Annotated in this window: 113 protein-coding genes and 1 tRNA gene (2 of these 114 running past the window's edge); 64 read left to right on the plus strand and 50 right to left on the minus strand. The window is 67.4% G+C overall.

The window, feature by feature from the left end; all coding sequences use genetic code 11:
- From ACWPMZ_RS02170 to pobA, 4 genes are all read left to right on the plus strand, one after another.
- Positions 1–142, plus strand: partial view of a hypothetical protein gene (locus tag ACWPMZ_RS02170; RefSeq protein WP_455702372.1) — the 3' end only. The gene continues 317 nt to the left of window position 1, outside the view; 142 of the gene's 459 nt are visible here — the last part of the coding sequence; its start codon lies off the left edge, out of view; it ends in the stop codon at positions 140–142.
- A gap of 371 nt (positions 143–513) precedes the next feature.
- The gene (locus ACWPMZ_RS02175) at positions 514–1,803 is read left to right on the plus strand and encodes a sugar MFS transporter (RefSeq protein ID WP_455702373.1); all 1,290 of its coding nucleotides are present in this window, start codon (positions 514–516) and stop codon (positions 1,801–1,803) included.
- A 119-nt stretch (positions 1,804–1,922) separates the two neighbouring features.
- Positions 1,923–3,323 carry an aldehyde dehydrogenase gene (locus ACWPMZ_RS02180; RefSeq protein WP_455702374.1) on the plus strand — a complete coding sequence of 467 codons (1,401 nt, stop codon included), beginning with the start codon at positions 1,923–1,925 and terminating at the stop codon, positions 3,321–3,323.
- A complete protein-coding gene (pobA, locus tag ACWPMZ_RS02185; protein ID WP_455702375.1) occupies positions 3,323–4,492 on the plus strand; it encodes a 4-hydroxybenzoate 3-monooxygenase in 1,170 nt (389 codons plus the stop codon). Before ACWPMZ_RS02180 ends, pobA begins: the two co-directional genes overlap by 1 nt.
- Before the next feature lie 2 nt (positions 4,493–4,494).
- Here the strand turns inward: pobA and ACWPMZ_RS02190 are convergent, their stop codons facing one another.
- The gene (locus ACWPMZ_RS02190) at positions 4,495–4,950 is read right to left on the minus strand and encodes a DUF3237 domain-containing protein (protein ID WP_455702376.1); all 456 of its coding nucleotides are present in this window, start codon (positions 4,948–4,950) and stop codon (positions 4,495–4,497) included.
- Positions 4,947–6,239: a flavin-dependent oxidoreductase gene (locus ACWPMZ_RS02195; protein WP_455702377.1), complete on the minus strand. Its 1,293-nt coding sequence runs from the start codon at positions 6,237–6,239 to the stop codon at positions 4,947–4,949. The genes ACWPMZ_RS02190 and ACWPMZ_RS02195 overlap by 4 nt, the downstream gene beginning before the upstream one ends.
- A 235-nt stretch (positions 6,240–6,474) precedes the next feature.
- On the opposite strand from ACWPMZ_RS02195, the gene zwf reads away from it, so the two are divergent.
- From zwf to mmsB, 4 genes are all read left to right on the plus strand, one after another.
- Positions 6,475–7,938, plus strand: coding sequence for a glucose-6-phosphate dehydrogenase (gene zwf / locus ACWPMZ_RS02200; RefSeq protein ID WP_455702378.1), 1,464 nt, complete (start codon positions 6,475–6,477; stop codon positions 7,936–7,938).
- Positions 7,931–9,736 carry a phosphogluconate dehydratase gene (gene edd, locus ACWPMZ_RS02205; protein WP_455702379.1) on the plus strand — a complete coding sequence of 602 codons (1,806 nt, stop codon included), beginning with the start codon at positions 7,931–7,933 and terminating at the stop codon, positions 9,734–9,736. The genes zwf and edd overlap by 8 nt, the downstream gene beginning before the upstream one ends.
- Positions 9,737–9,817: 81 nt before the next feature.
- A complete protein-coding gene (locus tag ACWPMZ_RS02210; RefSeq protein WP_455702380.1) occupies positions 9,818–10,603 on the plus strand; it encodes an enoyl-CoA hydratase-related protein in 786 nt (261 codons plus the stop codon).
- Position 10,604: 1 nt separating this feature from the next.
- Positions 10,605–11,474 carry a 3-hydroxyisobutyrate dehydrogenase gene (mmsB, locus tag ACWPMZ_RS02215; RefSeq protein ID WP_455702381.1) on the plus strand — a complete coding sequence of 290 codons (870 nt, stop codon included), beginning with the start codon at positions 10,605–10,607 and terminating at the stop codon, positions 11,472–11,474.
- Between the two features lie 166 nt (positions 11,475–11,640).
- On the opposite strand, the gene ACWPMZ_RS02220 is transcribed toward mmsB, so the two are convergent.
- Genes ACWPMZ_RS02220 through ACWPMZ_RS02230 form a run of 3 tightly spaced genes read right to left on the minus strand, consistent with a single transcriptional unit; the run spans position 11,641 to position 16,099 of the window.
- Positions 11,641–12,444 (minus strand): class I mannose-6-phosphate isomerase, encoded by an 804-nt coding sequence (locus ACWPMZ_RS02220; RefSeq protein WP_455702382.1) that lies wholly within the window; start codon positions 12,442–12,444, stop codon positions 11,641–11,643.
- 18 nt (positions 12,445–12,462) lie between these two features.
- Positions 12,463–13,740 (minus strand): glycoside hydrolase family 130 protein, encoded by a 1,278-nt coding sequence (locus tag ACWPMZ_RS02225; RefSeq protein ID WP_455702383.1) that lies wholly within the window; start codon positions 13,738–13,740, stop codon positions 12,463–12,465.
- Positions 13,727–16,099 carry a glycosyltransferase gene (locus ACWPMZ_RS02230; protein WP_455702384.1) on the minus strand — a complete coding sequence of 791 codons (2,373 nt, stop codon included), beginning with the start codon at positions 16,097–16,099 and terminating at the stop codon, positions 13,727–13,729. Before ACWPMZ_RS02230 ends, ACWPMZ_RS02225 begins: the two co-directional genes overlap by 14 nt.
- A 309-nt stretch (positions 16,100–16,408) precedes the next feature.
- On the opposite strand from ACWPMZ_RS02230, the gene ACWPMZ_RS02235 reads away from it, so the two are divergent.
- The 3 genes from ACWPMZ_RS02235 to ftsH all read left to right on the plus strand — a co-directional run bounded on the left by ACWPMZ_RS02235 (position 16,409) and on the right by ftsH (position 19,879).
- Positions 16,409–17,233: a nuclear transport factor 2 family protein gene (locus tag ACWPMZ_RS02235; protein WP_455702385.1), complete on the plus strand. Its 825-nt coding sequence runs from the start codon at positions 16,409–16,411 to the stop codon at positions 17,231–17,233.
- 38 nt (positions 17,234–17,271) lie between these two features.
- Positions 17,272–17,841 (plus strand): TMEM165/GDT1 family protein, encoded by a 570-nt coding sequence (locus ACWPMZ_RS02240; protein WP_455702386.1) that lies wholly within the window; start codon positions 17,272–17,274, stop codon positions 17,839–17,841.
- A gap of 76 nt (positions 17,842–17,917) precedes the next feature.
- Positions 17,918–19,879, plus strand: coding sequence for an ATP-dependent zinc metalloprotease FtsH (gene ftsH / locus ACWPMZ_RS02245; RefSeq protein ID WP_455702387.1), 1,962 nt, complete (start codon positions 17,918–17,920; stop codon positions 19,877–19,879).
- 9 nt (positions 19,880–19,888) lie between these two features.
- Here the strand turns inward: ftsH and ACWPMZ_RS02250 are convergent, their stop codons facing one another.
- Both ACWPMZ_RS02250 and rpoZ read right to left on the minus strand, forming a co-directional pair.
- A complete protein-coding gene (locus ACWPMZ_RS02250) occupies positions 19,889–21,022 on the minus strand; it encodes a DUF3667 domain-containing protein (RefSeq protein ID WP_455702388.1) in 1,134 nt (377 codons plus the stop codon).
- A 91-nt stretch (positions 21,023–21,113) separates the two neighbouring features.
- Positions 21,114–21,458, minus strand: a complete 345-nt coding sequence (gene rpoZ, locus ACWPMZ_RS02255) for a DNA-directed RNA polymerase subunit omega (protein ID WP_455702389.1) — start codon at positions 21,456–21,458, stop codon at positions 21,114–21,116.
- A gap of 107 nt (positions 21,459–21,565) precedes the next feature.
- Here rpoZ and ACWPMZ_RS02260 point away from each other — a divergent pair, with 107 nt between their 5' ends.
- The 3 genes from ACWPMZ_RS02260 (at position 21,566) to ACWPMZ_RS02270 (ending at position 23,649) form a co-directional block, all read left to right on the plus strand.
- Positions 21,566–22,762: a phospholipase D-like domain-containing protein gene (locus tag ACWPMZ_RS02260; protein WP_455702390.1), complete on the plus strand. Its 1,197-nt coding sequence runs from the start codon at positions 21,566–21,568 to the stop codon at positions 22,760–22,762.
- Positions 22,763–23,167: 405 nt separating this feature from the next.
- A complete protein-coding gene (gene infA / locus ACWPMZ_RS02265; protein WP_455702391.1) occupies positions 23,168–23,434 on the plus strand; it encodes a translation initiation factor IF-1 in 267 nt (88 codons plus the stop codon).
- A gap of 59 nt (positions 23,435–23,493) precedes the next feature.
- Positions 23,494–23,649 (plus strand): hypothetical protein, encoded by a 156-nt coding sequence (locus tag ACWPMZ_RS02270; protein ID WP_455702392.1) that lies wholly within the window; start codon positions 23,494–23,496, stop codon positions 23,647–23,649.
- 38 nt (positions 23,650–23,687) lie between these two features.
- On the opposite strand, the gene ACWPMZ_RS02275 is transcribed toward ACWPMZ_RS02270, so the two are convergent.
- Positions 23,688–25,214, minus strand: coding sequence for a replicative DNA helicase (locus tag ACWPMZ_RS02275; protein ID WP_455702393.1), 1,527 nt, complete (start codon positions 25,212–25,214; stop codon positions 23,688–23,690).
- A 122-nt stretch (positions 25,215–25,336) separates the two neighbouring features.
- Between ACWPMZ_RS02275 and ACWPMZ_RS02280 the strand changes: the two genes are divergently transcribed.
- The 5 genes from ACWPMZ_RS02280 to ACWPMZ_RS02300 are packed head-to-tail and all read left to right on the plus strand — an operon-like array spanning position 25,337 to position 29,630.
- The gene (locus ACWPMZ_RS02280) at positions 25,337–25,819 is read left to right on the plus strand and encodes a UPF0262 family protein (RefSeq protein ID WP_455702394.1); all 483 of its coding nucleotides are present in this window, start codon (positions 25,337–25,339) and stop codon (positions 25,817–25,819) included.
- A gap of 24 nt (positions 25,820–25,843) precedes the next feature.
- On the plus strand, positions 25,844–26,542 hold the full coding sequence (locus ACWPMZ_RS02285) for a glycoside hydrolase family 25 protein (protein WP_455702395.1): 699 nt from the start codon (positions 25,844–25,846) through the stop codon (positions 26,540–26,542).
- Positions 26,521–26,961 (plus strand): cytidine deaminase, encoded by a 441-nt coding sequence (locus ACWPMZ_RS02290; protein WP_455702396.1) that lies wholly within the window; start codon positions 26,521–26,523, stop codon positions 26,959–26,961. Before ACWPMZ_RS02285 ends, ACWPMZ_RS02290 begins: the two co-directional genes overlap by 22 nt.
- A complete protein-coding gene (locus tag ACWPMZ_RS02295) occupies positions 26,961–28,310 on the plus strand; it encodes a M28 family metallopeptidase (RefSeq protein ID WP_455702397.1) in 1,350 nt (449 codons plus the stop codon). Before ACWPMZ_RS02290 ends, ACWPMZ_RS02295 begins: the two co-directional genes overlap by 1 nt.
- Positions 28,311–28,361: 51 nt before the next feature.
- Positions 28,362–29,630 carry a Rieske 2Fe-2S domain-containing protein gene (locus ACWPMZ_RS02300; protein ID WP_455702398.1) on the plus strand — a complete coding sequence of 423 codons (1,269 nt, stop codon included), beginning with the start codon at positions 28,362–28,364 and terminating at the stop codon, positions 29,628–29,630.
- A 1-nt stretch (position 29,631) separates the two neighbouring features.
- On the opposite strand, the gene ACWPMZ_RS02305 is transcribed toward ACWPMZ_RS02300, so the two are convergent.
- Together ACWPMZ_RS02305 and ACWPMZ_RS02310 are read right to left on the minus strand one after the other, a co-directional pair.
- Positions 29,632–29,970: a hypothetical protein gene (locus ACWPMZ_RS02305; protein WP_455702399.1), complete on the minus strand. Its 339-nt coding sequence runs from the start codon at positions 29,968–29,970 to the stop codon at positions 29,632–29,634.
- A 35-nt stretch (positions 29,971–30,005) separates the two neighbouring features.
- Positions 30,006–30,548 carry a hypothetical protein gene (locus ACWPMZ_RS02310; protein ID WP_455702400.1) on the minus strand — a complete coding sequence of 181 codons (543 nt, stop codon included), beginning with the start codon at positions 30,546–30,548 and terminating at the stop codon, positions 30,006–30,008.
- A 70-nt stretch (positions 30,549–30,618) separates the two neighbouring features.
- On the opposite strand from ACWPMZ_RS02310, the gene ACWPMZ_RS02315 reads away from it, so the two are divergent.
- Positions 30,619–32,103, plus strand: a complete 1,485-nt coding sequence (locus tag ACWPMZ_RS02315; protein ID WP_455702401.1) for a winged helix-turn-helix domain-containing protein — start codon at positions 30,619–30,621, stop codon at positions 32,101–32,103.
- Between the two features lie 10 nt (positions 32,104–32,113).
- Here ACWPMZ_RS02315 and ACWPMZ_RS02320 read toward each other — a convergent pair whose 3' ends face one another.
- From ACWPMZ_RS02320 to ACWPMZ_RS02330, 3 genes are read right to left on the minus strand one after another with little or no spacing between them, the layout of a single operon-like run.
- Positions 32,114–32,515 (minus strand): acyl-CoA thioesterase, encoded by a 402-nt coding sequence (locus ACWPMZ_RS02320; RefSeq protein WP_455704152.1) that lies wholly within the window; start codon positions 32,513–32,515, stop codon positions 32,114–32,116.
- Positions 32,516–32,547: 32 nt separating this feature from the next.
- Positions 32,548–33,693, minus strand: coding sequence for a M14 family metallopeptidase (locus tag ACWPMZ_RS02325; protein WP_455702402.1), 1,146 nt, complete (start codon positions 33,691–33,693; stop codon positions 32,548–32,550).
- Entirely contained in the window at positions 33,690–34,286 is a 597-nt protein-coding gene (locus ACWPMZ_RS02330) for a DUF4136 domain-containing protein (protein WP_455702403.1), read from the minus strand. Before ACWPMZ_RS02330 ends, ACWPMZ_RS02325 begins: the two co-directional genes overlap by 4 nt.
- A gap of 110 nt (positions 34,287–34,396) precedes the next feature.
- Between ACWPMZ_RS02330 and galE the strand changes: the two genes are divergently transcribed.
- The 3 genes from galE (at position 34,397) to ACWPMZ_RS02345 (ending at position 36,320) form a co-directional block, all read left to right on the plus strand.
- Entirely contained in the window at positions 34,397–35,398 is a 1,002-nt protein-coding gene (gene galE, locus ACWPMZ_RS02335; RefSeq protein ID WP_455702404.1) for a UDP-glucose 4-epimerase GalE, read from the plus strand.
- A 97-nt stretch (positions 35,399–35,495) separates the two neighbouring features.
- On the plus strand, positions 35,496–35,621 hold the full coding sequence (gene ykgO, locus ACWPMZ_RS02340) for a type B 50S ribosomal protein L36 (RefSeq protein ID WP_033920696.1): 126 nt from the start codon (positions 35,496–35,498) through the stop codon (positions 35,619–35,621).
- A gap of 84 nt (positions 35,622–35,705) precedes the next feature.
- Positions 35,706–36,320, plus strand: coding sequence for an HAD family hydrolase (locus ACWPMZ_RS02345; protein WP_455702405.1), 615 nt, complete (start codon positions 35,706–35,708; stop codon positions 36,318–36,320).
- A gap of 73 nt (positions 36,321–36,393) precedes the next feature.
- Here ACWPMZ_RS02345 and ACWPMZ_RS02350 read toward each other — a convergent pair whose 3' ends face one another.
- Positions 36,394–36,705, minus strand: coding sequence for a CC_3452 family protein (locus ACWPMZ_RS02350; protein WP_455702406.1), 312 nt, complete (start codon positions 36,703–36,705; stop codon positions 36,394–36,396).
- A 149-nt stretch (positions 36,706–36,854) separates the two neighbouring features.
- Here ACWPMZ_RS02350 and ACWPMZ_RS02355 point away from each other — a divergent pair, with 149 nt between their 5' ends.
- Positions 36,855–37,340, plus strand: a complete 486-nt coding sequence (locus tag ACWPMZ_RS02355; protein ID WP_455702407.1) for a winged helix-turn-helix transcriptional regulator — start codon at positions 36,855–36,857, stop codon at positions 37,338–37,340.
- Positions 37,341–37,387: 47 nt separating this feature from the next.
- On the plus strand, positions 37,388–37,660 hold the full coding sequence (locus tag ACWPMZ_RS02360; RefSeq protein ID WP_455702408.1) for a hypothetical protein: 273 nt from the start codon (positions 37,388–37,390) through the stop codon (positions 37,658–37,660).
- On the opposite strand, the gene ACWPMZ_RS02365 is transcribed toward ACWPMZ_RS02360, so the two are convergent.
- Positions 37,657–37,902 carry a twin-arginine translocase TatA/TatE family subunit gene (locus ACWPMZ_RS02365; RefSeq protein WP_455702409.1) on the minus strand — a complete coding sequence of 82 codons (246 nt, stop codon included), beginning with the start codon at positions 37,900–37,902 and terminating at the stop codon, positions 37,657–37,659. The genes ACWPMZ_RS02360 and ACWPMZ_RS02365 overlap by 4 nt on opposite strands.
- A gap of 105 nt (positions 37,903–38,007) precedes the next feature.
- Here ACWPMZ_RS02365 and ACWPMZ_RS02370 point away from each other — a divergent pair, with 105 nt between their 5' ends.
- Positions 38,008–39,507, plus strand: coding sequence for a hypothetical protein (locus tag ACWPMZ_RS02370; RefSeq protein ID WP_455702410.1), 1,500 nt, complete (start codon positions 38,008–38,010; stop codon positions 39,505–39,507).
- A 4-nt stretch (positions 39,508–39,511) separates the two neighbouring features.
- On the opposite strand, the gene ACWPMZ_RS02375 is transcribed toward ACWPMZ_RS02370, so the two are convergent.
- Positions 39,512–39,859, minus strand: coding sequence for a response regulator (locus ACWPMZ_RS02375; RefSeq protein ID WP_455702411.1), 348 nt, complete (start codon positions 39,857–39,859; stop codon positions 39,512–39,514).
- 70 nt (positions 39,860–39,929) lie between these two features.
- Positions 39,930–41,438, minus strand: a complete 1,509-nt coding sequence (locus tag ACWPMZ_RS02380) for a YifB family Mg chelatase-like AAA ATPase (RefSeq protein WP_455702412.1) — start codon at positions 41,436–41,438, stop codon at positions 39,930–39,932.
- A 124-nt stretch (positions 41,439–41,562) separates the two neighbouring features.
- On the opposite strand from ACWPMZ_RS02380, the gene ACWPMZ_RS02385 reads away from it, so the two are divergent.
- The 6 genes from ACWPMZ_RS02385 (at position 41,563) to yihA (ending at position 45,699) form a co-directional block, all read left to right on the plus strand.
- Positions 41,563–42,285 carry an alpha/beta hydrolase gene (locus ACWPMZ_RS02385; protein WP_455702413.1) on the plus strand — a complete coding sequence of 241 codons (723 nt, stop codon included), beginning with the start codon at positions 41,563–41,565 and terminating at the stop codon, positions 42,283–42,285.
- A gap of 68 nt (positions 42,286–42,353) precedes the next feature.
- Positions 42,354–42,488, plus strand: a complete 135-nt coding sequence (gene rpmH, locus ACWPMZ_RS02390; protein ID WP_160745420.1) for a 50S ribosomal protein L34 — start codon at positions 42,354–42,356, stop codon at positions 42,486–42,488.
- A 143-nt stretch (positions 42,489–42,631) separates the two neighbouring features.
- Positions 42,632–42,997, plus strand: a complete 366-nt coding sequence (rnpA, locus tag ACWPMZ_RS02395) for a ribonuclease P protein component (protein WP_455702414.1) — start codon at positions 42,632–42,634, stop codon at positions 42,995–42,997.
- Positions 42,994–43,203, plus strand: coding sequence for a membrane protein insertion efficiency factor YidD (gene yidD / locus ACWPMZ_RS02400; protein ID WP_455702415.1), 210 nt, complete (start codon positions 42,994–42,996; stop codon positions 43,201–43,203). The genes rnpA and yidD overlap by 4 nt, the downstream gene beginning before the upstream one ends.
- Before the next feature lie 69 nt (positions 43,204–43,272).
- Positions 43,273–45,042 carry a membrane protein insertase YidC gene (yidC, locus tag ACWPMZ_RS02405; RefSeq protein ID WP_455702416.1) on the plus strand — a complete coding sequence of 590 codons (1,770 nt, stop codon included), beginning with the start codon at positions 43,273–43,275 and terminating at the stop codon, positions 45,040–45,042.
- Positions 45,043–45,060: 18 nt separating this feature from the next.
- Positions 45,061–45,699 carry a ribosome biogenesis GTP-binding protein YihA/YsxC gene (gene yihA / locus ACWPMZ_RS02410; protein WP_455702417.1) on the plus strand — a complete coding sequence of 213 codons (639 nt, stop codon included), beginning with the start codon at positions 45,061–45,063 and terminating at the stop codon, positions 45,697–45,699.
- 104 nt (positions 45,700–45,803) lie between these two features.
- On the opposite strand, the gene ACWPMZ_RS02415 is transcribed toward yihA, so the two are convergent.
- Together ACWPMZ_RS02415 and ACWPMZ_RS02420 are read right to left on the minus strand one after the other, a co-directional pair.
- Entirely contained in the window at positions 45,804–46,571 is a 768-nt protein-coding gene (locus ACWPMZ_RS02415) for a hypothetical protein (RefSeq protein WP_455702418.1), read from the minus strand.
- A complete protein-coding gene (locus tag ACWPMZ_RS02420) occupies positions 46,571–46,951 on the minus strand; it encodes a DUF6152 family protein (RefSeq protein WP_455702419.1) in 381 nt (126 codons plus the stop codon). The genes ACWPMZ_RS02415 and ACWPMZ_RS02420 overlap by 1 nt, the downstream gene beginning before the upstream one ends.
- A gap of 162 nt (positions 46,952–47,113) precedes the next feature.
- Here ACWPMZ_RS02420 and ACWPMZ_RS02425 point away from each other — a divergent pair, with 162 nt between their 5' ends.
- The 3 genes from ACWPMZ_RS02425 to ACWPMZ_RS02435 are packed head-to-tail and all read left to right on the plus strand — an operon-like array spanning position 47,114 to position 50,264.
- Positions 47,114–47,776, plus strand: coding sequence for a glutathione S-transferase family protein (locus ACWPMZ_RS02425; RefSeq protein ID WP_455702420.1), 663 nt, complete (start codon positions 47,114–47,116; stop codon positions 47,774–47,776).
- Position 47,777: 1 nt separating this feature from the next.
- The gene (gene dapE / locus ACWPMZ_RS02430) at positions 47,778–48,890 is read left to right on the plus strand and encodes a succinyl-diaminopimelate desuccinylase (protein WP_455702421.1); all 1,113 of its coding nucleotides are present in this window, start codon (positions 47,778–47,780) and stop codon (positions 48,888–48,890) included.
- A 42-nt stretch (positions 48,891–48,932) separates the two neighbouring features.
- A complete protein-coding gene (locus ACWPMZ_RS02435; RefSeq protein WP_455702422.1) occupies positions 48,933–50,264 on the plus strand; it encodes a dicarboxylate/amino acid:cation symporter in 1,332 nt (443 codons plus the stop codon).
- Here ACWPMZ_RS02435 and ACWPMZ_RS02440 read toward each other — a convergent pair.
- From ACWPMZ_RS02440 to dapB, 3 genes are read right to left on the minus strand one after another with little or no spacing between them, the layout of a single operon-like run.
- Positions 50,261–50,650 carry a hypothetical protein gene (locus ACWPMZ_RS02440; protein WP_455702423.1) on the minus strand — a complete coding sequence of 130 codons (390 nt, stop codon included), beginning with the start codon at positions 50,648–50,650 and terminating at the stop codon, positions 50,261–50,263. The two genes, ACWPMZ_RS02435 and ACWPMZ_RS02440, sit on opposite strands and share 4 nt — an antisense overlap.
- Positions 50,651–50,671: 21 nt before the next feature.
- Positions 50,672–51,367, minus strand: a complete 696-nt coding sequence (gene nth / locus ACWPMZ_RS02445; RefSeq protein ID WP_455702424.1) for an endonuclease III — start codon at positions 51,365–51,367, stop codon at positions 50,672–50,674.
- Positions 51,368–51,377: 10 nt separating this feature from the next.
- Positions 51,378–52,106, minus strand: coding sequence for a 4-hydroxy-tetrahydrodipicolinate reductase (gene dapB / locus ACWPMZ_RS02450; RefSeq protein WP_455702425.1), 729 nt, complete (start codon positions 52,104–52,106; stop codon positions 51,378–51,380).
- An 80-nt stretch (positions 52,107–52,186) separates the two neighbouring features.
- On the opposite strand from dapB, the gene ACWPMZ_RS02455 reads away from it, so the two are divergent.
- Complete coding sequence (locus ACWPMZ_RS02455; protein ID WP_455702426.1) at positions 52,187–52,891, plus strand: NAD-dependent deacylase; 705 nt, start codon at positions 52,187–52,189, stop codon at positions 52,889–52,891.
- A 15-nt stretch (positions 52,892–52,906) separates the two neighbouring features.
- On the opposite strand, the gene ACWPMZ_RS02460 is transcribed toward ACWPMZ_RS02455, so the two are convergent.
- The 6 genes from ACWPMZ_RS02460 to mutM all read right to left on the minus strand — a co-directional run bounded on the left by ACWPMZ_RS02460 (position 52,907) and on the right by mutM (position 57,613).
- Entirely contained in the window at positions 52,907–53,245 is a 339-nt protein-coding gene (locus ACWPMZ_RS02460; RefSeq protein WP_455702427.1) for a hypothetical protein, read from the minus strand.
- Between the two features lie 28 nt (positions 53,246–53,273).
- Entirely contained in the window at positions 53,274–54,047 is a 774-nt protein-coding gene (locus tag ACWPMZ_RS02465) for a HesA/MoeB/ThiF family protein (RefSeq protein WP_455702428.1), read from the minus strand.
- A gap of 97 nt (positions 54,048–54,144) precedes the next feature.
- Positions 54,145–55,554 (minus strand): chromosomal replication initiator protein DnaA, encoded by a 1,410-nt coding sequence (dnaA, locus tag ACWPMZ_RS02470; protein ID WP_455702429.1) that lies wholly within the window; start codon positions 55,552–55,554, stop codon positions 54,145–54,147.
- Between the two features lie 503 nt (positions 55,555–56,057).
- The gene (rpsT, locus tag ACWPMZ_RS02475) at positions 56,058–56,318 is read right to left on the minus strand and encodes a 30S ribosomal protein S20 (RefSeq protein ID WP_455702430.1); all 261 of its coding nucleotides are present in this window, start codon (positions 56,316–56,318) and stop codon (positions 56,058–56,060) included.
- Positions 56,319–56,456: 138 nt separating this feature from the next.
- Positions 56,457–56,657, minus strand: a complete 201-nt coding sequence (locus ACWPMZ_RS02480) for a hypothetical protein (protein WP_455702431.1) — start codon at positions 56,655–56,657, stop codon at positions 56,457–56,459.
- A 140-nt stretch (positions 56,658–56,797) separates the two neighbouring features.
- Positions 56,798–57,613: a bifunctional DNA-formamidopyrimidine glycosylase/DNA-(apurinic or apyrimidinic site) lyase gene (gene mutM / locus ACWPMZ_RS02485; RefSeq protein ID WP_455702432.1), complete on the minus strand. Its 816-nt coding sequence runs from the start codon at positions 57,611–57,613 to the stop codon at positions 56,798–56,800.
- Positions 57,614–57,683: 70 nt separating this feature from the next.
- On the opposite strand from mutM, the gene ACWPMZ_RS02490 reads away from it, so the two are divergent.
- From ACWPMZ_RS02490 to ACWPMZ_RS02510, 5 genes are read left to right on the plus strand one after another with little or no spacing between them, the layout of a single operon-like run.
- Positions 57,684–58,640: a DMT family transporter gene (locus ACWPMZ_RS02490; protein ID WP_455702433.1), complete on the plus strand. Its 957-nt coding sequence runs from the start codon at positions 57,684–57,686 to the stop codon at positions 58,638–58,640.
- Positions 58,637–59,380 carry a class I SAM-dependent methyltransferase gene (locus ACWPMZ_RS02495; protein ID WP_455702434.1) on the plus strand — a complete coding sequence of 248 codons (744 nt, stop codon included), beginning with the start codon at positions 58,637–58,639 and terminating at the stop codon, positions 59,378–59,380. Before ACWPMZ_RS02490 ends, ACWPMZ_RS02495 begins: the two co-directional genes overlap by 4 nt.
- Position 59,381: 1 nt before the next feature.
- Positions 59,382–60,938 (plus strand): 2-polyprenylphenol 6-hydroxylase, encoded by a 1,557-nt coding sequence (ubiB, locus tag ACWPMZ_RS02500; RefSeq protein WP_455702435.1) that lies wholly within the window; start codon positions 59,382–59,384, stop codon positions 60,936–60,938.
- Positions 60,939–62,024 carry a hypothetical protein gene (locus ACWPMZ_RS02505; protein ID WP_455702436.1) on the plus strand — a complete coding sequence of 362 codons (1,086 nt, stop codon included), beginning with the start codon at positions 60,939–60,941 and terminating at the stop codon, positions 62,022–62,024.
- Positions 62,021–63,154 carry a hypothetical protein gene (locus tag ACWPMZ_RS02510; RefSeq protein WP_455702437.1) on the plus strand — a complete coding sequence of 378 codons (1,134 nt, stop codon included), beginning with the start codon at positions 62,021–62,023 and terminating at the stop codon, positions 63,152–63,154. The genes ACWPMZ_RS02505 and ACWPMZ_RS02510 overlap by 4 nt, the downstream gene beginning before the upstream one ends.
- Here the strand turns inward: ACWPMZ_RS02510 and ACWPMZ_RS02515 are convergent.
- Positions 63,099–63,500, minus strand: coding sequence for a hypothetical protein (locus ACWPMZ_RS02515; protein ID WP_455702438.1), 402 nt, complete (start codon positions 63,498–63,500; stop codon positions 63,099–63,101). The two genes, ACWPMZ_RS02510 and ACWPMZ_RS02515, sit on opposite strands and share 56 nt — an antisense overlap.
- A 158-nt stretch (positions 63,501–63,658) precedes the next feature.
- Here ACWPMZ_RS02515 and ACWPMZ_RS02520 point away from each other — a divergent pair, with 158 nt between their 5' ends.
- Positions 63,659–65,266: a bifunctional phosphopantothenoylcysteine decarboxylase/phosphopantothenate synthase gene (locus ACWPMZ_RS02520; RefSeq protein ID WP_455704153.1), complete on the plus strand. Its 1,608-nt coding sequence runs from the start codon at positions 63,659–63,661 to the stop codon at positions 65,264–65,266.
- The gene (gene dut / locus ACWPMZ_RS02525) at positions 65,253–65,723 is read left to right on the plus strand and encodes a dUTP diphosphatase (RefSeq protein WP_455702439.1); all 471 of its coding nucleotides are present in this window, start codon (positions 65,253–65,255) and stop codon (positions 65,721–65,723) included. The genes ACWPMZ_RS02520 and dut overlap by 14 nt, the downstream gene beginning before the upstream one ends.
- A 15-nt stretch (positions 65,724–65,738) precedes the next feature.
- Here dut and ACWPMZ_RS02530 read toward each other — a convergent pair whose 3' ends face one another.
- From ACWPMZ_RS02530 to secB, 5 genes are all read right to left on the minus strand, one after another.
- Positions 65,739–66,674: an alpha/beta hydrolase gene (locus tag ACWPMZ_RS02530; protein ID WP_455702440.1), complete on the minus strand. Its 936-nt coding sequence runs from the start codon at positions 66,672–66,674 to the stop codon at positions 65,739–65,741.
- Between the two features lie 102 nt (positions 66,675–66,776).
- Positions 66,777–67,502, minus strand: a complete 726-nt coding sequence (locus ACWPMZ_RS02535) for a DUF4136 domain-containing protein (protein ID WP_455702441.1) — start codon at positions 67,500–67,502, stop codon at positions 66,777–66,779.
- A gap of 139 nt (positions 67,503–67,641) precedes the next feature.
- On the minus strand, positions 67,642–68,706 hold the full coding sequence (trpS, locus tag ACWPMZ_RS02540; protein WP_455702442.1) for a tryptophan--tRNA ligase: 1,065 nt from the start codon (positions 68,704–68,706) through the stop codon (positions 67,642–67,644).
- Between the two features lie 178 nt (positions 68,707–68,884).
- Positions 68,885–70,501 carry a murein biosynthesis integral membrane protein MurJ gene (murJ, locus tag ACWPMZ_RS02545; protein ID WP_455702443.1) on the minus strand — a complete coding sequence of 539 codons (1,617 nt, stop codon included), beginning with the start codon at positions 70,499–70,501 and terminating at the stop codon, positions 68,885–68,887.
- 35 nt (positions 70,502–70,536) lie between these two features.
- The gene (gene secB, locus ACWPMZ_RS02550; protein WP_455702444.1) at positions 70,537–71,091 is read right to left on the minus strand and encodes a protein-export chaperone SecB; all 555 of its coding nucleotides are present in this window, start codon (positions 71,089–71,091) and stop codon (positions 70,537–70,539) included.
- A 216-nt stretch (positions 71,092–71,307) separates the two neighbouring features.
- Between secB and ACWPMZ_RS02555 the strand changes: the two genes are divergently transcribed.
- From ACWPMZ_RS02555 to ACWPMZ_RS02570, 4 genes are all read left to right on the plus strand, one after another.
- Complete coding sequence (locus ACWPMZ_RS02555; RefSeq protein ID WP_455702445.1) at positions 71,308–71,961, plus strand: Tim44/TimA family putative adaptor protein; 654 nt, start codon at positions 71,308–71,310, stop codon at positions 71,959–71,961.
- A gap of 44 nt (positions 71,962–72,005) precedes the next feature.
- Positions 72,006–73,205, plus strand: a complete 1,200-nt coding sequence (gene mltA, locus ACWPMZ_RS02560; protein ID WP_455702446.1) for a murein transglycosylase A — start codon at positions 72,006–72,008, stop codon at positions 73,203–73,205.
- A 1-nt stretch (position 73,206) separates the two neighbouring features.
- The gene (locus ACWPMZ_RS02565) at positions 73,207–73,800 is read left to right on the plus strand and encodes a Smr/MutS family protein (RefSeq protein WP_455702447.1); all 594 of its coding nucleotides are present in this window, start codon (positions 73,207–73,209) and stop codon (positions 73,798–73,800) included.
- A gap of 93 nt (positions 73,801–73,893) precedes the next feature.
- A complete protein-coding gene (locus ACWPMZ_RS02570; RefSeq protein WP_455702448.1) occupies positions 73,894–75,933 on the plus strand; it encodes a calcium-binding protein in 2,040 nt (679 codons plus the stop codon).
- A gap of 59 nt (positions 75,934–75,992) precedes the next feature.
- Here the strand turns inward: ACWPMZ_RS02570 and ACWPMZ_RS02575 are convergent, their stop codons facing one another.
- A complete protein-coding gene (locus ACWPMZ_RS02575) occupies positions 75,993–77,606 on the minus strand; it encodes a catalase (protein WP_455702449.1) in 1,614 nt (537 codons plus the stop codon).
- A 195-nt stretch (positions 77,607–77,801) separates the two neighbouring features.
- The gene (gene katG / locus ACWPMZ_RS02580; RefSeq protein WP_455702450.1) at positions 77,802–80,000 is read right to left on the minus strand and encodes a catalase/peroxidase HPI; all 2,199 of its coding nucleotides are present in this window, start codon (positions 79,998–80,000) and stop codon (positions 77,802–77,804) included.
- Positions 80,001–80,192: 192 nt separating this feature from the next.
- Between katG and ACWPMZ_RS02585 the strand changes: the two genes are divergently transcribed.
- From ACWPMZ_RS02585 to ACWPMZ_RS02595, 3 genes are all read left to right on the plus strand, one after another.
- Positions 80,193–80,957 (plus strand): enoyl-CoA hydratase-related protein, encoded by a 765-nt coding sequence (locus ACWPMZ_RS02585; protein ID WP_455702451.1) that lies wholly within the window; start codon positions 80,193–80,195, stop codon positions 80,955–80,957.
- A 19-nt stretch (positions 80,958–80,976) separates the two neighbouring features.
- Entirely contained in the window at positions 80,977–81,279 is a 303-nt protein-coding gene (locus ACWPMZ_RS02590; protein ID WP_455702452.1) for a hypothetical protein, read from the plus strand.
- 109 nt (positions 81,280–81,388) lie between these two features.
- The gene (locus ACWPMZ_RS02595; RefSeq protein ID WP_455702453.1) at positions 81,389–81,730 is read left to right on the plus strand and encodes a hypothetical protein; all 342 of its coding nucleotides are present in this window, start codon (positions 81,389–81,391) and stop codon (positions 81,728–81,730) included.
- Positions 81,731–81,778: 48 nt separating this feature from the next.
- On the opposite strand, the gene aroC is transcribed toward ACWPMZ_RS02595, so the two are convergent.
- A complete protein-coding gene (aroC, locus tag ACWPMZ_RS02600) occupies positions 81,779–82,849 on the minus strand; it encodes a chorismate synthase (RefSeq protein WP_455702454.1) in 1,071 nt (356 codons plus the stop codon).
- 123 nt (positions 82,850–82,972) lie between these two features.
- The gene (locus ACWPMZ_RS02605) at positions 82,973–83,269 is read right to left on the minus strand and encodes a hypothetical protein (protein ID WP_455702455.1); all 297 of its coding nucleotides are present in this window, start codon (positions 83,267–83,269) and stop codon (positions 82,973–82,975) included.
- A gap of 558 nt (positions 83,270–83,827) precedes the next feature.
- On the opposite strand from ACWPMZ_RS02605, the gene ruvA reads away from it, so the two are divergent.
- The 4 genes from ruvA (at position 83,828) to ACWPMZ_RS02625 (ending at position 87,364) form a co-directional block, all read left to right on the plus strand.
- Positions 83,828–84,433, plus strand: coding sequence for a Holliday junction branch migration protein RuvA (gene ruvA, locus ACWPMZ_RS02610; RefSeq protein WP_455702456.1), 606 nt, complete (start codon positions 83,828–83,830; stop codon positions 84,431–84,433).
- Between the two features lie 144 nt (positions 84,434–84,577).
- On the plus strand, positions 84,578–85,003 hold the full coding sequence (locus tag ACWPMZ_RS02615) for a DoxX family protein (RefSeq protein WP_455702457.1): 426 nt from the start codon (positions 84,578–84,580) through the stop codon (positions 85,001–85,003).
- Positions 84,993–86,030, plus strand: a complete 1,038-nt coding sequence (gene ruvB / locus ACWPMZ_RS02620; RefSeq protein WP_455702458.1) for a Holliday junction branch migration DNA helicase RuvB — start codon at positions 84,993–84,995, stop codon at positions 86,028–86,030. The genes ACWPMZ_RS02615 and ruvB overlap by 11 nt, the downstream gene beginning before the upstream one ends.
- Before the next feature lie 314 nt (positions 86,031–86,344).
- Positions 86,345–87,364 carry a PEP-CTERM sorting domain-containing protein gene (locus ACWPMZ_RS02625; RefSeq protein ID WP_455702459.1) on the plus strand — a complete coding sequence of 340 codons (1,020 nt, stop codon included), beginning with the start codon at positions 86,345–86,347 and terminating at the stop codon, positions 87,362–87,364.
- A gap of 200 nt (positions 87,365–87,564) precedes the next feature.
- On the opposite strand, the gene acnA is transcribed toward ACWPMZ_RS02625, so the two are convergent.
- Positions 87,565–90,237 (minus strand): aconitate hydratase AcnA, encoded by a 2,673-nt coding sequence (gene acnA / locus ACWPMZ_RS02630; RefSeq protein ID WP_455702460.1) that lies wholly within the window; start codon positions 90,235–90,237, stop codon positions 87,565–87,567.
- Positions 90,238–90,447: 210 nt separating this feature from the next.
- Here acnA and ACWPMZ_RS02635 point away from each other — a divergent pair, with 210 nt between their 5' ends.
- Positions 90,448–90,690, plus strand: a complete 243-nt coding sequence (locus ACWPMZ_RS02635) for a hypothetical protein (protein ID WP_455702461.1) — start codon at positions 90,448–90,450, stop codon at positions 90,688–90,690.
- A 5-nt stretch (positions 90,691–90,695) separates the two neighbouring features.
- On the opposite strand, the gene ACWPMZ_RS02640 is transcribed toward ACWPMZ_RS02635, so the two are convergent.
- Positions 90,696–91,580, minus strand: coding sequence for a DMT family transporter (locus ACWPMZ_RS02640; RefSeq protein WP_455702462.1), 885 nt, complete (start codon positions 91,578–91,580; stop codon positions 90,696–90,698).
- A gap of 151 nt (positions 91,581–91,731) precedes the next feature.
- Here ACWPMZ_RS02640 and ACWPMZ_RS02645 point away from each other — a divergent pair, with 151 nt between their 5' ends.
- The 6 genes from ACWPMZ_RS02645 to ACWPMZ_RS02670 all read left to right on the plus strand — a co-directional run bounded on the left by ACWPMZ_RS02645 (position 91,732) and on the right by ACWPMZ_RS02670 (position 97,109).
- Positions 91,732–93,099 (plus strand): L,D-transpeptidase family protein, encoded by a 1,368-nt coding sequence (locus ACWPMZ_RS02645; RefSeq protein ID WP_455702463.1) that lies wholly within the window; start codon positions 91,732–91,734, stop codon positions 93,097–93,099.
- A 108-nt stretch (positions 93,100–93,207) separates the two neighbouring features.
- Positions 93,208–93,283: transfer RNA gene (locus ACWPMZ_RS02650), tRNA-Ala, on the plus strand.
- Between the two features lie 161 nt (positions 93,284–93,444).
- Entirely contained in the window at positions 93,445–94,512 is a 1,068-nt protein-coding gene (gene obgE, locus ACWPMZ_RS02655; protein ID WP_455702464.1) for a GTPase ObgE, read from the plus strand.
- Between the two features lie 39 nt (positions 94,513–94,551).
- Positions 94,552–95,673, plus strand: a complete 1,122-nt coding sequence (gene proB / locus ACWPMZ_RS02660; protein ID WP_455702465.1) for a glutamate 5-kinase — start codon at positions 94,552–94,554, stop codon at positions 95,671–95,673.
- Positions 95,674–95,710: 37 nt separating this feature from the next.
- On the plus strand, positions 95,711–96,619 hold the full coding sequence (locus ACWPMZ_RS02665; protein WP_455702466.1) for an NAD-dependent epimerase/dehydratase family protein: 909 nt from the start codon (positions 95,711–95,713) through the stop codon (positions 96,617–96,619).
- 85 nt (positions 96,620–96,704) lie between these two features.
- Positions 96,705–97,109, plus strand: a complete 405-nt coding sequence (locus ACWPMZ_RS02670) for a hypothetical protein (RefSeq protein WP_455702467.1) — start codon at positions 96,705–96,707, stop codon at positions 97,107–97,109.
- A 54-nt stretch (positions 97,110–97,163) separates the two neighbouring features.
- On the opposite strand, the gene ACWPMZ_RS02675 is transcribed toward ACWPMZ_RS02670, so the two are convergent.
- The 9 genes from ACWPMZ_RS02675 to ACWPMZ_RS02715 all read right to left on the minus strand — a co-directional run bounded on the left by ACWPMZ_RS02675 (position 97,164) and on the right by ACWPMZ_RS02715 (position 105,423).
- Positions 97,164–97,952, minus strand: a complete 789-nt coding sequence (locus ACWPMZ_RS02675) for a phosphoadenylyl-sulfate reductase (protein ID WP_455702468.1) — start codon at positions 97,950–97,952, stop codon at positions 97,164–97,166.
- Positions 97,945–98,397: a DUF934 domain-containing protein gene (locus ACWPMZ_RS02680; protein ID WP_455702469.1), complete on the minus strand. Its 453-nt coding sequence runs from the start codon at positions 98,395–98,397 to the stop codon at positions 97,945–97,947. The genes ACWPMZ_RS02675 and ACWPMZ_RS02680 overlap by 8 nt, the downstream gene beginning before the upstream one ends.
- Entirely contained in the window at positions 98,390–100,018 is a 1,629-nt protein-coding gene (locus ACWPMZ_RS02685) for a nitrite/sulfite reductase (protein WP_455702470.1), read from the minus strand. Before ACWPMZ_RS02685 ends, ACWPMZ_RS02680 begins: the two co-directional genes overlap by 8 nt.
- Complete coding sequence (locus tag ACWPMZ_RS02690) at positions 100,018–100,314, minus strand: DUF2849 domain-containing protein (RefSeq protein WP_455702471.1); 297 nt, start codon at positions 100,312–100,314, stop codon at positions 100,018–100,020. The genes ACWPMZ_RS02685 and ACWPMZ_RS02690 overlap by 1 nt, the downstream gene beginning before the upstream one ends.
- Positions 100,311–101,069, minus strand: coding sequence for a uroporphyrinogen-III C-methyltransferase (gene cobA, locus ACWPMZ_RS02695; protein ID WP_455702472.1), 759 nt, complete (start codon positions 101,067–101,069; stop codon positions 100,311–100,313). The genes ACWPMZ_RS02690 and cobA overlap by 4 nt, the downstream gene beginning before the upstream one ends.
- Before the next feature lie 99 nt (positions 101,070–101,168).
- Positions 101,169–102,128 carry a mechanosensitive ion channel family protein gene (locus tag ACWPMZ_RS02700; RefSeq protein WP_455702473.1) on the minus strand — a complete coding sequence of 320 codons (960 nt, stop codon included), beginning with the start codon at positions 102,126–102,128 and terminating at the stop codon, positions 101,169–101,171.
- Positions 102,125–103,327, minus strand: a complete 1,203-nt coding sequence (metC, locus tag ACWPMZ_RS02705; RefSeq protein ID WP_455702474.1) for a cystathionine beta-lyase — start codon at positions 103,325–103,327, stop codon at positions 102,125–102,127. The genes ACWPMZ_RS02700 and metC overlap by 4 nt, the downstream gene beginning before the upstream one ends.
- 97 nt (positions 103,328–103,424) lie before the next feature.
- Entirely contained in the window at positions 103,425–104,267 is an 843-nt protein-coding gene (locus tag ACWPMZ_RS02710; RefSeq protein WP_455702475.1) for a sulfurtransferase, read from the minus strand.
- A gap of 16 nt (positions 104,268–104,283) precedes the next feature.
- Positions 104,284–105,423: a hypothetical protein gene (locus ACWPMZ_RS02715; RefSeq protein WP_455702476.1), complete on the minus strand. Its 1,140-nt coding sequence runs from the start codon at positions 105,421–105,423 to the stop codon at positions 104,284–104,286.
- 103 nt (positions 105,424–105,526) lie between these two features.
- Between ACWPMZ_RS02715 and queF the strand changes: the two genes are divergently transcribed.
- The 3 genes from queF (at position 105,527) to ACWPMZ_RS02730 (ending at position 108,063) form a co-directional block, all read left to right on the plus strand.
- Positions 105,527–105,997 (plus strand): preQ(1) synthase, encoded by a 471-nt coding sequence (queF, locus tag ACWPMZ_RS02720; RefSeq protein ID WP_455702477.1) that lies wholly within the window; start codon positions 105,527–105,529, stop codon positions 105,995–105,997.
- Positions 105,998–106,357: 360 nt separating this feature from the next.
- Positions 106,358–107,356: a tyrosine-type recombinase/integrase gene (locus ACWPMZ_RS02725; RefSeq protein ID WP_455702478.1), complete on the plus strand. Its 999-nt coding sequence runs from the start codon at positions 106,358–106,360 to the stop codon at positions 107,354–107,356.
- Positions 107,357–107,691: 335 nt separating this feature from the next.
- Entirely contained in the window at positions 107,692–108,063 is a 372-nt protein-coding gene (locus tag ACWPMZ_RS02730; RefSeq protein ID WP_455702479.1) for a hypothetical protein, read from the plus strand.
- Positions 108,064–108,070: 7 nt separating this feature from the next.
- Here ACWPMZ_RS02730 and ACWPMZ_RS02735 read toward each other — a convergent pair whose 3' ends face one another.
- Positions 108,071–108,850: the 3' portion of a hypothetical protein gene (locus tag ACWPMZ_RS02735; RefSeq protein ID WP_455702480.1), read on the minus strand. Its footprint extends 264 nt past the window's final position; 780 of the gene's 1,044 nt are visible here — the last part of the coding sequence; the start codon falls outside the window, past its right edge; the stop codon is at positions 108,071–108,073.

Below are 108,850 nucleotides of genomic sequence, written 5' to 3' on the forward strand. Positions count from 1 at the left end.
GATCGAGGATCCTTCCGACAGCCGGGCACGGTTGGTCAAGCTGACCGACAAGGCCGTCTTTTGGTTGGAGGATTATTACTCCCTCTTGCTCGAGAAGAACGGCGAGTCGCTGAGGCGTGTTGCCCGGTCGATGGGCGAGTGAGCGGCTAGCACGCGTCTCTTTCTGGGCTCTCTTGGTGGATTGACTTAGAACATTTTATTAAATGTTTGAGAAAAAAATCACTTAGGTATTAGTTTCTTACTTTACATGTTGGGGTGCCCTTCCGGCACCATTTCCTTTGGCAATTTGGTTAGCTGCGTCCCGCGCTGACGTTCCCGGTTCCGCCGGTGCGTTTCATTCGCCGTTATAGCCGTGCTGTTCAGGCAATCCTGGCACGGACCAGCCTGCTTTGACCTTCTCGAAACCCGACTCTCATCCCGCGCTCCCGTGCGGAAACTCCGCGTCGGGCTGGACAAATCCTCGCGGCGGGGGTCAATCGTCGGGGTGGGCTTGGTGGGAGGAGAACGGCACGAATGGCACTGGCACCGCACCATGCGTCGAGCGCGGATCCCCAGTCGGTTCTTGACGAGAGCCCTCCCGTCGATGCGCCGGGGCTGAACGTCTTCGTCTTCGCGCTGTTCTTCATCTTCGGCGGGGTCACCTCGCTCAACGACGTGATCATTCCCAAACTGAAAGAGCTGTTCACGCTGTCCTACTTCGAGGCGAGCCTCGTCCAGGTCTGCTTCTTCATCGCCTATGCGGTGGTCGGCATACCGGGCGCCAGGCTGGTCAAGCGGCTCGGCTACATGCGCGGCGCGGTGGCGGGGCTGGTGACCATGATGGCCGGCTGCCTGCTGTTCATTCCGGCGAGCCAGAGCGCGGAGTTCGGCGTCTTCCTGTTCGCCTACTTCGTCCTGGCGACCGGGGTGGTGCTGGTGCAGATCGTCGCCAATCCCCTGATCAGCCTGCTGGGCCCTTCGCGCACGACGCACAGCCGGTTGACCTTCGCGCAGGCATTCAATTCGCTGGGCACCACGATCTTTCCCTATTTCGGGGCGATCCTGATCCTCGGTTCCCTCGCGTCCGTCAGTGCCGACCAATTGTCCGGAGCCCGGCTGGACGCCTATCGCACGGCCGAGAGCCAGGCGATCGTCAATGGGTACCTCGGGCTCGCCGCCGCTCTGGCCCTCGTTGCATTCATCGTGTGGCTGTTCCGGAACCGCCTGAAGGGCGAACGTCACGAAACGACCAGCCTGGCAGACGGCCTGAGCCTGCTGACGCGCCCGCGGTTCGGATACGGCGCGCTATGCATCTTCCTCTACGTCGGCGCCGAGGTCTCTATCGGCAGCTTCATCGTCAACTACCTGATGCAGGCCGACGTGCTGGGAGTGGCCGAGCAGGAAGCGGGGAAACTGATCTCGCTCTACTGGGGCGGCGCGCTCGTCGGCAGGTTCCTGGGTTCGGCGATCATGCGCGTGGTCAGCCCGGGCAAGGTGCTGGCATTCAACGCCATCGGGGCGATCCTGCTCGTCCTCGTCTCGGCCAACACGACCGGGGCGCTGAGCGGCTACAGCCTGCTCGCGGTCGGACTGACCAACTCGATCATGTTCCCCACGATCTTTGCGCTGGCCTGCGAAAAGCTGGGGCCGCGCGCCGCCGACGGTTCGGGGATTCTCAATGTCGCGATCGCGGGCGGGGCGATCGTGCCGGCCCTCTACGGCGCGCTGGCCGACATCGTCGGCCTCGCCGCCGCCCTGACCCTGCCCGCGCTGTGCTACGCCGTGATCGCCGGGTTTGGCGTGTTCGCCAGGCGCCCGGCCTGACAGGAACGCCCAGCTATCGGGCCTTGAAGAACGTATTCTTCACGCCGGGCGGATTGGCGTGCTAGCTCCGCGGCCGAGAGATTCGCCGCATGGAGGCGATCGGCGCGAGGGAGATCCAAATGAAGTTCGAACGCCTTAACCCGGTGACCGGCGAAGTCGCGAGCAGCGCTGCCGCGATGAAGGCCGGCGACGTGCCGGCGATCGCGGCCAAGGCGCAGGAAGGCTTCGCTGCCTGGTCGAAGATGGGTCCGAATGCGCGCCGCGCGGTGCTGATGAAGGCGGCCGATGCGCTGATGGCGAAGAAGGACGATTTCGTCGCCGCCATGATGGGCGAAATCGGCGCCACCGCCGGTTGGGCGATGTTCAATCTCGCGCTGGCCGCAGGCATGGTCCGCGAAGCGGCGGCGCTGACGACGCAGATCTCGGGAGAGGTGATCCCGTCGGATCACGAAGGCACGATCGCGATGGCGCTGCGCGAGCCGGTCGGCGTGCTGCTCGGCATTGCGCCGTGGAATGCGCCGATCATCCTGGGGGTTCGGGCGATCGCCGTGCCGCTCGCCTGCGGCAACGCGGTCATCCTGAAGGCCAGCGAGACCTGCCCGCAGACCCACGCCCTGATCGTCGAGGCCTTCGCCGAGGCTGGTTTTCCGGAAGGCACGGTCAACGTGGTGACCAATGCGCCGGAAGACGCGGCCGAAGTCGTGGGCGCCCTGATCGATGCGCCGCAGGTGCGGCGGATCAACTTCACCGGATCGACCGCGGTCGGCCGGATCATCGCCAAGCGCGCGGCCGAGCACCTCAAGCCGGTGCTGCTCGAACTGGGCGGCAAGGCGCCGATGATCGTGCTGGAGGACGCCGACCTCGACGAAGCGGTCAAGGCGGCGGCGTTCGGGGCCTACATGAACCAGGGCCAGATCTGCATGTCGACCGAACGGATCATCGTGGTCGAAAGCGTGGCCGATGCCTTCGCCGAGAAGTTCACCGCCAAGGTGAAGTCGATGCCTGTCGGCAACCCGGTTGCAGGCAACACGCCGCTCGGCGCGGTGGTCGATCGGCATACGGTCGACAAGTGCTACGCGCTGATCGAGGAAGCGGTGGGCAAGGGCGCGCGCCTGCTGACCGGCGGCGAGACGACCGACAACGTCCTGATGCCCGCGCATCTGGTCGACCACGTGACCCCCGACATGAAGCTGTTCCGCGACGAGAGCTTCGGGCCGGTGGTCGGCATCGCCCGCGCGCGCGACGAGGCCCACGCGATCGAGCTTGCCAACGACACCGAATACGGCCTCAGCTCCGCGGTCTTCACCAGGGACACGGCCCGCGGGATCAAGGTCGCGCGGCAGATCCAGTCGGGCATCTGCCACGTCAATGCCAGCACGGTGAGCGACGAGCCGCAGATGCCGTTCGGCGGCATGAAGGCGAGCGGCTACGGCCGGTTCGGCGGCAAGGCGGGGATCGACGCGTTCACTGAACTGCGGTGGATCACCTTCGAGACCGAACCGGGCCATTATCCGATCTGATGAAGACCCAGGTCTGCATCGTCGGGGCCGGTCCTGCCGGACTGCTGCTCGGCCACCTGCTGCGCGCCGAAGGCGTGGAGTGCGTGGTGCTCGAGCGGCAGGCGCCCGACTACGTCCTCGGGCGCATCCGGGCCGGCGTGCTCGAGCAGATCACCGTAAGCCTGATGGAGCGGTTGGGTCTCGACGCGCGGCTGAAGGCCGAAGGCCTGCCGCACGACGGGTTCAACCTGGCCGACGGTGAGCGGCTGATCCGCATCGACATCGCCGAACTCACCGGCAAGCATGTCGTGGTCTACGGCCAGACCGAGTTGACCCGCGACCTGATGGAAGCCTCCGAGGAGCGCGGGCTGGAGGTCGTCTACCAGGCGGCCGACGTGGCGCTGCACGACGTGGAGAGCGATGCACCATACGTCACGTACGCAAAGGACGGGGCCGATCACCGCGTGGATTGCCGCATCGTGGTGGGCTGCGACGGGTTCCACGGGCCGAGCCGCAAGGCCGTGCCTGCCAGCGTCGGCAAGGAGTACCTGCGCGAATACCCGTTCGGATGGCTCGGCATCCTGGCCGATGTGCCGCCCTGCAACCACGAACTGATCTACGCCAACCACGAACGCGGCTTCGCGCTCGCGTCGATGCGCAGCGAGACCCGCAGCCGCTATTATGTCGACGTGCCGCTGACCGAGCGGATCGAGGACTGGCCCGACGAACGGGTGTGGGACGAGCTGGCGATCCGCCTCGGCCCCGAAGCGGCGGCCCACATGACCCGCGGCCCTGCGATCGAGAAGTCGATCGCTCCGCTGCGCTCCTACGTCTTCGCCCCGATGCGCCACGGCAATCTGCTGCTGTGCGGCGATTCAGCGCACATCGTCCCGCCGACCGGAGCCAAGGGCCTGAATCTCGCCGCCAGCGACGTGTTCTACGCCGCCGAGGCGCTGACGCGGTTCTTCAGGGCGAACGATGCCGACGCTGTCGCCGCCTATTCGGATCGCGCGCTTGCCCGGGTGTGGAAATCGGAGCGGTTCTCATGGTCGCTCACGCGCCTGATGCACCGCTTCCCCGAAGACGGTCCGTTCGAACGGGCGATGCAGGTGGCCGAGCTCGACTACATCGCCCAGAGCCGCGCCGCTCAGACGAGCATCGCCGAAAACTACGTCGGCCTGCCCGTCTAGGTTCAGCCGACCCGGTAGACCGAAAGCCGCACGGTCGAGCCCGACTTGCCGCCCGCGGCCAGGAACAGGCAGCGGTTGACCCACTCGTAGGCGGGGTGGCCGGTTTCGAGCCTGATCGCGGTGCGCATGTAGTACTCGGCCGGCGGGACCTGCTCGCCCGCCGCGATGCGCGCGGCAACCTCGGGCGAGGCGTCGCGGATGCCGCGGCTGACGATTTCGATCACCGCGCCGTCGGAGGTTTCGACGGCATAGCGCGCATCGAGATCGGCGACCCCGCTGGCGAACACCGTCTGCCAGTCCGCACCGACATCGAGAATGCGGCCGTTGAGCATTGGGCCACTGGCGGTGCCGCCGACGATGGGGATGATCCGCCGCGTCCCTGCCGGGCCGCCGCCCATCTCGTGCGAGGGGGCGAGTTCCACCACCAGGTCGAACGCGTGGTCGAGCGCCGGGATCATGCCGGCACGGGGGCGACCGCCGCGCCCTCGGGGATGGTCCGGGGCGCGGAATTGAGGCGATCCTTCGCGAAGCCCGCCGCCTGCTGATAGGCCAGCATGAAGGCCGCCCGCTCGGCCGGGGAGATGATGGCGTCGATATCCTCGAACTGCCCGCCGCACCGCTCGTCCACCAGGTTGAGCAGGCCGAACGGGCCGGCCCCGCGGTTGCGCAGGGCCACGCCGCCGACGGGTTCGCAGAACTGGCGGTCGAAGGCCTCGAGCGCGGCCGTCGTCGCGCCATGGTCGAGCATGATGCGGCCGAGCTGGCGCGTGTCCATGATCGCCTGCGTCGCCCCGTTCGATCCGGTCGGATACATCGGATGGGCCGCATCGCCGATCAGCAGGACGGGGCCGTCGGCCCATGTCGGCAGGGGATCGCGGTCGATCATCGGGTTCTCGAACGCCGTTTCCGACTGCGCGAGCAGGGCAGGCATGTCGAGCCAGTCGTAGACGAAGCCGTCGAACTCGTGCGCAAACTCCGCCAGGGGCACTTCGCGGAACCAGCCCGACCGGGACCAGTCGTGCCCTTCGTCATAAGTCTGTTCGGCCACCCAGTTGATGTCCGCAAGGCCGTTCTCGTCGGGCCCGGAAATGGGATAGAGCACCACGCGGTGGCGGCTCGTTCCCAGCCCGATGAACGAGGATCCGGTGCGGATCGGCACGCCGCGCGCGGTGCCGCGCCACATGATGGTGCCGCCCCAGTGGATCGGCGGCTGCGCGGGATGCATCTGCGCGCGGATCGCCGAATGGATGCCGTCGGCGCCGATCAGCAGCGCACCGGCGAACTCGGCCGAGCCCTGGCCGCGCACGTCGACCTGCGCGACGACCGAACCGTCGGGCTCGATGCGATAGCCGGTGACCTTGTGCCCGAGCTTGACCGAGTCAGGCCCCAGCCGCGCGATCACCTCGCGCATCAGCATCAGGTGCAGCTTTCCGCGATGGACCGCGAACTGGTGCCAGCCGTATCCGGCGAACTTGCCGCGCGGCTCGGAGTAGATCTCCTGCCCGCCGAGGCCGACGAGCGCCCATTCCTGGGCCGGTACGCCGATCTCGGACAGGGCCGCCTCGCCGATGCCCATGTCTTCCAGTTCGCGCACGGCGTTGGGCTGCAGGTTGATTCCCACGCCGAGCGGGCGAAGCTGGGTCACGCCCTCGAACACCGTGCAGGCGACGCCGATCTGGTGCAGGGTCAGCGCCAGTGACAGGCCGGCAATGCCTCCGCCGGCGATGAGTACGCGATCTTGCGGCATGACTGTCCCACATCCCCCGCGCGCCATCGCGGCACGCGCCAAGGTGCGCGACCTAATGCGGGCTTCTGCTCTGAGGCAAGCAGGGCGGCGGCAAGCATTTCTGCGCCTGCCGAAACCATGGCCTTGTCCCCTGCGTTGATAGGCATGCTTCACCGGACGATTACCGCGCATAGCGCTCGACCATTTCGCAACTGCGAGATAGAGTGCCTGCCACGCATGGCGATATCGCATCACAATGGCTGACGCGGCCGAGCCGCTGGCGCGCTCGCAGCGCCCGATCGCTGACACCCTGATCCTGTTCGGCGCGACCGGCGACCTGTCCAAGCGCATGCTGCTCCCATCGCTGTGCGCGCTGAGCCACGACGACCTGCTCCCGCCGAACCTGCGGATCGTCGGCACCGCGCGCTCGGAGATGGACGACGCAGGCTTTCGCAACTTCGCCCGCGAGGCTCTGGAGACATACCTGCCCCGGAACCGGCGCGGCGGGATGGCCGATTTCCTCAACCGGCTGAGCTATCAGTCGCTCGACGTAACCACGCCGGAGGGATTTGCGGAGCTGGCCGCGAAAGTCGGCCCGGGCAAGCGCCCGGCGATCTTCCTGTCGACCGCGCCGAGCCTGTTCGAGACGACCATCGAGGGCCTGCGCAAGGTCGACCTCGCCAACGATGGCGCGCGGATCGGGCTCGAAAAGCCCCTCGGCACGGACCTGGCGAGCAGCCAGGAGATCAACGAGGCGGTGGCGGCCGCCTTTCCCGAGGACCGCATTTTTCGCATCGATCACTACCTCGGCAAGGAGACGGTGCAGAACCTCATCGCGCTGCGCTTCGCCAACGTCCTGTTCGAGCCCCTGTGGAACGCGCGCGCGATCGACCATGTGCAGATCACCGTGGCGGAGACAGTGGGGCTGGAGGACCGGGCCGGATACTACGACGGGTCGGGTGCGCTGCGCGACATGGTGCAGAACCACATGCTCCAGCTGCTCGCGCTGGTGGCGATGGAACCGCCCAGCGGCCTCAGCCCGAACGAGGTGCGCGACGAGAAGGTAAAGGTGCTGCGCTCGCTTCGTCCGCTCGCCGCGGGTGAGAGCGTGACCGGGCAGTACCGCGCGGGCGCGGTGCAGGGCCAGATCGTGCCGGGTTACGACGAGGAACTGGGCAAGGGTTCGGCCACCGAGACCTTCGTCGCGCTCAAGGCCCATGTCGACAACTGGCGCTGGCGCGGCGTGCCGTTCTACCTGCGCACCGGCAAGCGCATGCCCCACCGGGTCACCGAGATCGTCGTGCAGTTCAAGTGCGTGCCGCATTCGATCTTCAACGGCGCGCGGATGCGCCCCAACAAGCTGCTGATCGGCATCCAGCCCGAAGAGAACATCACTTTGTCGCTGATGGCCAAGGTGCCCGGCCTCGACCGCGAGGGCATGGCGCTGCGCGAAGTGCCGCTGGCCATCGCGATGCCCGATGCCTTCAGCGGAACGGTGCGGCGCATCGCCTACGAACGGCTGCTGCTCGACCTGATCGAGGGCGACCAGACGCTGTTCGTTCGCCGCGACGAGGTCGAGGCCCAGTGGCGCTGGATCGACCAGGTCCGCTCGCTCTGGACCGCCGAGGGGCAGGAACCCAAGACCTACAGCGCGGGTTCGTGGGGGCCGAGCGCCGCGATCGCGCTGGCCGAACGCGACGGGGTGAGCTGGCATGAGTGATCTGAACCCGACCGTCGAGCGCGTCACCGCGCGAATCGTCGAACGCTCGCGCGAAGGCCGCCGGCGCTATCTCGACCTGATGGACCGCGAGGGGACGGGCGGGCCGGACCGCGCCACGCTGTCCTGTTCGAACCTGGCGCACGGCTTTGCCGCGGCCGAGGAGGATCAGGCGGCGATCATGGCCGCGCGCGGGCCGAACCTGGGGATCGTCACCGCCTACAACGACATGCTTTCCGCCCATCAGCCCTATGGCCGTTATCCCGAGCAGATGAAGATCTGGGCGCGCGAGGCAGGCGCCACGGCGCAGGTCGCGGGGGGCGTGCCTGCCATGTGCGATGGGGTGACCCAGGGGCAGGACGGCATGGAGCTGTCGCTGTTCAGCCGCGACACCATCGCGCTTTCGACGGCGGTCGCCCTGTCGCACGCGATGTTCGACGGGATGGCCATGCTGGGCATCTGCGACAAGATCGTACCCGGGCTGCTGATGGGGGCGCTGCGCTTCGGCCACCTGCCGTGCGTGTTCGTGCCCGGCGGGCCGATGCCGACCGGGATCGGCAACAAGGAAAAGCAGCAGGTCCGCCAGCTCTATGCCGAGGGCAAGGCGAGCCGCGCCGAACTGCTGGCGAGCGAGAGCGCCAGCTATCACAGCCCCGGCACCTGCACCTTCTACGGCACGGCCAACACCAACCAGATGATGATGGAGCTGATGGGGCTCCACGTGCCGGGCGCGGCCTTCGTGCCGCCCGGGGGAAAGCTGCGCCAGGCCCTGACCCGCGCCGCGGTCCACCGCCTTGCTGCGGTGGCCGAGGACGAGAACAGGACCCTGGCGCGCTGCATCGACGAACGCGCGATCGTCAATGCCGCGGTGGGGCTGCTCGCGACCGGCGGATCGACCAACCACGCGATCCACCTGCCGGCGATGGCCCGCGCGGCCGGGATCGTGATCGACTGGGACGACCTTTCCGAGCTGTCGTCCGCCGTCCCCCTGATCGCGCGCGTCTATCCTAACGGCGCGGGGGACGTGAACCAGTTCCACGCCGCTGGCGGCATGGCCTATGTGGTCGGGCAACTGCTCGGCGCGGGGCTCGTCCATGGTGACATCCCGACGATCTGGGGCGGCGGCCTCGCCGATTACGCCCGCGAGCCGTGGCTCGACGGCGAAACGCTGGCCTGGCGCGATGTCGGTGAGAGCGGCGACGACAGCATGCTCAAGCCGGTCTCGCAGCCGTTCATGCCCGATGGCGGAATGGCGCTGGTGCAGGGCAACCTTGGCCGCGCCTGCTTCAAGACCAGCGCGGTCGACCCCGGCCGGTGGACCATCGAGGCGCCGTGCGCAGTGTTCGACGACCAGCATTCGGTGGCGATGGCGTTTGCCGAGGGCCGGCTGGACCGCGATGTCGTGGTCGTCGTGCGGTTCCAGGGCCCGCGCGCCAACGGCATGCCCGAACTGCACAAGCTGACCCCGCCGCTGGGGGTATTGCAGGACCGCGGCTACCGCGTGGCGCTCGTCACCGACGGGCGGATGAGCGGGGCGAGCGGAAAGGTGCCCGCCGCGATCCACTGCACGCCCGAAGCGCTGGGGGGTGGCCCGCTGGCACTGCTGCAAGACGGCGACATCGTGCGGCTCTGCGCGCCCACCGGGACCCTGTCGACCACCGCCGACCTCGCGACGCGCACGCCCGCGCCTGCGCCCGCCGAAGCTACCGGTACCGGGCGCGAGCTGTTCGCGATGTTCCGCCACGGTGCCGACGGCGCGGAAATGGGCGGTAGCGCGATGCTGGCAGCCGGCGGCCTGTAGCCTGGGCCTCCAGCGCCGGCCTTGCCAAGCGCGGCCCGCTTGGGCAGGGCAGGGCAGACCACTGGTTTCAGGTGAAATGACATGGCCGACTACACCTCCATCCTCGTCGAGCAGCGCGATGCGGTCACGCTCGTTACGCTCAACCGGCCCGAGGCGCTCAATGCGCTGAATTCGACGGTTCTCGCCGAGCTTATCGATGCCTTCGGCAGGTTCGAAGACGATGAAAATCAGCGCTGCGCGGTGCTGACCGGCAGCGGCGAGAAGGCTTTCGCGGCCGGCGCCGACATCAAGGAAATGGCCGAGAAGCCGGCGGTCGACTTCTTCCTGCAGGATCATTTCTCCGGCTGGCAGTCCGATTTCGTCAGGCGCACCCGCAAGCCGTGGATCGCCGCGGTCAACGGCTTCGCGCTGGGCGGGGGTTGCGAGCTTGCGATGATGGCCGACTTCATCATCGCCGCCGATACCGCCAGGTTCGGCCAGCCCGAGATCAAGCTCGGCGTCGCGCCGGGCATGGGCGGGAGCCAGCGCCTGACCCGCGCGGTCGGCAAGGCCAAGGCGATGGAGATGTGCCTGACCGGCCGGATGATGGACGCCGAGGAGGCCGAGCGCTCCGGCCTGGCGGCCCGTGTAGTGCCGCTGGCCGACCTGCTGGACGACGCGCTGAAGACCGCCGCGACCATCGCGGGCATGCCGCCGATCGCGGCCATGGTGAACAAGGAAATGATCGGCGCGGCTTATGAAATGACGCTGGAACAAGGGCTTCTTCACGAACGCCGGTTGTTCCAGATCCTTGCCGGGACCGAGGACAAGATGGAGGGCATGCGCGCCTTCGTCGAGAAACGGCCCGGTGTTTGGAAAGGCCGCTGACATGAAGATCGCTTTCATCGGCCTGGGCAACATGGGCGGCGGGATGGCTGCGAACCTGGTCAAGGCGGGGCATGAGGTGCGTGCTTTCGACCTGAGCGAAAAGGCGCTGGCCTCCGCGAAGGACAATGGCTGTGAAACTTTCACAGGCGTTCGCGAAGCGGTGCAGGGCGTCGATGCGGTCGTGTCGATGCTGCCCAATGGCGGGATCATGAAGGCGGTCTTCACCGGCGAGGTCTTCGGCCATGCCCCGACCGACGCGATCCTGATCGACTGCTCGACGATCGACGTCGCCACTGCGCGCGAGGTCGAGCAACTGGCGGCCGAGGGCGACTACGAAATGGTCGACAGCCCGGTCAGCGGCGGCATCGCCGCGGCGGCGGGCGGCTCGCTGACCTTCATGGTCGGCGGGTCTGACGCGGCATTCGCGCGGGCGAAGTCGGTGCTCGAGCCGATGGGCAAGGCGGTCATCCACGCCGGCGGTGCGGGGGCCGGGCAGGCGGCCAAGATCTGCAACAACATGATGCTGGGCATCCACATGCTGGGCACCTGCGAGGCCTTCTCGATGGCGCAGAAGCTCGGGCTCGACCCGCAGACGTTCTACGATATCGCCTCTATCTCCTCGGGCCAGTCGTGGTCGGTCACGACCTACTGCCCGGTCCCCGGCGTCGGGCCGACGACACCCGCCGACAACGGCTACAAGGGCGGCTTCGCCACGGCGCTGATGCTCAAGGACCTGAAGCTGGCGATGGAAGCGGCCGAGACCGCGGGCGTGGATGCGCAGATGGGACTGCGCGCCAGGCAACTCTACGAAGCCTGGGAGGCGCTGGGCAACGGCGCGGTCGATTTCTCGGGTTATATCGAGAGCCTCTAGCCCGCCGTCCGGCGAGGAAATTCATTTTCCTACAGGCGCCGCGTTGTGCATCCCGGAGCGGATGACACACCTGCCGCCATGTTGGATTCGCGCCTGGCTCGCGTGGCTCATCTTCGGCCCCGTCCGCCGGCGATCCAGGTGTATACTTCGTGTAACCTTTCGGCGGTCAGCCGATGGGCTGGGCGATCAGGCAGGTGCCGCCGGGCGCGAATTCCACCGCGTCGATTTCGTGGGCCAGCGCGCACTGGCCGGGGCTGACGGTCTCGCCATCGACGATCACGTCGCCTTCGCGCGGGATCACCAGCAGCGCGCCGCGATAGCGGGCGGAAATCGCCGGATCGGGCCCGCCGGCCAGCTGGTCCAGGCGGAAGAACGGCCCGTCCACCAGCCCAACGTCCGACCCGTGGCCCACGTAGTTGGCCATGGCGAGGTCGTAGGGCTCGCCCTTGGCCACGGCCATGCCTTCTTCCAGGTGCAGCTCGCGCGGGCGACCATAGTCGTAGAGGCGATAGGTGATGTCAGAATTCTGCTGCACTTCGATGATCGCGCAGCCGGGGCCGATGGCATGCACGGTGTTGGCCGGGATGTAGAAAAAATCTCCTGCTTTCACCGGATGCCAGGTCAGCTTGTCCTCGATGCTGCCGTCCTGCGCGGCGGCGCGCATGGTCTCCGCATCGATCGGTTCGTCGAACCCGATTCCCAGCGTCGCGCCGGGCTCGGCATCGATCACCAGCCAGCACTCTTCTTTGCCCTGGCGGCCGATCCCCATCGCCTCGGTCTGCGCGTCGGAGGGATGGGTCTGGACCGAGAGCTTTTCGGAGGTGAACAGGTATTTGACGAGTAGCTGCGGCAGTTCCGCCGGCGGTTCGAACCAGATCTCGCCGATGCGCTTGCCCTCGGGTGTATCGAACGGGGCGGGCAAGTGGTCCTTGCCCCAGGGCTTCTCGACGGTCTTGGTTTCCAGCAACATCGCCTGCTCAACGATCCTTCAGCGCATCAGGTCCATCAAATCGGCAATGCTCGCGGTCGCAAAGCCCACCGCACTGTCGGAGATGCCGTAGGGGATCAGCAACTGCTCGCCGATCTGCAGCACCCCGCAGGTATAGACCACGTTCGGGACATAGCCCGACCGGTCGGCATCGACCGCGGTCAGCACCGGTTCCTTCGTGCGGCCGATCAGCTTGGCGGGATTGTCGAGATCGAGCAGCGCACAACCGAGCGAGTACTTGCGCATTGCGCCCACGCCGTGCGTGAAGATCAGCCACCCGTGCTCGGTCTTGATCGGGCTGCCGCAGTTGCCGATCTGGATGAATTCCCACGGATACTTGGGCTCCATCAGCAATGTGCCTTCGGAGTTCCAGCGGTCGAGCCGGTCGGATTTCAGTAGGAACAGGTTCTTGCCGTCCTGCCGGCCGATCATCGCGTACTTCTTGCCGATCTTCTCGGGGAACAGGGCCATGCCCTTGTTGCGCCCCGCCTTGCCTTCGATGGGTTCGAGCAGGAAGCGGCTGAAGTCGACCGTGCGCAGCAATTCGGACCGGATCGTGCGGCCCGAATAGGCGGTGTAGGTGCCGATCCATTCGTAGTCGCCGCCGCCATGGTCGAAGCGCACCAGGCGCAGGTCCTCCATCCCGTTGGACTGCTGCTCGGTGATCGGGAAGATCACCGTGTTCGACAGGCTGCTTTCGGCATGGCGGTGGACGGTGACCGCCGAATCGCTGTCCGTCATGCTGGCATCGTCGAGTTCCACCGAGGTAGCGAAGCTCGATTGTGGCCACAGGTTGAAGTTGCCGCTGGGCCGGGCGATCCCTTCGCGAAAGGCGATGGAGCTGATGTGCCCTTCGCCCACCGCGCGCAGCGACATGACGAAACGGCAGGCGCCGCTTTCCAGGCCGGACTGGTCCGGGTGGGGCACGATCGACGGGTTCATCAGAGCCGCGGCGGCATAGGTGTATTCGTGGCAGAAGTAAGCGCCGATCAGCCGCTTGCGGGTGGCCGAGTACTTCGTCTGGTCGAGCCCGAGGTTCTGCGCCACCTCGGCGAACCGCTCGTCGAACAGGAGTTCGGTCTGCCAATGCCGTTCGGCAAAGTCCGTACGGACTCGGGCATACTCCTCGACGACTTCGCGTTCGCTCAGACCGCAAACGTCGTCGACCAGCTTTGCCGCCCGTCCGCCGGGCGCATTGCTGGCCTGCCAGCCGAGGTGGAACGGCCGAAGGACGACACGCGAAGGATCCGCATGGAGCCGGGTGTCAAGTATGCGCAAGGGGCTCTGGCTGGCTCCGCTCTTGCCGTGCAATGAATTCTCCCGTCGTCGTCGTCGTGGTCGCGCGCGGCTTCGACCGCAGCAGCGCTATCAACGAATAGAACGAGAGTTGGAAGGCCAGGATCGACTCCGCACCGCAATTTTCGTTCACTCCGCGCGGATTGATCCCGTCCCGGCACCGTCCGGTCGCGATGTCGGCCAGGGTCACCCCGCGGTCGTTCGCGCCGAAGAACCAGCGCCAGGCCGTTTCGGCGTGGGCGATCCACTTGGGATTGCGAGTGGCGCGGAAGGCCGACAGGCTGGCTTCAATGGCGGCCTGAACCTCCAGCGGCTGCTGGTCGAACGGCAGCTGCGCGTGAGGGTGGCCGAACGTGTCGGATCCGACCGGGCGGAAATGACCGCCCGCGGCGACCTGGCGCTCAGCGATCCACTCAAGGCTGTCGATGCCGGCGGCGAGCAGGCGCTCGTCCCCCAGCGTCTGTCCGGCCTCTATCAGCGCCTGCGACAGGCGCGGGTTGTCGTAGCCGAGGACCGCCTCGAACCAGGCCCAGTCGGGCCGGCGCGAGTAATCAAGCAGGCGGTGGAGGAAGTCGCCGCCCGTGCGCAGCAGGTCGAGGCTGGCGCCGTGATCGGGCTGCGCGCGCAGCCGGGCGGCAGCGCCCAGCATGGCGAAGGCCGTAGCCCGCGGGCTACCGGTGGCGCCGCACTGCGGCAGCGCGGTGTCGTACCAGCGCTTGGCCCAAGTGGCGATCGACGGATCGTTCGCCAGCTCGATCGTCTGGCCTAAGGCCCAAAGCGTGCGGCCGTTGGAGTCTTCCGACCCCTGGTCTTCGCACCAGCCGCGATCGAAGCGCATGAAGTTGCGGAAGGCGCCGGCTTCCGGGTTCCAGGCGTACTGGATGAAGGAGGCATAGACCATGCGCCACTTGTCCCGCTCGGCGGGATCGAGGTCTTCGACGTGGTTCATCAGCATCAGCGCGCGCACATTGTCGTCCAGACAGTATCCGTGCGCCCGGTCGGGGATTATGCCGATGCAATGCTGGAACATGCCCGTGCCGTCGCTCATCGCGATGACTGCCTGCGGATTGGGGGCAGCGGGGGCGGGACCGCGGGTCGGCTTGCGCGCGATGGCGTTCTCCACGATGGCCGCCGCACCGTCGGCAAAGCGCGGCCAGATGGTCTCGCGCCCCTTGGCATAAGCGCGCTTCTGCAGCGCCGCGAGGCGCGCGGGATCGCCCAGCAGGTCGTTGACCCGATCGGCGATCGCGCCGGGGTCCTTGGGTTCGACCAGTTCGCCCACGCCTTCGGCCAGCAGTTCGCGGGCGTGAAGGTAGGGGGTCGAGACCACCGCCTTGCCCAGCGCCACCGCATAGCTCAGCGTGCCGGAGGTCGACTGCTGCATCCCCGGATAGGGCGTCAGGTAGATGTCGCAGGCTTCAAGCTGGTCGAGCAGTTCGTCCGTTTCGAGGAAGCGGTTGTCCCACAAGACATGGTCCGCCACCCCGAGCTTTCCGGCCAGCTCCTGCAGGCCTTCGCGGTAAGTCTCGCCCTGCTCGGCGACGAGATTGGGGTGCGTGGCCCCCACGATCCGGTAAACCACTTCGGGGTGGCGCGCGACGATGGCGGGCAACGCCTCGATCGCGGTCTCCAGGCCCTTGCCGGGGCCGAGCAGACCGAAAGTGGTGAGAACTGTACGCCCGGCCAGGCCGAGCCGCTCCTTGAAGGCGTCCTGGCGGCCGAACGGCCTGTCGGGCGCACCATGCTCGACGATGGCGAGGATTTCGTGCGGCGCGCCATAGCGCGTGGCGAGCAGGTCACGTGAGTGCTTGCTCATCGTCATGATCCGGCTGGACCGTGCGACAAGGTGCTCGAGGATGGCGGCCTGCCGGGGCGAAGGCGCGGCCAGCACGGTGTGCGGGGTGAGGATCAGCGGGGCGGCGATCCGATCGATCAGTTCGAGAACCATCTCCCCGTCGGGGCCGCCGAAGATGCCGAATTCGTGCTGCAGCCAGACGGCATCGTAACCGGTGTCGGTGATGCGGCGCGCGGCCGCGCGGTAGGCTTCCGGATCATTGCAAGAGATCACCCCCGCGACGCCTTCGTAGGCGATCGGTTCGCGCGGATCGTCGAGCGCGAAGACGTCGACGGTGATTTCCGGGTGGTACCGCGTCAGCTTCTCGAAAACGTCGGTCGTGAAGGTGGCGATACCACACTTGCGGGGCGCGAAGTTGCCGATCAGGGCAATGCGACGCGACGGAATGGCCGGCATCGAAGGCTTGCGCGGTTCGAAGGCGAAGATCGCGCTGTTGGCGCCATCCGAAACCGGGCCGAATGTCTTGAGGGACGGATCGAAAGTCATCGGCGCCTTTCCATGTTGTCGGACGTGTCTTCCTCAACTCTCCGGTCGGTCAAAGTTTCCGCAATGCAACATATATTGTGCTGCATTGCAACAAGGTTCGTATGGAATGGAGTCGTGAGCGGACGGAACACGAAGTGATCCCTCCGCCGTATCCGGCTCCCCGTGCCTCAAGCGACGGAAAGGAAAAAGGTTTCTGCGCTCAGCCAGGCGAGTCGACAGAACGCCGAAAATTTGCGCCAATCCGTTCGCGGCGGCCGCAATTCGCAGCGGGCTTCCCCATCTGGCCCGCAGCATGCATACCGCTCTGCCATGGAACTCGACTACCAAGCCTACGAAGCGCTGTTCAACACCGGCGACGACGCGGCGCTGGTCGATCGCTTCTTCGCCCCCGACTGCCGGATGATCAGCGCCAACGGCGTGCGCGAGGGGCGCGAGGGCCTGCTCGCCTTCCTGCGCTGGGCGCACGACGGGGTGCGCGAGGTCATGCGGCCGCAGACCGTGCTGAGCCGCGACGGGTTGCTCTTCGCCGAAGTCGACATGGACTTCCACGCCAGCAAGCACCGGCCCGACTTTCCGTTCGGCGAACTGCACCCCGGCGACATGGTCACGGTCAAGTTCTTCGTCACCTACACGCTAGACCGCGCCGGCCTCATCCGCGAGCTCAAGTCGATGACCTGGCCACCCGGCCACGGCGTCAGCAGGCTGCCCCGGTTGGGCACCCACCCCAGCCAGCAGGCCGCCTTCGCAGCTTATTCCGCGGCTTTCTCCGGCGCGGAGTTCGAGCGCTTCCCGCGCTTCTACACCGAGGACGTCGTGCTGCACCTGACGAGCACTGTCGGCGACGTGGTCGGGCGCAAGGGCATCGTCGACTTCTACCGCCCGATGTTCGCCAGCGTGCGCGAGACCGTGATCCCCGAGCACCTCGAGTTCGGCGACGACAAGATCGTCTACGACGCGGTCAGCCGCTTCGTCGCGCAGGAGGATGCGCCCGATTTCGTCGTCGGCCCGCTGCGCAAGGGCGAATGGTACGACGTCCCCGTGCGGGTGACCTACACCCTGCGCGGCGGGCTGATCTGCGACATCCACGTCGTTCGCCGGGGCGAGCGGACTTTCTCCGGCGACCTGGCCGAGTAGGGGTTTCGCCGGCACCCGCCCGCAGCTAGGCGGCGCGCATGGAAGCCTTTCTCGCCTCGACCCTCGTCGTCGCGCTCGCCGAGATCGGCGACAAGACCCAGTTGCTGGCGATCGTGCTGGCGGCGCGGTTCCGCAAGCCTTGGCCGATCGTCGCCGGGATCCTGCTGGCGACGCTCGCCAACCACGGCCTCGCGGCGCTCGTCGGGGCCAGTGCGGCCGCCTGGCTGGAAAGCGACTGGTTCCGCTATGCCGTGGCCGCCGGCTTCGTTGCCATGGGGCTGTGGACCCTGGTGCCCGACAAGCTGGACGAGGACGAGGCGCCCAAGCCTTCCCGCTACGGCGCGTTCCTGACCACGCTGGTCGCCTTTTTCCTCGTCGAGATGGGCGACAAGACGCAGGTCGCCACGGTGGCGCTGGCGGCGCGCTATGGCAGTGTCCTGTGGGTCGCGGGAGGCACAACGCTGGGGATGATGCTGGCCAATGCCCCGGTGGTCTTCGCCGGCGCGAAACTGGTCGAGCGGATCCCGCTCAACGCGATCCGGACCGCGGCCGCCCTGCTGTTCGTGGTTCTGGGCATCGTCATGGCATGGCAGGTGTGGAGCGCCTGAGCGCGAAAGCGCCGCCATCAACTTGCCATTCACCCCTGCGCGCCTACATTGGCGGGCGAAAGGCAGACCCTGCAAAATGAGCGATAACCGCGAGCCCGAAAACAACGGCAATCCGTGGATGAAGTCCATGATGGTGTGGGGCGGGATTTTCCTCGGCCTGCTGGTCGTGGTTTCGCTGTTCAGCGGCCCGCGCACCGCCGCGGCCGACGCGCTGGAATATTCCGCCTTTCGGGCCAAGGTTGCCGAAGGGTCGGTCGAATCCGTACAGATCGCTCCCGATGCGATTTCGGGCAAGCTGAAGAACGGCGAGAGCTTCTCGACGGTCCCGGTCGACAACGACACCAGCCTGACCAAGCTGCTGGACGACAACGGCGTGCGCTATTCCGGCGCGGCGAAGGAAGAGATGGGTGTGCTGCAGTACATCCTCATCCAGTCGCTGCCGTTCCTGCTGATCCTGGGCGTGGCGTTCTTCGCCTTGCGCCAGGTGCAGAAGGGCGGCGGTTCGGGCGCGATGGGCTTCGGCAAGTCGAAGGCCAAGCTGCTGACCGAGAAGCAGGGCCGCGTGACGTTCGAGGATGTCGCCGGCATCGACGAAGCGCGCGAGGAGCTGGAGGAAATCGTCGAGTTCCTGCGCGATCCGCAGCGCTTCTCCAAGCTCGGCGGGCAGATTCCCAAGGGCGCGCTGCTGGTCGGCTCGCCCGGCACCGGCAAGACGCTGCTCGCCCGCGCCATTGCGGGTGAGGCGGGCGTGCCGTTCTTCACCATCTCCGGCTCGGACTTCGTCGAGATGTTCGTCGGCGTCGGCGCCAGCCGCGTGCGCGACATGTTCGAACAGGCCAAGAAGAATGCGCCGTGCATCGTCTTCATCGACGAAATCGACGCGGTCGGCCGCCATCGTGGCCACGGGCTCGGCAACTCGAACGACGAGCGCGAGCAGACGCTGAACCAGCTCCTCGTCGAGATGGACGGGTTCGAGGCGAACGAAGGCATCATCATCATCGCCGCGACCAACCGGCCCGACGTGCTCGATCCCGCGCTGCTGCGCCCGGGCCGCTTCGACCGCCAGGTCGTGGTGCCGATCCCCGATATCGAGGGTCGCGAGAAGATCCTCGCGGTGCACATGAAGAAGGTGCCGCTGGCGCCCGACGTCAATCCGCGCACGATCGCCCGTGGCACGCCCGGCTTCTCGGGTGCCGACCTCGCCAACCTCGTCAACGAGGCGGCCCTGCTCGCCGCGCGGCGCAACAAGCGCCTCGTCGCCATGCAGGAGTTCGAGGACGCCAAGGACAAGGTCATGATGGGTGCCGAGCGGCGTTCCATGGTCATGACCGACGACGAGAAGAAGATGACCGCCTATCACGAGGCGGGCCATGCGATCGTCTCGGTCAACGAACCGGCCAGCGACCCGATTCACAAGGCTACGATCATCCCGCGCGGCCGCGCGCTGGGCATGGTCATGCGCCTTCCGGAACGCGACAACTACTCGTACCACCGCGACAAGATGCACGCGAACCTGTCGGTCAGCATGGGCGGCCGCGTGGCCGAGGAAATCATCTTCGGTTACGACAAGGTGAGCTCAGGCGCCTCGTCGGACATCCACTATGCCACCGATTTGGCCCGCAACATGGTCACCAAGTGGGGCATGTCGGACAAGCTCGGCCCGCTGCAGTACGAGCAGAGCCAGGAAGGCTACCTCGGCATGGGCGGTACCCAGCGCACCTTCATGGGCGAGGAGACCAACAAGCTGATCGACGCCGAGATCAAGGGCCTGGTCGAGGGCGCTCACCGGCGCGCGACCGAGATCCTCAAGACCGACGAGGCCAAGCTGCACCTGCTGGCCCAGGCCCTGCTCGAATACGAGACGCTGACCGGCGACGAGATCAAGGCGCTGCTCGAGAATGGCAAGATCGACCGTCCCGACGCGCCGACCGGACCGGCCATCGCCCGCCCGACACGGGGCAGCGCGGTGCCCAAGGCCGGCAAGCGCTTCGGCGGCGCCGGCGATGCCGAGGGCGGGGCGGCGCCGCAGGGCGCCTGACCAGTCTCGCTAGAGCACCAGACCCATCATCACGAGAGCGAACAGGCCGAGCACGAGCCAGATGAAGGCGGACAGGACGAACAGCCGCCAGATCGCTCCTCCCCGCGAGAGGGCGTAGGCATCGCGCAATTGCCGATAAAGGTGATACGGCGCGTAGAGCATCGGCAGGATCACCAGCGGCTTGATATTGGCCATCGCCCCGATGCTCGACAGCAGGACCAGGATGGTCATGAAGGCGATCGAATAGGTGACGAACACCGTGTGGTCGTACATCCGGAATTTCCGGCTGAAGGGAAACAGCAGCCACATGAACGGCAGGCTCAGCGGGATGAGCAGCCAGCTCAGCTTGTAGGCGTTGGACTGCAGTTTGTAGGCGAGCAGGCTGGGGTTAGCCTTGGCGTGCTTCCAGGCCTCGCCGATCCAGGCAGCGACGCTCTTTTCGGCCTCGGTACCTTCGTTGCCGACGATGTCGGCAACCTCTCCCACTTCGCTCGGGGCACCGCTTGCTGGCGCGCTTCGGGTGCCCGAGATCGTCCCGACCAAATCCGCGGTCAGCCGCCGCGCCTTGCGCTTGCTTTCCAGTTCACTCTCGAGCCGCGCAATCTCGTTGGTCGCGTCCCCCGCCGCCTCAAGCCGCTGGATGCCTTTCTCGAGGGTGGCGATCTCCTTGTCCATATCGTCGAGGCTGGCCTGCATCTGCTCGGCCGAGGCCGGGTCCACCGAGCCGTCCACGTCGCCGATCCCGCCCAGCGCGCTCCACAGCGCGAAGCTGACGAACACCACGAAAAGGAACAGCGCGATCGGGCTGATGTACTTGGCGCGCTTGCCCTCGATATACTCGCGGGTCAGCTTGCCCGGCTTCCACGCAAGCATCGGCAGGGTGCGCCAGGTCTTGCCTTCGAAATGCAACACGCCGTGCAGCAGGTCGTGGAAGAAGGCGCCGATCGTGCGGTGGACGTGGGCGCGCTGGCCGCAGGCATGGCAGTGCGGGCCGACCAGGGCCGTGCCGCAGTTGAGGCAGGCTCCCTCGTGCGTGTGACCGTCGGCCGCGGCCCGCGCCGGGCTGCCGGCCGCAGGTTCGACTGCGCGTGCGACCAGGCCGCCCTCGACCGCGCCGCCCAGCATTTCGCCAAGTTCGTTCATCGTGACCCCCTGAGGGGTCGTCTAGCGCGGAACGCCGAAACGAAAAAGGGCCGCGCGATGGCGGCCCTCATCGTTCGTCGATGGCTAACGGTCAGCCGTCGTAATCGCCGCCGATCGACGTCGAGCGGGCGGGGGCCGCCGCCGACAGGCGCATGGCTTCGGCCGACTGGCTGAGCGAGCCGATCTCGTCGGCATCTTCCTCGTCGTCGGGCAGAATCTTCTGCAGCCCGCTGATGATCGATTCGTGCAGGTGCTTGGGGCGCACCGTCTCGTCGGCGATCTCGCGCAGCGCGACGACCGGGTTCTTGTCGCGATCGCGGTCGATCGTCAGTTCGGCCCCGCCGGAAATCTCGCGGGCGCGCTGGGCGGCCATGAGCACGAGATCGAAGCGGTTGGGGATCTTGTCGACGCAATCTTCGACGGTAACGCGCGCCATCGGGCACTCCGGTGTAATTCGAGGGTTGTACGGAAAGCGCGCCACCTAGGGCGGACAGGCGCAAGAGTCAAGGTTTTCGCCGCCGGGCAAGGTGCTATGGAGGGGTGATGGAGAGTGCCGGGCCGGCCTGTGAGACATTGCCGCCGGCAGCCGCCGACTGGCGCGCCCCCGATCCGTTCGCGTTCGAGGCGCAGGGCCAGTCGCTGGTCTTCTATCCCGGCGGGCAGGACCGCTTCGACGCGCTGCTCGCCCTGATCGCGCAGGCCCGCACGAGCCTGCGGATCGCGTTCTACATCTTCAGCCCCGATGCCAGCGGCATCCAGGTGCGCGATGCGGTGATCGAGGCCGCCCGGCGCGGCGTCGCGGTCAGCGTCGTGGTCGACGGGTTCGGCGCCAAGGCGGGGGCGGAGTTCTTCGCCGGGCTGGTCGAGGCGGGCGGCACGTTCTGCTGCTTCATGCCGCGCTGGTCGGTCCGCTACCTGATCCGCAACCATCAAAAGATGGTCGTGGTCGACGGCGAGATCGCCATGCTCGGCGGGTTCAACGTCGAGGACAGCTATTTCGCCCCGCCGGCCGAGAACGGCTGGAACGACCTGGCCTTCACCGTGCGCGGCAGCCTGGTCGGCCGGGTCGCGCACTGGTTCGACACGCTGGAGGAATGGGCCCGCCAGCCCGGCGGCCGGTTCCGCGACATCCGGCGCCGCGTGCGCGAGTGGGACAGCGGGACGGCCCCGGTCCAGCTCCTCGTCGGCGGGCCGACGCGCGGCCTGTCGAGCTGGGCCCGATGCGTCAGCCGCGACCTGATCCGCGGCGAACGGCTGGATATGATGATGGCCTACTTCTCGCCGCCGTTCCGCCTCAGGAAGCGCATCCGGCGGATCGCGGAGAAGGGCAACACGCGGCTGGTGATGGCCGGCAAGAGCGACAACAACGCCACCATCGGCGCGTCGCGCGCGCTGTACCGCAAGCTCCTGAAGGCCGGGGCGCAGTTGTGGGAATTCAACGCCTGCAAGCTGCACACCAAGCTGATCGTACTCGACGACGCGGTCTACATGGGCAGCGCCAACTTCGACATGCGCAGCCTCTACGTGAACCTCGAGATCGTGGTGCGGATCGAGGACAAGGCGCTGGCCGACCGGATGAGCGCCTTCATCGGCCAGCACATTCCCGCCAGCCTGGAAATCACCCCGGCGCTGCACGAACGCCGCGCCACCGTGTGGAACCGCATCCGGTGGTGGAGCAGCTGGTTCCTCGTCTCGGTGGTGGACTACACGGTCAGCCGCAAGCTCAACCTGGGGCTCTAGGCGGGGGCGCGGGGCCGAAAGGTTACACCAAGTATACACCTGAAAGGCGGCGCGTTCCCTTCCGCCTGCAGGCGCAAAATCGGGGCGGAGCATCATCCCCTTGCGCGCCCGGCACGCGGCGAATCGACGGTAAGAAAGAGCAGCGCGCAGCATGGCCCGGCCGCCTGCCTGTAGGAAAGTTGTTTCTCGCCGCATCGCCGTGGCCGGCCGAGCGCGGCGCCGGCGGGGTTGCTTTTTCCCGGCAAATCCCTATCTGCCCCCTTGCTGACGTCGTTTGCGACGGACTCGCGGCCACATCGGCGCGCATTTCCATCTCGATACTTTTTCGGCAGGTGCTTCGGCACTGGCGCACGGGGCACACGCCTCGCCCGCGCATTCGTATTCACTCCACGAAAGGAACCCGGTTTGGCGAAGGAAGAACTGCTCACCATGGAAGGAACGATCGACGAGATGCTGCCCGACGGGCGCTTTCGCGTGATTCTGGACAACGAGCACGTTCTGGTCGCCTACACTGCGGGCAAGATGCGCAAGTTTCGCATCCGCTCGGTCGCAGGCGACCGGGTCCACGTGGAAATGACCCCTTACGATCTGACCAAGGGCCGGATCGTGTTTCGCGAACGCTCGCCCGGACAAGGCGGCCCGCCCAAGCGGCGCGCCGGCTTCCGCCGCTGAGCCTCGCCACATATTGAAAGACATTGGCGGCCCCGCACCGGGCGCGCCGCACGACACTTATGACAATCCAGACACTCGGCGCTCGCAAGCGCCCCACGCTCTCGCTCAACTACGCGGCGATGGCGCACTCCCCCACATTCACCCGCCGCCCGAACCGCTCGCCGACCCTGTCGGCCGAGGAACTGCGGCGCGAGGTTGCCTTGATGGTGGGGTAACCGGCGATACGCGCGCACCAGCAAGGTGTGCGCGTCCGCTACTCCCAATTCGCCCCGTAATCTCCCTCCGCAAGGTCGGAGAACTTGGTGATCTTGGGCTCGAACCGGAGCCGCACCTTGCCCGTCGCGCCGTGGCGCTGCTTGGCGACGATCAGTTCGGCCAGGCCGTAGACGCGTTCCATCTGCGCGGCCCAGGCGGCGTGGGCTTCGTGCGTCTTGGGATCGTCGCCCTCGCTGGGCCGCTGCGGCTCCTTGGCGGCGACGTAGTAATCCTCGCGGTAGATGAACCAGACCATGTCGGCGTCCTGCTCGATCGAGCCGGATTCGCGCAGATCGGATAGCTGCGGGCGCTTGTCGTCGCGCTGTTCGACCGCGCGGCTGAGCTGGCTGAGCGCGATCACCGGCACCTGCAGTTCCTTGGCCAGCGTCTTGAGGCCGCGGCTGATCTCCGAAATCTCGTTGACGCGGTTGTCGTTCGCGCGGCCCGATCCCTGCAGCAGTTGCAGGTAGTCGACCACGATCAGGCCGATGTCGCTCTTGCGCTTGAGCCGGCGGGCCCGCGTGCGCAGCGCGCCGATCGAGAGCGCCGGGGTATCGTCGATGAACAGCGGCAGGTCGGCGAGGCGCTGGCTGGCGTAGGACAACTCGGCGAACTCGTCGCGGCTGATCTTGCCCATGCGCAGCTTCTCGGACGGGATGCCCGACTGTTCGGCCAGGATGCGGGTGGCGAGCTGGTCCTTGCTCATTTCCAGGCTGAACACCGCGACCCCGGCACCGACCGACTTGTCGATCCCGTCGGCCCGGTCGCGCTTGAGGCGCGCGGCGCAGTTGTAGGCGATGTTCATCGCCAGCGACGACTTGCCCATGCCCGGGCGCCCGGCGCAGATGATGAGGTCGGAATTGTGCAGCCCGCCGCACTTGTCGTTGATCGAATCGAAGCCGGTGGTCTTGCCACTGACGTGGCCGCCCGAATTGAGCGCCGCCTCCACCATGCGCAGCGCTTCCTTGCTCGCCGCGCCGAAGCTTTCCGCCTCGTTGGAGCTGGTCGCCCCCTCGGCCACCTCGAACAGGCGTGCCTCGGCGCGTTCGATCTGGCGCATCGGCTCGACCTCTTCCGAGGTATCCAGCGCGTTTTCCACCAGTTCGCGGCCCACGGTGACCAGTTCGCGCAGCAGCGCGAGATCGTAGATCTGCTGGGCCAGTTCGCGCGGGGCGAGCAGGCCCTGGCCGTCGGCGGTAAGGCGCGCGAGATAGGCGGTGCCGCCAAGCTCGCGCAGCGCTTCGTCGGCTTCGAAATAGGGCTTCAGCGTTACCGGGGTAACGACCATCTGCTTGTCGATCTGCACCAGCACCCGTTCGAAGATGCGGCCGTGCAGCGGATCGAAGAAATGGTCGGCGCGCAGGGGGAGGACCAGCTCTTCCAGAACCCGGTTGTCGATCAGCACCGCGCCGAGGAACGCGGCCTCCGCCTCGAGGTTGGAAGGCAGCGCGCGGCCGGCCGGGCCGGTCCCTTGCGCGCTGGCGGTGTCGGGTCGGGGGCGTAGCAGGAGATCGCTGTCGGACATCGCGGCTTAGTGCGCCGATGCAGGATTCGCGGCAAGGGCGCTGCGGCGAAAGGCGGGCACTGGGGGCTGTGGATAGCGGGGATGGCTTGCCGCGCCATGCCACGTCTGCGAAAGCCCGCGCCATGTCGGAAGACCGCATCCTGGCCATTTCGCTCGACGAGACGACCGTGCTGGCGCGCGGGCCCGAGGTCGAGCAGGAACGCGCGGCGGCGCTGCACGACCTGGCGGTGGACAGCCGCTTCCGACCGTTGCGCGCGGCGGAGAATGGCCACCGCGGGCCCTGGTCGCTCGACCTTGCGGTGGTCGAAGGGCGGCTGGAGGTGGGGGTGCGCGACCACGCGGGTCGGGACGCCGCCACGATCGGCCTCGGCCTGGCGCGGTTCCGACGCGTGGTGCGCGAATATTTCGCGATTTGCGACAGTTACTACAAGGCGCTGCGCAAGGCCTCCGCCGCCGAGCTGGAGACGCTCGACATGGCGCGCCGGGGCATCCACGACCGCGGCGGGCGCTATCTGATGGAAGCGCTGGAGGGGAAGGTGGAAACCGACTTCGACACCGCGCGGCGGCTTTTCACCTTGATCTGCGTGCTGCATATTCGCGCCTGACGGACTGGGGTCGCACGGGGAATCATGGGCAGGAAACGGGCATTCGGCTGGCGCGCGCGCGCCGTTGCGGTGCTGTTGCTGGCGGCCGCGGCCGGCGGCGGCTGGACGTGGTGGCAGGCGCAGAACTGGCGGCCGGAAATGAGCGAATACCCTGCCCAGGGCGTTCTGATCGGCGCCGAGGACGGGCGCGCCAATTTCGAGGCGTTCCGCGCGATCGGGGCGAGCTTCGCCTATCTCGAGGCGAGCGACGGCGCCGCCGCGCGCGATCCCGCCTTCGGCCGCAACCTGCGCGCCGCGCGCGAGGCCGGGCTGATGGTCGGCGCGGTCCACCGCTACGACCCGTGCCTGACCGCCGAGGTGCAGAGCGCCAATTTCATGACGATCGTCCCGCGCGACGCGCAGTTGCTGCCCCCGGCGATCGAGCTCGGCACGCTGGCGGCCGACTGCCCGACCCGCGTGGGCGAGGCGATGGTCGAGAGCGAGTTGACGACCTTCCTCAACCAGGTGGAAGGGCATGCGGGCCAGCCGGCGGTGCTGAAGATCTCGTCCGGGTTCGAGGGCGAATATCACATCGCCGCCAAGCTGGAGCGCAACCTCTGGCTCGACAGCGACTGGATGCAGCCCGACTACGGCGGCCGCCCGTGGACGCTGTGGACCGCCAATGCGCACTACCGTAACGAAGCGAGCGAGGAGCCTGTGCGATGGGTGGTGCTGCAGCCTTGAGCGATGACGAGCGCGAACTGATCGCGCTGGCGCGGGGGGCGGCCGCGGGCGCCTATGCGCCCTATTCGAACTTCCAGGTGGGGGCCGCGCTGCGCTTTGCCGACGGGTCGGTCGTGACCGGCTGCAACATCGAGAACGCGAGCTACGGCCTGGCGCTGTGCGCCGAGACCGTGGCGGTGGCCAAGGCGATGCAGGACGGGCGGCGCGGCGGGCTGGTGCAGGTCGCGGTGATAGGGCCGGAAGACAGAGGGGGCGTAGATCCGATCACCCCGTGCGGCCGCTGCCGCCAGGTGCTCAACGAACTCGCCGCGCTGGGCGGGACCGATCCGGAGGTGCTCTGCGTCGGGCCGTCCGAGGTGCGGCGCATGAAGCTTTCGCACCTGCTGCCCGCCGCGTTCGGCCCGGAAAGCCTTGCCTGATGCGCCGCGCGATGCTCGCCCTGGCCCTCGCGCTTGCAACCATAGCCGCCCCGGCGATGGCGGATTCTGGCGGCGTGCAGGAAGCGCGCATCCGGGCGGACATGGAATTTCTCGCCGGGCCGGAGCTGCAGGGCCGCGCCAGCGCCACCCGCGACGAGGCGATCGCCGCCGCCTATGTCGCCAGCCAGTTTCGCATTGCCGGGCTGCAGCCCGCGCCCGGCATGGACGGCATGCTTCAGAAGGTTAACCTCGTCCGTCCGCGCCTGTCGGGCAAAGTCTCCCTGAGGGTGGGCGACAAGACGTTCGCCAGCCTGGTTCCGACGCGGTTGACCGGCGACGTCTCCGGCCGGCTGACGGTGCTGGACAAGCCCGATGCTGCCAGGATTCCCGAAGGGGCGGAGGTTGTCCTGCTCACCAGGCCCGTTGCCAACAGCACACCGCTGCGCCTCGGCGCGTTCGCGCGCGGGGTGAAGCTGTTGCTTGTCCCGGAAACCGCGGCCGTCCTGCGCAGCTTCATGCAAGCCGGCGGTGTGCCGCAAATGGCTGCGCGGATTGAGGGAGTCGAAGCCAGTCCGCTTCTGCCGATGGCGTTGCTCTCGCAGGCGGAGGTCGATGATCTGGCGAAGATGGCCGGCGAGGAGGTCGTGCTCTCGGTGCCGCTCGACCTGTCGGACCGCGCGGTCACGACCAATGTCATCGGCTACCTGCCCGGTAGCGATCCGACGGCAGGGCCCATCCTGCTCAGCGCCCATCACGATCACCTGGGCGTGCGCGAGGGCGAGGTCTACATCGGCGCGAACGACAATGCGTCCGGCACCGCGGCGGTGATCGAGCTGGCACGGGTGCTGGCCGCCGGGGGCCCGACCCGCCGGGGCATTCTCTTCGTCACTTACGGATCGGAAGAACTTGGCTTGCTCGGCTCGCGGTACTTCGCCGCGTATCCCCCGGTGCCGCTGGAGAGGATCGCCGCCAACCTGGAATTCGAACTCGTCGGCAAGCAGGACCCCAGGCTCGCGCCCGGCGCGCTGATGATGACTGGCTACGAGCGGTCGGACTTCGGGCCAACGCTGGCCTCGATGGGTGGCCAGGTCGTGCCGGATCCGTACCCGGAGCTGCTCTTTTTCCAGCGTTCCGACAACTACGCGCTCGCGCTGCGCGGCGTGGTTGCGCACACCGTATCGGGCTGGGGGCCGGAGCCCAATTACCACACCCCGCGCGACGACCTGAGCAACATCGACTTCGCCTTCATAACCAGTGCCATCGGCTCGCTCGCGGAGCCGCTGCGCAAGCTGGCGGACAGCGAGGCCGAGCCCCGCTGGAAGCCCGGCGGGCGGCCGCAGGCGAACTAGCCTTCGGCCACGCGCGGCTTCGTGTTAGCCTTGCGCCGCAAGGAGAGAGGCATGGTGAACAAGGCGGACAACGACCTGCTGACCCGGGTCGAGGGCGACGCACCGATGGGCGCGATGCTGCGCGAATACTGGATCCCGGCCTATCGCTCCGCCGGCCTGGAGGCGGGCGGCTCGCCGCAGAAGGTGCGGCTGTTCGGCGAAAACCTCGTCGCATTCCGCAGCCCCGACGGCACCCCCGGGCTGATGCAGGAAGCCTGCCCCCACCGCTGCGCAAGCCTGCGGCTGGCGCGCAACGAGTCCGGCGGCCTGCGGTGCATCTTCCACGGCTGGCAATTCAGCGCAGACGGCCAGTGCATCGATGCGCCGATCGAGCCGCGCAGCCAGCGCGACCGCTTCGCCGCGAGCGTGCCGGTCACCGCCTATCCGGTGCGCGAGGCGGGCGGCATCGTGTGGGCCTATCTCGGGCAGGCCGAAACGCCGCCGCGCTTTCCCGACTACGAGTTCACCGCGCTCGGCGCCGAGCAGGTCCAGCCCTATCGCGGGATCATCCGGACGAACTGGCTGCAGGGGCTGGAGGCGCTGCTCGACAGCGCGCACGTCACCTTCCTGCACGCGACCAACCTGGGCAGCGATACCGGCCGCGACTACTTCAAGGACGAGAGCGACTACATGCTGGGCGACGGCGCGCCAGTGTTCGAGTTCGACGAGCGGCCTTACGGCTTTCGCGAGGGCGCCATTCGCGCCGAACTGGGCGACCTGAGCTATGCCCGGGTGCGCGAAGTGGCGCTGCCGTTCTTCAGCTTCATCCCCGCCGCGCCGACCGGTGCGCGTGTCGCCTGCTGCTCGATCCCGCTCGACGACGTGACGACCGCGCAGTGGTACATCCTGTACGACACCGGCGGACCGCTGCAGCGCGACCTGATGACCGCATTCGGCACCTGGAGCGGCGATGCGGACCACTTCAACGCCGACATGGGCGGGCCGGACAACCTCTGGGGGCAGGACCGCGCGGCCATGGCCGACGGGCACTGGAGCGGGATCACCGGGCGCGGCAACGCCTACGAGGATTTCGCCGTGCAGGAATCGATGGGCCCCATCGTCGACCGCACGAAAGAGTATCTCGGCACCTGCGACCGGGTGATCTACCGCGCGCGCAAGCTGCTGCTCGACGCGGTCAAGCGCCACCGGGACACCGGCCAGCTCGCGTTCGCCGGCGACGAGGTGGACTATGCGGGCATTCGCGCGGTCAGTTTCGCCTTCCCCAGGGATGGCGACTGGCGCGACGCGGACCCCGCCGCTCTGGCGGAGGCCGCGGAGTAGGTCAGAGCGGGCAGTTCGACGTGCAGGCCGCGTACCCCATGACCGCCCGCCACGGAAGCCAGGGGGGCTGCAGCGGCGAGGAATCGTCCGTCCACACCGGCCACTTGGCGGGGCCGTTCCAGTAAACCCCCAGGCTGTTGGCGTCGCCGCCGAACAAGCGACCGCGCAGCTCACCCTGGCTGGGCGCGCCGGCGACCCCGATGACTCCGGTAAACGTGCCATCCGCGTTCAGCTCCGCAGGATCGAGCACCGCCTGCACCTTGAGACCGGGATAGGGCCCCCATCCATCGGTGTAGGCCGTCGTCAGCGTTCCACTGACTTTCCGCGTTGCGAAATCCACCAGCAACACGCTTTGCGGCGTGGTACCGGTGTCGGTCACAAAGACCCGTTTTCCGGTCGTCGGCAAAGGGCTGGAAGGAATACCGAAATGTAGCTCCCCCTCGTAAACGGCGTAATTCCGTCGGCCGACTGCCAGTTGAGCTTGCCCATCGCGCTCGTCTGAAGAAAAATCGAGACATAGACCGGCAGCTTGGCGCCGTTGGCGTCCACCAGAGAGAACGCTGCCGGATTGTTGCCGGGAAAGGTGTAGACGAGCCTGCCCGAGCCGAAATCGGCGAGCGCCGCGGTGTAGGTCTTTTCGCTCGCCGACCATCCCAGGCTGAACTTTTCGCTCGCCAGCGCCACGATCGGGGCGGCGGCCGTCTGGTGGGTTTCCTGCCACCCCACCACGGCCAGCTGGGTGGTGGCAGTGATGCCGAACGGGGCGGGCGCCAGATTGCTCACGCTGGGCGGGCCGCTGCTGGGAGTCGGCGTGGGGGAGGGTGATGGCGATCCACCGCCATCGTCTCCACCGCAGGCGCCGAGCGCCAGATATGCCAGGCCCGCGATGGCAAGCCGGGACAGAACAGGTGCCGCCATGGTGCGTCTCCCCTTGTCGCGCCAGTCGAACTTGCCAGCGAACCGGACATTGGGCCATGATGGAAAACCGATGGCGGGGGCGCTCCCGCCGATGGGTGGGGCCGTGATGATCGATCAGCCGCACATCGCAGTTCAGCACTTGCCCCGCGGGGAGCTGGCGCTCGGCAGCGTCCTCGTCAGCCCGGCGCTGCGGTGCATGACGGGTCCCGGCGGGCGCACCGTCCTCGAACCTCGGATGATGCAGGTGCTGTTGCTGCTGGCGGAGCGGCCCGGCCAGTTGGTGACCCGCGGGGAACTGGCGGCCCGCTGCTGGAGCGGCGTGGCCGTGGGGGACGACAGCATCAACCGCGCGATTGCCGGAATCAGGCGGGCGGCGCGCCAGGCCGGGCCCGATGCCTTCCGGATCGAGACCGTGTCCGGCTCAGGCTATGCGCTGGTGGTGCAGCATGGCGGCGGGGCCCGCGCCCTGCCGGATGCGGGCGACGCGGCGGGCGAGGCGGTGCAGGCGGCCTGGCGGACGTGGCGCCTGGGGCTGCCGGCCGTCAATCCCTCGGACCTCGATGCGCTGCGCGGAGCATGTCGTCTCGACCCGGCGCGGGCGGAAGCCTGGGGAATGCTGGCGCTGCTGCTGCGCCATGCGGTCGAATACGCCGACGGGCCCGATTGCGCGGCGCTGGTGGCCGAATGCGAGGAGACGGCCGCACGCGCGCTGGCGCTGGCGCCCGGACAGCCCGAAGCGCTCGCCGCATTGGCCGGGCTGTGGCCGATCTTCGGCGATTGGAAACGGCGCCGGGCGGTCCTGCTCGGCGCGCTGAAACGCAATCCCGGCAGCGCACCGTTGCGGCACGACCTGCTCGTCCTCGAGATGTCGACCGGGCGGCCGGCCGCCGCGCTCGCTGTCCTGGAGCCGCTGTTCCGCGCTGACGGACTGGCGGCGATCTATCATTACAAGATGATCTATCAGTTGTGGACGGTGGGTCGGGTGGAGGACGCTGTCCGGGTAGCGGACGCGGCGATGCAGATGTGGCCGCGCCATCCGGCGATCTGGTTCTGCTGCTTCTGGCTGTTGTGCTTCACCGGACGGGCCGTGCAGGCGCGCCAGCAATTGCACGACGAGGTCAACCGCCCGCCGATCCCGCCGGTGGCGCTGGGCCATCTCGAGGCCACGGTGCGCGCGCTGGTCGATCCCTCGACCGAACTGCGCGGCGCGGCGGTGGCGGCCAATCTGTCGGCCGCCGAACGCGGCCCCGCGCAAAGCGTGCAGGCGCTGATCCAGCTGTCCGGCATGGGGGAGCTCGACGCGGCGTTCGAGGTTGCGCGGGCCTATTTCCTGCGCGCCGGGTCGCTGCCGGTCGGCATCCGCAAGTCGGCAAGCGATCCGACCGTCAACGAACTGCATCGCCGGGCCACGCAATGCCTGTTCATCCCGACCGCCGCGGCCATGCGTGCCGACCCGCGGTTCGAACCGCTGTGCGAGGCAATGGGGCTGGCAGGTTACTGGCGGGCGTGCGGGATCGAGCCGGATTTCCGCGCCGAACCGGCAGGCAACCGCTAGCTCAAGCGCTTCAGCGCGCGCGCATGAAGCGCTCGACGACCTCGCTGGCGAGGCGGGCAGGGCGGCGCGTCTCGGCATCGATCGAACACCAGGTGGAGCGGACTTCGGCAATGATCTCCTCGCCCCGGCGGACCAGCGTTTCGTAGGTCGCGCGCACGCCCTGGACCTTTTCCAGCACCACGTGCGCCACGACGTCGTCGCCCAGGAAAGCCGGGCGGCGATAGGTGATCTCGTGCTTGAGCGCGACCCACAGGTGCCGCGCCACCGCCTCGACCGGGGCGAGCGTGCGCCAGTGATCGATCACCGCGTCCTGCACCCAGGCGAGATAGCGCGAGTTGTTGACGTGGCCCATGAAGTCGATGTCGCCGGGCTGGATGGCGATCGGATAGAGGTGCGGATTGCTCACAGAGATGTAAGTAGCGCGTCCGTGGTGCAATGCAATGACTACCGGCCCTCGGCCTCGAGCCATTCGACCAGGCTGGCCAGGCAATCGCGTGCCAGCAGCTTGCAGCGCTCGGGGCTCCAGCCTTGCTCCGGATCGGGCAGGTCGGCATTGTCCTTGAACGGCATTTCGAGCGTCATCGAACAGGCGCCGAAGCGTTCGGCTAGCTGGTTCGTGCTCATCGTCAGGTTGGCCTTGCCCGCGGGCGCCACGCCATATCCCTTGGCGGTCTGGAAGTCCGGGCTGCGGCGGGCGAGGATCGCCTTGAAGCGGTCGTAGCGCGCCTGCAGCGGTTCGCTCCACGACGGGATACCCTCGAACCCGGCGAGGAAGTTGGCGGCGATCGCTTCGTCGCCATGGACGTCCATCGCGAAATCGACCCCGGTCTCGTCCATCGCGTTGCGGATCGCGAGCACCTCGGGCGAGCGCTCGGCCGTCGGCTCGTGCCATTCGCGGTTGAGATTCGCCCCGCAGGCGTTGGTCCGCAGGTTTCCGCGCCGGCTTCCGTCGGGGTTGCAGTTGGGAACGAGATGCAGTGTGCATTTGTCGCGCAGGGTTCGCCCGACCGGGTCCGCAGGATCGGTCAGGCAGTCGAGCGCACCCTCCATCCACCACTCCGCCATCGATTCGCCGGGATGCTGGCGGGCGTAGAGCCAGACCGTGGTGGGCCCTTCGCCCATCTCGAGGCAGTCGATCGCCTGCCCGTCGAGCGAGAGGCCGAGTGTGCGGTGGCCCACGCCGTCACATTCCGCGGCTTGGGCGACGAGATCGTGATGCCGCTCCATCGAATAGGGTGCGAAATAGGCGAACCAGGCGATATCGCTGTCGGGCGCGTAGCGGATCGTCAGCGTGCCGCCGTCCTCTGCGGGATCGTACTCCGACGCCGCGCGGCCCCAGTACTCGCGGTCCTCGGACACGCAGGCATCGTAATCGGTCCAGCCACCGGGATAGGCACTCTTGTTCAGGTCGCCGATCTTGAGCACCAGCTCGCGGCCCGCCGCACCGGAGACGCGGAAGTGGAACCACTGGTAGAAATCGGACTGGCTGTCCTTGCGAATCCGCAGCCTGGCCGTGGTGCCGGACGTGGAGAGGACTTCGATATTGCCGCTGTCGAAGGCGGCGTTGATGCTGATGTCGCTGGTGCTCATCGCACCTCGATAGTCGCTCCGGATTCGCCGGGGAAGCCCGCGAACAGCGCCGCCGCCATCTTCTGGGCGGCCGCCTGTGCGGCGGCATACTGGCTGTTGGTGCTGGCGTTGAATTCCGCCCGGCCTTCCCACAGCGGCGCGTTGGTCGCCTTGTTACGGATCGTCACGCCCAGGCGGTTGGCGGTGACTTCGGGCGGCGGTCCGCTGAGGTCGATGCCGAGGCCCATGCCCACGCCCGAGCCGTAGGAGCCGGTCGATCCGCCGACACCCACGCTGACCGGGCCGCGGCGCCGTTCGGGCGTGTCGGTGAAGCGGTCGATCCGCACTTCGGCCACTTGCGGAGCATTTGCCCCCGCCGGGACGACGTTGTAGCCAAGGCGCGCCAGTTCGGCGCCGATCGCCCGCTCCCACTGGCTGAACTCGAGAGTTCCGCCGGTTGTGCCGGGGGCCGGCACGATGGCAATCGTGCCCTGCCCGAGCGGGGCCGGTTGCGGCGCGCTGAAGCGCGTTACCGAGACCGGCGAGACCACCGTCTGGGTACAGCCGGCAAGCGCGGCGAGCGCCGCGAGCGAAGCGAGGAAAGGCCTGGTCATGGGGTGCAAACGCCCGAAATGGTGGAAATTTCCCCTCGGAGATAGCGCGCCGCGCATGGCCCGGCGATTAACCGGATGACCGCGCACCGGGCGCTTGCTACGGCACCGGCATGAGCGACAAGGTCCCCGTTCTCGTCACCGGCGGCGCCGGCTATATCGGCAGCCACGCGGTGCTCGCACTGCAGGATGCGCACTGGCCGGTTGCGGTGATCGACAACCTGGTCACCGGCTTCCGCTTCGCCGTGCCCGAAGGGGTGCCGTTCTACGAGGGCGATATCGAGGATGCCGGGCTGCTGGCGCGGATCTTCGCCGAGCAGGGCACCCGCGCCGTCATGCACTTCGCCGGTTCGGTGGTGGTGCCGGAATCGGTCGAGAACCCGCTGAAATACTATCACAACAACACCGCCAAGACCCGCTCGCTGATCGACGCGGCGGTGGCCGCGGGCGTGCCGCATTTCATCTTTTCGAGCACGGCGGCGACCTACGGCATCCCGGAAACCTCGCCGGTGACCGAGGACAGCCCGCAACAGCCGATCAACCCCTACGGCTGGTCGAAGCTGATGACCGAACGCATGTTGACCGATGTCGCGGCGGCGCATCCGATGAACTTCTGCGCCCTGCGCTACTTCAACGTCGCCGGCGCCGATCCGGCCGCCCGCACCGGCCAGTCGACCGCGGGCGCGACCCACCTGATCAAGGTTGCGGTGGAGGCGGCGCTGGGCAAGCGCGAGCAGGTCGGGGTGTTCGGCACCGACTACGCCACCCCCGATGGAACCGGCGTGCGCGACTACATCCACGTCAGCGACCTGGCGGCGGCGCATGTACTGGCCGTGGAGGCGCTCATCGCGCAGCCGGCCCGTTCGCTGAAGATGAACTGCGGCTACGGGCGCGGGTTCTCGGTGATGGAGGTGCTCGACGCGGTCGACCGGATCACCAACCGGAAGATCGACCGGCGGATCGAAGGCCGCCGCGCGGGCGACCCCGATTCGTTGGTGTCCGACAACCGGCTCATCAAGGCGACCCTGCCGTGGGAGCCGAAATACGACGATCTCGACACCATCGTCGACCATGCCCTGGCATGGGAGCGCAGGCTGACCGAATTGCGCGGCTGATGCTTGACTTCGCGGGCGCCGATACGTAACGGCGCGCCTTGCAATTCCGGCATCGGGGGCCCACTCCGGTGCCGAAGTTATTTTTGGAAGACATGTCATGAAGATCGTCAACAGCCTCAAGTCGCTCAAGGGCCGCCACCGGGACAACCGCGTGATCCGTCGCCGCGGCCGGGTCTACGTGATCAACAAGACCAACCGTCGCTTCAAGGCCCGCCAGGGCTGATGCCGGCCGCGCCGCGATTCGTTCGCGGCCGCGAAGAGATGGTCGAAAGCGCATGGGGCCTCCGAGAGTTCGGGGGCCTTTTGCATGTCTGATGCGCCCAAAGCCGTCGTGTTCGATGTCGGGCGGGTGCTGTTCGACTGGAACCTGCGCTACCTGTTCGAGAAGCTGATCGCCGACCGGGACGAGCTCGAGCAGTTCGTCGGCGAAGTCCTGACCGAGGAATGGCACTTCCAGAGCGACGGCGGCCGTCCGCTGTCCGAGATGGTGCCGGAGTTCGAGGCGCGCCATCCCGAGCATGCGCACCTCGTTCGCGCCTATTGCGACCGGTTCAACGAGACGATCGACCGTCCGATCCACGGGACCCACGCGCTGGTCCGGCGGCTCCACGCGGCCGGCGTGCCGCTTTACGCGCTGACCAACTTCGGCGCCGAATTCTTCGCCGGCTTTCGCCCGACCGAACCGATCTTCGAGCTGTTTCGCGACATCGTGGTCTCCGGCGAGGAGAAGGTCGCCAAGCCCGATCCGGCCATCTACGCGATCTGCGAGGAGCGCTTCGGCCACCCGCCGGGAGAGCTGCTGTTCGTCGACGACAATCCGGCCAACGTCGCGGCTGCCCGCGCGCGCGGCTGGCAGGCCCACCTGTTCATCGACCCCGGCATGTTGCAGACGGAGCTGCAGGCGAGGTCCCTGCTCACATGAAGAATCCCCCGCACCTTGGAAGGCGCGGGGGGCCGGATGCGATGTCGTGCAGCCCCGTCAAAAGGCGGCGCGATCAGCCGTTGCAGCGCGCAAGGTCTTCGGCGCCCATCTCCTGCCCGGCGACCATGAACTTCGTCACCGCGGCGGTTTCGCCGGCCAGCTTCCTGCAGACGATGACCGGGCGGGAGGTGTTCTTGGGCGCCGTGCACTCGGTGCCGCTGCAGTTCCACAAGATGCCACCGGCAATGACTTTTGCTTCCCCGGCCGGGGCCGAGAGTTCCGCACGGTAGTAAGGGCCGGCTTCGCGCGAGACAGCGAGCGCGGGGGCAGCGGTCGCCGTGAGCGCGGCGGCGGCAATGGCGAAAGCGGCGAGCGGACGGTTCATCGAAGGTCTCCTGCGAAAGGGTTGCCTTGTGCAACCAGTTTCGATTCGCTACCTACCATATGAGTTTCACATTGCAACCGGCTTATCCATCCAGATTGCGACCTTTCCCGGCGTGGTCTACGTCGGAGCTGGAGAGTGGAAGGGCGCCGATGGGCCACCTGCATGAAAATTTGCGCGAGATCGTCGAATGCGGCCTGCCCGGCGCGCTCGAGGTAATCGGCGACAAGTGGAGTTTCATGATCCTTCGCGCCGGCTTCAACGGCTTCAAGCATTTCGACAGTTTTCAGGCTGAACTGGGCATCGCCCGCAACATCCTCTCCAACCGGCTGCAGAAGCTGGTCGAGAACGGGATTTTCAAGCGCGAGCCGTGCGAGGACGACAAGCGCAAGATCGAATATCGCCTCACGGAAAAGGCGATCGACCTGCTGCCTGCCATGATCGCGCTGCGCCAATGGGGCGAGAAATACACCAGCAAGGTGCCGCCCAACCTCGTCCTGGTCGATTCGCGTGACCGCAAACCGATCGAACCCGTGCGCCTCCATGCCCATGACGGGCGCCCCCTGGTCTACTCCGATCTCGACTGGGAGGAAGCCGGCGGGAAGGGGCGGCCTGACCTGCCCGAGGACACCTGCTGAGCGAACGGGAGCAGCCGCCCCGAACACCTGACGGCCGCTACATCGTCGTGCGCGGCCGGCTGTGGCGCGCCAGCAATCCGCATCTGTCGGCCGACGAGCGCAGCGGCCTCGTTGCCGAGCTCATGAGCGCCCGGCGAGCCGTGCGCGATGCGAAGGGCGATCCGGCGGCGCTCGCTGCCGCGCGAAAGAGGGTCGAAGCGGCCAAGGTGGCGCTGGGCGAACGCGGCGCCCCGTGGTGGACAGACGGTGCGCCGGACTGGAACCGCCACCTGGCGAAGAACACACCTTATGCGTCGTGGTGGCAGACGGCGGAAGGTTAGTCCGCCTTCGTTTCGGGCGCCTTCTCCGTCTGGTCGAGAGTGACCTTGCCCGGCGGGGCGATCTCGGGATTCTTCGAAGCGAGTTCGCGTTCGCGGTTCTCGTCTTCGTCCTTCATGCCCTTCTTGAATTCCTTCACGCCCTTGCCGAAGTCGCCCATCGTCTCCGACAGTTTCCCCCGGCCGAACAGGACGAGCACGACGAGGGCCACGACCACCCAGTGCCAGAGCGAAAACGAACCCATCTAACCAGACCTTTCCATTGCCTTGCAGGGTATCTAGCACCTCGTTGCCCCCGATTGAAGGGCGGTGCCATCTGCGGTTAACCCGGGGCGATGCAAGGCGAAAGCATGGATCAGAGCAATAACACGACCCGGCGCGGCGCTTTCGGCGTCGTTGCCGCAGGGGCCATGGCCCCGGCCGCAGTGGCCGCGCAGGTCGCCGGCCCCGTCGTTTCGGCTGCCCAGGCCGGGCTAACCGGGCGTTACGGCGAAGATGCCACGCAGCGGCTGCAGGACCTTTTCGACAGCGCGCCGCCCGGCGCGACGATCGATTTCGCCGCCGGGATGGACGAAGGCGGGGACTACCGCGTCACCCGCACGCTCGTGATCCGCAAGCCTTTGAGCCTGCGGGGGCAAAACTCGCGCATCGTCGGGGTGATGGGCAGCGCCGCCACCGACCTGCTGCGCTACGCGCCGACGGCAGAAATGCGCGGCGTTGTCGTGGAAGGTCTGCGGCTGGGCTTCAACGGCCCGGGCCGCGACGCACTGGTGTTCGATGGCGGCGACATCGGCGTCATCGGCAATCTGGTGTCGCGCTGCTCGATCGACGGCGGCAACGCGGGCCATGCGATCCGCCTTGCCGGGCGGGGCAACCACTTCAATTCGGTGCGCGACTGCACCCTTGTCGGCAACAGTGCGCGCGACGGAGCGGTGCTGATCGAAAGCGTCGACGGCAACTCGCTCGAAAACAACGTCATCTCGGGGCAGGGCGCCGGAGTCCGGCTGCGCCTGGTGCCAGGCTCCTACAAGTCCTCGATCGTCGGCGGGGCGATCATCTCGCGCGACATGGGCGTGCACATCGTTGCCGGCCAGCAGGTCGACATCGAGCGCGTCCAGTTCGAGCAGGGCCGCGGCAACGCTGGCGGCGATGGCAACCAGGCTCGCTACCCCTCGCACCTCGTGATCGAAGGATCGGGCCGCTATCCCAACGGCGAGGAAGTGCGCGACATCCGCATCCATGCCTGCAACTTCGGATCGGGCAGCAACCAGGCCTGCGCGATCACCCTGGCCGGCAACGCGCGCGACATCCTGATCGACGAGAACTACTTCAATTCGATCGGCACCGAGAAGCTCGACATCGCGATCCGATCGGCCAGCGTGGTGGGTACGCGCATCGGACCCAACAACCGGGTCGGCGGCGAGCGCGAAGGGGTGCGGCGGGGCCAGGCGAATGCGCTGGACCCCAAGGACCTGTTCTACGTGCTCGATCGCGGGACCGGCACCTACGGCTCCTACAAGGACGGCGCGGCGCTGAGCCTCGCATCCGGCTGGCAGGCCCTGCCGGGCTTCGCGTTCTGGAAGATGGCCGGCGATATCCTGCATTTTCGTTCCGCCTTGCGGGCAGGCGCGGGCGCAGGCGAGTTGATCGGCACCTTGCCGCCCGGCTTCCGTCCGCGCAGCGATATCCGCCTGCTGGTCCCGACGGAGGGCAGCGAGACGGCGACCCTGGCCGTCGCGCCCAGCGGCCGGATCACGGTCCGCTCGGCACCGCAGGGGGCGACGCTCTATCTCGACCAGATAGCGCTGCCCGTGAACGGCGGCGCGGAATTCGTTTCCGGGCTCTACTAGGGCTTCACGACAGCAGCCGGTCGATTGCGCCGACAAGCTCGCGAATGGTCACCGGCTTGGCGAGAAAGTCGCCCGCCCCGGCCTCGCGGATGCGCGCCTCCTCCTGCCGTCCGACATAAGCCGTCACTGCCAGGACGGGTATGGCCTGGAGCCGCGCGTCCGCCTTGATCCGCTCGATCAGTTCGAGCCCCGACACATTGGGCAGGTTGATGTCCATGATCACCAGATCGGGCGCGTAGTCGTGAGCGCGGTCGATCATGTCCGCCCCGTCGCCGACTTCGGCGATATCGTAGCCCTCGCGGCGCAACACCTCGCAATAGAACATGCGATTGAGCACGTCGTCTTCGACCACAAGAATTCGCGCGGACATCCGGCAGCAACGGCCCCGATCGCGATCGGTGCCCTGAAGTCTTGCGGGAATCTTACGCGCGCGGCGCCACGCGACGATAGCTGAGCGCCTCGGCGACGTGGATTCGGCCGACCTGCTCGGCCCCCGCCATATCGGCGATCGTGCGTGCCACGCGCAGCATCCGGGTGTAGCCGCGAGCCGAAAGCCGCATCGCCTCGGCCGCCTGCATCAGCAGCTTGCGGCCCGGCTCGTCGGGCGTGGCGAACGATTCCAGAGCTTCGCCGTCGAGCTCCGCATTGGTCCGCGCGCCGGTCTCGTCGCTACGGTCGGTCTGGATTGCCCGGGCGGCGGCGACGCGTGCGGCCACCTCGGCGCTGCCTTCGGACGGCGGGGGCAGCGCCAGGTCTGCCGCGCTGACGGGATCGACCTCCACGTGCAGATCGATCCGGTCGAGCAGCGGGCCGGAGACCTTGCTCTGGTAGTCGGCCGCGCAGCGCGGTGCGCGCGAACAGGCCAGCGCCGGATCGCCCAGGTGCCCGCAGCGGCACGGGTTCATCGCCGCAACCAGCTGGACGCGCGCGGGGAAGGTCACATGGGCATTGGCCCGCGCCACGCTGACCTCCCCGGTCTCGAGCGGCTGGCGCAGCGAATCGAGCACCGCGCGCTGGAATTCGGGCAGTTCGTCGAGGAACAGGATGCCGAGGTGCGCCAGGCTGACTTCGCCGGGCTTCACCTTCAGCCCGCCGCCCGTCAGTGCCGCGATCGAGGCCGAATGGTGCGGATCGCGGAACGGCCGGCGGCGGCTGATCCGGCCCCCTTCGAGCAGCCCCGCGACCGACTGGACCATCGAAGCTTCCAGCGCCTCGGCCGGGGTCAGCGGCGGCAGGATGCCGGGCAAGCAGCTAGCCAACAGCGACTTGCCGGCGCCCGGCGGCCCGATCATCAGCAAGTTGTGCCCGCCCGCCGCGGCGATCTCCAGCGCGCGCTTGGCGACCTCCTGCCCCTTGACCTGCCGCAGGTCGGGCCCGTGCGCGGGTTCGTCGACCTCGCCGGTTTCGGGGACGGGTAGCGTCTGCGATCCCTTGAGGTGGTTGAGCAGGCTGACCAGATCGGGCGCGGCGACGACGGGGATGCCGCTTGCCCACCGGGCCTCGGCCCCCTGCGCCGCGGGGCAGATCAGGCCCTTGTCCTGCGCGCTGGCATGGATTGCCGCGAGGAGGACGCCGGGGCTCGCCACCACGCGGCCGTCGAGCGAAAGCTCGCCCACGGCGATCCAGTCGCGCAGTTGTTCGGCATCGGTCACGCCCATCGCGGCCAGCAGAGCGAGCGCGATCGGCAGGTCGTAATGGCTGCCTTCCTTCGGCAAATCTGCCGGCGAGAGGTTGATCGTGATTCGCTTGGGCGGCAGCGCCAGGCCCATCGCGGCCAGCGCCGCCTGCACCCGCTCGCGGCTTTCGCCCACGGCCTTGTCGGGCAGGCCCACCACGGCGAAGCGGGGCAGCCCGGCGGCCACCTGGCACTGCACTTCCACCGTGCGCGCTTCCAGCCCGAGATAGGCAACCGTTTGAACGAGTGCGACCAAGCATCCCCCTTGATGGCCCAATCCATAACGGCGCCGCCTCGCTTGTCGAGGGGCCTCTGGTGAATCGCGCGGCAACCCTTTTCCTTCACCTGCGAATCATGCGGGCGGGCGAGAGTACCTGCCCATGCGCCGGACATCCGCCATCCTCGTGCTCCTCGCCGCGCTCGGCGCCGCGCCCGTCCAGGCCGGACAAGGCGTCGTCGTCGAGGTCGAGGAATGGGTCGAGATCGGCGGTCAGCGTTTCGTCGAGGCTCCTGCGGCCGGGGCGGAGCGCGGCGCGCTCTCCGCTTACGGCCCGTTCCGCGTGCTGGACGATCGAACGGCAGCGCTGGTCGGGACGACCGACCATGCCAGCCCGGCCCAGTTCGCCGCCATGCTGCGGGATTACCCGGAGCTCGCCCGGCTCGAGATGCTCGAATGCGCCGGGACCGAGGACGATCTGGCCAACCTGCGGCTGGGCCGCATGATTCGCTCCGCCGGGCTCGCCACCCACGTCCCGGCGGGGGGATCGGTCCGCTCGGGCGGGGTCGAGCTGTTCCTCGCCGGAGTGACGCGCGAGGCGGCCGACGGCGCCGAATTCGCCGTCCACGCCTGGGAGGACGAGGACGGACGCCAGGCCTCGGATTTCGCGCTCGGCGCGCCGCAGAACGCGAAATACCTGGCCTATTACCGCGATATGGGCATGAGCGAGCGCCAGGCGCGGGCGTTCTATGCCATGACCAATGCCACGCCGTTCGAAAGCGCGCGCTGGATGGGCGGTGCGGAAATGCGCCGCTGGATCGGGCAGGAGCAGGATCGTCCGGCCCCGGCCATCGCCTATCTTGACTTGAACCTCGCTCTCAACTAACCGCGCCGCCAGAGACATGAAGGCCGCCTTCACCGGCGGCCGTTTTTATTGATTCACGGGAACTCACCATGAAGCGCACTTTTCAGCCGAGCAACCTCGTGCGCAGCCGTCGCCACGGCTTCCGCGCCCGCAAGGCCACCGTCGGCGGCCGCAAGGTCCTGCGCGCCCGACGCGCGCGTGGCCGCAAGAAGCTGAGCGCCTGAGGCACTTGCCTGCCGAATCCGCCGATGCGGATTCGGCCCCCGGCACCGACCCCTGTCGCACACTCGGTGGACCCCGCGGACTCCTGTCCGCGCGTGCGAGCCGCTAGTCGCAGGCCGAATCGGCGTCTACACCTCCTCCCGTCATGAGCGCGCCGCTCTCCGTCATCCGCAAGCGGGCCGATTTCCTCGCCGCCAACCGGGGCCTGCGCAACGCACGGCCGGGGTTCGTCCTGCTGACGCGGGCGAACGAAGGCGCGGGCAAGCGCTTCGGCATCACGGTGACCAAGAAGATCGGCAACGCCGTCGTGCGCAACAGGATGAAGCGCCGCTTTCGCGAACTGCTGCGCGACGCGCTTCCCGCCGAGGGCCTGCCCGACACCGACCATGTCCTGATCGGCCGCGAGGGCGGGGTGGAGCGCGATTTCGCCCGGCTGCGGGAGGAATTGTCCCGCGCCCTGGCCAAGGCGCGCGAAGGCAAGGGCGATCCGCCGCGCAGGCGGCGGGCATGAAACAGGTTTTCATCCTCATCGCCCGCGGCTGGCAGCTGGGGCCGAGCCGTGTGCTGCCGCCGTCGTGCCGCTTCCAGCCATCGTGTTCGCAGTACGCCATCGACGCCTTGTCGAAACACGGCGCGATCAAGGGTGGATGGATGGCTTTCAAGCGTATATTGCGCTGCAACCCTTGGGGGGGTCACGGGCACGATCCGGTGCCTTAGGCCGATGCCTTAAGCCGGCGCCTCGGGCCGGTCCCGTGACCGGCCGCATTCGTTAATCAGGGATCTTTCGTGAACAACCAGCGCAATCTCATCCTTGCCGTCGTGCTGAGCATGGTGCTCCTGTTCGGGTGGGACTTCGCCATGAACCGGCTCTATCCGCGACCCGAGCAGCCGGTCGCGACGGCCGAGCAGCCGGTGGCCGCGGGCGACGCGCCGACCGTGCGGCGGACGCGCGAAGGCGGGCTGACCGACGCGGCCGACATTGCGCTCGAGAAGAAGGACCTCGACACGGAACTGGCCACCGCCAGCCGGGTGAAGATCGACGCGCCAGAGGTTGCCGGATCGATCAACCCGGTCGGCGCGCGGATCGACGACCTGTCGCTCAAGTCGCACCGCCAGGCGGTCGACAGGAATTCGGGCCCGGTGCGGCTGTTCTCGCCCGCGGGCACTCCTGCGCAGCAATTCGCCCAGTTCGGCTGGGTCGGAGAAGGCGTCACGCTTCCCGATGCGCGAACCGTGTGGCAGGCCAGCGGCGGACCGCTGGCGCCCGGCAAGCCGGTCCTGCTGCGGTGGGACAACGGTCAGGGCCAGCGCTTTGCGATCGAGCTCTCGATCGACGATCGCTATATGATCACGGCCAAGCAGACGATGGCCAACACCGGCACCGGCCCGGTCATCGCGCAGCCTTTCGCCTTCATCAACCGCACCAGCCGCACGGCCAGCCAGGACACTTGGAACGTCCATTCGGGCCCGATCGGCGAGTTCGGCGGGGCGGTGAATTTCGACAGCGATTACGACGACGTCGTCGAATCGCGCCGGGTCACGCCGGCCGGGGCGCCGGGCTGGCTCGGCTTCACCGACATTTACTGGCTGTCCGCCCTGGTCCCGCAGGACGGGGTCTCGGCCAGCGCCGATTTCCGCGCGCTCGACGCCGAGCATTTCCGCGCCGACCTGATCTACGATCCGGTCACCGTCGCGCCCGGCCAGCAGCTCACCCGCGCCACGCGCATGTTCGCCGGCGCGAAGGAAACCGACGTACTCGACGACTACGAGGCGGCCGGCATCGACAAGTTCGGCCTGGCGATCGACTGGGGTTGGTTCCGCTGGTTCGAGAAGCCGATCTTCTGGTTGCTCAAGACGCTGTACGACGCAGTCGGCAACTTCGGCGTGGCGATCATGCTGCTGACGCTGATCATCCGCCTGGTCATGTTCCCGATCGCCCAAAAGCAGTTCGCCAGCATGGCGGCGATGCGCGCAGTACAGCCGAAGATGAAGGCGCTGCAGGAACGCTACAAGGACGACAAGCCCAAGCTCCAGCAGGAGATGGCCAAGCTCTATCGCGACGAGAAGATCAACCCGCTCGCCGGATGCCTGCCGATCTTCATACAGATCCCGATCTTCTTCGCGCTCTACAAGGTGCTGCTGCTGGCGATCGAAATGCGCCACAAGCCTTTCGCGCTGTGGATCGACGATCTCTCGGTGCCCGATCCGGCCCATTTCCTGAACCTGTTCGGCCTGCTCGATTTTGCCGTGCCCAGCTTCCTGGCGCTCGGCCCGCTGGCCCTGCTGCTCGGCATAACGATGTGGCTGACGTTCCGCCTCAACCCCACCGCGATGGACCCGGTGCAGCAGCAGATCTTCGCGATCATGCCGTGGATGATGATGTTCGTCATGGCCCCCTTTGCCGCCGGGTTGCTGCTCTACTGGATCACCTCCAACGTGCTCACGGTGGCGCAGCAAAGCTATCTTTATTCCAAGCATCCGCAGCTCAAGGCGCAGGCGGAGAAGGACAAGGCCGACAAGGCGCGGGCTGCCGAACGCGACAAGGCCCAGGGCTAGGCCCGGACGGGAACGGACATGGCTGCCGAAGAAAACCTTCTCGCCGAAGCGAACCGCCTGTTCTCGGGCCGGGTCGAATTCCTGCTGTCGGCCCCGCAGCTCAATTTCCTGCCCGAGCCGGAGGTGCCCGAGATCGCCTTCTGCGGACGATCGAACGTCGGGAAATCCTCGTTGCTCAATGCCCTGACCGGGCGCCGGGCGATCGCCCGTACGTCGGTGACGCCGGGGCGGACGCAGGAGCTGAATTTCTTCGAGGTCGGCGAACCCACCCAGTTCCGGCTGGTCGACATGCCGGGCTACGGCTTTGCCAAGGCGCCGGTGAAGGTGGTCGACAAGTGGAAGCAGCTCGTGCGCACTTACCTGCGCGGGCGCGCGGTGCTCAAGCGCACGCTGGTGCTCATCGATTCGCGGCACGGCCTCAAGCCGGTCGATACCGACATGATGACGATGCTCGACGAGAGCGCCGCGGTCTACCGATTGGTCCTGACCAAGGCCGACAAGGTCAAGGCGAGCGAACTTGCCGCAACCCTGGCGCAAGTCGAAGCGGCCGCGCGCAAGCACCCGGCCGCCCATCCGCACATCCACGTGACCAGTGCGGAAACGAAACTGGGCATCGACGAACTGCGGGCGGCGGTGCTGGCCGACGTGCGAATCTGACTTAGGCAGGGCGGGGCGAAGCCTCGTCCGCGGCTCGCACTGCTGGTGTCAGGCGGCAGATCAGCGGATCGCCGGGACTGCCGACGATCCGCTGAATCATTCGATCAATCGCCCGCGGGTTCAGTCGTCTCGACGGCTTCGGGCGCGTTCTCGCCCTGGTATTCGAGGGCGAAGGTCGGATCGCACTCGTACGGGCGGATGTAGTCGTTGCCGCGTCCCCAGCGGATATAGCGGGCGCCGCGGTTCTCCAGCATTTCGGGATCCTCGAACCACTGCACGCCCTCGAGTGTCTTGCCGTCGGCCGACAGCCGATAGCGTTCGATCATGTGGACGCTGTCCGAGTGATCGAGGCCGTTGTTGGTGATGGTCGATGCCGCCAGGTGCGTGGTGTCGATCACCAGTTCGTCGCCCTCCCAGTGGCCGATCGAATGGCCCATCTTGGAATGGGGTGCGTCCTCCCCCGGATGGCTGCGGCCGTCGGTGAAGATCAGGCGGTGCTGGTCGTAGTATTCGTAGCGGAACACGATCAGGCCCTGGGACTGGATGATCTCGAACGGGAACGGGCCCTGGACGGTGTAGACGATCGACTGCGGCAGGCACACGCGGGCGATGGTCATTTCGTCGGTCGGCTGCCAGCCCGCCGCCTTCTCGAGCGCCTTGGCGGTCAGCTTTAGGCCGCCATAGACTCCGCGCGGGAACTCGGCGGCCCCGGTATCGTCGAGCACGACGGTATCGGCCGGCAACCCGGCCTTGAGATCGTCGGGCATGTCGAACGAGCTGATCGGCGCGTTCCAGTATCCGCTCAGGTCGGCTTCGGCGTGGGCCGGGGTCGCTACGGCGAAAGCGGCCAGCGCCGCCAGCGCAAGGCGCATCAGCTCTGGTCCTGCCGACCGAAGGGCGCGTGGCCCACGGTCTTCCCGGCCGCATCCTTGACTTCCGACAGGCGCATGTAGGGCTTGCCGTCGCGCGCCGGCCAGCCGGTGATCGTCACCGTCTCGCCCGGCTTCACGCTCGTGCGCGTCCATCCCCTGCGGGTCAGGATGACGGGGGCATTGGTCTCGGCCCGCCAATGCTCGATCTTGCCGTCGGCCTTCTTCACGTCGAGCGCGATGGTCCCGTGCGGATTGGTGAACCTGAAAGCAGTGACGGTCCCGGTCACGGTGACGTTCTTGGACGGGTCGAAGAACACCGCGAACGAATGGTGCGCGACGGCTGCGGTCGAACACACCCCGAACACTGCTGTTAGTGCCACGATTAAGCGCTTCATTGACATCCTCTTTCGCCCGATTTTGACGGTCGCAATATACGCGCCGCCGCCATTAATCCAGCCTGTCTGCACGCAGCCGGGCCGTTCAGCCTCGACAGCGCTTGCCTGAATGCCTAGGGCGAAACGCGCGAAGAACAGGGCCCGCGCATGAAGCTTATCATCGGTAACAAGAACTATTCCAGCTGGTCGCTGCGCGGCTGGCTGGCGGCGAAGCAGTCGGGCCTCGCATTCGAGGAACTTACTGTCCACATCGACGGCGACGACTGGCAGGCGATGAAGCGTGCCGATGGCGAATTCCAACCAAGCGCCGGCAAGGTCCCGGTGCTGTGGGACGGCGAAACCGTGGTGTGGGATTCGCTCGCGATCATGGAATACCTGTCCGACAAGGTCGGGCGCGACCGCTTCTGGCCCAAGGACGACGCAGCTCGGGGGATGGCCCGGGCCTGTGTCGCGGAAATGCACTCCAGCTATCTCGCGCTGCGCCGCGAATGCCCGGTGAACATTCGCCGCCGGATCGAAGGGCACCAGATTAGCGACGCCGCGCGCGGCGATATCGTGCGCATCCTGCAGCTCTGGGCCGAGGCTCGCGCGCGCTTCGGGCGGGGCGGGCCCTTCCTGTTCGGCACCTTCGGCGCCGCGGACGTGTTCTACGCGCCCGTCGTCAGCCGCTTCGTCACCTACGGCATCGGCGTCCCGGGCTTCGCGCAGGCCTATATGCAGGCGGTGTGGGAACACGAGTGGATGCAGCAATGGATTTCCGGCGCCGAGGCCGAGGAATGGACCATCAACCAGTTCGAGGTGGCTGCCTGACGTGAGCCGCGCGCTCGACAATGCGCTGGCCCTGATGGCCTGCGAGAGCGTGACCCCGGCGCGCGGGCCGGTGTTCGATGCGCTCGAGGGCGTTCTGGCGCCGCTGGGGTTCGACTGCCGCCGCTTCGTGAAGGAAGGGGTCGAGAACTGCCTCGCCATCCGGCGCGGGCCCGAGGGGGCGCGGCATTTCGCCTTTGCCGGTCACGTCGATGTCGTGCCGCCGGGCGAGGGGTGGGCGAGCGCAGCCTTCGCCCCCGAAATCCGCGGCGAACTGCTCTACGGCCGCGGAGCGGTCGACATGAAAGGCGCGGTCGCGGCCTTTGCCGCGGCGGCGGCGGACATCCCGGTGTCGGCCGGCACGCTCAGCCTGATCATCACCGGCGACGAGGAGGGCGAGGCGCTCCACGGCACACGCGCGCTGATCGACCTGATGCGCGAGACCGGCGACATTCCCGACCTGTGCCTCGTGGGCGAGCCGACCTCGGTCAATCGCCTGGGCGACATGATCAAGATCGGCCGCCGGGGCTCCATCAACGTGTGGATCGAGGTCGAGGGCGTGCAGGGCCACGTCGCCTATCCGCACCTGGCCGACAATCCGGTCACGAAGCTGGTCGCCATGCTGGCCGAACTCGACGCTCTGGTGCTCGATCAGGGGACCGACTGGATGCAGCCCAGCAACCTGGAGATCACCGATCTCGAGGTGGGCAACCCGGCGCACAACGTGATCCCCGCCAGGGCGAAGGCCCGCATCTCGATCCGCTTCAACGACCTGCACAGCGGGGCGAGCCTGGCGGACCTCGTCGACGAGGTTGCCCGGCGCCACGGCGGCACGACCCGCCCGGTCATCTCCGGAGAGCCCTTTCTCACTCCGCCGGGCCGGTTCCAGCAGATCGTCGCGGCGGCGGTGCAGGCGGAAACGGGCATCGAGCCCGAACCTTCGACGAGCGGGGGCACGTCGGATGCGCGTTTCCTGAAGGAGATCGTCCCGGTGATCGAGTTCGGGCTGGTCAACGCGACCATGCACAAGCGCGACGAGGCCGTGGCCGTGCCCGATCTCGACGCGCTCGCGCGGATCTACCGCCGTATCGCACTGGCGGCGTTGCAAGACGGCTGACATTGCTTCAACGTCGACCCTGAAAAACAGGGGACGCATTGCATGAACGACGCCAGCGAAATCGCCGCGGAAGCCGCGCCGATCGGGCAGGGCAAGCTGCAGTGGCGGATCCTGCTGGGCTTCGTGCTGGGGCTGGCGGGCGGTCTCCTGGCCTATACCTTTGCCGGGGGTGCGGCCTGGCTCGAAGCGGTCGTGACCTACGTCACCAATCCGCTCGGGCAGATCTTCCTGCGCTTGCTGTTCATGCTCGTCATCCCGCTGCTGTTCAGCGCGCTGGTCGTGGGTATCGCCGAGATGGGCGAGGTCCGCTCGCTCAAGAAGATCGGCATCCGCACGCTGGTCTACACCGTCGTGGTCAGCGGCATCGGCGTTGCGCTGTCGATCATGCTGGTGAACCTGCTCAAGCCGGGTGCGGGGGTGGACCGGGACGCTGCCCAGGATCTGCTGGCACAGGGCGCGCAGGGCGCCGCCGGCATCGTCGAGCGGTCGGGCGAGGCCAAAACCGGGGTCGAGGCCGTCCTCGGCCTGATCCCGACGAACGTGGTCGAGGCCATGGCCAGCAACGACATCCTGGCGATCATGGTCTTCGCGCTGATCTTCGGCATCGGCCTGCTGATGGTCCAGACCCAGCGGACCGAGACGCTGAAGGACGCCATCGAGGGCGTGTTCGAGGTGGCGATGAAGCTGATCGGCGCCGTCATCCAGCTCGCGCCGATCGCCATCTTCTGCTTCATGTTCAACCTGGCCGCCCAGTTCGGCTGGGAGCTGCTGTTCAAGCTGGCCGCCTATGTCGCGGTCGTCCTGCTTGCGCTGAGCCTGCAGATGTTCGGCGTCTTCCCGCTGCTGCTCAAGTTCGTCGCGGGCAAGAGCCCGATCGCTTTCTTCCGGGAAACGCGCGAGGCCAGCGTGATGGCCTTCAGCACGGCCAGCTCCAACGCCACCCTGCCGACCGCGCTGCGGGTGGCGGACACGGAGCTCAAGCTGCCGCGCAAGGTGGCGCGGTTCGTGCTGACCATCGGGGCGACCGCCAACCAGAACGGCACCGCCATGTTCGAAGGCGTGACCGTGTTGTTCCTCGCCCAGTTCTTCGGAGTCGACCTGACGCTGACCGACCAGATCTTCGTGATGCTGGTCTGCATCCTTGCAGGGATCGGGACGGCGGGCGTACCGGCGGGATCGCTGCCGGTGATTGCGCTGATCCTCGCCGGCGTGGGCGTCAATCCGGCGGGGATCGGGCTGATCCTGGGCGTCGACCGCTTCCTCGACATGTGCCGCACCACGCTCAACGTCATTGGCGATCTCGTCTGCGCGCAGGTCATCAGCGCCTTGAGCGCAGGCGACGAGGAGACGGCGGAGCGTAAGATCGGGTTCTAGTCGGCGCCCGGCTTGTTGATCCGGACCGGCAGGAATTCGCCCAGCCCGCAAGACGCGCCTTCCTGCCCGTCGGAATAGCGCACGCGGATCGTGTCCACGCTGCACAGCTGACCGGTCGTCGCATTGTAGCTGAACCGCTCTTCGAACCCCAGGCTCGGGCAGCGGTTGGGCAGCGTGTTGCGGTACGTTGTGTTGTCGATCATCTCGAAATCGATCGTGTAGTCGTCATGCACCCGCGTGGTGTCGATCCGGTTGACGGAAATGCACCGTTCGGCCGGACCCAGCGCCTGGATCGCCGGCCCCCGGCTGACGACAGGGGCGCTGTCGATCTGCTGCTGGCAGGCGGCCAGCGGGACAATGCACAGGATGGCGATGAGCGGCCGCATGGAAATCTCCCGCGGGGCCCGTCAGGAAACGACGGCGCCCGGCACGTGTCCAACGGGTCGTTTGGCCGGGCGTTCCTGCGGCTTAACCAGCACCTTATCCCTGAAGGCGCATTGCGCGACGACCGGGCAGCGCCAGCATTCGGGCGTGCGCGCCTTGCACACGTAGCGGCCGTGCAGGATCAGCCAGTGGTGCGCATGGCGGCGGAACGGGCCGGGGACGACCTTCTCCAGCTTGGCTTCGACAGCCTCGGGCGTCTTTCCCCGCGCAAGGCCGGTGCGGTTGGACACCCGGAATACGTGCGTGTCGACCGCGAAGGTCTCCTGCCCGAAGTGGCAGTTCAGCACGACATTGGCGGTCTTGCGGCCGACCCCGGGAAGGCGCGTCAGCGCATCGCGGTCGTTCGGCACCTCGCCGCCGAACTCGTCGATCAGCATCTGTGACAGCGCGATGACGTTCTTCGCCTTGGTATTGAACAGCCCGATGGTCTTGATGTGCTCCTTCAGGCCCTCTTCCCCCAGATCGAGCATTTGTTGCGGCGTCTCGACCTCGGCGAACAGCTTGCGGGTCGCCTTGTTGACGCCGACGTCGGTCGCCTGCGCCGACAGCGCGACGGCGACGACGAGCTGGTAGGCGTTGCCGTATTCAAGCTCGGTCACCGGGTCGGGATTGTCCTGCGCCAGCAGGCGGAAGAACTCGAAGATGTCGTCCCGCTTCATCGAGAGCGCGTCACAACCCCAGGACTTGCGCCATCGTGTAGCGGCCGGCGGGCTGGTCGATCAGCCAGGTCGCGCCGCGCACCGCGCCGTGGGCGAAGATCATGCGGTCCTCGGCACTGTGCGACAGGGTAATGCGCTCCTGCTCGCCGGCGAGGATCACCGAGTGGTCGCCCGCCACCGTTCCGCCGCGCAGCGAGGCGAACCCGATGGCGCCTTGCGCCCGCCGCCCCGTCTGCCCGTCACGACCGCGTTCGGAGTGATCCGGCAGCGCGATGCCGCGCCCCGCGGCGGCCGCTTCGCCCAGCAGCAGCGCGGTTCCGCTCGGCGCGTCGACCTTCATCCGGTGGTGCATTTCGACGATCTCGATATCCCAGTCCGGTCCCAGCCGGCTCGCCGCCTCGCGCACCAGGTGCGCCAGCAGGGTGACGCCGAGCGAGGTGTTGCCGGTCTGCAGGACGGGGATCGCTCCCGCCGCGGATTCGAGCTCGGCGTGATGGCGCTCCTCGAGGCCGGTCGTCCCGACCAGGATGGGCACGCCGGCACCGATCGCCGCATGGAGGTTGGACTGCAGCGCGCCGGGGGCGCTGAAATCGACCAGGACGTCGCTCGCGTCGGCAAGTCCGGCGACGTCCTCGCCCCGGTCGATCCCGCCGGCGAGCGTGTGGCCCGCGGCTTCGATCGCGCGAACCAGCGCGTGCCCCATGCGGCCTTCGCTGCCGATGATCCCGATGCGTGCCATTCGATCCTGTCTGCCTGCCGCTGCGCCAACCCGAGGCGAGCGGTGTTCCCGCCGCGCCGTTGCCACGCTACTTGAGGGCAATGGAAGATATTCGCAACATCGTCATCCTGACCGGGGCGGGGATCAGCGCCGAATCCGGGCTGCGAACGTTCCGCGCGGAGGACGGGCTATGGGAAGATCACCCGGTCGAGACAATTGCCACGCCGCAGGGCTTCCGCCGCGATCCCGACCTGGTCCAGCGCTTCTATGACGAGCGCCGCGCAGGCATCCTGGCGGCCCGGCCCAACCCGGCGCACGCCGCGCTCGCCCGGCTCGATGCGGCCTGGGAAGGGGACTTGCTGATCGTCACCCAGAACATCGACGACCTGCACGAGCGGGCCGGAGCGGCGCGCGTCCTGCACATGCACGGCGAGGGGCTGAGCGTGTGGTGCACGCAATGCGACGCACGCCATCGCTGGGAGGGCACGCTCAGGGACGGTCCGCCCTGTCCGGCATGCGGCGAGGTGGCGCTGCGGCCCGACATCGTCTGGTTCGGCGAGATGCCCTATCGCATGGACGAGATTTTCGCCGCGCTGTCCCGGGCCGATCTGTTCGTTTCGATCGGGACGAGCGGGGCGGTCTATCCGGCGGCGGGCTTCGTGCAGCAGGCCAGGCAGCACGGCGCGCGGACGCTCGAACTCAATCTCGAGCGGAGCCAGGGCTCGCAATGGTTCGACGAAACGCGGCTTGGCCCGGCGAGCGAGCTGGTGCCGCAATGGGTCACGGAAATGCTCGGGACAGGCTGAAGGCGCGCGCCCCGCCTATCGGCGCTTCTTGGCAATCGTTGCGGTGAAGTCGGGGTCCTTCTTCGCCACCCAGTCGACGAATTTTCGCACCGCTGGATTATCGAGCAAAGCCTGCACGTCCATGCCGTGGCGCTCGAGCTCCGAATTGGTGAAGTTGACGATCAGCGTCTGCTGACAAATCGGATGCATGGGCACCACGTCGCGTCCGCCCCGGCTCTTGGGGACCGGGTGATGCCATACCGTGGTCTTGCCCAGTTCGCGGCCGCACAGCCAGCAGGGGCCGGCGGGTGGCTGTTCGGCGGCCTCGTCCGGCGCCTCGTCCCGGTAGCCATGCTTGGAATGCTTGCGGGCCATGCCTTACCTCGGTTTCTGTCCGGCTCGGTTACTGACGGGCCTCATTGCCACAGCCCTTGCATGCCTGGTCCTTGGCAATGCGCATAGTGCGCATTCCCGGGCTCAGGCCGTCGAGGACATGGAGCCTGCTCCATTGCGGTTCCCCCATCTGCGGTTCGACGATCACCCTGATCGCCTGAAGCGCCGCGAAGGTCCCTGTCCAACCCGCCATTGCGCCCAGCATCCCGTCTTCCGCGCAGGTGTCGCAGTCCTCTGCGTCGAAAGCATCGCCGACGAAGCAGCGGTAACAGGCCTCGTCGGGCAGATGCCCGGCGAAGGCGCCTACCTGGCCCTGGAACCGCCCCACCGCAGCGCTCACCAGCGAGATGCCCAAGGCGACGCAGGCATCGGACACGGCCAGGCGGGTGGCGAAGTTGTCGCAGCCGTCGAGGACCAGGTCGGCACCGGCAATCCGCCCGGGGGCACTGGCCGCATCGACCCGCTCGAGCACGGCCTCGACCTCTAGCCCCGGATCGAAATCCTCGACCCAAGCCTTTGCACGGGCAGCCTTGAACTTGCCGATCGCATCCTCGGTGAAGATCGTCTGGCGCTGGAGATTGCTGGCATCGACGCGGTCGTCGTCCACCAGCGTCAGGCGGCCCACGCCCGCACCCGCAAGGTATTGCAGCGCCGGGCTGCCGATGCCGCCCACGCCGATCAGCACGACGTGCGCCTTGGCCAGCTTCGCCTGACCCGCGCCGCCGATTTCGGGCAAGACGATGTGCCGGGCGAAACGGTCGAGACGGTCGGGGGACAGGGCCATGCCGCTCCCTAGTGCGTCGCCGCCCTGTGCAAAAGCCTGCGCAGAACCCGCCGGCCAATTCCGGCAGATCCTGTGCAGATCATGCGGACAGGGGGGCTCAGCTTTCGAGCTGGCGCAGCAGGCTCCGCACGTCGCCGTCCATGTCGGCGTCGCGCTTCCTCAGGTCCTCGATCAGGCGGACCGCGTGGATCACCGTCGAGTGGTCCCGGCCGCCGAACTTGCGGCCGATCTCGGGATAGCTGCGCGGCGTCAGCACCTTTGCCAGGTACATCGCGACCTGCCGCGGACGGACCACGGCGCGGGCGCGGCGCTTGCTCGACATCTCCGAGCGGTCGACGCGGTAGAACTGGCAGACGGTGCGCTGGATCTCGTCGATCGTGATGCGCTTGCGGTTGGCCGAGAGGATGTCGGTCAGCTGCTCTTCGGCCAGCTGGAGCGAAACGTCCTGCCCGGTCAGCTGGGCATAGGCGATCAGCTTGTTGAGGCCACCGACGAGCTCGCGCACGTTGCGGTTGATCGTGCGGGCCAGGAACTCGATGACATCGGCCGGAACCGCCAGCGGCGCGAACCTGGTCAGCTTGGAATCGAGGATCGAGCGGCGCAGCTCGATGTCGGCTGGCTGGATATCGGCCACCAGACCCATGCTGAGGCGGCTGAGCAGGCGCGGTTCGACCCCGTCGAGCGCCTGGGGCGCGCGGTCGGCGGCGAACACCAGTCGCTTGCCCTCGGACAGCAGCGCGTCGATCGTGTAGAGCAGTTCCTCCTGCGCGGCAGCCTTGCCGATGATGAACTGGATGTCGTCGACCAGCAGCAGGTCGAAGGCGCGCAGGCGGGCCTTGAACTCCATCATCTCGTTCTGGCGCAGGGCCTGCACGAACTCGATCATGAAGCGTTCGGCGCTGCAGTAGAAGATGCGCGCACGCGGATGCGCCTGCAGATAGCTGTGGCCGATCGCGTGCAGCAGGTGCGTCTTGCCCTGGCCGGTCGCGGCCTTGAGATACAGCGGGCTGAACTGCGGCTGCTCGACCTTGCTCATCCGCTCGGCCGCATTGAACGCGAGCACGTTGGTGGTGCCGGTGACGAACGCCGCGAACGTCAGCGACGGGTCGAGCCCGACCGAGCTGGTGAAGCCATGTTCGCCGATCGAGGCCATCGCCATGCCGGGCACGGCGTCGTTCGCGGCGCGATGGCCGAAGCCGTCCTGCCCGCGCAGGTCGATGTCGGCCAGCTTGCGGCGCCCGGGGTGGACCGAGATCTTGACGTGGCGCACTTCGCCGCGGGCGATCTTCCACGCCAGCGACAACCGGTCATGGAAGCGGTCCTGCACCCAGCTGGCCGAAAACTCGGTCGGCAGGAACAGGTTCAGCGTGCCGGTGTCCTTGCAGAAGCTGCCGACCTGTATGGGTTTGATCCACTGGCTGTGAAGCTGATGGCCCAGATCCTTGCGCAGGCCCTGGCTGATGTCCGACCAGTCGGCTGCCAGGTCCGCTGCGTCCTGATCTTCCATTTCCAACACCTTGTCGCCCCCGACCGTTCCAGTTTGCTTGGTTCCGAATCCCCCGCGGATCATCTTTTCCGTCCCGTCCTTTTCATCACTGGAACCCCCTTTGGACGATTCGACGACGCCCCGGCAAAATCCCGCCTTCGCCAAAAACCCCATGCGGGGCGGCGCGTCGTGATCATCTTCTCGATGTAAGGTCCGAAAGCTGCAAACAGCAGTGGCCCGTGGCGCAGTCTTAAAAAGGACTCGGACGAAGTCGCAAGAGGCCAGAGCGAAATATAGAATCTTTTTGAGGCTTGACTCACCGCAAGCCCGCAGACTTCCGTCGAGCTGCCTGTATTTACTCGATTTTCACCGTGCGAGACGCGCGAATCGCGGGAATTGCTGCATTTCCATGACAGCGACGACGGCGCCACTTGCCGATGCAAAAAAGGCCGGCGTGGTAAACGCCGGCCTCGCCTGTTCGGTGTTCGATTTCCGTTCCCTCCGGACAGCCCCGGAGGCGCGAATCACATGCCGGAAACGCGCTTGGTCAGGCGGCTCATCTTGCGGGCGGCCGTGTTCTTGTGAAGCACGCCGCGGGAAACGCCGCGGGCCAGTTCCGGCTGCGCACCGGCGAGCGCCGCGACGGCAGCGTCCTTGTCGCCGCCGGCAATCGCGAGCTCGACCTTCTTGACGAACGAACGGATGCGGCTGACGCGGGCGCCGTTCACTTCGGCCCGGCGTTCATTGCGGCGGATGCGCTTCTTGGCTTGCGGCGTATTGGCCATGTCTGTCCTTACTGCGGGCCGCCGGTGAGCGGCCTGATTCGTATGCTATGGGTTGTTCAGAACGGCAGTTGCCCGCCGGAAAGCGGCGCCCTTAGCGGCACGTGTCCGAATCGTCAACTTATTCGAGCGGATCGACCCTTACAGGGTGTAAAGCAGATAGAGCAGGCCGATCATGACTGGAAGGCCGACAACCAGTGCGGTACCGATCCAGCGCAAGTTGTGCAGGATGGTGGTCCGCCGCCTCTCCTGCCGCAGCTTGGTGTCACGCTCCAGCCGCCGCCGGCGGCTGCGGATGCGCACGTCTTCTTCATCGTCGCTTTCTGCTTCGACGGGCCCCATGTCCTTCAACTCCCCACCCGGCTGCCCGCGGGCCGCGCCGGGCCCGTCGTCACTTAGGTGCCTTGGACGATCGGCTTGCGCCGATGCTCAATATTCAGTGAGGTTTGTATCTCGTTCGGGTCGCAGCGCAAGCCGTGGCGTCACCGCTGGCAGCGAGGACAGAACCACGTGCTTCGACCTCCTTGGACGATGCGCTTGATGGTGCCGCCGTCGGCGTGGTGGCAATCTCCGCCTTCGCGGTCGTAAACGTCGAAGCGCTTGGAGAAATAGCCGAGCTGCCCATCGGGGCGGGCATAGTCGCGCAGAGTTGAGCCGCCCGCCTCGATCGCCTCTTCCAGAACCGCGCGGATTGCCTCCACGAGTGCCGCGAGGCGCGGGCGGCCGATCTTGCCCGCAGCCTTGCGGGGATCGATCCGGGCGCGCCACAGGGCCTCGCACACGTAGATGTTGCCCAGGCCGGCGACGATGCGCTGGTCGAGCAGCATGAGCTTGATGGCCTGCTTGCGTCCGGAAAGCGCGGTCTTGAGATGAGCGGCCGTCAACCCGGGGCCGAGCGGTTCGGGACCCATGGCGGCGAACGCCGGCCAGTCATCGAGGTGATCGGTTCGCACCAGATCGACGAAACCGAAGCGCCGCGGATCGCACAGGGCGAAGCGATGGTCGGCCGTGGTCAGCACCAGATGGTCGTGCTTGCCGATGGCCTCGGGATCGATCCGCCAGCGGCCGCTCATCCCCAGGTGGAAGATCATCGTGGAATCGCGGTCGGTGTGAATCAGCCCGTACTTGGCCCGGCGCCCCAGCCCGGTTACGCGCGCACCGCTCAGCGCCTGGACCAGACCCTCGGGGAAGGGGAACCGCATGTCCGGCCGGTTTAAGGCGACCTTGTCGAGCCTAGCCCCGTCCAGGTACCGTGCGAGGCCGCGAACGGTGGTTTCGACTTCCGGCAGCTCGGGCATCGGCGGGCGATAGCCGGGCCGGGGCAATCTGTCATCGCCAAGTAGAATGGCGCTCGCTAGGGGCCGTGCGATGTCCGCCGACCGCCGCCAGCTCGTCGCCTTCGCCCTGCTCGGCTTCGTGATGATACTCTGGTCCGGCAACACGATCGTCGGCCGCGCCGTGCGCTTCGACGTGCCGCCGCTGACGCTGGCCTTCGTCCGCTGGGCCGGCGCGACCCTGATTCTCCTGCCTTTCGCCTGGCGCCCGCTGCGGGCGGACTGGCCCGCGCTGCGGAAGGGCTGGAAGGAGACGCTGCTTCTCGGCTTGCTCGGCGTGGGCCTGTTCAACTCATTGATCTACACCGGGCTGCGTTACACGACGGCAACCAACGGGCTCCTGCTGCAGGCCGGCATTCCCGCCGCCGTCGTGCTGTTCGAGCGGATGGCGTTCGGCGTGCGGTCTCCCCTGGTGCAGATCGCCGGCGTGCTGTGCGCGATCATCGGCGTCGCGGTGGTGGTCTTCGAAGGCGATCCTACGCACGCGCTGAGCCTGCGGTTCGGCTTCGGCGACCTGCTGATCCTTCTCGCGGTGCTGGTCTGGGCCCTTTACACCGTGTTCCTGCGCCTGCGCCCGGCGGTCCGTCCGGTAACCTTCGTGTTTGCGACCTTCCTGATCGGCGCGATCGTCCTCGCCCCGTTCGCGGCAAGCGAATGGCTGGCCGGCGAGCGGATCCGGCCAACCAAGCTAGCCTTCGGCGCCTTTGCCTATGTCTGCGTGTTTCCGTCGATCATCTCGTACTTCATCTTCAATTCCGCGGCGGGGATCGTCGGTCCCGCGCGGGCCGGGGTATCGATCACGCTGATGCCGGTGATCGGGGCGTTCCTCTCTGCCGCGCTGCTGGACGAGCCGCTCCATGCCTATCACTTCGCCGGCATGGCCACGATCATGCTGGGTATCGTGCTTTCGATCGTCGCCATGCGCCGGCAGGCGCGCGCCGCCGCGAACGCTGGCCTTGGCGCGGGCACGCCGCTAGAGGACGGCACATGAGCGATCCACAGAGCCATACCGTCAGCTTCGGCTACGAAGAGGTCGACCCCGAAGAAAAAACCCGCCGCGTAGGCGAAGTGTTCTCGGGCGTGGCGCGCAAGTACGACATCATGAACGATGCGATGTCGGGCGGTATGCACCGGTTGTGGAAGGACCAGTTCGTGCGGCGGGTCAAACCGCAGCCGGGCGAGGCCATTCTCGACATGGCCGGTGGCACCGGTGACATCGCCTTCAGGCTCGCGGCCAAGGGCGCGGACGTCACCGTGGCCGATATCAACCAGGCCATGCTCGATGTCGGGCTGGAGCGGGCGATGGACAAGGGCCTGACGAGCCTCGTCTGGAGCCGCCAGAACGCCGAGCGCCTGACTTATCCCGAGCGGACCTTCGATGCCTATACGATCGCCTTCGGCATCCGGAACGTCACCGACATTCCCGCTGCGCTGGCCGAGGCGCACCGTGTTCTCAAGTTCGGCGGGCGCTTCTACTGCCTCGAGTTCTCGACCACCGAGTGGCCCGGCTTCAAGGAAGCCTACGACTTCTATTCGCATCGGCTGGTGCCGCAGATCGGCAAGGCCATTGCCGGCGACGCGGAAAGTTATCGCTACCTCATCGAATCCATCCGGCGCTTCCCGCCGATGCCCGAATTCGAAGCGATGATCCGTTCGGCCGGGTTCGCCCGCACCAGGGTCGAGCCGATCATGGGCGGGCTGGTGGCCATTCATTCGGGGTGGAAGACCTAGGGTGAGCCGCCCTTCGACCCATATCTGGCGCCTCCTCAAGTGGGGCCGCACCCTTGCACGGCATGGGGCGCTGCGGGGGATCGAGAACGATCCGAACACTCCGCCCCAGGTCCAGCGCCTCGCCCGAGTGGCCCGCTTCGGTGCCATTCAGCCGAAGACGCCAGATTACGCCGCCGCATTTCAGGACATCGGTCCGGCGGCTATCAAACTGGGCCAATCGCTCGCCACCCGCCCCGATCTCGTGGGCGAGGAGGCGGTCCGCAACCTGCTGAGCCTGCAGGACAGCCTGCCGCCGGTCCCTTTCGCGGCTTTCGAGCGGGAGATCGAGCGCAGTTTCGAAGCGCCCGTCTCCAGCCTTTTCCGCCATATCGAACCCGAGGCGGTCGGCTCCGCCTCGATCGCGCAGGTCCACCGGGCGATCACCACCGACGGGACCGACGTCGCGATCAAGGTGCTGCGACCGGGCATTCGCGAGCGGCTGGCGCAGGATATCGCAACCTACGAATGGGCTGCGGCGCATCTGGAAGAGCTGGGCGGCGAGGCACGGCGGCTGCGCCCGGCGCTCACCATCGCCAACTTCAAGCGCTGGACCAATAGCGAGCTCGACCTGCGGCGCGAAGCGGCCAGCGCGTCCGAACTGGCCGAGGCCATGCGCGGGTTCGAGGGATATTGCATCCCCTCGGTCGACTGGGACCGGACGAATGGCCGGGTGATGACGATCGAGTGGATCGACGGCATCAAGATATCCGATATCGACGGTCTGCGCGCGGCCGGGCACGACATGCCCTTGCTGGCCAGAAGGCTGGTGCTGGCCTTCCTGACCCAGGCGATCAGTGCGGGATTCTTTCACGCCGACATGCACCAGGGCAACCTGTTCGTGCGCCCCGACGGGACGATCGTCGCCATCGACTTCGGCATCATGGGGCGGATCGATCGCCGTGCACGGCAGTGGCTGGCCGAGATCCTCTATGGCCTGACGACCGGCAACTATCGCCGTGTCGCCGAGATTCATTTCGAGGCGCAGTATGTGCCGGCCTATCACTCGGTGGACGAGTTCGCGACCGCCCTGCGCGCGGTGGGCGAGCCGATGCGCGGCAAGCCGGTCAGCGAACTGTCGGTGGGGCAGATGCTCGACGGGCTGTTCGCGATCACGCGCGATTTCGACATGCAGACGCAGCCGCACCTGCTTCTGCTGCAGAAGACGATGGTCATGGTCGAAGGGATCGCCACCCAGCTCGATCCGGAAATCAACATGTGGGATGTCTCGGCGCCCTTCGTCCGCAGCTGGATTCGCGACGAACTGGGGCCGGAGGCGGCGCTTGCCGACCGCCTGCGCACCGATGTCGAAACGCTGCTGCGCATTCCGGAGCTGGTCCGACGGATCGAGGACCGCTTCCCCGCGCGGGGCGGCGCGCCCGATCCTCCCCCATTGCCCCATGTCGAACTGGTGTGGGAACGGCGCCCCGGCGCCGGGGGCCGGGCCCTCGGGTTGATCGCGGCGGCCTTGACCGGAGGAGCGATCGTCTGGGCGGCGAGTCTGGCAGGCTGGCTCGGCTAGGTGAGCGACGGGGGGGCGCCACCGTGGGACCGGTTCGCCGCCTGGCCGCGGTGGGCCGCGCGCGCGGCGCTGGCCGCAATCGCCCTCCTGCTGACGCTATCGATCTCGACCGCGCTGCCCTCCGGCGCGGTGACCGAAATGGCAGTGCCCTCGACGGCTCCCCAGGCGGCTCCGGCCCAGCGCGATACCGACCTGTCGCTCTACGATCGCATCGCGGCCCGGGTCGCGTTTGGCGAGGATTACCACCGGGCCGCCGTCTCCGAACAGCGAGCGGCGAATTTCCCGGTCAGGCCCGGCCTTGCGGTCAGGCTGCCGACGATGGCCTATCTGACGGCGCTGACCGGAGGCGCGATGCTGGCGCCGCTGCTTCTCCTCGGCGCGCTGACGGCGGGGGCTTGGTACGTCCGAATGCCAGGGGAACCGGGGGGAGGGAGCCGCAGGGTCGTGGCCGTGGCCTTGCTGCTGGTGGGCGCCTCGGCGGCGCTCAATCCCGAGTATGCCGGCCTGCACGAAGTCTGGGCTGGATTGCTGATTGCATTGGCCGTGGCGCTGCATCGACCCGGGCGGTGGCACTGGGCCTGGCTGGCCGCGGCGGCCGCCCTTTCCATACGTGAGCCTGCCTTGCCCTTGGTCCTGCTGATGAGCGCCCTCGCGCTTTGGCGCCGCGACTGGATCGAGGCGATTGCCTGGGCCGTCCTGACGGCCTTGTTCGCTGCATTCCTCGCCTGGCACTTGTCGGAAGTGAACGCTCTCCTGGAACCCGGCGACAGGCCGTCCCCGTCCTGGCTCGCCCTGCGCGGCATTGAAGGGCTGACCCGCAACATCGCCGAAACCAGCCCGCTGCAGTTTCTGCCCGCCTCCCTCGCGGCGCCCCTCGCCATCCTGCCGCTGGTCGGCTGGGCGGGGTGGAAAAGCCCCCTCGGCCTGCTCGCGGGGTTGCTTTGCGCCGGCTATGGCCTGCTGTTCATGATCGCCGGGCGGGACAACAACTTCTACTGGGCCTTGCTGGTCGTTCCGGTCTGGTTCGTCGGGTACGCGTTCGTTCCGATGGCGCTGCGATCGCTGATGCGGGCGGCGCGAACATGAGCGGCGCCGGTTCGCTGTTCGGCTGGTGGGAATCGCTCGGCAGGCCCTTGCGCCGGTTGCCGCGCTGGGCGGCCGCGCTGGCGCTGCTGGCGACACTCGCGACCTGCGTATGGGCGGCAAAGGCCGAGGAAAGCTATGGCCGGGCGGCCGAGGTTGCCAACCGGCAGAAGCTGGACAAGGGCGCGCGGCGCGATTTCGACCTCTATCTCGCGATCGACCGGAGGCTGGCCGCCGGCGAGAACTATTACGCTGCCGCGCTCGACGAGCATCGCACGTCGAGATTTCCCACCACGCCGTTCGTCACCGTGCGGCCGCCGACGCTGGCGCTGAGTTCCGTCGTGCTCGGCCTGCCGGGCTTGCGAATCCTCGCCGCGATGCTGTGGGCCGTGACCGCGATCGGCATTTATATGGCGCTTGCCGGTAAGGTCCGGCGCCCGGAACAGTTCGGCGCCACGGCGACGACCCTAGCGGTCGGAGCAGTGGCGCTGATCGAGAAGGTCGGCCTGAGCCAGGAGATCATGGCCGGGCTTTTCATCTCGGCGTCGCTGGCGACTTATCGCCCCCGGCTGTGGTGGCCGTCCTTCCTGCTCGCCTGCATGGGCCTGGCCGTTCGCGAACTTGCGCTGCCCTACCTCCTCCTGTGGGGCGCACTGGCGGCCCTCCACCGCCGCTGGGCGGAGGTCTATGCGGTGTTGGCGGCTGTGGCCCTGTTCGCGATCGGCATGGCGCTCCATGCCCAGGCCGTCATTGCCCACCGGCTTCCGGGGGACATCGTCTCGAGCGGGTGGGGCGCAATCCAGGGGCCGGATTTGCCCCTGCATGGGCTCGTTCTCGTCACGATGTTCAATGCGCTGCCGGACTGGATCGGCGCGCCGCTCGTGGTGCTCACGCTGCTCGGCTGGGCCGGGCTCGGTGGGCGGCTCGGGCTGACCGCCACCCTCTGGTTCGCCGGGTTCGCCGTGATGTGCGCGCTGTTCGCCCGCATCGACAACTTCTACTGGCTGGCGCTGCTGGTCCCCGCCTTCGGTGCCGGGCTGGCACTGGCCCCGCGCGCGCTGGGCGACCTTGTCGCCGTCACTCTTGGACGGCGTGACCAACCGCGCGGTGCGGCAGAACCCGGCTCGCCATGACCGAGACGATCGTCACCGCGAGTTCGACGGTCATCGGAAGCCAGAACTGATCGTAAATACCGTCGACCACCGCGCTCAGCAGGCGCCCACAGAACGCGATGCCGAACAGGCCGGCGGGAACCAGCAGCAATTCGCCGTTCCGCTTCCAGGCGCCCCAGATCAGGCACACCGCGCTTACGAGGAAGAAGGCCGTCATGTCGGCCCGCAGGACCGCAAGGCCCATCGTGCCGGTGGGGGCCAGCCCGAAATCCATTCCCGACGTTTCCGGCGTGAAGAAGAAACCCAGCCCGATGAAGGCGAAGACGATGCCCCCGATCATGGCGAGCGCGGTCAGGATGAAACGCATGGGCAAAGTACCTCCCCCGGAATTCGGACAGTCGGTTCTTGCCCGATCGCCCGTCGCTAGGCAAAACTTAACCATCGCGAGGCAAGGCTGGCCTCGCTGCGGGGGCGTCGTTAGGGTGCCGTCGCTTGACGCGTGAAGCAGGAGGGACCGCCAAGGACATGGCCGGGCCACGGATATTGCTGGTCGTGGGCGGAGGAATCGCCGCCTACAAGAGCTGCGAGCTCGTGCGCCTGATCAAGAAGGGCGGGGGCGAGGTGACCTGCGTGCTGACCGAGGGGGGCGCGCAGTTCGTCACCCCGATGGCGCTAGGCGCCTTGAGCGGCAACCAGGTGCACTCGACCTTGTGGGACCTCAAGGACGAGACCGAGATCGGCCACATCCAGCTTTCGCGCCAGGCGGATCTCGTCGTCGTGTGCCCTGCCACCGCCGACCTGCTCGCCAAGATGGCCGCGGGCATCGCCGACGACCTCGGCACCACGCTGATCCTGGCGACCGACAAGCCGGTGCTTGCGGTGCCCGGCATGAACGTGCGGATGTGGCAGCACGAGGCGACCCGGCGCAACGTGCTCATGCTGCGCGAAGCCGGCGTGACCGTGCTGGAGCCCGACGAAGGCGAAATGGCCTGCGGCGAATACGGACCCGGCCGGCTGCCCGAGCCCGAGGCCGTCTGGCTGGAGATCGCCGATGCGCTCGGCCTCGACCCGGGCGATGCCGGCGCGCAGGACATCGCCGGCCTGATCGAAGCGCTCGAACCGGAGCCGGAACCGGAAGTGAAGCGAGGCGGCCTCGGCGGGCTGCTCTCCTCGATCATACCGCGCTCCACCCCCCGCCGCATTGCGGAGGAAGAGGTTGCCTTCGCGCAGGACTTCGATCTGCCCGAGCTTCCCGTCGAAGAACCGATCGAGGCCGAGCCCGACCTCGCGCATCCGCTGATGGCGACCAAGGGCAAGGCCAAGGCTGCCCCGCCGACCGACGCGGGAGCGATCAACCACGAGGTCGACGAGCGCCAATCCTTCCCCGAGCCCGTGGCCGCCAACGACGAGGCCGGGCCGCTGGTCGAGGAGCTCGAGAACGATCCGCTCGCCTTCCAGCCCGATTTCGACGACGGCGACCAGCACCGGCCGCTGTACGGCAAGCACGTGCTGGTGACGGCGGGACCGACGCACGAGGCGATCGATCCGGTGCGCTACATCGCCAACCGGTCGAGCGGAAAACAGGGTTTCGCCATCGCCGCCGCGGCGGCCGCGGCCGGTGCGCGGGTGACCCTGGTGAGCGGGCCGGTGCATCTTGCCACCCCGCGCGGCGTCGACCGGATCGACGTGGAGACCGCCGAGGAGATGTCCAAGGTCGTCAAGAAGGCCTTGCCGGCCGACGTGGCTGTGATGGTCGCCGCCGTGGCCGACTGGCGCACGAGGGACTACGAGCCGAACAAGATCAAGAAGCGCGGATCGGCCCCGCCGGCGCTGCTCCTGACCGAGAACCCCGACATCCTCATCAACGTAAGCGCCGACAAGAAGCGGCCCAAGCTGCTGATCGGCTTTGCCGCCGAGACCGACGACGTGCTCGCCAACGCCCGCAAGAAACGCAAGAACAAGGGTGCCGACTGGATCGTCGCCAACGACGTGTCGGACGACGTGATGGGCGGCGCGAACAACAAGGTCACGCTGGTCAGCGCCGAAAACGAAGAAAGCTGGGACCGCATGACGAAGGAAGAGGTCGCGGTGAAGCTGGTCGCTCGGATGGCGGATGAACTTGCCCGGCGCTGACGCACCGGTCGCGGTGCGCGTCAGGCGCCTTGCCCACGGCGAAGGACTGGACCTGCCGGCCTATGCCACGCCCGGGGCGGCCGGCATGGACGTGTTTGCGGCCGAGGACGTGACGCTCGCGCCCGGCGCCCGGCATCCCGTCGCGACGGGGATCGCGCTGGCCATCCCCCCGGGCTACGAAATCCAGGTTCGCCCCCGCTCCGGTCTCGCGCTCAAGCACGGGATCAGCGTGCCCAACACGCCCGGGACGATCGATTCCGACTATCGCGGCGAGCTGAAGGTCATCCTGATCAATCTCGGGACCGAGCCGTTTTCGATCCATCGCGGCGACCGGGTGGCGCAGCTTGTCCTGGCGCCGGTTGTGCAGGCGCGCTGGGAGGAAGTGACCGAACTGGACGAGACCGAGCGCGGCGCCGGAGGGTTCGGTTCTACCGGCGGGCACCCGCGCCTGGGATAGCGGCAACCGGCCCCGCTAGAGCGCGCCGATCTTGCGAAACCACTCGGCGAGCGGCCCGGCAAGCGAACGATCGACGGTGCCGAGCGCCATGCCCTCGGTGAAATGGTTATGGTCCGCCAGGCGCACGAAGCCTGGGCAACCGAGCGGGGAGTCGCACAGCCACCCGCGCGCCTGCTGGGCAAAGCGCTGCATCTCGTCGGGGTCGAACTCGGCATAACCGATGAACAGCGGGACCCCGGCCTTTCCAAGCTGGTCGACCACCGGCCGCGCCGTCTGCAGGGCGGCGTCGCTGCCGTAGTAAACGTGCGCCGCCGCGCCCTGGGCCATGCTGTCGGCGTAGTTCGGCGAAAGCACGGCTGCGCCCTTGATCGCCGCGAATTCCGGCCCGTGGACCTGCGCATGGGCGATGTAATCGGCAACGTGGTTGCCGCCGGCGCTGTGGCCCAGCAGCACGATCCGCTGCGGATCGCCGCCATAGTTGGCAATGTTGGCGCGGACCCATTGCAGGGCCAGCGACAGGTCGTTCGCTCCGGCCGGGAAAGGTGCGCCGGGAGCCAACCGGTAATCGATACTGACCCCGACCATCCCCTCGCGCACCGCCCAGGAGGGAATATTGTCGGGGTAGGGGTGCCCGCTCCGCCGCCCGCCGACGAACCCGCCGCCGTGGACGAACACCAGCACCGGGCGAGTTGCGGACGTGCCGCCGGTGCTTCCGTCGGGCTTGTAGATGTCGAGCGCCTGCGCAGGATCCTCACCGTACTTGATGGCGCGGGTAATCGTCAGGTTTTCGAACAGCGAGGCGTCGAAGCGCCCTTCCCACGGCGAGTACCCTTCGGCCGGGTTCATCGTCTGGCCGATCGCGCGGGTCTTCTCAGCGATGTCAGGTGGGACCTGAGCCTGTGCGGCGGGGGTCAGCACAAGGGCGGCCAGTGCCGCTAGGGCGAATCTCATGGGCTTCGTCATCGGCCGCCACGCTAAGGCAACCGGCCGCGCCCGCCAATGCAAAAGGCGGGCCCCGCAAGGGACCCGCCTTTCACCAATTGGACTGCAATATCAGCGGCGCACGTTGCGCTGGGCCGGCATGTTCTCGGGCGCGACCGAAATGCGCACCGTTTCGCCGGAATTGCCGGGGAAGCCGGTGAACATCGCCTCGACCAGGTTCGGCACCACGTACTGCAGGCGGTTCGAAGTCGACAGCGCCTGCGCCTTGCCTTCGAACAGACGCTGGCCGGTCGCCTGGTTGTCGATCTTCATGTCGATGCCGCTGGTGTAGACCGTGTAGCTCTCGTAGCCGCCACGATCGAAGAACGGATCGTGGAAGCCGTATCCCCAGGGGCGCGTCGGGATGTAGGCGAGGCGCGTGTTACCCTGCCGGTCGCGATAGGCCACCGGGCGGCTGTAGCTGTACCACGGGCTGAAGAACGGATCGTAGCCGAACCCGCGAGAGATGCCGGTCGAACGAACGCGCTCGCGCCCGTTGTCGACGCCGTAGTCGAACCGCACCAGCATGGTGGCGGTGTCGGGCGACGAGGCCTGGACATAGCCCAGCTCGCTGAGGTTCTGGGCGACTTCGCCGGCGTACTGCGAGAACTCGAGCCCGCCCGCCAGCGCCGGATCCTCGGCGACGACGAAGAAGGTCTGTCCGCTCGGCGCGGGAAGCTGCGTCTGGAAGCGCGAAACGTTGGCATTGAAGCCCGTCGTACAGGCCGAGACGCCCGCGAGAGCCAATGATGCGGCGGCGATCTTCAGGCCGCGCGCGGTAAAGGGAAAGAACGTCATGGTCCTGTTGCTCCGAATTTGCTGCAGCGGGGCTCCGTCGATCGGGCACGCTGTCGGCGATAGTCCGTGTTGTACGCATGACAGGGTGAACCGCGATTGAATATCGCGATTCACAAATGTGCATGATTTCAGGCGCTTTTCAGCTCCTGTTGCGCACCAGTCCAAGCGCCTCGTAGGCGGCGTCGAGCGTCGGCCCGCCCAGCGCCCGCGCCCGCGCGGCACCGCGCGCAAGGATCGCATCGAGCGATTCGCGATCGCCGCGCATGTCGATGAAGCGCTTGGAAATGGGCGTCAGGTGCTCGACGAGCAGATCGCCCAGCGCCTGCTTGAACGTCCCGAAGCCCTGGCCGCCGAATTCGCCCAGCACCGTGTCGACCGGCCGCTGCGCCATGGCGGCGTAGATCGTCACCAGGTTGAGCGCCTCGGGCCGGCCGGCCAGGCCCGCCGCTTCGGACGGCAGGGGCTCGGGATCGGTCTTGGCCTTGCGCACCTTCTTCATGATCGTGTCGGCATCGTCGCGCAGCTCGATGCGGCTCATCTCCGAAGGATCGGACTTGCTCATCTTGGCGCTGCCGTCGCGCAACGACATGATCCGCGCGGCCTCGGGCGGGATGATCGGTTCCGGCAGGGTGAAGACCGGGGCATCCTCGGTGGCGAAGTCGTTGTTGAACTTCTGCGCGATGTCGCGCGCCAGCTCGAGGTGCTGCTTCTGATCCTCGCCCACGGGCACGTGGGTCGCCTGGTAGAGCAGCACGTCGGCCGCTTGCAGCACCGGGTAAGTGAACAGCGCGATCGAGGCGCCCTCGCGGTTCTTGCCCGACTTGTCCTTGAATTGGGTCATCCGGTTCAGCCAGCCCATCCGCGCGGTACCGTTGAGCAGCCATTGCAGCTCGGCATGGGCGGGGACCTGGGCCTGGTTGAACAGGATCGTGCGTTCGGTATCGAGCCCGGCGGCGACCAGCATGGCGACGAGCTCGAGCGTCGAGGCACGAAGCTCGGCCGGATTGTGCGGCATCGAGATGGCATGGAGATCGGCGATGAAGATCAGGCACTCGCCGCCGGCCTTTTTGTCTGCGCTACCGCCTTCGGCTACTTGAGCGTGGGCGAACACGTCGTCCTGCAGCTTCACGTAGTTGCGGATGGCGCCGAGGTAGTTGCCGAGGTGGGGATTGCCGGTGGGCTGGATGCCGGAGACGACGCGCATGGCGGTGTCCTTTTCGAAAACGACTTGGGAAGACGACGGCCGTGCCGCCGGTTGGGGATCGGGCTCAGATCGCCCCAAGCCATCGCCAGGCCGCCCGGCCGCGCACCGCGAAGCGGAGCGGCGCTGAACTGTTCAGGGCGGTCAGGCGAGTCATCGCAGGCGCGATACCACAAGGGCGCTATTCGGCAAGGTCGACCGGCTGGGCCGGGCGCTTGCGCCTGAGCTGGGCGAGGAGATCCTTGTCGAGCGCGCCGACGAGGTAGGCGGTGACGAAGAACACCGCCATGCCGCCCAGCACCAGCACCGCCAGCGACCAGACGCGCTCGAACACGTTGCCCCCGAAATGCGGGGCGAGGATCGGCATGAGCCACCAGAGGAGCGCGCCCATCACCGCCGTCGCCACCAGTTGCCGCGCGATCCGTCCCGCCAGCTTGCCGGTCATGCGGAACCAGCCGCGCAGCTGCAGCAGGGTGTAGAGCGTCATCACGTTGAGGCTGGAACAGATCGCCGTGGCCGCAGCCAGCCCGACGATGCCGTAGCGCGGTACGACGTAGAAATTGAGCGCGATGTTCACCGACAGGGCGAACGCGGCGACCAGCACCGGGGTGCGGGTGTCCTCGCGGCTGAAGAAGGCCGGCTGGAACACCTTGACCAGCACGTAGGCCGGCAGGCCGCAGACCAGCGCGATCACGATGTTGGCCATGATCGCCCCGTCCGCCGGGGTCATCTTGCCGCCGACGAAGAATGCGGTGACGAAGGCCGGGGCGCAGATCGCCAGCGCGGCGGCGGCCGGCAGGGTGAGCAGCGTGCCCACCTCCACCGCGTTGCCCTGCAGCCGCTGGGCCTCCTTCGCATCGCCGGCCTGGATGTGCCGCGCCAGCATCGGCAGGATCGCGGTGCCCAGCGCGATGCCGAAGATGCCGAGCGGCATCTGGTTCAGCCGATCGGCCATCTTGAGCAGGGTCAGCGAGCCCTGCGGCAGGCTGGTGGCGAAGAACGTGTCGACCAGCTGGCTGATTTGGTAGATTCCGGCGCCGAAAGTGGCCGGCAGAATCAGCATGCCCAGCCGCCGGACTTCCGGCGTGAACTTGGGCCTGGTCACTTTGAGTCGCACGCCCGCGCGGCGCGCTTCCCACCACATATAGAGCAACTGCACCACGCCCGAGACCGCGAGCGAGATCGCCAGCGCCCAGGCGACGATCGCGTCGTCGTTACCGTCGCCCTGCCGGCCGCGCAGGTACCATCCGATTACGATCCCGGCGATCATCACCAGGTTGAGGAAGACCGGCGCGAATGCCCCCGGGCCGAACCGGCTGCGCGCGTTGAGCAGGCCCGACAGCATGGCGACCAGGCTGACAAGTGCGAGGTAAGGGAAGGTCACGCGGCTGAGCAGGACCGACAGCTCGAACTTGCCGGGCACGTCCTGGTATTCGCGCGCCAGCAGCCAGACGATGCCGGGCATGGCAATCATGCAGACGGCCGAGAAGCCCAGCAGGATCCAGACGAAGACCGACAGCACGTCGCCGGCGAAGGCGTCGGCCGCTGCCTCACCGCCGCCGTCCTCCTCGCTGCGGTGCAGGCGCCGGGTGTACATCGGCACGAAGGCAACGCTGAACGCGCCCTCGGCGAACAGGCGGCGGAAGGTGTTGGGCAGGGTGAAGGCGAGCTGCCAGGCGTCGGCCGCAAGCCCGGCGCCGAGCACGCGGGCGAGCAGCATGTCGCGAATGAAGCCGAAGACCCGGCTGACCGCGGTCAGCCCGCCGATCGTGCCGACGTTGCGGACCAGGCTGCTCATGGCCTTTTCACGGTCCGCCCCCGGTGCCGCGTGGCTTAGTTGACGTCGCCGCCTTCGCCGGATGCGGGGGCGAGGCCGAAGTCGTCACCCTGGTCGGCGGCGCGCTGCTGGATCTGCTGGTAGTAGAGCCCGGTGAAGTCGATCGGCTCGAGCATCAGCGGGGCGAACCCGGCGTTGCGCACCGCATCGGCCACGACGGCGCGGGCGAAGGGGAACAGGAAGCGCGGCGCCTCGGCATAGGTGAAGGCGTGCTTCTGCTCGTCGGGCATGTTGCGCATGCCGACGAGGCCGCAATAGGCCAGCTCGACGATGTAGGCGCTACCCTGCGGCGTCTTGGCGTTGATCGAGATCTTGAGCTCGACCTCGGTCAGCTCGTCGTTGACCAGCTGCGCGCCGATGTTGAACTGCACGTCCAGCTCGGGCTGGTCGGTCCAGCCGAAGCTTTCCGGCGCGCGCGGATTCTCGACCGACAGGTCCTTGACGTACTGCGACACGATCCCGGCCACCGGGCCGGTATCGGCGCCGTTGCCTTGGGGCTGGTTGCCCGGGTTCTGCGGGGGAATGTCGGTCAGGACGTCGCCGTCGGCCATGGGAAAGGACTTTCTGCTGGAATTGGAAATCGGCCGCGCGCCTAGCAGCCGCGCCGCTCGCCCGCAACTTATCCGATGGCGGGAAGATATCCGATGGTTCGCGCGGGAAACTGGCCATTCCGAGGTTGTTCATTTGTGTTTCGTATCTATTTCGGGCACGATTGAACCGGACCGGCGCTTGTGCGTTGATCCGGGAGTTACGGGACAAACGACACAGTGATTTACGAGATCGTCATCCTCGCCATGATCGCGGCCTTCCTGGGCCTGCGGCTCTATTCGGTGCTCGGGCGCCGGGCGGAGCACGAGGAAGAACCGATCCCGACCCGCTTCGACGCGCCCGAAGGCAAGGCCGCCGTCCCGGCCGCCGCCGCACCCGGACTGGCGCCTGCCACCGCGCGCGAGCTGGCCGGTTTCCCGCCCGCCATCGAGCGTGGCCTGCGCGATATCGTTGCCGCCGACCGCCGCTTCGACCTGCTGCCCTTCCTCGAAGGGGCCAAGGGCGCCTATGGCATGGTGCTCGAAGCGTTCTGGAGCGGCGACAAGGAAGAGCTGCGCCAGTTGTGCGACGACGATGTCTATGCCGGGTTCGCCCAGGCCATCGACGAGCGCGAGAAGGCCGGCGAAACTCTCGAGAACCGCCTGATCCGGATCGAGGATACGACCGTCCATTCAGCCCGGCTCGACGGCCACATCGCCCGCGTGGCCGTGCGATTCGTGGCCGATATCGCCTCGATCGTGCGCGACAAGGACGGCAATCCGATCGCCGGATCGCTCGACGATGCTATCGAGAGCCGCGACATCTGGACTTTCTCGCGCGACGTGCGCTCGGCGGCGCCCGACTGGCTGCTCGACGAGACCGACGAGGGCTAATCCACCGAACCCCGGGCCTCGCCCGGACCTGAGGGAGGACCGCGATGCGGCACAGCTTCACCGGCCGCCGTGCCTCCGCCATCGCCGCCATCGCCCTGCTGGCGAGCTGCACCACGATCGTGCCCCCCGGCCGCGAGCCTGCGCCCACGCCGGGCCCCGGCCCCGCGCCGTCGAGCGCGCTCTCGCTCGGCCTGAAGCCCGGCCCTGCCATCGGTTCGCTGCGGATCTCCCCGGCCGACGCGGCGGCGGGCCTCGCCTCGTTCGTCGAATCGTGCCCGGCCATGCTCCGGCGCGAGGATGTCAGCGGGCTGACCAGCGCGCGCCACTGGGAGCCCGCCTGCACCGCCGCCCGCACCTGGCCGGCCGCGCAGGCCAATGCCTTCTTCGAGCAGCAGTTCGAAGCCGCCGTGATCGGTGGCGGCGAGGCCTTCGCCACCGGGTACTACGAGCCAGAGATCGCCGGGCAGCGGACCCGTGCGCCGGGCTTCGACTATCCGGTTTACGCCATGCCGCCCGACCTGGTGCGCGCGTGGCCCGCCGACATGCCAGAAAGCGAGCGCACCGGCCGCGCGCCGCTCGGCCGCTATGACGAGAGCGGGGCCTTCGTCCCCTATTACGACCGTGCCGCGATCGAGGACGGCGCCCTCAACAGCAAGGCGCCGATCATCGCCTGGGTGGCCGATCCGGTCGAGTTTTTCTTCCTGCAGGTCCAGGGCAGCGGGATGCTGCGTGCGCCCGACGGAACGATAATGCGGATCGGCTATGCCGGCCAGAACGGGCGCGGCTACACCGGAATCGGCAAGGTCATGCGCGATCGCGGGATGATCGGCGACGGCACGCCCTACGACACCTCGATGCAGGGGATCATGGCCTATATCCGCGATCATCCGGCCGAAGGGCGCGCGGTGATGCGTGAGAACCAGAGCTGGATCTTCTTTACCGAGCTAAACGGCGACGCGCCGCTGGGCGCGATGGGCGTACCCGTGCGGCGCGAAAGCTCGGTCGCGGCGGACCCGCAGTACGTGCCGCTGGGCACGCCGGTCTGGCTCGACCTCGACCGCAACGAAGCCGACGGCCTGTGGATCGCGCAGGACACCGGCGGGGCGATCAAGGGCGCCAACCGGTTCGACACTTTCTGGGGCAACGGCGCCGACGCGCGGGTCATCGCCGGCGGGATGACCGGCCGCGGCCGGGCGCTGCTGCTGCTGCCACGGGGTACGCTCGACCGCCTCAGGGCCAGGTGAGGTGCGCCCGCCGCGCGGCCTGAGCGCCAGCGAGGCCGAGGCCTGGGCCCGGCTGGCGAGCACCGTGAAACCTCTCCGCGCAGTGCCTCGCCCGCGCAAGCCTGCAACCGCTCCGGCCAGCGTGGCGCCGCCCGTACCGGCCGTGGCCCAGGCACCGGTGGCCAGGCCGCGCGGCAGGATCCCTGCGCCGCGCCCCGCTCCCGCGCCGCCGCCGGCTCCGCGCGATGCGGCGCAACCGCTCGACGCGACGTGGGAGCGCACTCTGGCGCGGGGTACCCTTTCACCCGACTACACGCTCGACTTGCACGGCCACACGCTCGATGCAGCGCACCGGCGGCTCGACGACGGGCTGCTGCAGGCCAAGGCCCTGGGCGCTCGTGTCGTCCTGCTGATCACCGGCAAGCCGCGCCCGGTCGACGCCGCCGATCGCGGCACCAAACGCGGCGCGATCCGCGCCAAGGTGCTCGACTGGCTCGCCGCCGGCCCCCACGGCACGGACATCGCCGCCGTCCGCACCGCGCACCGCCGGCACGGCGGGGAGGGGGCGCTGTACTTGGTACTGCGAAGAAAGCGCGTTGCCGCCCCGCCTTCCTGACGTTACCCCATGCCCTTCCGGCAGGGCGGGTCGCGACCTTTCCGTTACCGGCGATGATCATTTGGTCTGAAGCAAGACGTGAAAGGAACTGCGATGCCAGAAATTACTGGAACCGAAGGCCGGGACTCACTCGAAGGGACTTCGGGCGACGACGTAATCAACGCACTTGGTGCGGACGATGTCGTCTACGTTTCTCTCGGAAACGATGTCCTTCATGGCGGCGCAGGCCTAGATTCGCTCCAATTCCGGCCCATGACTGGCAATCCCCTGTACGACTACCAAGGATTCGTCCGGTACGTCTTTACCGAAGGCCGCGTGACTGAGAGCCTCGGCGTTTACTCGGTGACATTTGACGGTTTCGAGCGGATTTTCTTCGCACCCTATAACACTGGACCGAGCGAGGTCGATGCGTCTGCATGGGCACAGGCCGCAAATCCGGGGTCTCAGTTGTTTCTCAGCGTTGGGTCGGACAGCCGACTCATCGGGTCCAATTTCGACGACTACCTCGAAGCATCGGGCGTCAATACATTCGTCGACGCAGGCAGCGGTATGGACCGAGTTTTAATTTATACTGACAATGGCAGTATCGGACCAATCACGATAAAGACGACCAACGGTGTGACCAGAGTTACCCAATCGCCTAATGTTTCTGTTTCGGCACCAACCTCGGTCGACATCGTAAACGCGGAATATATAGGATTGACTCCCCAAAGAAATCCCTCGACATACAATCCGCTCGATGCATCCGGATCCGAGGTGAGCATTTATTTTTTCGACTACGTTGCGCGCGACACAGTAATCGGAAGTCCGAAAGACGATATTTTTTACAATCGAATTTCCGACCTGCCAAATGGTTGGGACGATACGGACGTTTTTACGGGCGGTCTTGGCGCCGACCAATTTTTATTTGTCAATGGAATTGCGAGTTTCGACAAGACTTTCATTACCGATTTTTCGGCGGATGACATAATCGACCTCAACAGCAATTCGAGATCCGGATTTCTCGTAAACACCTTCATCGGCACGGCCGCCTTCAGTGGCAAGGCTGGTGAATATCGATACGAGGCTGCCGGCGGCCGCACACTCGTCCAATACGATGGGAATGGCGACCGCGTTGCGGATGGCACACTCACCATCCAGAACGGCGAATTCAGGCTGGTGACGAAGACGACGGCGAACGGCGTCCACGCACTCGTGATCGATCCGGCCTCTGTCGCGCTGACGGCGACGGAAGGCGACGACACGCTCATCGGCACCTCCGGACCTGAGACGCTCGACGGACGCGGCGGAAACGATACTTTGATCGGTGGCCCCGGCGGCGACCGGCTCATTGGCGGCGAGGGGACCGATACCGCCAGCTATGGCGACGACATCGGCGCCGTATTCGTCAACCTCAGTCTCGGTCGCGGGTATGCGAACAGTTCGTTCGGCGACACGTACGAGAGCATCGAGAACGTGGTCGGAACTGCATTCAACGACTTCCTGATCGGCGATCCGGGAGTCAACCGGCTAGAAGGCGGGGCCGGCAATGACACGATCATCGGCGGCCTGGGTGCCGACGTGCTGATCGGCGGGCCGGGAACCGACCTGCTGAGCTTCGAGGACAACTCAGGTACCGTGTTCGTCAATCTTCTGACCGGCATGGGCTATAACAACGCAGCGCAGGGCGACACGTTCAGCGGGTTCGAGAACGTGGTTGGGGGCCTGTTCGACGACACGCTGATCGGCGACAACGGGGCCAACCGGCTGGACGGGGCGATGGGTGCCGACACGTTGGTGGGCAACGGCGGGGCCGACACTTTCGTGTTCAAGCACGCTCCGGGCTCGTCGAGCGGATTCGTCCATCCCAACTCGAACCCGAACGTCGACACGTTGTTCGATTTCGTCAGCGGCGAGGACAAGCTGGAGATCAGTGCCAGCGCGTTCGGCGGCGGGCTGACGGCCGGATCGCTGGCAGCGGGGGCCTTCGTGGTCGGCACTGCGGCCGGCGATGCCGACGACCGCTTCGTCTACGACCAGGCCAACGGCAGGCTCTACTTCGATGCCGACGGCAGCGGCGGAGGGGCGCAGGTGCTGATGGCGCTGCTGCCCAACCACGACGCCATAACCGCGAGCGATTTCGCCATCGTTTGAAACGATGACGGCCCGGTGCGGATGCACCGGGCCGTCACCTGTTCGGTCGAAGTCGCCGGCTATTTGGCCGGCGCAGGCTCGCGCAGGTCCGCGGCGGCGTTCTTCGTGCCTTCACCCTTCGCAAGGTCGGACGTGGCGGGCACGCCCATGTAGCCGGCAATCGACTCCGCGCTGGCCATGCCCGGTTCCTTCGATTCGCCGCCGATCAGGTCGCGTGTGGCCTTCTCGATCCTGTCGCCGATGTCCTTGTCGACATTGCGCCAGTAGTCGAACGCCCGCACCAGGATCGGTTCGCTGACCCCGTCGGCCAGATGCCCGGAGACGTTGCCGACGAAGCGTTCGCGCTGCGCGTCGTCCATCACCTCGCGCACCAGCGCGCCGGGCTGGCTCCAGTCGTCATCGTCCGGGCGCAGCGTGTAGGCCTGGCGAACCATGTCGCCGTCGCTCATCCACGTCGCCTCGCCGCCGACCTGCGGCTGAGCGCCGGGGCCGCCGTAGGAATTGGGCGCATAGACCGGATCGAGCGCGTTGACCGTGCGCGCCTTGCCCGCGCGCGAGTAGGAATGGACCTCGGCCGCCTTGGCGGAATTGACCGGGATCTGCTTGTAGTTGACCCCCAGCCGCGCGCGGTGGGCATCGGAATAGGAGAACCCGCGCGCCAGCAGCATCTTGTCCGGGCTGAGGCCGATCCCGGGGACCATGTTGTTGGGTTCGAAGGCAAGCTGTTCGATCTCGGTATCCCAATCGACCGGATTGCGGTCGAGCGTCAGCTTGCCGACCTCCATCAGCGGATAATCGCCGTGCGGCCAGACCTTGGTCAGGTCGAAGGGGTTGAGGCGGTAGGTCTTGGCATCCTCGAACGGCATGATCTGCCACTTCAGGGTCCAACTCGGGAATTCGCCCTTGGCGATATGTTCGAACAGGTCGCGGCGGTGATAGTCGCCGTCGATGCCGGCCATGCGGTCGGCCTCGTCCTGCGTCAGGTGGGCATTGCCGCTCTCGGTCCCCTGGTCGGTATGCCAGTGGAACTTGACCCAGAACTTCTCGCCCGCTTCGTTGACCAGCATGTAGGTGTGGCTGGAATAGCCGTTCATCTCGCGCCAGTTCTTGGGCACGCCGCGGTCGCCCATCAGGTAAGTCACCTGGTGCGCGCTTTCGGGGCTGAGGGTCCAGAAATCCCACTGCATGTCGTGATCGCGCAGGCCGTTGTCGGCCCGGCGCTTCTGGCTGCGGATGAAGTGCTGGAATTTGAGCGGATCGCGGATGAAGAAGATCGGCGTGTTGTTGCCGACCATGTCGAAGTTGCCGTCCTCGGTGTAGACCTTGACCGAGAAGCCGCGCGGGTCGCGCCAGGTGTCGGCGCTGCCGCGCTCGCCCGCCACGGTGCTGAAGCGCACCGCGCATTCGCCGCTGGCGCCGGGCTGGAAGATCTTGGCCTTGGTATAGCGCGATACGTCGGCTGTCGTCTGGTAGGTGCCGAAGGCGCCCGAACCCTTGGCATGGGGCTGGCGCTCGGGGATCCGCTCGCGGTTGAAGTTGGCCATCTGTTCGAGCAGGTAGTGATCGTTGAGCACGATCGGGCCGTCGGGGCCGATGGTCAGCGAATGTTCGTCGCTCTGGACGGGAATGCCCGCATCGGTGGTGGTCGGCGGTGTCTTGAAGTGATCGACCATGTGGGAAATGCTTTCGCTGGAGGATGTACCTTCGATACGGTCCGCCGGGGGGCCTGTTCCAAGATGGCCGAATTGTTTCTCGCACGGGCGCGGCCGAGCACCGAAGGGGCACGAAAAAGCCCCCGGCCTTGCGACCGGGGGCTCCTGTTTTCGGTCGCCCGTGAGTGGTTAGGCTGCCGAAGAGGGTAACCTACCCTAGTTGTGGTACTTGGCGAAGGTCAGGTCGAAGCGGTCGGCGTTCATGACCTTGGTCCAGGCCTTGACGAAGTCGCGCCTGAACTTTTCCTCGCCGCCCTTCTGGGCGTAGACCTCGCCGATCGCCCGCAGTTCGGCATTGCTGCCGAAGATCAGGTCGGCGCGGGTGGCATGCCATTTCTCGTGACCTTCGGCGCGGTCGGTGGCGATGTACTCCTGGTCGGTCTCGTCGGTCATCTTCCACACGTTGGTCATGTCGTAGAGGTTCACGAAGAAGTCGTTGGTCAACTGGCCCGACCGCTTGGTCAGGTGGCCATGCCCGCGATCGCCATGGTTGGCGCCCAGCACGCGCAGGCCGCCGATCAGCACCACCATCTCCGGAACGGAAAGGCCGAGCAGGCTGGCGCGGTCGATCATCATCTCCTCGACCTTCACCGCCAGCTTCTTCTTGCCGACGTAGTTGCGGAAAGCGTCGGCCTCGGGCTCCATCCAGTCGAAGCTCTCGACGTCGGTCTGGTCCTGCGTTGCGTCGCCGCGGCCGCCGGTGAAGGGCACATCGCCCGCGCCGGCCTTCTCCAGCGCGACCACGCCGCCCAGCACGATCGCATCGGCCAGGCTCATGTCGCCGCGCAGGCCGTTGAGCTTGTCGATCACCATGGTGAGCATTTCGGGCTCGTTGACTTCCCAGCTCTTCTGCGGCTCGAGCGCCACGCGCGCGCCGTTGGCGCCGCCGCGATAGTCGCTCTTGCGATAGGTGCTGGCAGAGGCCCAGGCCGTCTTGATCAGCTGGCTGACGGTCAGGTCGCTGTCGGCGATCTTGCGCTTCACTTCGGAAACGAGGCTGTCCGAAGGCATGGTGCCGGCCGGCACCGGATCCTGCCAGATCAGGTCCTCTGCCGGAACTTCAGGCCCGAGGTAGCGGATCTTGGGCCCCATGTCGCGGTGGGTCAGCTTGAACCATGCGCGGGCGAAGGCATCCTTGAACGCCTCGTGATCGTTGCGGAAGCGCTCGCTGATCGCGCGGAAGCCCGGGTCACGCTTCATCTGCATGTCGGCGGTTGTCATCATGGTCGGGACCTTGATGCTGGGGTCCCAGGCCGCCGGGGCCATGTCCTCTTCCTTCTGGTTGATCGGCTGCCACTGGTTGGCGCCCGCGGGCGACTTCACCAGTTCGTAGTCATAGTCGAGCAGCAGGCGGAAGTAGTTCTGGCTCCAACGGTCGGGCGTGTTGGTCCACGCGCCCTCGATGCCGCTGGTCACGGTGTGCTCGCCGATGCCGCCATGCTCTTCGCCGGAAACCCAGCCGAAGCCCTGCGCGGCGAGATCGCTGCCCGCCGGGGCATGACCCAGGGTGGAGGCGTCGCCGTTGCCGTGCGCCTTGCCGAAAGTGTGGCCGCCGGCCGTAAGCGCGACGATTTCCTCGTCGTTCATCGCCATGCGCTTGAACGTTTCGCGCAGGTCGCGCGCGGCGCCGGCATCGTCATGCGGATTGCCGCCCGGGCCTTCCGGGTTGACGTAGATCAGGCCCATCTGGATCGCGGCGAGCGGGCCTTCGAGCATCTCCATCCCGTGTTCGGGGGCGATGCGGGTCTGGACGCCCTGGTTGACCCACTTGTCTTCCGAACCCCAGTAGATGTCGCGTTCCGGCTCGAACACGTCGGCGCGGCCGCCGCCGAAGCCGAATGTCGGCCCGCCCATGCTCTCGATCGCTACGTTGCCGGCCAGGATGAACAGGTCGGCCCAGGAGATGTTCTGGCCGTACTTCTGCTTGATCGGCCAGAGCAGGCGCCGCGCCTTGTCGAGGTTGCCGTTGTCGGGCCAGGAATCGAGCGGGGCGAAGCGCTGCTGGCCGCTGTTGGCGCCGCCGCGGCCGTCGGCCGTGCGATAGGTGCCGGCCGCGTGCCACGCCATGCGGATGAAGAAGGGGCCGTAGTGGCCGTAGTCCGCCGGCCACCAGGGCTGGCTGTCGGTCATCAGCGCGGTCAGGTCGTCCTTGAGGGACTTGTAGTCGACGGCGTTGAATGCCTCGGCGTAATCGAAATCCTCGCCCAGCGGGTTGGTCGGCCCGTTGGGATTGAGGATCTCCGTCGCGAGCATTTCCGGCCACCAATCCTTGTTGGTGCGGCCGAGCAGGGCGCGCACGCCCCCGCCGTGGGGCACCGGGCAACCGCCCTCGATCGAACCTGTCTTGGCGTCCATGTTTCGCTCTCCTGTCTTTCGTTGCTGCGGGCGCGACTCATGCCGCGCGAAAATGACCTGGCGACACTAGCAAGCGGCGGCGCGAAGCCGAAACGCGATAGTCCGATAAGGTTGAGTGAATAAATCAATCAAGCATGATTGAGTGAATCAATCGATTAGTGAATTATCCGTGGCCGGGGGAGAACGCGATCCATGAGCGAGCATGTCACGGCGACGATCGGTGGCGGGGTGCTGGAGATTGCCTTCGCCCGGCCCGACAAGAAGAACGCCCTCAACTCAGCGATGTACGAGGCGATCTGCCAGGCGATGGACGCGGCGCGGGACGACGCGGCGGTGCGCGCGATCCTGTTCCACGGCGAGGGCGACAGCTTCACCGCCGGCAACGACCTGGCGGACTTCGCCAAGGTGGCGAGCGGCGGCAGCGAAGGGCTGGCCGCGGCCGCCTTCATCGACCGGCTGATCGCCGCCGAGAAGCCGATAGTGGTGGCGGTGCAGGGGCAGGCGGTCGGTATCGGCACGACGATGCTGCTCCATGCGGATCTTGTCTTCGTGGCCGAGGACGCGCGGCTGGCGACGCCGTTCGTCAATCTCGCGCTGGTGCCCGAGGCTGTGTCGAGCCGCCTGCTGCCGCAGCGCATCGGTCATGCCCGCGCATTCGCCATGTTCGCGCTGGGCGAGTCGCTGAGCGGCGCCGAGGCGGCCACGCTCGGGCTGGCGAACAGGGCGCTGCCCGCCGCCGAGGTGCTGGCCGCCGCGCGGGCCGCCGCCGCGGCGCTGGCCCAGCGGCCGCCGGGCGCGGTGCAGGCGGCCAAGCGCCTGATGCGCGACGGACCGGCGCTGAGCGCGCAGAACCGCGCCGAACTGGCCGTGTTCCGCGAGCGCCTGCAGAGTGCCGAGGCGGCCGAGGCCTTCACCGCTTTCATGGAGCGGCGACCGCCCGATTTCACGAAGTTCTAGCGGCTGCAGGGGAGGGGGAATGACCACGGCACAGGCAACCGGCGCACAGCGGGCGGAGCGGAGTTTCCGGCCCTCGTTCTCGTTCTGGATGATCCTGGCGATGTGTTTCTTCGTCTTCGGCGGGTTCGGCATCCATTCGTTCGTGCCGGCGCTGCGAGGGGACTTCCCGCCGGCCCCGCCCGTCGTCCACCTGCACGGCATTGTGTTCATCTGCTGGATGCTGCTGCTGCTCGTCCAGTCGGCGCTGGTCGGCACGGGCAACGTCAGGCTGCACCGCACGCTGGCACCTGGGGAATCGCACAGGGGACTGCCACGATCCTGATCGGGCTGATGATGCAGATCGTCGCCTCGGGCCGGGGCTTCCAGGCCGGGCGCCCGGCGGGGACCGACGGGCTGTACCTGGGCTGCTGGCCTTCCTCGGCTTCGCGGTCATGTTCACCCTGGCGATCCGCAGCGTGCGCCGCCCGGACATTCACCGGCGGATGATCCTGTTCGCCATGCTGCCGGTCATCCCGCCAGGCGTGAACCGCTTCTGGGCCAACGCGCTGGGGCTGGACGATCCGGTGCCGACGCTCTGGCTCTACCTCACGCTGTGGAGCATGGCGGCCGCGATCCTGCTGCACCAATGGCGCAGGGAAGGGCGGATCGACCGCTATTCGGCTTTCGGCGTGGGCTGGATCGTGGTGCAGGGCGTGGTGCACGAAGCGGTCGTCGGCTCGGCGTGGTTCGAGCGGGTAGCGGGTCTGGTGCTGGGACTCGCGGCCTACCGATAAGGCCGGGAAGTCTCGGGGTGACCAGGGACAGCCTGTCGCCTCAGCCGATCACCCGCACTGCGCGCGGTGCAGCAGCTTGTGGTCCGCCAGGACAAGCGCCATCATCGCCTCGACCACCGGAGTGCCGCGAATGCCCACGCAGGGGTCGTGGCGGCCCTTGGTGGATAGCTCGGTCGCCTCTCCGTCGCGGGTGACCGTCTCCTGCGGGATCAGGATCGAGCTGGTCGGCTTGAAGGCCACGCGGCAGACGACAGGCTGGCCGGTGCTGATGCCGCCCGCGATGCCGCCCGCGTGGTTGGCGGTGAACAGGGGCGCACCGTCGTCTCCCGGGCGCATCGGGTCGGCGTTCTCCTCGCCGCGCAGGCCTGCCGCCGCCATGCCTTCGCCGATCTCCACGCCCTTGACGGCATTGATGCCCATCATCGCGGCAGCAAGGTCGGCGTCGAGCTTGGCGTAGAGCGGCGCGCCCCAGCCGGCGGGGACGCCGGTGGCGATGCATTCGACCACCGCGCCGAGCGAGGACCCCGCCAGCCGCGCCTCGTCGACCAGCACCGCCCAGCGGTCGGCCGCGGCCGGGTCGGGGCAGAAGAACGGATTCTGCCCGATCTGCGCGGGATCGAAATTCGCCGGGTCGATCGCGTCGCCGCCGATTGCGCTGACGTAGGCGAGGACGGTCACCTCTGGGATCGCCAGCCGCGCCACCGCGCCCGCAGCGACCCGCGCCGCCGTTTCGCGCGCCGATGACCGGCCGCCGCCGCGATAGTCGCGCAGCCCGTACTTGGCGTCATAAGCCCAGTCGGCATGGCCGGGGCGATAGGCCTTGGCGACGTCTGAGTAATCCTTGCTGCGCTGGTCGGTGTTCTCGATCATCAGGCTGATCGGAGTGCCGGTGGTCCGGCCTTCGAACACGCCCGAAACGATGCGAACCGCGTCGGCTTCCTGGCGCTGAGTGGTGAACTTGCTGGTGCCCGGGCGGCGCTTGTCGAGGAAGGGCTGGACGTCGCTCTCGGCCAGCGGCAGGCCCGGCGGGCATCCGTCGACCACCGCGCCGAGCGCCGGCCCGTGGCTCTCGCCCCAGGTCGTGAAGCGGAAGACGCGTCCGAAGGTGTTCCAGCTCATGCCCGCAGGCTTTTGCCCAAAGCGCCGCGCAAGTCCACTTGCGCTGTGCTTCGCGCGGCGAAAGCAGGTCTTGATGTGATCCGGGGGAGGGCCGCAGCCGGCTCTCCCCCGATCCCGCCAGGGCTAGAAAGCCCAGCTCATCGCAATGGTCAGGGCCACCAGCGCCAGCACGCTGCCGGCCACGACGATGTCGCGCGTCGAGAACCGGTCGACGTGCTCGGCCCGGAACTGGTCGTAGCCGGTGCTGGTCGATTCCTTGCTGGCGAAGGTCGCCACCTCGAAGGCGCTCGCCTCCTTGCGGAACCAGTGCTTGAGATCCGCGAGCTCGCTTTTGCTCAGTCGCGGGTAACGGATAAGGAGCGCCTCGATCTGGTCGAAGCGGTCGGGGGAGCTCACGGCCCCCGCATTCATCTGCGTCATTGTCGATTGTCCTGTACGTACGAGAAGGTCCGCCGCCTGTGGCAGCGGGTCGCAAGAGTCAGGACGTGGCGGGCGGGGCTCTCGGGGCCGGGGAGCGGCGCAGAGGCTCGGGCCGCAACGGCGGATCGGTCTGGTGATGCGCGCCCCTGGGCTCCGCAACTTCAATCCTCGGGCGGATTTTGGCCGCCCAAGTCTGCGGGGGAAGGACGGGGACAATAGTGGGAAGCGCGGTCTCGCCCGCCACCTCCTTGCGCACGGGAAGCGCGAGTTCGCGCGTATCGGCGCTGAAGGCGGACCCGTGACTCTGCTGGGTGGGCAAGGGTTGCGCTGGCGTCGCCTGCAGCCCGATGACCGCCAGCATAAGGGCCGCAAACAGCCTGAAAGTCCGGGGAAGCCTCGCGCCCATGCACCCAAGCTAGGTGCCCGGGCCCGTTGCCGCAACCCGGTGCGCCCGCATCGCGCGGGGGAATCCCGCGCGCCCGGGCTTCCCAAGTGGCGGCGCGTCGGGCAGGAACAAACGGTGCTCACCCAGCGTCGCGACAGCGCAGAAAGAAACCCATGATTGCCAAGCTCAAGGGCGTGCTGGACGAAACGGGGGCCGACTGGGCGGTGATCGACGTCCAGGGCGTGGGCTACCTCGTCCACTGCTCGGCCAAGACGCTGACCGCGCTGGGCAATACCGGCGAGGCCTGCACCGTCTTCACCGACCTGCAGGTCAGCGAAAACGACATGCGCCTGCTGGGGTTTGCCGAGGCGGGCGAACGCGACTGGTTCCGCCTGCTGACCCAGGTGCAGGGCGTGGGCAGCAAGGTCGCGCTGGCGATCCTCTCCGCACTCTCGACCGGTGAACTGCGCGATGCCTGCGCCGCGCAGGACGCTGGCAGCGTGGCGCGGGCGCAGGGCGTGGGGCCGAAGCTGGCCGGCCGCATCGTCAACGAATTGAAGGACAAGGCCGGTGCGCTGCCGGGCGGCGGGCTGTCCGGGGCGAGCGTGGTTGCGCCGAAGGGCGGGACGGTGGCGGCCGATGCCATGTCCGCGCTGCAGAACCTGGGCTTCAAGCCGGCCGTGGCGGCAAGCGCCGTCGCCGCCGCGCAAGGCGAACTGGGGGACGGGGCGGGGCTGAACGAGCTGGTCCGCGTGGCGCTGAAAAGGGCGGCGGGGTGATCGGGAGCTTGCCACGCACAGTGCCGCCGCCAGGCGCCCACGCGCGTCCAGCGTTCGTCGGCGCTGCGGCCACGTTGGGCGGATGGCACCTGCGGTTGCGGCGGATGGCGGCTACGGTCCCCTCTTTTGGGGGAGGGACGTCAGATGAAGATCATGCTTTCCGGGCTGGCCCGGTTCGAGGACGCCACGCTGTTCGGGTTGCGCGCACTGACGGGCGCGTTCCTGGTTCACGAGGTGTGGGACAATATCGCCAGCGCGGACCGCATGGCCGAGTTCGTCGCCTTCCTGGCGCAGTTCGGCTTTGCCGCTCCGCAGGTGATGGCGCCGCTTTCGGTCTGGGTGCAGTTCGTCTGCGGCGTGCTTCTGGTGCTCGGGCTGCTGACCCGCTGGGCCGGGCTGCTGGTGATGGTCAACTTCGTCGTCGCGGTGATCATGGTTCACTGGGCCGAACCTTTCCGCGGCTGGTGGCCGGCACTGGTGCTGGTGTTCCTGGGCGCGCACTTCGCGGCGGCCGGATCGGGCCGCTTCGGGCTGGACGCGCTGTTCCTGCGGGAGCGGCATGAGCGATAATCCCGCCCTCACGCCGCAGCGCCAGCCGGACGATCCGGACGCTGCGCTGCGCCCCAAGAGCCTCGGCGAGTTCGTCGGCCAGCAGGCGGCGCGCGAGAACCTGCGCGTGTTCATCGAAGCCGCCCGCCACCGGGGCGAGGCGATGGACCACGTGCTGTTCTTCGGCCCGCCGGGCCTGGGCAAGACAACGCTGGCGCAGATCGTCGCGCGCGAAATGGGTGTCGGCTTTCGCGCCACCAGCGGCCCGGTGATCGGCAAGACCGGCGATCTTGCCGCGCTGCTGACCAACCTGGAACCCAACGACGTCCTGTTCATCGACGAGATCCACCGACTCAACCCCGTGGTCGAGGAGGTGCTCTATCCGGCGATGGAGGACCGCGCGCTCGACCTGATTATCGGCGAGGGGCCCTCGGCGCGCAGCGTGCGGATCGACCTGCCGCCGTTCACCCTGATCGGGGCGACCACGCGGCAGGGACTGCTGACGACGCCGCTGCGCGATCGCTTCGGCATTCCCGTGCGGCTGAATTTCTACACCGTCGAGGAACTGGAACAGGTCGTCACGCGCGGGGCGCGGCTGCTCGGGCTCGGGCTCGACGGTGGGGGCGCCCGCGAGATCGCGCGCCGCGCCCGCGGAACGCCGCGCGTCGCCGGGCGGTTGCTGCGCCGGGTGCGCGACTTCGCCCACGTGGCCGGGGCGCCAACGGTGACCGCCGAAGTCGCAGACAGGGCGCTGACCCGGCTGGAGGTGGATTCGCTCGGCCTCGACGCGATGGACCGACGCTATCTCCACATGATCGCCGACATCTACAAGGGCGGCCCGGTCGGGGTCGAAACGCTCGCAGCAGGGCTTGCCGAGCCGCGCGACACGATCGAGGAAGTGGTCGAGCCCTACCTGATCCAGCTTGGCCTGGTGGCACGCACGGCCCGTGGCAGGTGCCTTAACGACCGGGGTTGGAAACACCTGGGAATCGCACCCCCGCAAGGCCCGCAGAGCGGCCTTTTCGACGAACCCGGGACTGCCAAGTAGCGCCCGAAAACCGCGCGTTTCCTTAAGTTTTTCTTACGGAAGGCCTCCGGTTCGGTTCCATTCCGGGACAACTGCGGTTCCCGACCCGTTCCGCGGCGCGAAATTTCACGTTCGAGGTGATTTTTCGTGGTTAATGCAATTGCTGTTAAAGGTTTTCCGGGTGTTCTTGGCCGTGATCAGAAGCGCCGTGCCCTCCATTCCGGGAGGGTCAGGCAACTCTGTCATAGTTTGAGAGACCGACCATGTCTGTACGTATGGCCCTTGCGAAACTGTCCGCAGTCGCAGCCGGCGGCGCCCTCGCCGTAGGAGGCGCGGTGCACGTCGCAGAAGCTCCCGCCACGGCATCGCCCCAGTATCGCTCGGGCGGCAAGTACGTGAAGGGGGCCGTCCAGTACGTCAAGGAGACGCCCGCCAAGCGCGTCGTCCCGCGCAAGGTCAAGCGCATCCGCCGCACGGTGGAACTGACCTGCCCGCCGGGCGGCACGCTCGTCCGCCCCGGGGAAGCCGGTCCGGCCGGTGCCGCTCCTGGCGCAGGCTACAGCGATTCGCAGGGCAATTTCGTCGCGCTCGGCGGCGGGGCCTACTGCTACTACGCGGCGGCTGCCCAGACCGCCATGGTGCCGGTTGCCGTGCCGCTCCCCGGACCGGGCAGCGGCTGGGGCGGCGGTGGCGGTGGCGGTGCCGCTGCGGCGGTCGGCGGTGGCGGCTTCGGCGGCGGCTTCGGCGGCGGTTTCTTCGGCGGCTTCTTCGGCGGATCGAGCGGCGGCAGCGTCAACGTCTCGACCACGTCGACCACCAGCGGAAGCCAGGGCCAGGAACAGGGCCAGGTGATCGACGTCGACGTCATCGTCGACAACTCGAACTTCGGCGGCTCGACCTCGACCTCGACGTCGTCCTCGACCGGCGGACTGACCAGCACGACGACCTCGAGCTCGTCGGGCAACGTCGATGTCGACGTCGACAACACGAACAACAACAACAACAACAACTCGAACGAGAACAACAACTCCAACGAGAACAACAACTCGAACGAGCAGAGCCAGAACCAGAACCAAAACCAGCATCAGAACCAGAACCAGAACCAAGGCCAGGGCCAGCACCAGTCCACGTCGGGCAACATCACCACAAGCACCAGCAGCTCGAGCTACGGCTGCGGTGGCGGCAAGCACGGCTGCGGCTCTTCGTCGCGGGGCGGCAGCTCCAGCCACGGCAGTTCGAGCCACGGCGGTTCGTCCGGCACGCCGGTTCCGGCACCGCCGATGCTGCTGCTGTTCGGTGCGGGCGCCGCGGCGGTTCTGGTCCGGCGCAAGAAAAAGGCAGCCCAGCAGGACTGAGTTGCCCGCTCGGTCCAACAGGGGGGAAGGGCGGCCGGTGCGGCCGCCCTTTTCCGTTGGCGCAGGTCCTCCAGTCAGAGCATCGTCGTCACTTTGGCTCTCGCGCCTTAACGGGCACTCGAACCCCCGCGCACCGTCGCGCTAACCCAGACGAGCCTCGTCGGCGCCCACCCTGCAAGAAGCAGAGCGGGTCGGCCGGCTCAGGCGGCGAGCTTGCGCAGGACGTAATGCAGGATGCCGCCGTTGCGGTAGTATTCCAGCTCGTTGGCGGTATCGATGCGGCACTTGGCGGTGAAGGTGAAGGTGCTGCCGTCGGCCTTGGTCACCTCGACCTCGACGTCCTGCTGCGGCTTGATGTCCGCCAGGCCGTGGATGGTGAAGCTGTCGTCGCCGGTCAGGCCGAGCGAGGTGCGGGTCTCACCGTCCTGGAACTGCAGCGGCAGGACACCCATGCCGACGAGGTTCGAGCGGTGGATGCGCTCGAAGCTTTCGACGATGACCGCGCGCACGCCCAGCAGGTTGGTGCCCTTGGCGGCCCAGTCGCGGCTGGATCCGGTGCCGTATTCCTTGCCCGCGATGACCACCAGCGGCGTCCCGTCGGCCTTGTGCTTCATCGCCACGTCGTAGATCGCGCCGATTTCCTTGCCGTAGCGGCTCATGCCGCCCTCGATGCCCGGGACCATCTCGTTCTTGATGCGGATGTTGGCGAAGGTGCCGCGCATCATGACCTCGTGGTTGCCGCGGCGGCTGCCGTAGGAGTTGAAGTCCGACCGCGCGACCTGGTGGCCCAGCAGGTATTCGCCCGCCGGGCTGTCGGCCTTGATCGAGCCGGCCGGGCTGATGTGATCGGTCGTCACGCTGTCGCCCAGGATGGCGAGCGGCTTGGCCCCGACGATGTCGGTCACCGCCGCAGGCTCCATGCCCATCCCTTCGAAGTAGGGCGGATTGGCGATGTAGGTGCTGCCGGCGCGCCACTTGTAGGTGTCGCTGCCGGTCACGTTGATCTTCTGCCAGTGCTCGTCGCCCTTGTAGACGTCGGCGTAGCGGGTCTGGAACATCCCGCGGTCGATCGCGCCGTTCATCACCTGGGTGATTTCGGCGTTGGTCGGCCAGATGTCCTTCAGGTAGACGTCGGCGCCATCGCGGTCCTGGCCGATCGGCGTGGTGGTGAAGTTCTCGATCACCGTGCCCTTGAGGGCATAGGCGACCACCAGCGGCGGGCTCGCCAGGAAATTGGCGCGCACGTCGGGCGAGACGCGGCCCTCGAAGTTGCGGTTGCCCGAAAGGACGCTGGCGGCGACCAGGTTGTTGGCGTTGATCGCCTTGCTGATCGGCTCGGCCAGCGGGCCGGAGTTGCCGATGCAGGTCGTGCAGCCGTAGCCCACGAGATCGAAACCGATCGCGTTGAGGTGGCTCTGCAGGCCGGCCTTCTCGAGATAGTCGGTCACCACCTGGGATCCGGGCGCGAGGCTGGTCTTGACCCACGGCTTGGGCTTCATGCCGCGCTCGTTCGCCTTCTTGGCGACCAGCCCGGCGGCGACCAGCACATTGGGGTTGGAGGTATTGGTGCAGCTTGTGATGGCCGCGATGACCACGTCGCCGTCGCCGATGTCGTGGTCGCGGCCTTCGACCGGCACGCGGCGCACGCTCGCCTTGTAGGAGGTCTTGAGGTCTTCGTTGAACACCTCGTCGACATCGTCGAGCGCGACCTTGTCCTGCGGCCGCTTGGGCCCGGCAAGGCTGGGGACGACGCTGCCCATGTCGAGCTCGAGCGTGTCGGTGAAGACCGGATCGGGCGCCTTGGGGTCGAGCCACAGGCCCTGCGCCTTGGCATAGGCTTCGACGAGCGCGATCTGCTCCTCGTCGCGCCCAGTGAGCTTGAGGTAGTCGAGCGTCTTGTCGTCGATCCCGAAGAAACCGCAGGTCGCGCCGTATTCGGGCGCCATGTTGGCCAATGTGGCGCGGTCGGCGAGGCTGAGCGAGGCGAGGCCTGGGCCGAAGTATTCGACGAAGCGGCCGACGACGCCCTTGGCGCGCAGCATCTGGGTGGCGGTGAGCACCAGGTCGGTCGCGGTCACGCCTTCGGCGAGCTTGCCGGTCAGCTTGAAGCCGACGACTTCGGGGATCAGCATCGAGACCGGCTGGCCGAGCATGGCCGCCTCGGCCTCGATCCCGCCGACGCCCCAGCCCAGGACGCCCAGGCCGTTGATCATCGTGGTGTGGCTGTCGGTGCCGACGCAGGTGTCGGGATAGGCCACGGTCGCGCCGGCCTGGTCGGTGCTGGTCCACACCGTCTGGGCGATATGCTCGAGATTGACCTGGTGGCAAATGCCGGTGCCCGGGGGCACGGCCTTGAAATTGTCGAGGCTCTTCGATCCCCACTTGAGGAAGTCGTAGCGTTCGGCGTTGCGCTGGTATTCGAGTTCCACGTTCTTCTCGAACGCCTTGGGATGGCCGAATTCATCGACCATGACCGAGTGGTCGATCACCAGGTGGACCGGCACGAGCGGGTTGATCTTGGCGGTATCTCCGCCCAGCGTGTCGATCGCATCGCGCATGGCGGCAAGGTCGACCACGCAAGGCACGCCGGTGAAGTCCTGCATCAGCACGCGCGCCGGGCGGTACTGGATTTCCTTGCCGGTCTTCGGGTTCTTCTGCCAGTCAGCCAGCGCCTGAATGTCGCCGATAGAGACGGTGAAGCCGGCATCCTCGAAGCGCAGCAGGTTTTCCAGGAGGACCTTCATGCTGAACGGCAGGCGCGAGACGTCGCCGATCTTCTCGGCCGCCCTGTCCAGCGAGTAGTAGGCGTAGGACTTGCCACCCACTTCGAGATTGGCGCGGGTATCGAGCGAGTTCTTGCCGACCTGGGTCATTGGGAGAGCGGATCCTTCCTGTCTTTCGGGTCCGGCCGGGGGCGGAACGCAGGGGCGCTGCGCCAGAGCCGAAGTCGTGCCGGATTTGTGGCGCGCACTGCGCGTTCCGTGGCGTAAAATCAAGGGGTCCGGGATTGGAACGGGCCGTCACTAGCGCTAGTTCCGCTTGGCAATCCGCAATCCTCGCTTCGCATCGGAAAACGCTTCTTCATGCCTATCGGCCCATCTCGCCGCCCCGATGAACCGCTCCATGCGGGGTGGATGCTGCTGGCGCTGGTGCTGGCGGCCACGCTGGGCGGCGCGTCGGGCCTGATCTGGCACTGGATCGCCGGCGACGATCTGCCGGTGGCGGAGGACGCCGCCAGCACCGCGCCGGAAGAAGCCGAGGAAGCCGAAGCGCCCGAGCCGGCCGAGACCGTTACTCCCCCCGCTCCATCGCCCAACGCGGGTTAGGACGTTCAGGCCACGGTGAGTTCAGGCGGTTTGCGGGGCGCTGCGATCCAGCAGGCGATGACGATCAGGACCGCCCCCAGCAGGGTCGGGGTCGTTACCTCTTCGCGGAAGAAGAGCCAGCCGAACAGCACCGCCCACAGGAAGCCCGAGTATTCGAGCGGCACCAGTTTCTGCGCCTCTGCCCGGGCATAGGCCCAGGCCAGCGCCATGGCGCCGCCCACGCTCATCGCGGCTGCGGTGGCGATCCAGGGTATGGCCGCCTCTTCCGGTGGGACGAAGAACCACGGGGCGGCCAGGACGAAGATGGTGCCTGAAACCAGCGTCTGGAAGGTGGCCACTTCGGCGGGCCCGGCAACCTGGGCCTGCTGGCGCTGGAGCACAAGGTTCCAGGCATAGAGCGTGGCGCTGGCCAGCACCGCGGCGATGCCCCATGCGGTCTCGCCGCCCGCCGCAGGGGCGCCTAGGCGGCCCCAGGCGATCACCGCCACCCCCGCGAGACCCATCAGCGAGGCGGCGATCGCCGTGCGCTCGATCGCCTCGCCCAGCAGCAGTGCGGCGAGGTAGAGTGCCAGCAACGGGGCGATAAACGACAGCGCGATCGCCTCGGCCAGCGGCAGGACGGTCAGCGCCCAGAAGAACGTGAAGCTCATCCCCGCCACCACCGTGCCGCGGGTCAGGTGCAGGCGCAGCGCCGCGCGCGAAGGCCAGGTCTTGCGGGTCGCGAGCCAGATCGGCCCAGCCATGGCCAGCGCGAATCCCGCCCTTACCACCAGCGTCACATAGGTGCCGGTCATCAGCGCGGCCTGCTTCATCACCGCGTCCATCAGCGACAGCAGCCCGACCGCCGCAAGGGTCGCCAGATAGGGCGCGAAATGCGGGTGGCGATCCATTCCCGGCCTTTACGCGGGCTGGCGCGGCGGGCAAGGCGCGGATCGACGAACCGTATGGCGCGGTGGGCGATTCAGCCCCGCTTCACCTGCCCCGGTTGATGCTTGGGCGCAATCGGGGCACAATCGTCCCACGCTTAACAGGGCAAGGATCATGACCGCTTACTTGCGTACCCCTTCGCTGGCCTTGATGGCCGGGATCATCGCCGCAACGCCCCTCGCCGCGCAACAGCGCCAGAGCGCGGAGGCGCAGTTCGACAAGGTCCTGCCGCAGAAGGTGCTGGAAGAAGACGCGGTCGAGGTCGTGTCCAATCCGGCCACGCAGGCGGCCGTCCAGCCGCCGCGCTTCCCGCTGGTACAGCCGTGGCAGGTGGCCGACGCCCAGGCGCTGCTCGAGGCGGTGCAGGGAATCGGCGCCGAAGGTCTCGACCCGCGCGACTACCGGGCCGAAGCGCTGCGCCAGGCGATCGCGCTGGGCCCGAGCGCGGAGCTCAACGAACTCGCGAGCGAAATCTTCGGCTGGCTGGTCGAGGACCTGCGCGATGGGCGCACGCCGATGGAGGCCCGCAAGCAGTGGTTCGTGGTCGATCCCGACCCCGATCTCATTCCCACCGGCAAGGTGCTGGCCGATGCGCTGGCCAGCCACGACGTGGCCGGAGCGCTGGCCGGTCTGGCGCCGACGCACCCGGATTACGGCGTGCTCAAGGCCGAGCTCGCGACGGTAAAGGACCCCGCGCGGCGCAAGATGATCCGCGCCAACATGGACCGCTGGCGCTGGCTGGCGCGCGATCTGGGCGGTCAGTACCTGATCACCAACGTGCCCGAATATCAGCTGCGGCTGACGGTCAACGACCAGATCATCCGCACCTATCGCACCATCGTGGGCAAGCCCGGCCGCAGCGCGACCCCGCAGCTCGCCGAGACGGTCGAGGGCGTGATCTTCAATCCGACCTGGACCGTGCCGCAGTCGATCGTGAAGGGCGAAGGTCTGGGCGCGAAGGTGCTGGGCAATCCCGGCTGGGCGCGGGCCAACGGCTACAAGGGCACAAAGGGCGCGGACGGCTTCGTCACCGTGGTGCAGCAGCCCGGGCCCGGCAACTCGCTGGGGCAGATGAAGCTCGACATGCCCAATCCGCATGCGATCTTCCTGCACGACACGCCGAGCCGCAACCTGTTCGCGCGCGACGACCGGGCGCTGAGCCACGGCTGCATCCGCACCGAGCGCGCGCTCGAACTGGCGATGACCATTGCGATCCTCGGCCAGGGTGCTCCCAAGGAGCAGGCCATCGAGATATCCAAGTCGGGCAAGTACACCCGCGTGCCCGTGGTCAAGACCATGCCGGTCTACATCACCTATTTCACCATGGGCCGCGATATCGAAGGCAACCTGCGCACCTTCAGCGACATCTACGGCCGGGACGCGCCGGTGCTGGCCAGCCTGGACGCGCCGCGGGTGGGCAACCGCGCCCGGGCGACGAGCGAAAAGGCGGTCGAGATCGTCGACGACCTGCAGGACAGCTGATTTTCCCCGCCCTTTAGCGCGGGGAATTTAGCCCTTTCACCGCGTCACCCTTTTCGCTAGGGGGCCGTTCTTCGCGGCGGGCCAGCCCTCGCGATGGCAGACTGGAACGGGGCCGTAGCTCAGCTGGGAGAGCGCGTCGTTCGCAATGACGAGGTCAGGGGTTCGATCCCCCTCGGCTCCACCAGTATGCTTTCGGATGCTCCAGCGCGGCTTGCGTTCGGCGCCTCCTTTTCCCGGCTTCCGCTGCGGCACTCGCGAGCATACCGGTCCGCAATCCCCGTTCGTGCCGAGCGTGTCGAAGCACGGGGCGACTTTCCCCGACCTCTCGTCTAAGTACCCACGACCATGCATTTCCTCGATCAGGCCAAAATCTACATCCGCTCGGGCGCCGGCGGGCCGGGCGCGGTGTCGTTCCGGCGCGAGAAGTATATCGAATACGGCGGCCCCGACGGGGGCGACGGCGGGCGCGGCGGCGATGTCGTCTTCCGCGCGGTGCCGGGCCTCAATACGCTGATCGACTTCCGCTACACCCAGCACTTTAAGGCCAAGCGCGGCAGCCACGGGATGGGCAAGAACCGGACCGGCGCCAGCGCTCCGCCGCTGGTGATCGAGGTGCCGGTCGGCACGCAGATCCTGGCCGAGGACAAGGAAGAGGTCCTGGCCGACCTGACCGAGGTGGGCCAGGAGGTCATCCTGCTCGAAGGCGGCATGGGCGGCCGCGGCAACGCGAGCTACAAGACCTCCACCAACCGCGCCCCGCGCCAGCACCAGCAGGGTATCCCGTCCGAGGAGCTGTGGCTCTGGCTTCGGCTCAAGCTGCTCGCCGATGCGGGCCTCGTCGGGCTGCCCAACGCGGGCAAAAGCACTTTCATCAACCAGGTTTCCAACGCGCAGGCCAAGGTGGGCGACTATGCGTTCACCACGCTGGTGCCCAAGCTGGGCGTGGTGCGCCACAAGGGCCGCGAGTTCGTCCTGGCCGACATCCCCGGCCTGATCGAAGGCGCGGCGGAAGGCGCCGGGATCGGCGACCGGTTCCTGGGCCATATCGAACGGTGCCGCGTGCTGATCCACCTGGTGGACATCGCCGGGGTCGATCCGGTCGAGGCGATGCTCGTGGTCGAAGGCGAGCTGGAAGCCTACGGCGCGGACCTGGCCGACAAGCCGCGGCTGGTCGCGCTGAACAAGATCGACCTAGCCGATACCGAGCTCGCCGCAGAATTCGCCGACGAACTCAAGGCTGCCGGAGCGGCCGAGGTGTTCCCGATCTCCGGGGCCACGGGCGCGGGGGTCGAGGCATTGCTCGATGCCGTGCTCGGATACCTGCCGGAACGCACTTCGACCGAGCAGCCGCACTCGCTGTCCGACGACGAGGGCGAGGAAGACGACGAACCGCAGGAGTGGTCGCCGATCTAGGTGACGCAGGCGGCCGGTTTCGCTAAGCGACGCGCCGTCATGTCCTTCGACAGCCTTGCCGATCTTGCCAGCGCGCCGCGCCTTGTCCTCAAGGTGGGATCGTCGCTGCTGGTCGAGCAGGGGGAGCCGCGTACCGAGTGGCTCTCGTCGCTGGCGGCCGACATCGCAGCGCTCAAGGCGAAGGGCACGCAGGTCGTCGTGGTCAGTTCGGGCGCGATCGCGCTGGGCGCGGCGCGGCTGAGGCTGGCGCGCGGTGGGCGCGGCAGCCTGGCCGATGCGCAGGCGGCCGCCTCGGTCGGGCAGATCGCGCTTGCCGGGCTTTGGTCGCAGGCGCTGGCCGCACACGGCATCGTTGCCGCGCAGATGCTGCTGACGCTGGAGGACCTCGAGGACCGGCGCCGTTATCTCAATGCCTCGGCCACCTTCGAGCGCCTGCTCGAGGCGGGCGCGGTACCCATCGTCAACGAGAACGATTCGGTCGCCACGGCGGAAATCCGCTTCGGCGACAACGACCGGCTCGCCGCGCGCGTGGCGCAGGCGGCTGGGGCGAACGCGGTCATGCTGCTGAGCGACGTCGACGGCCTCTACGACCGCGACCCGCGCGCGCCCGGCGCCGCGCTGATCCCGCGGGTCGAAGGCGTGACCGAGGCGATCATGGCGATGGCCAGCGGCAATTCCTCGTCGGGGCTCGGCTCGGGCGGGATGACCTCCAAGCTGCAGGCGGCGCAGATTGCCGAGCGGGCCGGGATAACCCTGGCGATCATCAACGGAACGCGCAGCTCGCCTGTCGCCCGGGCGCTCGAAACCGGCCTCGGCACGGTGTTCCGGCCGCAGCGAAGCGCTTCGTCGCGCAAGGCGTGGCTGGGCGGCAGGCTTTCGCCCAGCGGCGTGCTGACGGTCGACGGCGGCTGCGCGGCGGCGCTGGCGGGCGGGGCGAGCCTGCTGGCGGCGGGCGTGACCGAGGTCAGCGGCACCTTCGCGCGCGGCGACCTGGTGACGATCCACGGCCCCAAGGGCGAGCGGCTGGCGCAGGGGCTGGTCGAATACTCCTCCGCCGAATGCGGCGCGATCATGGGCTGCAAGCAGGACGCGCAGGGCGAGCGCCTGGGTTATGCCCCGCGCGCCGCTGTGATCCACCGCGACCAGCTGGTTCTCCTTTGAGGGCCCCAGTCGCACCGCCGCTGCGCAAGGTCGCGTCGTGACCCTGGCCGTTACCGGTGCGACGGGATTCGTTGGCCAGGCGCTGCTGGATGAAGCGCGGCGACAAGGCATCGCGGTCAAGGCGCTGACCCGCCGCCAGCAGCCGCCGGTGCCGGGCATCGCGTGGGTGCGCGGCGACCTTTCGGTGCGCGAGGCGCTGGCCGAACTGGTCGACGGGACCGAGGCGGTGATCCACGTCGCCGGCGTGGTCAATGCGCCCGACCAGGGCGGCTTCCATCTCGGCAATGTCGAAGGAACCTTGCGGCTGATCGAGCAGGCCGTGGGAGAGGGGGTGCCGCGCTTCGTGTTCGTCTCGTCGCTGGCCGCGCGCGAGCCGCATCTTTCGCACTACGGCGACAGCAAGGCCCGGGCGGAGAAGCTGGTCATGGCCAGCGGGCTCGACTGGACGATCGTCCGCCCGCCGGCGGTCTACGGCCCGCACGACCGCGAAATGCTGGAAATGTTCAAGGCCGCGCGCTGGGGCGTGCTGCCGATGCCCCCGCCGGGCCGGGCGAGCCTGATCAACGTGCGCGACCTGGCCCGCCTGCTGCTCGCGCTGGTGCCGGGCGGAGAGGACGTGACGCACAAGATCTTCGAGCCTGACGACGGTCATGAAGATGGCTGGAGCCACGGCGACCTGGCCCGCGCGATCGGCGCGGCGGTCGGCCGCCGCCCCTGGGTGCCGCATGTCTCCAAGGCCACGCTCGAGCGCATGGCGAAGCTCGACCGGATGGTTCGCGGCCCGCGCGCCAAGCTGACGCCGGACCGCGTCGGCTACATGGCGCACCCCGACTGGGTCAGCAGCCCCAGGCTGCATCCCCCCGCCGCCCGCTGGACCCCGCAGGTCGCGTCGCCCGAGGGGCTCCGCGCCACCGCGCAGTGGTACCGGGACAAGGGCTGGCTGTAGAATCCCGTTGGTCGGCGCCCGGCGCAGGCCTATCCCTTTGGGCAGGGGCGCACGCGACTCGAAGCGAACTCAAGGGGGAATCACCATGAAGAAAATCGTTTGCGCGGCTGCCGTGCTGGCGCTTGCCGCCTGCAACCAGGAAGCCGCCGAAGCACCGGCGGCCGACGAAACCGTCGCCGCCGCACCGGAAGCCGCTACGGCCGAAACCGCCGCCCTGGCGATCGACGGCAAGCCCTCGGCGGGCAAATACAAGATCACCGACGCCGATGGCGCGACCTATGACTACGAGGTCAAGGCCGACGGCACGTTCAGCGCCACGGCATCCAACGGCGAGACGATGGCCGGCACCTGGAACGAGCCGGAGCCGGGCAAATACTGCGAGACGGTGGACGGCACGGAAACCTGCTACACCGAAGAAATGAAGGACGGCGTCTGGACCTCCACAGGTCCCGACGGCAAGGTATCGACCATAGTCCGCGTCGAAGCCTGATCCGCAAATGCAACGGCGAGCCGCCGGCGCCCAGGCGCCCGCGGCTCGTTTGCGTCAGAAGGCCGGTTCGTAACCCGGGGGCAGGTCGCCCTCGTCGGTCGCCGGCGGCACGCCGTGGATGCCGCATTCGGTCTTGTCCCATCCGCGCCAGCGGCCCGCGCGCGGATCCTCGCCCGGCTTGACCTTGCTGGTGCAGGGCGCGCAGCCGACCGAGAGATAGCCCTGCGATTCCAGCGGGTGGCGCGGCAGGTCGTGCTCGGCGAAATAGGCCTCGAGGTCGTCCTTCACCCAGTCGCCCAGCGGGTTGATCTTCAGCCGGCCGTTCTCCACCTCGAACCGGGGAAGGTTTTCGCGGGTGACGGACTGGAACGCCTTGCGGCCCGAAATCCAGGCATCGAGCCCGGATTTGGCGCGCGCCAGCGGCTCGACCTTGCGGATCGCGCAGCAGCCGTCCGGGTCCCACGACCAGCGCAGCCCCGTGTCGTCCTTGGCGGCCAGGACCGCGGCATCGGGAGTGACGGTGGAACTGTCGGTCAGGCCCAGCTCGCGCACCAGCGTGTCGCGGTATTCGAGGGTCTCGGGAAACATCTTGAGCGTGTCGACGAAGACCACCGGCGTAGCCGGATCGGCCTGCGCCACCAGATGGAGCAGGACCGCGCTCTCGGTACCGAACGAAGAGACGATCGCCACCCGGCCGAGCGAGCCTTCGTTCAGAAGCTCGCGCAGCATGGTCGCCGCATCGACTCCTGCGAAACGCGCGTTGAGCGCGTCGGCATCGGCCTGGGTATAGCGCGGGCCGGCGTCGATCCGGTCGACGGTCCTGTCCTTGGGCAAACTAGCCATGACGCTTCGCCCAGATCGGAGTGCGCCCGTCGGCGGCAGGCTGATAGACTTCGGGCCAGGTCGCGAACGCGCGCTCGGCATCCTCTGCATCCAGCGGCTTGTCCGGCTGGAAGCTGTCGAACCCGCAGCGCCGCATGATCGCCAGCTGGTCGATCAGCACATCGCCCACCGCGCGAAGTTCGCCGTCGTAGCCCGCCTCGCGCAGCATGCGGGCGGCGGTATAGCCGCGCCCGTCCATGAAACCGGGGAAGTTGACCTCCACCAGCCTGATCTGTCCCAGGTACGGCAGAAGCTCGCGCGTATCGTCGCCCGGTTCGATCCGCACCGCGCTGGCATTGGTCTGGTCGAGGAACGCGTCGACGGTGACTGCGGCGTGATCGACCGGCTCGTCGTCGCGGAAGCGAAACTGCACGGCGTCGGGGCCGGGGGTGGCGAATTCAGCCATAGAGCGCCTCCTTGAACGGCTCCATGCCGATCCGGCGATAGGTGTCGAGGAAACGCTCACCGTCTTCGCGCTGCGCAAGATAGACGTTGGTCGCGGTTTCCACCGCGCCGACGATGCCGTCCTCGTCGAAGCCCGGCCCGGTGATCTTGCCCAGCGAGGTGTCCGCCCCTTCGCTGCCGCCGAGGAGGAGCTGGTAGTTCTCGGTCCCCTTCTTGTCGACGCCGAGGATGCCGATGTGGCCCGCGTGGTGGTGGCCGCAGGCGTTGATGCAACCGGAAATCTTCAGCTTGAGCTCGCCGATCTCCTCGCTGCGGGCCGAGAGCTTTTCGGAAATTCTCTGTGCCACCGGGATCGAGCGCGCGTTGGCGAGGCTGCAGTAATCGAGCCCCGGGCAGGCGATGATGTCGCCCACCATGTCGAGATTGGCCGTGCCCAGGCCCGCCGCGTCGAGCTGCTGCCAGATCGCGTAGAGATCGGCCTTGCGCACGTGCGGCAGGATGATGTTCTGCGCGTGGGTGACGCGCAGCTCGTCGAAGCTGTGCCGTTCGGCCAGATCGGCCATCAGGCGGATCTGGTCGGCGCTGGCATCGCCCGGGATACCGCCAACCGGCTTCAGGCTGATCGCGGCGATCATGTAGCCCGGCTGCTTGTGGGGCGTGCAGTTGCGCTCCACCCACAGGCGGAAGTCGGGGTCGGTCAGGTCTAGCTCGTCGCTCGCCCCGGCGTCGAACGCAGGGTCGGTGAAGTAGGTCCCGATGCGCTCCAGCTCGGCCAGCGGCGGCTCGATGCCCTGGGCCAGCAGGTGGGCGAACTCGGCCTCGACCTGGCGGGTGTATTCCTCGGCGCCCATCTCGTGGACGAGGATCTTGATCCGCGCCTTGAACTTGTTGTCGCGCCGGCCGTGGCGGTTGTACACGCGCAGGCACGCTTCGGCGTAGGTGATCAGCTGGTCGAGCGGCACGAAATCGCGAATCAGCGGTGCGATCATCGGAGTGCGGCCCATGCCCCCGCCAACGTAGAATTCAGCACCGATTTGACCGTCGAAATTCTTCACCAGGCGGATGCCGATGTCGTGCAGCCGCATCGCCGCGCGGTCGGTCTCGCTGGCAATCACCGCGATCTTGAACTTGCGCGGCAGGTGCAGGAATTCCGGATGGAAGCTCGACCACTGGCGCAGCAACTCCGCGTAAGGGCGCGGGTCGACCAGCTCGTCGGCGGCGGCGCCGGCGTACTGGTCGGAACTGATGTTGCGGATGCAGTTGCCGCTGGTCTGGATGGCATGCATCTCGACCCTGGCGAGGTCGGCCAGGATGTCGGGCGTGTCCGCCAGCTTGATCCAGTTGTACTGGATGTTCTGCCGGGTGGTGAAGTGGCCGTAACCGCGGTCGTACTTCTCGGCGATGTCGGCCAGCACGCGCATCTGCGCGCTGCTCAGCGTGCCATAGGGCACGGCCACCCGCAGCATGTAGGCATGGAGCTGCAGGTAGAGCCCGTTCTGCAGCCGCAGCGGCTTGAACTGGTCTTCGGTCAGCTTGCCTTCGAGCCGGCGGCGAACCTGGTCGCGGAATTCGTCGACGCGGGCGTCGACCATCGTCTGGTCGTATTGATCGTACTTGTACATCAGATCACCCAATCGCGGGCTGCGGGATCGGCAGGCTTGAGCGTGAGGTCGGGCCGCACCGTGGGGCCGAGGGCGCGGATGCGGTCCTTGATGTGCGCGGGGCGCACGCCGTCGGCGGTCTTCTCGGCCGCGATGACATAAGGGGCGTTGACGCGGCGGGCCGCTTCCTCGCGCGCGGCGATGGCCTCGCCCTCGTCGCCTGCGTCGACGGCATCGTCGACATGGATTGACCAGTCGACCCCGGTCCACCAGGTGACGGCGCCCGACTTCAGGTCGTTGCCGGTAACGATCTTCATGCCTGAATCTCCAGGGCTAGCTGCGCCACCGCCAGGTCTTCGCGCGCGGTAACCTCGCCGATCACGATCAGCGCCGGGCTCTTTACCCGCTCGCGCGCGACGAGATCGGGCAGCGCGGCGAGCGGCCCGCGCAGCAGGCGCATCTGCGGCAGGCAGGCATTCTCGATCACGGCCAGCGGCATGTCCGGGGCCAGGCCGTCGGCCATCAGCTTCTCGGCGATCTGGGGGGCGGTCTTCACGCCCATGTAGATGACCAGCGTGCGGCCCTTGCCGGCAAGCCCGGCCCAGTCCTGGTCCGACAGGCCCTTGCACTGGCCGGCCACGAAGCTGACCACGCTGGCCGCGTCGCGGTGTGTCAGGGCGATCTGCGCGGCCGCGGCAGCGCCGTTGGCGGCCGAGATGCCGGGCACGATTTCCACCGGGACGCCGGCGGCGCGGCAGGCTTCCGCCTCCTCGCCCCCGCGGCCGAAGACCAGCGGATCGCCGCCCTTGAGGCGCACGACGTCGTTGCCGGCCAGCGCCTCGCGCACCAGCAGGGCGCAGATCTCGTCCTGCGGCACGGTGTGATGGGCGCGGCGCTTGGCGACGGAGATCATGCGGGTTCCGGCCGGAGCCATCGCCAGGATCGCCGGGGCGACCAGCCCGTCATGCACGATCAGCCGGGCGCGCATGATCAGCCGCGCCGCGCGCAGCGTCAGCAGATCCGGATCGCCCGGGCCCGCGCCGACGAGAAAGACAGTGCCGCTATTTTCCATGGCGGCTGAAATGGGCTGCCGCCCGCCAGCCTGCCAGCGAGAATGGTTATGCGCGGCGACAGGCCGCCTTTTGAAAGCAAATCTAGGGGGGATAGCGGGTCAGGCTTTCCCGCTGTCCTCCGTCCGCCGGGCAACCGCGGCCAGCAATTGCTGGAATTGCGGATTGTCGCGCAGGTTGATGTCGCGCTGCGGGAAGGGAATCTCGATTCCGTCGCGCTGGAACAGCTTCCACAGCCGCTTGAGAACATCCGACCGGACGTTGCCGACGCCTTCCTCCGGATCGACGATCCAGCACTGGATGACGAAGTTGATCGCGCTGTCGCCGAAACCGTCGAGCCAGACCGAGGGCGGGGGGCTGTCGAGCACGCGCGGCGTGTCATTGGCCGCCTCGAGCATCAGCTTTTCCGCCAGGTCGAGATCGGCCTGGTACGACACCCCGACCGGCACCTGGATGCGCACGGTCTTGCTGGAGTAGGACCAGTTTTCGACCTGGTTGATCATCAGCTGTTCGTTGGGGATCAGGTATTCGCGGCGGTCGCGGGTCGTCACCGATACCGCGCGGATGCCGATCTTGCGGATCTGCCCGAAGGTGGAATTGCCCGCCTGGTCGGCGATGGCGATCACGTCGCCCGGCTTGATCGAGCGGTCCATCAGCAGGATGATCCCGGCGATCAGGTTGCCGAAGGTCTTCTGCAGGCCGAAGCCGATCGCCAGGCCGAAGGCGCCGGAAAACACCGCCAGCGCGGTAAGGTCGATACCCAGGAGGTCGATCCCGAGGAAGAAGGCGAGCGCCCAGACGGCGATCGACAGGAGTTTTTCCGACAGCAACTGCTGGGTGGAATCGAGCTTGGTCACCTTGCCCAGAAGGTAGCGCGCGGTGCGCGTTGCCAGCTTGGCGAATAGGTAGATGCCGATCACCACGGCGACCACCACCAGCGCGCCCCACACCGAGATCCGGTGGTCGGCGATGGTGAAGCCCCAGCTCTCGAGCATCTGCGCGAAACGCGCGAAATCGCCGTCTCCGCCCAGGCTGCGGTCGATCTCGTCGGGCTGGATCATGCGCCGTCCATCGCTGCGAAGGCTCGCTCCAGGTCGGCGATCAAGTTCTGCGGGTCCTCCAGCCCGATCGACAGCCGGATGCCGAGGCGGTTTCCGGCGCCCCAGTCGTCCGGCGGGAAGGTGCTCGCCGTGCGCGCCCGGCCGGCGTCGAACGGCACCACCAGGCTTTCGAAACCGCCCCAGGAATATCCGATGCCGAACAGCTCGAGCGCGTCGACGAAGCGGGCCCGCGCCGCCTCGTCGCGGCCGGCCAGCACGAAGGAGAACAGCCCGCAGCCGCCGGTGAAATCGCGCTTCCACAGGTCGTAGCCCGGCGCCCCGGGCAGCATCGGGCACAGGACCTGGGCCACCTCGTCCCGCGCCCGCAGCCACTCGGCGATGGCCAGCGCGCTCGCGGACGAGCGTTCCAGCCGCAGGCCCATCGTGCGCAGCCCGCGCAGCGCCAGCGCCGCATCGTCGGGCGAGACGACCTGGCCCAGCGCCTGCGCCTTGACGCGCAGCCGCGCGTGCCACGGTTCAGCCGCGGAGACCGAACCGAGCATCAGGTCCGAATGGCCGCCGACGTGCTTGGTCAGGCTCATGATCGTCAGGTCGCAGCCATGCGCCAGGGCGGGGAAGCCAAGCGGCGAGGCCCAGGTGTTGTCGAGCAGGACGGTCGCTCCCCTGGCGCGCGCTGCACTGGCGAGGGCCGGCACGTCGCACACCTCCATCGTCAGGCTGCCGGGGCTCTCCAACAAAACGGCCGCGGTCCGGTCGCAGAAGGCAGCGGAAAACGCTGCGGGATCGAGGGGGTCGAAGAACCGCACCTCGATGCCCATGTCCGCCAGCAGGCCGCGCGCCATCGCCCGGCTGGGTTCATAGGCGTTGTCGGTCATCAGCAGGACATCGCCCTGCTTCAGCACCGTCAGAAACGCCCCGGCGATCGCCGCCACGCCGCTGGGGAACAGCACGGTTCCGGCCGCTCCCGGCTCGAGTTCGGTCAGAGCATCGGCCAGCGCCCACTGTGTCGGCGAGCCGCGCCGGCCGTAATAGAAATGCCCGTCTTCGTTCGGCCGCCCGCGCTTCAGATCCGCACTGTCGGCGTAGAGATGCGTACTGCCGCGCCAGACGGGGGGATTGACTACCGGTCCGGTCCACTCGGCGCGCCGCCCCACCTCGACCAGGCGGGTGGCGGGCCTGCGGTCACGCTTGTCGGTCATCGACAATACCGTTCGTGCTGAGCTTGTCGAAGCACGCTGGCGTCGCGCAAGCCGCCCTTCGACAGGCTCAGGGCGAGCGGTGAGGGGGGCGTTATCTTCAAACGGCCGGGCCCGTTTCCTTGGGGGTGCCGGGATCGGCGCCCCATTCGCTCCAGCTCCCGTCGTAGAGCGCCACGTCGTTCTTGCCGATGCGGTCGAGCGCGAAAAGCAGGCAGGCTGCGGTCACGCCGCTGCCGCAGGTGGTGACGACCGGCCGGGCAAGGTCGACCCCGGCTTCGTCGAACGCGCGCCGGATGTCGCGCTCGTCGGCGTAGGTCCCGTCGTGCGCGAAGAGCAGCCCGAACGGCAGGTTGCGCGATCGCGGGATGTGACCCTCGGCGATGCCGGGGCGAAAGTCGGGTTCTTCGCCATTGAAGCGCGCGCGCCCGCGGGCGTCGACGACCTGTTCGCGGTGCGCGCCGAGGTTGGCCAGCATCTCCGCCTTCAGCCTGATCGTGCCCGGCCCCCCGCTGGCCTCGAAATCGCCCTTGGCCACTTCTGCTTCGCCGCGTTCCAGCGGCAGGCCGTCGGCGCGCCACTTTTCCAGGCCGCCGTCGAGGATCGCCACCTGCGCGCCATAGAGGCGGGCAAGGAACCACAGGCGGGCCGAAGTGCGCACGGCGCTGTCGTCGTAGACCACGATGCGATCGCCCGCGTTCACCCCCAGCGCGCGCATCCGCTCGGCAAACTGCTCGGCCGTGGGGGCGGCATAGGGGACGTCGCTGGACCCGTCCTTGAGGCTGGCGAGATCGGCGTGGCGCGCGCCGGGGATATGCGCCGCGGCGAATTCGGCGCGGGCATCGCGTCCGGCGTCGGGCAGGTGCGACGAGGCGTCGAGCACGACGAGGCCGGGTTCGCCAAGCCGTTCGGCGAGCCAGCGGGTGGTTACGAGGCTGTCCATGCCCCCGGACTAGGGCCTAGAAGGCCCTTCCGGCAAGCCCGTCGGTCGTGCGCGGGCCGAGATCGAGGCGGATCGGCGCAAGACCAGCGCTGCCCGGAACCTGCTGGCCGACCGCGAGCGTGAAGTGGCGCGGCTCCATTCCCGGCGCGGTCACGCGAAAGCGGGCGAGCGGGACGAGCAACGCCGCGGCGCCCTGCTGCATGACCGGCAGGCTAGCCAGCGGAGTGCGCAGTTCGCCGGTCAGTTCGACCTGTTCCCCCGGCGCGATCCCGGGGATGGCGTGCGTCTCAGGCAAATCGGTGCCGGGATGAGCCAGTTGCTCCTCGCGCGAGAGCGAGGCGTGCGCGCCGCCCAGGTCCGCGGCAACCGCGATGGGGCCGAGCGGGGCGGCGCCCACGTTGGTCAGCGTCAGGCGATAGGCCAGCGCCTCGTTCATGAAGGTCTGCGTCAGCTTCACCGGGGTGATCGCGATCAGCAGCGGATGGGTCGGCTCTTCCGGCAGTGCGGGAGCCGCCGGTGCGGCCGGTTCCGGCTCCGGGAACGGGGCAGGCGCGACGGGGACCCTCGGCTTCTCGATGTCGGGCACGATCATCACCGTGCCCCGCCGGGGAAGAAAATTGCGGCGGAAATGCCATGCCGCACCGGCCAGGCCTGCGACGGCCAGGCCGAGCGCGATCCACAGCCAGGGCAGTCCGCTCGTTTCGTCGGCGGGCTGGACTGCGGGCGAGATCGGGGAGGGCGCCGCACCGGGCAGGGGCAGTGTGGTCGGAAAAGCCGTGGGAAGCGGCGCGGCGGTTTCGCCGGGTTGGGCGGGAGGAGGCGCTGCCTGGCTTAGCGTGGGCTGCGCCGCGGGCGGCGTAACCGTACGGCGCTGGGTGGGCGTGGGCCGCGGGGTCGGGGTGAAGCTGGGCAGGGTGATGCGCGGCGCGGGCGACGGTGTCGCTGCGGGCGCGGCCGGGCTCGGCGCTGGCGTCGGCGTTGGTGTGGGACCCGGCGAGGGCCGCGTAATGGGGTTGTCGGGGTCCACCGGTCCCTGCGCGCGGGGCGTGGGCGTGGAAGAGCCCGGCGGCAGGCGGAAATCGCTGGCCGCGCCGAACGCGGGGGTGCCGGCGAACAGCGCGGCGGCGGAAAGGACAAGGGCAATGCGGCTGGTCATCGGGGCGTGTCCGCTCGGCGGCAGGGCGTGAATAGCCGCTTAACCCGCCCCGTCAACGCGCACCGGCTTGTGCCACGCGCGGCAAAGCGGCATCTGGCGTGGCATGAGCGACACACCCGAAACGGCCAGACGGCCCCTGCACCTTGGCCAAGCGAGCGCGCTGCCCGCTTCGCCAGAAGAGGCGGTGCTCGACTATGTGCCCAATCCGCGCATGGGCGCACTCTACTGCGTGCGCTTCGCGGCGCCGGAATTCACCTCGCTGTGCCCGGTGACCGGCCAGCCCGATTTCGCGCACTTGGTGATCGACTATGCGCCGGGCGAGACCATCGTCGAAAGCAAGAGCCTCAAGCTGTTCCTCGGCGCGTTCCGCAACCACTGCGGCTTTCACGAAGACGTGACGGTCGGTATTGGCCAGCGGCTGTTCGCCGAAATGGGCCCGCGCTGGCTGCGCATCGGCGGTTACTGGTACCCGCGCGGCGGCATTCCGATCGACGTCTTCTGGCAGAGCGGCCCGGTGCCCGAGGGCCTTTGGGTGCCCGATCAGGGCGTCGCCGGCTACCGCGGCCGGGGCTGAGGCGTAATCCGTTTTCCTACACGCACGAAATATGAAACATGCCTTGCCGGCTCTTTGGATGGTCGGCTTTCGCGCTCCCCGCATGAAGGGCCTCCGGGATCGGCGGCGCGGGATTTGGGTGTATACTTCGTGTCACCTTTCGAGCTTCGAAGGGGAGAAGTTCCTCGCTCGGGCAGGTGCGTTCTAGCCAAAACTGGTGCCGGCTGAGGGATTTGAACCCCCGACCTTCGGTTTACAAAACCTGTATCAGTCCCCTCATGGCTCCTCATGCTGACCGGAAAGTCGTTTATTTGCAGCGCTTTGCGATCTTTGGTACATCATGACGCGCCATAGCAGGTACCACCAGCGCGAGAGACTAAAGTGACTAGAGAGAGACTACACCTTACTGACATCGGAATACGGGCGCTACCCATTCCGAACATCGGTCAAAAGACCCACTTCGAGCGTGAGGGCTTCGGGGTCCGGGTCAGTCAGGGCGGCACCAAGACCTTCGTCCAGATGATCGGTAAGGAGCGGAAGCTCCACACGATCGGCCGCGTGGGGCAAATTTCGCTCAAGGACGCCCGCCAGAAGGCAAAAGCTATCCAAGTCGCTCCGCCTGAGAAAAAGCGCCCACAATCGACCACAGAGGCCGTGGCGGCATTTCTCAAGGATGCAGAGGACCGTTGCCGACCAGCTACTGTCTCCAACTATCGTCTCTATCTCAATCGCCTCGATCAACAGCGCTTGGAGGACGTGACCAAGGCCGACGTGTCCTACACGGCCCACGCTCTCATGGCCGCGAAAGTGTTCTTCAACTGGTGCATCCGGGAGGGGCTAACCACTCACAATCCGGTCCAGTACGACAAGGTGCAGCTTGGTAAGCGGTCCCGTGTGCTCTCCGACGACGAGTTGAAAGCAATCTGGCACTACGAGCATCGCCCGTTCAGTGATCATATGAAGCTCCTCATTCTCACCGGTCAAAGGCGCAACCAGTTCAACCAGGCACAAATCCGAGGCGCCACCATCTTTTTCCCGGCTGAGGCCATGAAAGGGAAGGACGACCACACCATTCCTCTCTTGCCGATGGCCAAAGCGGTCATGGAGCGGCTGACCCCTTGGAGCGGATGGAGCAAGAGCAAGACCAGGCTCGATAAAGCGGTTCCGATACCGCCGTGGGTCATCCATGATCTACGGCGCACATTCTCAACCAACATGGCTCGCTTGCGGGTGCCGCTCCACATCACGGAGCGCATACTCGCCCACCGTTCTGGCCAAGTCTCCGGAGTGGCAGCAATATACAACCGCCACGACTTCCTTGAGGAAAGCCGGGAGGCATTGGCCAAGTACGAGGATTGGCTTACAACCATCGTCGCCTAGGCTCGCAACCTTGGCCTCGCAGCGAGGCTCCAACCGGAGTTTTGCTGTGATGGAACGGCTACTAAGCAAAAAGGCAGTACGTGAAATTGTCGGTGTAAGTTTCGCTGAGATCGACAGGCGAGAGCAAAAGGGCAGGTTTCCCAAACGCATCCGCGACGGGGGCAGGGTCTTTTGGGCTAGTTCGGAGGTCGAACGCTACGTGCTCGACAAGATCGCCGCCGCAAGGAATGCCGAACGCGGCAGCTCCTAACAGAGCTGGAAGAGGGTGTGACACTCTTGTGTTGCACCCTCTTTTCGTTGCTACTACCGCACCGCTTCCACACAGGAGTACAACGATGTCTGTCTTGGATGAAATCCGCAAACTTGACGAGCAAAAGAACGCGCTACTCAGCAAAGCCAAACAAGAAGCAATCGACCTCGCCAACCAGGGCATCAGGGCGCTGAACGAGCTTGGCTTCAATTACAAACTCGTACAGGACAACAATTCCGGCGCCACGCAGCAGCGTAGCTCCCGGCGCACGGGCATTCGTGATCAGGTGCTATCCGCCATTCAAGGCAGCGCTCAGGGTATGAACCGCTCGCAGCTCCTTGCTGCCATGGACGTGAAGGGCGATCGCTCTGGCGAACAAAGCGTCAGCAATGCCTTAGCCGCCCTCAAAAAATCTGGCAGCATCACTGCTACCAATGGTGTCTACAAAGCCAAGTAGATAGCCGTCAGTTCAGCCCGACGAGTTCGTTAACCGCCGCACTAGCAGCAGACGCGGCTTGGCTTTCCTGTCGAGCTACAGCTCCCTTTCTCAAGACCTCGATCTTGACCGCTTTCACGCCTGCTAGCTTGAAAGCGGTCGGATCGACCGTTGTGAACCGCATACCGTGGCCCTCGCGACCCTCATAATGATAGCTAGTGGTCACGTACTCTTGGATGCGCTTCCCGTTCAACAGTCGGGCGCCGTTGCTGACTGGCAGGGTGCTATCCGCGAAATCTAGCTCGAAATTGCCGTCGCGGATCATAAACACGTCGGTATCGACATTACAGTTCACCGGCACCACGATGACCGAACCGATATTGATCGTCTGCACGGTTTCAGGGCACTCGGGTTGGGGCGCAAACTTTGCCTCATGCCGAGCGATCGCGTCAGCCGAAATCCGTTCTCCAAGCCGATTGAACGCGATATCGATCACAGGCTCGCGGCCTTCGTACTTGAACACTTCCTCTTTCGGCGTAAGCTTGAGGGTCCGGTCGTTGTCGGTGTATTCCTCGGAGATAAGCTCCCGAATGTACCGCGTCGCAAACTCCGGCCCGACTCCGTCATACCCCCACGCTGGACGGCCACTTTCATCGCGCGGCAGTTCCCGCACGTCGTAGGTGTGAGTGCAACCCGCTTTCAGTCGAAAGATTTGGCCAAGCTGGACAACTGGCACGTAATCGTCCGGGGGACAGCCGCCAGACAACAGGCTCTCCTCCGAACCAGCCCACTCACTGGCTGATCCTTC

The sequence above is a fragment of the Tsuneonella sp. HG222 genome (genome assembly GCF_053819185.1).

What these genes read in the sequence shown, in the direction of transcription:
- ACWPMZ_RS02175 (WP_455702373.1), top strand. Translation starts at nt 514, where the DNA reads ATGGCACTGGCACCGCACCATGCGTCGAGCGCGGATCCCCAGTCGGTT.
- ACWPMZ_RS02180 (WP_455702374.1), top strand. Translation starts at nt 1,923, where the DNA reads ATGAAGTTCGAACGCCTTAACCCGGTGACCGGCGAAGTCGCGAGCAGC.
- pobA (WP_455702375.1), top strand. Translation starts at nt 3,323, where the DNA reads ATGAAGACCCAGGTCTGCATCGTCGGGGCCGGTCCTGCCGGACTGCTG.
- ACWPMZ_RS02190 (WP_455702376.1), bottom strand. Translation starts at nt 4,950, where the DNA reads ATGATCCCGGCGCTCGACCACGCGTTCGACCTGGTGGTGGAACTCGCC.
- ACWPMZ_RS02195 (WP_455702377.1), bottom strand. Translation starts at nt 6,239, where the DNA reads ATGCCGCAAGATCGCGTACTCATCGCCGGCGGAGGCATTGCCGGCCTG.
- zwf (WP_455702378.1), top strand. Translation starts at nt 6,475, where the DNA reads ATGGCTGACGCGGCCGAGCCGCTGGCGCGCTCGCAGCGCCCGATCGCT.
- edd (WP_455702379.1), top strand. Translation starts at nt 7,931, where the DNA reads ATGAGTGATCTGAACCCGACCGTCGAGCGCGTCACCGCGCGAATCGTC.
- ACWPMZ_RS02210 (WP_455702380.1), top strand. Translation starts at nt 9,818, where the DNA reads ATGGCCGACTACACCTCCATCCTCGTCGAGCAGCGCGATGCGGTCACG.
- mmsB (WP_455702381.1), top strand. Translation starts at nt 10,605, where the DNA reads ATGAAGATCGCTTTCATCGGCCTGGGCAACATGGGCGGCGGGATGGCT.
- ACWPMZ_RS02220 (WP_455702382.1), bottom strand. Translation starts at nt 12,444, where the DNA reads ATGTTGCTGGAAACCAAGACCGTCGAGAAGCCCTGGGGCAAGGACCAC.
- ACWPMZ_RS02230 (WP_455702384.1), bottom strand. Translation starts at nt 16,099, where the DNA reads ATGACTTTCGATCCGTCCCTCAAGACATTCGGCCCGGTTTCGGATGGC.
- ACWPMZ_RS02235 (WP_455702385.1), top strand. Translation starts at nt 16,409, where the DNA reads ATGGAACTCGACTACCAAGCCTACGAAGCGCTGTTCAACACCGGCGAC.
- ACWPMZ_RS02240 (WP_455702386.1), top strand. Translation starts at nt 17,272, where the DNA reads ATGGAAGCCTTTCTCGCCTCGACCCTCGTCGTCGCGCTCGCCGAGATC.
- ftsH (WP_455702387.1), top strand. Translation starts at nt 17,918, where the DNA reads ATGAGCGATAACCGCGAGCCCGAAAACAACGGCAATCCGTGGATGAAG.
- ACWPMZ_RS02250 (WP_455702388.1), bottom strand. Translation starts at nt 21,022, where the DNA reads ATGAACGAACTTGGCGAAATGCTGGGCGGCGCGGTCGAGGGCGGCCTG.
- rpoZ (WP_455702389.1), bottom strand. Translation starts at nt 21,458, where the DNA reads ATGGCGCGCGTTACCGTCGAAGATTGCGTCGACAAGATCCCCAACCGC.
- ACWPMZ_RS02260 (WP_455702390.1), top strand. Translation starts at nt 21,566, where the DNA reads ATGGAGAGTGCCGGGCCGGCCTGTGAGACATTGCCGCCGGCAGCCGCC.
- ACWPMZ_RS02270 (WP_455702392.1), top strand. Translation starts at nt 23,494, where the DNA reads ATGACAATCCAGACACTCGGCGCTCGCAAGCGCCCCACGCTCTCGCTC.
- ACWPMZ_RS02275 (WP_455702393.1), bottom strand. Translation starts at nt 25,214, where the DNA reads ATGTCCGACAGCGATCTCCTGCTACGCCCCCGACCCGACACCGCCAGC.
- ACWPMZ_RS02280 (WP_455702394.1), top strand. Translation starts at nt 25,337, where the DNA reads ATGTCGGAAGACCGCATCCTGGCCATTTCGCTCGACGAGACGACCGTG.
- ACWPMZ_RS02285 (WP_455702395.1), top strand. Translation starts at nt 25,844, where the DNA reads ATGGGCAGGAAACGGGCATTCGGCTGGCGCGCGCGCGCCGTTGCGGTG.
- ACWPMZ_RS02290 (WP_455702396.1), top strand. Translation starts at nt 26,521, where the DNA reads ATGGGTGGTGCTGCAGCCTTGAGCGATGACGAGCGCGAACTGATCGCG.
- ACWPMZ_RS02295 (WP_455702397.1), top strand. Translation starts at nt 26,961, where the DNA reads ATGCGCCGCGCGATGCTCGCCCTGGCCCTCGCGCTTGCAACCATAGCC.
- ACWPMZ_RS02300 (WP_455702398.1), top strand. Translation starts at nt 28,362, where the DNA reads ATGGTGAACAAGGCGGACAACGACCTGCTGACCCGGGTCGAGGGCGAC.
- ACWPMZ_RS02310 (WP_455702400.1), bottom strand. Translation starts at nt 30,548, where the DNA reads ATGGCGGCACCTGTTCTGTCCCGGCTTGCCATCGCGGGCCTGGCATAT.
- ACWPMZ_RS02315 (WP_455702401.1), top strand. Translation starts at nt 30,619, where the DNA reads ATGGCGGGGGCGCTCCCGCCGATGGGTGGGGCCGTGATGATCGATCAG.
- ACWPMZ_RS02325 (WP_455702402.1), bottom strand. Translation starts at nt 33,693, where the DNA reads ATGAGCACCAGCGACATCAGCATCAACGCCGCCTTCGACAGCGGCAAT.
- ACWPMZ_RS02330 (WP_455702403.1), bottom strand. Translation starts at nt 34,286, where the DNA reads ATGACCAGGCCTTTCCTCGCTTCGCTCGCGGCGCTCGCCGCGCTTGCC.
- galE (WP_455702404.1), top strand. Translation starts at nt 34,397, where the DNA reads ATGAGCGACAAGGTCCCCGTTCTCGTCACCGGCGGCGCCGGCTATATC.
- ykgO (WP_033920696.1), top strand. Translation starts at nt 35,496, where the DNA reads ATGAAGATCGTCAACAGCCTCAAGTCGCTCAAGGGCCGCCACCGGGAC.
- ACWPMZ_RS02345 (WP_455702405.1), top strand. Translation starts at nt 35,706, where the DNA reads ATGTCTGATGCGCCCAAAGCCGTCGTGTTCGATGTCGGGCGGGTGCTG.
- ACWPMZ_RS02350 (WP_455702406.1), bottom strand. Translation starts at nt 36,705, where the DNA reads ATGAACCGTCCGCTCGCCGCTTTCGCCATTGCCGCCGCCGCGCTCACG.
- ACWPMZ_RS02355 (WP_455702407.1), top strand. Translation starts at nt 36,855, where the DNA reads ATGGGCCACCTGCATGAAAATTTGCGCGAGATCGTCGAATGCGGCCTG.
- ACWPMZ_RS02365 (WP_455702409.1), bottom strand. Translation starts at nt 37,902, where the DNA reads ATGGGTTCGTTTTCGCTCTGGCACTGGGTGGTCGTGGCCCTCGTCGTG.
- ACWPMZ_RS02370 (WP_455702410.1), top strand. Translation starts at nt 38,008, where the DNA reads ATGGATCAGAGCAATAACACGACCCGGCGCGGCGCTTTCGGCGTCGTT.
- ACWPMZ_RS02385 (WP_455702413.1), top strand. Translation starts at nt 41,563, where the DNA reads ATGCGCCGGACATCCGCCATCCTCGTGCTCCTCGCCGCGCTCGGCGCC.
- rpmH (WP_160745420.1), top strand. Translation starts at nt 42,354, where the DNA reads ATGAAGCGCACTTTTCAGCCGAGCAACCTCGTGCGCAGCCGTCGCCAC.
- rnpA (WP_455702414.1), top strand. Translation starts at nt 42,632, where the DNA reads ATGAGCGCGCCGCTCTCCGTCATCCGCAAGCGGGCCGATTTCCTCGCC.
- yidD (WP_455702415.1), top strand. Translation starts at nt 42,994, where the DNA reads ATGAAACAGGTTTTCATCCTCATCGCCCGCGGCTGGCAGCTGGGGCCG.
- yihA (WP_455702417.1), top strand. Translation starts at nt 45,061, where the DNA reads ATGGCTGCCGAAGAAAACCTTCTCGCCGAAGCGAACCGCCTGTTCTCG.
- ACWPMZ_RS02415 (WP_455702418.1), bottom strand. Translation starts at nt 46,571, where the DNA reads ATGCGCCTTGCGCTGGCGGCGCTGGCCGCTTTCGCCGTAGCGACCCCG.
- ACWPMZ_RS02425 (WP_455702420.1), top strand. Translation starts at nt 47,114, where the DNA reads ATGAAGCTTATCATCGGTAACAAGAACTATTCCAGCTGGTCGCTGCGC.
- ACWPMZ_RS02435 (WP_455702422.1), top strand. Translation starts at nt 48,933, where the DNA reads ATGAACGACGCCAGCGAAATCGCCGCGGAAGCCGCGCCGATCGGGCAG.
- ACWPMZ_RS02440 (WP_455702423.1), bottom strand. Translation starts at nt 50,650, where the DNA reads ATGCGGCCGCTCATCGCCATCCTGTGCATTGTCCCGCTGGCCGCCTGC.
- nth (WP_455702424.1), bottom strand. Translation starts at nt 51,367, where the DNA reads ATGAAGCGGGACGACATCTTCGAGTTCTTCCGCCTGCTGGCGCAGGAC.
- dapB (WP_455702425.1), bottom strand. Translation starts at nt 52,106, where the DNA reads ATGGCACGCATCGGGATCATCGGCAGCGAAGGCCGCATGGGGCACGCG.
- ACWPMZ_RS02455 (WP_455702426.1), top strand. Translation starts at nt 52,187, where the DNA reads ATGGAAGATATTCGCAACATCGTCATCCTGACCGGGGCGGGGATCAGC.
- ACWPMZ_RS02460 (WP_455702427.1), bottom strand. Translation starts at nt 53,245, where the DNA reads ATGGCCCGCAAGCATTCCAAGCATGGCTACCGGGACGAGGCGCCGGAC.
- ACWPMZ_RS02465 (WP_455702428.1), bottom strand. Translation starts at nt 54,047, where the DNA reads ATGGCCCTGTCCCCCGACCGTCTCGACCGTTTCGCCCGGCACATCGTC.
- dnaA (WP_455702429.1), bottom strand. Translation starts at nt 55,554, where the DNA reads ATGGAAGATCAGGACGCAGCGGACCTGGCAGCCGACTGGTCGGACATC.
- rpsT (WP_455702430.1), bottom strand. Translation starts at nt 56,318, where the DNA reads ATGGCCAATACGCCGCAAGCCAAGAAGCGCATCCGCCGCAATGAACGC.
- ACWPMZ_RS02480 (WP_455702431.1), bottom strand. Translation starts at nt 56,657, where the DNA reads ATGGGGCCCGTCGAAGCAGAAAGCGACGATGAAGAAGACGTGCGCATC.
- mutM (WP_455702432.1), bottom strand. Translation starts at nt 57,613, where the DNA reads ATGCCCGAGCTGCCGGAAGTCGAAACCACCGTTCGCGGCCTCGCACGG.
- ACWPMZ_RS02490 (WP_455702433.1), top strand. Translation starts at nt 57,684, where the DNA reads ATGTCCGCCGACCGCCGCCAGCTCGTCGCCTTCGCCCTGCTCGGCTTC.
- ACWPMZ_RS02495 (WP_455702434.1), top strand. Translation starts at nt 58,637, where the DNA reads ATGAGCGATCCACAGAGCCATACCGTCAGCTTCGGCTACGAAGAGGTC.
- ACWPMZ_RS02510 (WP_455702437.1), top strand. Translation starts at nt 62,021, where the DNA reads ATGAGCGGCGCCGGTTCGCTGTTCGGCTGGTGGGAATCGCTCGGCAGG.
- ACWPMZ_RS02515 (WP_455702438.1), bottom strand. Translation starts at nt 63,500, where the DNA reads ATGCGTTTCATCCTGACCGCGCTCGCCATGATCGGGGGCATCGTCTTC.
- ACWPMZ_RS02520 (WP_455704153.1), top strand. Translation starts at nt 63,659, where the DNA reads ATGGCCGGGCCACGGATATTGCTGGTCGTGGGCGGAGGAATCGCCGCC.
- ACWPMZ_RS02530 (WP_455702440.1), bottom strand. Translation starts at nt 66,674, where the DNA reads ATGAGATTCGCCCTAGCGGCACTGGCCGCCCTTGTGCTGACCCCCGCC.
- ACWPMZ_RS02535 (WP_455702441.1), bottom strand. Translation starts at nt 67,502, where the DNA reads ATGACGTTCTTTCCCTTTACCGCGCGCGGCCTGAAGATCGCCGCCGCA.
- trpS (WP_455702442.1), bottom strand. Translation starts at nt 68,706, where the DNA reads ATGCGCGTCGTCTCCGGCATCCAGCCCACCGGCAATCCCCACCTCGGC.
- murJ (WP_455702443.1), bottom strand. Translation starts at nt 70,501, where the DNA reads ATGAGCAGCCTGGTCCGCAACGTCGGCACGATCGGCGGGCTGACCGCG.
- secB (WP_455702444.1), bottom strand. Translation starts at nt 71,091, where the DNA reads ATGGCCGACGGCGACGTCCTGACCGACATTCCCCCGCAGAACCCGGGC.
- mltA (WP_455702446.1), top strand. Translation starts at nt 72,006, where the DNA reads ATGCGGCACAGCTTCACCGGCCGCCGTGCCTCCGCCATCGCCGCCATC.
- ACWPMZ_RS02570 (WP_455702448.1), top strand. Translation starts at nt 73,894, where the DNA reads ATGCCAGAAATTACTGGAACCGAAGGCCGGGACTCACTCGAAGGGACT.
- ACWPMZ_RS02575 (WP_455702449.1), bottom strand. Translation starts at nt 77,606, where the DNA reads ATGGTCGATCACTTCAAGACACCGCCGACCACCACCGATGCGGGCATT.
- katG (WP_455702450.1), bottom strand. Translation starts at nt 80,000, where the DNA reads ATGGACGCCAAGACAGGTTCGATCGAGGGCGGTTGCCCGGTGCCCCAC.
- ACWPMZ_RS02585 (WP_455702451.1), top strand. Translation starts at nt 80,193, where the DNA reads ATGAGCGAGCATGTCACGGCGACGATCGGTGGCGGGGTGCTGGAGATT.
- ACWPMZ_RS02590 (WP_455702452.1), top strand. Translation starts at nt 80,977, where the DNA reads ATGACCACGGCACAGGCAACCGGCGCACAGCGGGCGGAGCGGAGTTTC.
- ACWPMZ_RS02595 (WP_455702453.1), top strand. Translation starts at nt 81,389, where the DNA reads ATGTTCACCCTGGCGATCCGCAGCGTGCGCCGCCCGGACATTCACCGG.
- aroC (WP_455702454.1), bottom strand. Translation starts at nt 82,849, where the DNA reads ATGAGCTGGAACACCTTCGGACGCGTCTTCCGCTTCACGACCTGGGGC.
- ACWPMZ_RS02605 (WP_455702455.1), bottom strand. Translation starts at nt 83,269, where the DNA reads ATGACGCAGATGAATGCGGGGGCCGTGAGCTCCCCCGACCGCTTCGAC.
- ruvA (WP_455702456.1), top strand. Translation starts at nt 83,828, where the DNA reads ATGATTGCCAAGCTCAAGGGCGTGCTGGACGAAACGGGGGCCGACTGG.
- ACWPMZ_RS02615 (WP_455702457.1), top strand. Translation starts at nt 84,578, where the DNA reads ATGAAGATCATGCTTTCCGGGCTGGCCCGGTTCGAGGACGCCACGCTG.
- ruvB (WP_455702458.1), top strand. Translation starts at nt 84,993, where the DNA reads ATGAGCGATAATCCCGCCCTCACGCCGCAGCGCCAGCCGGACGATCCG.
- acnA (WP_455702460.1), bottom strand. Translation starts at nt 90,237, where the DNA reads ATGACCCAGGTCGGCAAGAACTCGCTCGATACCCGCGCCAATCTCGAA.
- ACWPMZ_RS02635 (WP_455702461.1), top strand. Translation starts at nt 90,448, where the DNA reads ATGCCTATCGGCCCATCTCGCCGCCCCGATGAACCGCTCCATGCGGGG.
- ACWPMZ_RS02640 (WP_455702462.1), bottom strand. Translation starts at nt 91,580, where the DNA reads ATGGATCGCCACCCGCATTTCGCGCCCTATCTGGCGACCCTTGCGGCG.
- ACWPMZ_RS02645 (WP_455702463.1), top strand. Translation starts at nt 91,732, where the DNA reads ATGACCGCTTACTTGCGTACCCCTTCGCTGGCCTTGATGGCCGGGATC.
- obgE (WP_455702464.1), top strand. Translation starts at nt 93,445, where the DNA reads ATGCATTTCCTCGATCAGGCCAAAATCTACATCCGCTCGGGCGCCGGC.
- proB (WP_455702465.1), top strand. Translation starts at nt 94,552, where the DNA reads ATGTCCTTCGACAGCCTTGCCGATCTTGCCAGCGCGCCGCGCCTTGTC.
- ACWPMZ_RS02670 (WP_455702467.1), top strand. Translation starts at nt 96,705, where the DNA reads ATGAAGAAAATCGTTTGCGCGGCTGCCGTGCTGGCGCTTGCCGCCTGC.
- ACWPMZ_RS02675 (WP_455702468.1), bottom strand. Translation starts at nt 97,952, where the DNA reads ATGGCTAGTTTGCCCAAGGACAGGACCGTCGACCGGATCGACGCCGGC.
- ACWPMZ_RS02680 (WP_455702469.1), bottom strand. Translation starts at nt 98,397, where the DNA reads ATGGCTGAATTCGCCACCCCCGGCCCCGACGCCGTGCAGTTTCGCTTC.
- ACWPMZ_RS02685 (WP_455702470.1), bottom strand. Translation starts at nt 100,018, where the DNA reads ATGTACAAGTACGATCAATACGACCAGACGATGGTCGACGCCCGCGTC.
- ACWPMZ_RS02690 (WP_455702471.1), bottom strand. Translation starts at nt 100,314, where the DNA reads ATGAAGATCGTTACCGGCAACGACCTGAAGTCGGGCGCCGTCACCTGG.
- cobA (WP_455702472.1), bottom strand. Translation starts at nt 101,069, where the DNA reads ATGGAAAATAGCGGCACTGTCTTTCTCGTCGGCGCGGGCCCGGGCGAT.
- ACWPMZ_RS02700 (WP_455702473.1), bottom strand. Translation starts at nt 102,128, where the DNA reads ATGATCCAGCCCGACGAGATCGACCGCAGCCTGGGCGGAGACGGCGAT.
- metC (WP_455702474.1), bottom strand. Translation starts at nt 103,327, where the DNA reads ATGACCGACAAGCGTGACCGCAGGCCCGCCACCCGCCTGGTCGAGGTG.
- ACWPMZ_RS02710 (WP_455702475.1), bottom strand. Translation starts at nt 104,267, where the DNA reads ATGGACAGCCTCGTAACCACCCGCTGGCTCGCCGAACGGCTTGGCGAA.
- ACWPMZ_RS02715 (WP_455702476.1), bottom strand. Translation starts at nt 105,423, where the DNA reads ATGACCAGCCGCATTGCCCTTGTCCTTTCCGCCGCCGCGCTGTTCGCC.
- queF (WP_455702477.1), top strand. Translation starts at nt 105,527, where the DNA reads ATGAGCGACACACCCGAAACGGCCAGACGGCCCCTGCACCTTGGCCAA.
- ACWPMZ_RS02730 (WP_455702479.1), top strand. Translation starts at nt 107,692, where the DNA reads ATGTCTGTCTTGGATGAAATCCGCAAACTTGACGAGCAAAAGAACGCG.